At 55.3% G+C, this 114,561-nt stretch carries 111 protein-coding genes and 5 tRNA genes (2 of these 116 running past the window's edge); 38 read left to right on the top strand and 78 right to left on the bottom strand.

Annotated features, from left to right (window positions below; all coding sequences use genetic code 11):
* Window positions 1-163 carry the end of a ribonuclease BN gene (gene rbn, locus L384_RS01290; protein ID WP_023324999.1) on the top strand. Its footprint begins 755 nt before the window's first position, so 163 of the gene's 918 nt are visible here — the last part of the coding sequence; the start codon falls outside the window, past its left edge; it ends in the stop codon at window positions 161-163.
* Window positions 164-227: 64 nt separating this feature from the next.
* On the top strand, window positions 228-1,232 hold the full coding sequence (locus L384_RS01285) for a chemotaxis protein (protein WP_003859465.1): 1,005 nt from the start codon (window positions 228-230) through the stop codon (window positions 1,230-1,232).
* Window positions 1,233-1,395: 163 nt separating this feature from the next.
* Here the strand turns inward: L384_RS01285 and nuoN are convergent, their stop codons facing one another.
* The 14 genes from nuoN to lrhA all read right to left on the bottom strand — a co-directional run bounded on the left by nuoN (window position 1,396) and on the right by lrhA (window position 17,905).
* A complete protein-coding gene (gene nuoN / locus L384_RS01280) occupies window positions 1,396-2,853 on the bottom strand; it encodes an NADH-quinone oxidoreductase subunit NuoN (RefSeq protein ID WP_003861500.1) in 1,458 nt (485 codons plus the stop codon).
* A 6-nt stretch (window positions 2,854-2,859) separates the two neighbouring features.
* A complete protein-coding gene (gene nuoM / locus L384_RS01275; RefSeq protein WP_003861498.1) occupies window positions 2,860-4,389 on the bottom strand; it encodes an NADH-quinone oxidoreductase subunit M in 1,530 nt (509 codons plus the stop codon).
* A 75-nt stretch (window positions 4,390-4,464) separates the two neighbouring features.
* Complete coding sequence (gene nuoL / locus L384_RS01270) at window positions 4,465-6,306, bottom strand: NADH-quinone oxidoreductase subunit L (protein WP_003861497.1); 1,842 nt, start codon at window positions 6,304-6,306, stop codon at window positions 4,465-4,467.
* Window positions 6,303-6,605 carry an NADH-quinone oxidoreductase subunit NuoK gene (gene nuoK, locus L384_RS01265; protein WP_003861496.1) on the bottom strand — a complete coding sequence of 101 codons (303 nt, stop codon included), beginning with the start codon at window positions 6,603-6,605 and terminating at the stop codon, window positions 6,303-6,305. The genes nuoL and nuoK overlap by 4 nt, the downstream gene beginning before the upstream one ends.
* Window positions 6,602-7,156, bottom strand: a complete 555-nt coding sequence (gene nuoJ, locus L384_RS01260; RefSeq protein ID WP_003861493.1) for an NADH-quinone oxidoreductase subunit J — start codon at window positions 7,154-7,156, stop codon at window positions 6,602-6,604. The genes nuoK and nuoJ overlap by 4 nt, the downstream gene beginning before the upstream one ends.
* 10 nt (window positions 7,157-7,166) lie before the next feature.
* Window positions 7,167-7,709 (bottom strand): NADH-quinone oxidoreductase subunit NuoI, encoded by a 543-nt coding sequence (gene nuoI, locus L384_RS01255; RefSeq protein ID WP_003861491.1) that lies wholly within the window; start codon window positions 7,707-7,709, stop codon window positions 7,167-7,169.
* 14 nt (window positions 7,710-7,723) lie between these two features.
* The gene (nuoH, locus tag L384_RS01250) at window positions 7,724-8,701 is read right to left on the bottom strand and encodes an NADH-quinone oxidoreductase subunit NuoH (protein ID WP_003861490.1); all 978 of its coding nucleotides are present in this window, start codon (window positions 8,699-8,701) and stop codon (window positions 7,724-7,726) included.
* Window positions 8,698-11,421, bottom strand: coding sequence for an NADH-quinone oxidoreductase subunit NuoG (nuoG, locus tag L384_RS01245; RefSeq protein ID WP_003861488.1), 2,724 nt, complete (start codon window positions 11,419-11,421; stop codon window positions 8,698-8,700). Before nuoG ends, nuoH begins: the two co-directional genes overlap by 4 nt.
* Before the next feature lie 54 nt (window positions 11,422-11,475).
* Complete coding sequence (gene nuoF, locus L384_RS01240) at window positions 11,476-12,813, bottom strand: NADH-quinone oxidoreductase subunit NuoF (RefSeq protein WP_003861487.1); 1,338 nt, start codon at window positions 12,811-12,813, stop codon at window positions 11,476-11,478.
* Entirely contained in the window at window positions 12,810-13,310 is a 501-nt protein-coding gene (nuoE, locus tag L384_RS01235; protein WP_003861486.1) for an NADH-quinone oxidoreductase subunit NuoE, read from the bottom strand. The genes nuoF and nuoE overlap by 4 nt, the downstream gene beginning before the upstream one ends.
* Window positions 13,311-13,312: 2 nt before the next feature.
* Window positions 13,313-15,115, bottom strand: coding sequence for an NADH-quinone oxidoreductase subunit C/D (gene nuoC, locus L384_RS01230; protein ID WP_003861484.1), 1,803 nt, complete (start codon window positions 15,113-15,115; stop codon window positions 13,313-13,315).
* Window positions 15,116-15,204: 89 nt separating this feature from the next.
* A complete protein-coding gene (gene nuoB / locus L384_RS01225; protein WP_003861482.1) occupies window positions 15,205-15,879 on the bottom strand; it encodes an NADH-quinone oxidoreductase subunit NuoB in 675 nt (224 codons plus the stop codon).
* A gap of 15 nt (window positions 15,880-15,894) precedes the next feature.
* Window positions 15,895-16,335, bottom strand: coding sequence for an NADH-quinone oxidoreductase subunit NuoA (gene nuoA / locus L384_RS01220; protein ID WP_003861475.1), 441 nt, complete (start codon window positions 16,333-16,335; stop codon window positions 15,895-15,897).
* A 631-nt stretch (window positions 16,336-16,966) separates the two neighbouring features.
* Window positions 16,967-17,905 carry a transcriptional regulator LrhA gene (gene lrhA, locus L384_RS01215; RefSeq protein WP_003861473.1) on the bottom strand — a complete coding sequence of 313 codons (939 nt, stop codon included), beginning with the start codon at window positions 17,903-17,905 and terminating at the stop codon, window positions 16,967-16,969.
* A 937-nt stretch (window positions 17,906-18,842) separates the two neighbouring features.
* On the opposite strand from lrhA, the gene alaA reads away from it, so the two are divergent.
* Both alaA and yfbR read left to right on the top strand, forming a co-directional pair.
* Window positions 18,843-20,057 carry an alanine transaminase AlaA gene (gene alaA / locus L384_RS01210; protein ID WP_003861471.1) on the top strand — a complete coding sequence of 405 codons (1,215 nt, stop codon included), beginning with the start codon at window positions 18,843-18,845 and terminating at the stop codon, window positions 20,055-20,057.
* 117 nt (window positions 20,058-20,174) lie between these two features.
* On the top strand, window positions 20,175-20,774 hold the full coding sequence (gene yfbR, locus L384_RS01205; protein ID WP_003861468.1) for a 5'-deoxynucleotidase: 600 nt from the start codon (window positions 20,175-20,177) through the stop codon (window positions 20,772-20,774).
* Window positions 20,775-20,827: 53 nt separating this feature from the next.
* Here the strand turns inward: yfbR and L384_RS01200 are convergent, their stop codons facing one another.
* The 4 genes from L384_RS01200 to yfbV form a co-directional block, all read right to left on the bottom strand.
* Window positions 20,828-22,660 carry an SLC13 family permease gene (locus L384_RS01200; RefSeq protein ID WP_023314585.1) on the bottom strand — a complete coding sequence of 611 codons (1,833 nt, stop codon included), beginning with the start codon at window positions 22,658-22,660 and terminating at the stop codon, window positions 20,828-20,830.
* Window positions 22,661-22,735: 75 nt separating this feature from the next.
* Window positions 22,736-23,395, bottom strand: a complete 660-nt coding sequence (locus tag L384_RS01195; RefSeq protein WP_003861463.1) for a sugar phosphatase — start codon at window positions 23,393-23,395, stop codon at window positions 22,736-22,738.
* Between the two features lie 11 nt (window positions 23,396-23,406).
* The gene (locus L384_RS01190; protein WP_003861461.1) at window positions 23,407-23,901 is read right to left on the bottom strand and encodes a YfbU family protein; all 495 of its coding nucleotides are present in this window, start codon (window positions 23,899-23,901) and stop codon (window positions 23,407-23,409) included.
* Between the two features lie 92 nt (window positions 23,902-23,993).
* Complete coding sequence (gene yfbV / locus L384_RS01185; protein WP_023325000.1) at window positions 23,994-24,449, bottom strand: terminus macrodomain insulation protein YfbV; 456 nt, start codon at window positions 24,447-24,449, stop codon at window positions 23,994-23,996.
* 337 nt (window positions 24,450-24,786) lie between these two features.
* Here yfbV and ackA point away from each other — a divergent pair, with 337 nt between their 5' ends.
* Both ackA and pta read left to right on the top strand, forming a co-directional pair.
* Window positions 24,787-25,989 carry an acetate kinase gene (gene ackA / locus L384_RS01180; RefSeq protein WP_015572267.1) on the top strand — a complete coding sequence of 401 codons (1,203 nt, stop codon included), beginning with the start codon at window positions 24,787-24,789 and terminating at the stop codon, window positions 25,987-25,989.
* A gap of 75 nt (window positions 25,990-26,064) precedes the next feature.
* Entirely contained in the window at window positions 26,065-28,206 is a 2,142-nt protein-coding gene (gene pta, locus L384_RS01175) for a phosphate acetyltransferase (protein WP_022651538.1), read from the top strand.
* Window positions 28,207-28,313: 107 nt separating this feature from the next.
* On the opposite strand, the gene L384_RS01170 is transcribed toward pta, so the two are convergent.
* The 5 genes from L384_RS01170 to L384_RS01150 all read right to left on the bottom strand — a co-directional run bounded on the left by L384_RS01170 (window position 28,314) and on the right by L384_RS01150 (window position 32,295).
* A complete protein-coding gene (locus L384_RS01170) occupies window positions 28,314-29,267 on the bottom strand; it encodes a transketolase family protein (RefSeq protein WP_003861452.1) in 954 nt (317 codons plus the stop codon).
* Complete coding sequence (locus L384_RS01165; protein WP_022651539.1) at window positions 29,260-30,090, bottom strand: transketolase; 831 nt, start codon at window positions 30,088-30,090, stop codon at window positions 29,260-29,262. The genes L384_RS01170 and L384_RS01165 overlap by 8 nt, the downstream gene beginning before the upstream one ends.
* The gene (locus tag L384_RS01160) at window positions 30,087-31,478 is read right to left on the bottom strand and encodes a PTS ascorbate transporter subunit IIC (RefSeq protein WP_022651540.1); all 1,392 of its coding nucleotides are present in this window, start codon (window positions 31,476-31,478) and stop codon (window positions 30,087-30,089) included. The genes L384_RS01165 and L384_RS01160 overlap by 4 nt, the downstream gene beginning before the upstream one ends.
* Window positions 31,479-31,499: 21 nt before the next feature.
* Window positions 31,500-31,772: a PTS sugar transporter subunit IIB gene (locus tag L384_RS01155; RefSeq protein WP_003861447.1), complete on the bottom strand. Its 273-nt coding sequence runs from the start codon at window positions 31,770-31,772 to the stop codon at window positions 31,500-31,502.
* Window positions 31,773-31,851: 79 nt separating this feature from the next.
* A complete protein-coding gene (locus tag L384_RS01150; protein WP_022651541.1) occupies window positions 31,852-32,295 on the bottom strand; it encodes a PTS sugar transporter subunit IIA in 444 nt (147 codons plus the stop codon).
* Window positions 32,296-32,531: 236 nt separating this feature from the next.
* Between L384_RS01150 and L384_RS01145 the strand changes: the two genes are divergently transcribed.
* Window positions 32,532-33,551: a LacI family DNA-binding transcriptional regulator gene (locus tag L384_RS01145; protein WP_003861441.1), complete on the top strand. Its 1,020-nt coding sequence runs from the start codon at window positions 32,532-32,534 to the stop codon at window positions 33,549-33,551.
* Between the two features lie 3 nt (window positions 33,552-33,554).
* Here the strand turns inward: L384_RS01145 and yfcD are convergent, their stop codons facing one another.
* The 3 genes from yfcD to yfcF are packed head-to-tail and all read right to left on the bottom strand — an operon-like array spanning window position 33,555 to window position 35,429.
* The gene (gene yfcD / locus L384_RS01140; protein WP_003861439.1) at window positions 33,555-34,121 is read right to left on the bottom strand and encodes an NUDIX hydrolase YfcD; all 567 of its coding nucleotides are present in this window, start codon (window positions 34,119-34,121) and stop codon (window positions 33,555-33,557) included.
* Window positions 34,122-34,176: 55 nt separating this feature from the next.
* Window positions 34,177-34,728 (bottom strand): phosphodiesterase, encoded by a 552-nt coding sequence (gene yfcE, locus L384_RS01135; protein ID WP_017692997.1) that lies wholly within the window; start codon window positions 34,726-34,728, stop codon window positions 34,177-34,179.
* Window positions 34,729-34,784: 56 nt separating this feature from the next.
* Window positions 34,785-35,429, bottom strand: a complete 645-nt coding sequence (gene yfcF / locus L384_RS01130) for a glutathione transferase (protein ID WP_023325001.1) — start codon at window positions 35,427-35,429, stop codon at window positions 34,785-34,787.
* Window positions 35,430-35,569: 140 nt separating this feature from the next.
* Here yfcF and yfcG point away from each other — a divergent pair, with 140 nt between their 5' ends.
* The 4 genes from yfcG (at window position 35,570) to L384_RS01110 (ending at window position 38,095) form a co-directional block, all read left to right on the top strand.
* Window positions 35,570-36,199: a GSH-dependent disulfide bond oxidoreductase gene (yfcG, locus tag L384_RS01125; RefSeq protein WP_003861434.1), complete on the top strand. Its 630-nt coding sequence runs from the start codon at window positions 35,570-35,572 to the stop codon at window positions 36,197-36,199.
* 75 nt (window positions 36,200-36,274) lie between these two features.
* The gene (gene folX, locus L384_RS01120) at window positions 36,275-36,643 is read left to right on the top strand and encodes a dihydroneopterin triphosphate 2'-epimerase (protein ID WP_003861432.1); all 369 of its coding nucleotides are present in this window, start codon (window positions 36,275-36,277) and stop codon (window positions 36,641-36,643) included.
* A gap of 13 nt (window positions 36,644-36,656) precedes the next feature.
* Window positions 36,657-37,550: a TIGR01777 family oxidoreductase gene (locus tag L384_RS01115; RefSeq protein ID WP_003861430.1), complete on the top strand. Its 894-nt coding sequence runs from the start codon at window positions 36,657-36,659 to the stop codon at window positions 37,548-37,550.
* A 44-nt stretch (window positions 37,551-37,594) separates the two neighbouring features.
* The gene (locus L384_RS01110) at window positions 37,595-38,095 is read left to right on the top strand and encodes a GNAT family N-acetyltransferase (protein ID WP_023325002.1); all 501 of its coding nucleotides are present in this window, start codon (window positions 37,595-37,597) and stop codon (window positions 38,093-38,095) included.
* A 140-nt stretch (window positions 38,096-38,235) separates the two neighbouring features.
* Here the strand turns inward: L384_RS01110 and hisP are convergent, their stop codons facing one another.
* The 15 genes from hisP to pdxB all read right to left on the bottom strand — a co-directional run bounded on the left by hisP (window position 38,236) and on the right by pdxB (window position 52,329).
* Window positions 38,236-39,009: a histidine ABC transporter ATP-binding protein HisP gene (gene hisP, locus L384_RS01105; protein WP_003861426.1), complete on the bottom strand. Its 774-nt coding sequence runs from the start codon at window positions 39,007-39,009 to the stop codon at window positions 38,236-38,238.
* Between the two features lie 9 nt (window positions 39,010-39,018).
* Complete coding sequence (locus L384_RS01100) at window positions 39,019-39,732, bottom strand: ABC transporter permease (RefSeq protein ID WP_003861424.1); 714 nt, start codon at window positions 39,730-39,732, stop codon at window positions 39,019-39,021.
* A complete protein-coding gene (locus tag L384_RS01095; RefSeq protein ID WP_003861422.1) occupies window positions 39,729-40,415 on the bottom strand; it encodes a histidine ABC transporter permease HisQ in 687 nt (228 codons plus the stop codon). The genes L384_RS01100 and L384_RS01095 overlap by 4 nt, the downstream gene beginning before the upstream one ends.
* Before the next feature lie 88 nt (window positions 40,416-40,503).
* Window positions 40,504-41,286 carry a histidine ABC transporter substrate-binding protein HisJ gene (gene hisJ / locus L384_RS01090; RefSeq protein WP_003861421.1) on the bottom strand — a complete coding sequence of 261 codons (783 nt, stop codon included), beginning with the start codon at window positions 41,284-41,286 and terminating at the stop codon, window positions 40,504-40,506.
* A gap of 226 nt (window positions 41,287-41,512) precedes the next feature.
* Window positions 41,513-42,295: a lysine/arginine/ornithine ABC transporter substrate-binding protein ArgT gene (gene argT, locus L384_RS01085; protein ID WP_003861418.1), complete on the bottom strand. Its 783-nt coding sequence runs from the start codon at window positions 42,293-42,295 to the stop codon at window positions 41,513-41,515.
* A gap of 290 nt (window positions 42,296-42,585) precedes the next feature.
* Window positions 42,586-43,155, bottom strand: a complete 570-nt coding sequence (locus L384_RS01080; RefSeq protein ID WP_023314587.1) for a UbiX family flavin prenyltransferase — start codon at window positions 43,153-43,155, stop codon at window positions 42,586-42,588.
* Window positions 43,156-43,244: 89 nt separating this feature from the next.
* Window positions 43,245-44,762, bottom strand: coding sequence for an amidophosphoribosyltransferase (gene purF / locus L384_RS01075; RefSeq protein WP_008502595.1), 1,518 nt, complete (start codon window positions 44,760-44,762; stop codon window positions 43,245-43,247).
* A gap of 33 nt (window positions 44,763-44,795) precedes the next feature.
* The gene (cvpA, locus tag L384_RS01070) at window positions 44,796-45,284 is read right to left on the bottom strand and encodes a colicin V production protein (RefSeq protein WP_000262116.1); all 489 of its coding nucleotides are present in this window, start codon (window positions 45,282-45,284) and stop codon (window positions 44,796-44,798) included.
* A gap of 253 nt (window positions 45,285-45,537) precedes the next feature.
* On the bottom strand, window positions 45,538-46,224 hold the full coding sequence (gene dedD, locus L384_RS01065; RefSeq protein WP_003861412.1) for a cell division protein DedD: 687 nt from the start codon (window positions 46,222-46,224) through the stop codon (window positions 45,538-45,540).
* The gene (folC, locus tag L384_RS01060; protein ID WP_017692992.1) at window positions 46,214-47,482 is read right to left on the bottom strand and encodes a bifunctional tetrahydrofolate synthase/dihydrofolate synthase; all 1,269 of its coding nucleotides are present in this window, start codon (window positions 47,480-47,482) and stop codon (window positions 46,214-46,216) included. The genes dedD and folC overlap by 11 nt, the downstream gene beginning before the upstream one ends.
* Window positions 47,483-47,552: 70 nt before the next feature.
* Entirely contained in the window at window positions 47,553-48,458 is a 906-nt protein-coding gene (accD, locus tag L384_RS01055; RefSeq protein ID WP_003861408.1) for an acetyl-CoA carboxylase, carboxyltransferase subunit beta, read from the bottom strand.
* 154 nt (window positions 48,459-48,612) lie between these two features.
* Window positions 48,613-49,272 (bottom strand): DedA family protein, encoded by a 660-nt coding sequence (locus L384_RS01050; RefSeq protein ID WP_003861406.1) that lies wholly within the window; start codon window positions 49,270-49,272, stop codon window positions 48,613-48,615.
* A gap of 28 nt (window positions 49,273-49,300) precedes the next feature.
* Window positions 49,301-50,113: a tRNA pseudouridine(38-40) synthase TruA gene (truA, locus tag L384_RS01045; protein ID WP_023325003.1), complete on the bottom strand. Its 813-nt coding sequence runs from the start codon at window positions 50,111-50,113 to the stop codon at window positions 49,301-49,303.
* Window positions 50,113-51,126, bottom strand: coding sequence for an aspartate-semialdehyde dehydrogenase (locus L384_RS01040; RefSeq protein ID WP_003861403.1), 1,014 nt, complete (start codon window positions 51,124-51,126; stop codon window positions 50,113-50,115). The genes truA and L384_RS01040 overlap by 1 nt, the downstream gene beginning before the upstream one ends.
* Before the next feature lie 66 nt (window positions 51,127-51,192).
* Window positions 51,193-52,329 carry a 4-phosphoerythronate dehydrogenase PdxB gene (gene pdxB, locus L384_RS01035; RefSeq protein WP_023314591.1) on the bottom strand — a complete coding sequence of 379 codons (1,137 nt, stop codon included), beginning with the start codon at window positions 52,327-52,329 and terminating at the stop codon, window positions 51,193-51,195.
* Between the two features lie 111 nt (window positions 52,330-52,440).
* Between pdxB and flk the strand changes: the two genes are divergently transcribed.
* Entirely contained in the window at window positions 52,441-53,445 is a 1,005-nt protein-coding gene (gene flk, locus L384_RS01030) for a flagella biosynthesis regulator Flk (RefSeq protein ID WP_003861399.1), read from the top strand.
* A gap of 87 nt (window positions 53,446-53,532) precedes the next feature.
* On the opposite strand, the gene L384_RS01025 is transcribed toward flk, so the two are convergent.
* Together L384_RS01025 and fabB are read right to left on the bottom strand one after the other, a co-directional pair.
* Complete coding sequence (locus L384_RS01025; protein WP_023325004.1) at window positions 53,533-54,711, bottom strand: MFS transporter; 1,179 nt, start codon at window positions 54,709-54,711, stop codon at window positions 53,533-53,535.
* A gap of 68 nt (window positions 54,712-54,779) precedes the next feature.
* On the bottom strand, window positions 54,780-55,997 hold the full coding sequence (fabB, locus tag L384_RS01020) for a beta-ketoacyl-ACP synthase I (protein ID WP_003861395.1): 1,218 nt from the start codon (window positions 55,995-55,997) through the stop codon (window positions 54,780-54,782).
* A 158-nt stretch (window positions 55,998-56,155) separates the two neighbouring features.
* Here fabB and mnmC point away from each other — a divergent pair, with 158 nt between their 5' ends.
* A complete protein-coding gene (gene mnmC, locus L384_RS01015) occupies window positions 56,156-58,153 on the top strand; it encodes a bifunctional tRNA (5-methylaminomethyl-2-thiouridine)(34)-methyltransferase MnmC2/FAD-dependent 5-carboxymethylaminomethyl-2-thiouridine(34) oxidoreductase MnmC1 (protein ID WP_023325005.1) in 1,998 nt (665 codons plus the stop codon).
* A 58-nt stretch (window positions 58,154-58,211) separates the two neighbouring features.
* Here mnmC and L384_RS01010 read toward each other — a convergent pair whose 3' ends face one another.
* Genes L384_RS01010 through prmB form a run of 6 tightly spaced genes read right to left on the bottom strand, consistent with a single transcriptional unit; the run spans window position 58,212 to window position 62,763 of the window.
* On the bottom strand, window positions 58,212-58,490 hold the full coding sequence (locus L384_RS01010; RefSeq protein ID WP_003861391.1) for a YfcL family protein: 279 nt from the start codon (window positions 58,488-58,490) through the stop codon (window positions 58,212-58,214).
* 13 nt (window positions 58,491-58,503) lie between these two features.
* Window positions 58,504-59,049, bottom strand: a complete 546-nt coding sequence (locus L384_RS01005) for an elongation factor P hydroxylase (RefSeq protein WP_023314593.1) — start codon at window positions 59,047-59,049, stop codon at window positions 58,504-58,506.
* Complete coding sequence (locus L384_RS01000) at window positions 59,049-59,858, bottom strand: sulfite exporter TauE/SafE family protein (protein WP_003861386.1); 810 nt, start codon at window positions 59,856-59,858, stop codon at window positions 59,049-59,051. Before L384_RS01000 ends, L384_RS01005 begins: the two co-directional genes overlap by 1 nt.
* On the bottom strand, window positions 59,858-60,682 hold the full coding sequence (gene mepA, locus L384_RS00995; protein ID WP_023325006.1) for a penicillin-insensitive murein endopeptidase: 825 nt from the start codon (window positions 60,680-60,682) through the stop codon (window positions 59,858-59,860). Before mepA ends, L384_RS01000 begins: the two co-directional genes overlap by 1 nt.
* Before the next feature lie 2 nt (window positions 60,683-60,684).
* On the bottom strand, window positions 60,685-61,770 hold the full coding sequence (gene aroC, locus L384_RS00990; protein ID WP_023314595.1) for a chorismate synthase: 1,086 nt from the start codon (window positions 61,768-61,770) through the stop codon (window positions 60,685-60,687).
* Between the two features lie 60 nt (window positions 61,771-61,830).
* A complete protein-coding gene (gene prmB / locus L384_RS00985) occupies window positions 61,831-62,763 on the bottom strand; it encodes a 50S ribosomal protein L3 N(5)-glutamine methyltransferase (RefSeq protein WP_003861381.1) in 933 nt (310 codons plus the stop codon).
* 145 nt (window positions 62,764-62,908) lie between these two features.
* On the opposite strand from prmB, the gene smrB reads away from it, so the two are divergent.
* Window positions 62,909-63,460, top strand: a complete 552-nt coding sequence (gene smrB, locus L384_RS00980) for an endonuclease SmrB (RefSeq protein ID WP_022651546.1) — start codon at window positions 62,909-62,911, stop codon at window positions 63,458-63,460.
* A gap of 46 nt (window positions 63,461-63,506) precedes the next feature.
* Here the strand turns inward: smrB and sixA are convergent, their stop codons facing one another.
* The 4 genes from sixA to L384_RS00960 form a co-directional block, all read right to left on the bottom strand.
* A complete protein-coding gene (gene sixA / locus L384_RS00975) occupies window positions 63,507-63,992 on the bottom strand; it encodes a phosphohistidine phosphatase SixA (RefSeq protein WP_003861375.1) in 486 nt (161 codons plus the stop codon).
* 209 nt (window positions 63,993-64,201) lie between these two features.
* Entirely contained in the window at window positions 64,202-66,349 is a 2,148-nt protein-coding gene (gene fadJ / locus L384_RS00970; protein WP_023314597.1) for a fatty acid oxidation complex subunit alpha FadJ, read from the bottom strand.
* Window positions 66,349-67,659, bottom strand: a complete 1,311-nt coding sequence (gene fadI / locus L384_RS00965; RefSeq protein ID WP_023325007.1) for an acetyl-CoA C-acyltransferase FadI — start codon at window positions 67,657-67,659, stop codon at window positions 66,349-66,351. The genes fadJ and fadI overlap by 1 nt, the downstream gene beginning before the upstream one ends.
* Window positions 67,660-67,887: 228 nt before the next feature.
* Window positions 67,888-68,172, bottom strand: a complete 285-nt coding sequence (locus L384_RS00960) for a YfcZ/YiiS family protein (RefSeq protein WP_023325008.1) — start codon at window positions 68,170-68,172, stop codon at window positions 67,888-67,890.
* A 372-nt stretch (window positions 68,173-68,544) separates the two neighbouring features.
* On the opposite strand from L384_RS00960, the gene fadL reads away from it, so the two are divergent.
* Complete coding sequence (gene fadL, locus L384_RS00955; protein ID WP_003861367.1) at window positions 68,545-69,828, top strand: long-chain fatty acid transporter FadL; 1,284 nt, start codon at window positions 68,545-68,547, stop codon at window positions 69,826-69,828.
* Between the two features lie 44 nt (window positions 69,829-69,872).
* Here fadL and mlaA read toward each other — a convergent pair whose 3' ends face one another.
* Window positions 69,873-70,625 carry a phospholipid-binding lipoprotein MlaA gene (gene mlaA, locus L384_RS00950; protein WP_003861365.1) on the bottom strand — a complete coding sequence of 251 codons (753 nt, stop codon included), beginning with the start codon at window positions 70,623-70,625 and terminating at the stop codon, window positions 69,873-69,875.
* A 314-nt stretch (window positions 70,626-70,939) separates the two neighbouring features.
* Here mlaA and L384_RS00945 point away from each other — a divergent pair, with 314 nt between their 5' ends.
* Complete coding sequence (locus tag L384_RS00945) at window positions 70,940-71,869, top strand: formate/nitrite transporter family protein (protein WP_003861364.1); 930 nt, start codon at window positions 70,940-70,942, stop codon at window positions 71,867-71,869.
* 75 nt (window positions 71,870-71,944) lie between these two features.
* A tRNA-Arg gene (locus L384_RS00940) sits at window positions 71,945-72,016 on the top strand.
* Window positions 72,017-72,029: 13 nt separating this feature from the next.
* On the opposite strand, the gene L384_RS00935 is transcribed toward L384_RS00940, so the two are convergent.
* Complete coding sequence (locus L384_RS00935; protein ID WP_003861362.1) at window positions 72,030-73,409, bottom strand: diguanylate cyclase; 1,380 nt, start codon at window positions 73,407-73,409, stop codon at window positions 72,030-72,032.
* A gap of 268 nt (window positions 73,410-73,677) precedes the next feature.
* Here L384_RS00935 and lpxP point away from each other — a divergent pair, with 268 nt between their 5' ends.
* Window positions 73,678-74,598 (top strand): kdo(2)-lipid IV(A) palmitoleoyltransferase, encoded by a 921-nt coding sequence (gene lpxP / locus L384_RS00930; RefSeq protein WP_086527955.1) that lies wholly within the window; start codon window positions 73,678-73,680, stop codon window positions 74,596-74,598.
* 359 nt (window positions 74,599-74,957) lie between these two features.
* A complete protein-coding gene (gene ypdK / locus L384_RS22595) occupies window positions 74,958-75,029 on the top strand; it encodes a membrane protein YpdK (protein ID WP_099458937.1) in 72 nt (23 codons plus the stop codon).
* A 58-nt stretch (window positions 75,030-75,087) separates the two neighbouring features.
* On the opposite strand, the gene alaC is transcribed toward ypdK, so the two are convergent.
* Window positions 75,088-76,323 carry an alanine transaminase gene (gene alaC / locus L384_RS00925; protein WP_017383460.1) on the bottom strand — a complete coding sequence of 412 codons (1,236 nt, stop codon included), beginning with the start codon at window positions 76,321-76,323 and terminating at the stop codon, window positions 75,088-75,090.
* Between the two features lie 386 nt (window positions 76,324-76,709).
* Between alaC and L384_RS00920 the strand changes: the two genes are divergently transcribed.
* Both L384_RS00920 and L384_RS00915 read left to right on the top strand, forming a co-directional pair.
* Entirely contained in the window at window positions 76,710-78,407 is a 1,698-nt protein-coding gene (locus tag L384_RS00920) for a sensor histidine kinase (RefSeq protein ID WP_003861356.1), read from the top strand.
* Window positions 78,408-78,420: 13 nt separating this feature from the next.
* Window positions 78,421-79,152, top strand: a complete 732-nt coding sequence (locus tag L384_RS00915; RefSeq protein WP_023325009.1) for a LytR/AlgR family response regulator transcription factor — start codon at window positions 78,421-78,423, stop codon at window positions 79,150-79,152.
* A 35-nt stretch (window positions 79,153-79,187) separates the two neighbouring features.
* On the opposite strand, the gene glk is transcribed toward L384_RS00915, so the two are convergent.
* Window positions 79,188-80,153, bottom strand: coding sequence for a glucokinase (glk, locus tag L384_RS00910; RefSeq protein WP_003861352.1), 966 nt, complete (start codon window positions 80,151-80,153; stop codon window positions 79,188-79,190).
* 205 nt (window positions 80,154-80,358) lie between these two features.
* Between glk and L384_RS00905 the strand changes: the two genes are divergently transcribed.
* Window positions 80,359-81,594, top strand: coding sequence for an ion channel protein (locus tag L384_RS00905; RefSeq protein ID WP_003861350.1), 1,236 nt, complete (start codon window positions 80,359-80,361; stop codon window positions 81,592-81,594).
* On the opposite strand, the gene ipdC is transcribed toward L384_RS00905, so the two are convergent.
* A complete protein-coding gene (gene ipdC, locus L384_RS00900) occupies window positions 81,595-83,253 on the bottom strand; it encodes an indolepyruvate decarboxylase (RefSeq protein ID WP_023325010.1) in 1,659 nt (552 codons plus the stop codon).
* Between the two features lie 186 nt (window positions 83,254-83,439).
* Here ipdC and mgrA point away from each other — a divergent pair, with 186 nt between their 5' ends.
* Complete coding sequence (gene mgrA, locus L384_RS00895; protein WP_023325011.1) at window positions 83,440-84,438, top strand: L-glyceraldehyde 3-phosphate reductase; 999 nt, start codon at window positions 83,440-83,442, stop codon at window positions 84,436-84,438.
* 126 nt (window positions 84,439-84,564) lie between these two features.
* The gene (gene ypeC, locus L384_RS00890) at window positions 84,565-84,912 is read left to right on the top strand and encodes a DUF2502 domain-containing protein YpeC (RefSeq protein ID WP_003861345.1); all 348 of its coding nucleotides are present in this window, start codon (window positions 84,565-84,567) and stop codon (window positions 84,910-84,912) included.
* A 33-nt stretch (window positions 84,913-84,945) separates the two neighbouring features.
* Here the strand turns inward: ypeC and L384_RS00885 are convergent, their stop codons facing one another.
* Window positions 84,946-86,184 (bottom strand): Nramp family divalent metal transporter, encoded by a 1,239-nt coding sequence (locus L384_RS00885; protein ID WP_003861343.1) that lies wholly within the window; start codon window positions 86,182-86,184, stop codon window positions 84,946-84,948.
* Window positions 86,185-86,529: 345 nt separating this feature from the next.
* On the opposite strand from L384_RS00885, the gene nupC reads away from it, so the two are divergent.
* Window positions 86,530-87,717, top strand: a complete 1,188-nt coding sequence (gene nupC, locus L384_RS00880; protein WP_003861341.1) for a nucleoside permease NupC — start codon at window positions 86,530-86,532, stop codon at window positions 87,715-87,717.
* 45 nt (window positions 87,718-87,762) lie between these two features.
* Here nupC and L384_RS00875 read toward each other — a convergent pair whose 3' ends face one another.
* The 3 genes from L384_RS00875 to L384_RS00865 form a co-directional block, all read right to left on the bottom strand.
* A complete protein-coding gene (locus L384_RS00875) occupies window positions 87,763-89,952 on the bottom strand; it encodes an EAL domain-containing protein (RefSeq protein ID WP_032628335.1) in 2,190 nt (729 codons plus the stop codon).
* A 211-nt stretch (window positions 89,953-90,163) separates the two neighbouring features.
* A tRNA-Ala gene (locus tag L384_RS00870) sits at window positions 90,164-90,239 on the bottom strand.
* Between the two features lie 41 nt (window positions 90,240-90,280).
* A tRNA-Ala gene (locus L384_RS00865) sits at window positions 90,281-90,356 on the bottom strand.
* Between the two features lie 217 nt (window positions 90,357-90,573).
* Here L384_RS00865 and L384_RS00860 point away from each other — a divergent pair.
* Together L384_RS00860 and L384_RS00855 are read left to right on the top strand one after the other, a co-directional pair.
* A complete protein-coding gene (locus L384_RS00860; protein WP_003861339.1) occupies window positions 90,574-90,933 on the top strand; it encodes a YfeC-like transcriptional regulator in 360 nt (119 codons plus the stop codon).
* A 1-nt stretch (window position 90,934) separates the two neighbouring features.
* On the top strand, window positions 90,935-91,321 hold the full coding sequence (locus tag L384_RS00855; protein WP_017383469.1) for a YfeC-like transcriptional regulator: 387 nt from the start codon (window positions 90,935-90,937) through the stop codon (window positions 91,319-91,321).
* Window positions 91,322-91,373: 52 nt separating this feature from the next.
* On the opposite strand, the gene gltX is transcribed toward L384_RS00855, so the two are convergent.
* A complete protein-coding gene (gltX, locus tag L384_RS00850; protein ID WP_023325013.1) occupies window positions 91,374-92,789 on the bottom strand; it encodes a glutamate--tRNA ligase in 1,416 nt (471 codons plus the stop codon).
* A 258-nt stretch (window positions 92,790-93,047) separates the two neighbouring features.
* Between gltX and L384_RS00845 the strand changes: the two genes are divergently transcribed.
* The 3 genes from L384_RS00845 (at window position 93,048) to L384_RS00835 (ending at window position 93,682) form a co-directional block, all read left to right on the top strand.
* Window positions 93,048-93,123 (top strand) — tRNA-Val (locus tag L384_RS00845).
* Between the two features lie 4 nt (window positions 93,124-93,127).
* Window positions 93,128-93,203: transfer RNA gene (locus tag L384_RS00840), tRNA-Lys, on the top strand.
* A gap of 137 nt (window positions 93,204-93,340) precedes the next feature.
* On the top strand, window positions 93,341-93,682 hold the full coding sequence (locus tag L384_RS00835) for a FlxA-like family protein (protein WP_023314607.1): 342 nt from the start codon (window positions 93,341-93,343) through the stop codon (window positions 93,680-93,682).
* On the opposite strand, the gene L384_RS00830 is transcribed toward L384_RS00835, so the two are convergent.
* Window positions 93,673-94,614 carry a LysR family transcriptional regulator gene (locus L384_RS00830; protein WP_023325014.1) on the bottom strand — a complete coding sequence of 314 codons (942 nt, stop codon included), beginning with the start codon at window positions 94,612-94,614 and terminating at the stop codon, window positions 93,673-93,675. The genes L384_RS00835 and L384_RS00830 overlap by 10 nt on opposite strands.
* A gap of 89 nt (window positions 94,615-94,703) precedes the next feature.
* Between L384_RS00830 and L384_RS00825 the strand changes: the two genes are divergently transcribed.
* Entirely contained in the window at window positions 94,704-95,699 is a 996-nt protein-coding gene (locus tag L384_RS00825; protein ID WP_003861330.1) for a bile acid:sodium symporter family protein, read from the top strand.
* Here L384_RS00825 and L384_RS00820 read toward each other — a convergent pair.
* The 3 genes from L384_RS00820 to zipA all read right to left on the bottom strand — a co-directional run bounded on the left by L384_RS00820 (window position 95,696) and on the right by zipA (window position 98,991).
* Window positions 95,696-95,911, bottom strand: coding sequence for a DUF3820 family protein (locus tag L384_RS00820; protein WP_003861328.1), 216 nt, complete (start codon window positions 95,909-95,911; stop codon window positions 95,696-95,698). The two genes, L384_RS00825 and L384_RS00820, sit on opposite strands and share 4 nt — an antisense overlap.
* Before the next feature lies 1 nt (window position 95,912).
* Window positions 95,913-97,928: an NAD-dependent DNA ligase LigA gene (ligA, locus tag L384_RS00815; RefSeq protein WP_032628337.1), complete on the bottom strand. Its 2,016-nt coding sequence runs from the start codon at window positions 97,926-97,928 to the stop codon at window positions 95,913-95,915.
* A 67-nt stretch (window positions 97,929-97,995) separates the two neighbouring features.
* Window positions 97,996-98,991 carry a cell division protein ZipA gene (zipA, locus tag L384_RS00810; RefSeq protein WP_003861325.1) on the bottom strand — a complete coding sequence of 332 codons (996 nt, stop codon included), beginning with the start codon at window positions 98,989-98,991 and terminating at the stop codon, window positions 97,996-97,998.
* A gap of 229 nt (window positions 98,992-99,220) precedes the next feature.
* Between zipA and cysZ the strand changes: the two genes are divergently transcribed.
* The 5 genes from cysZ to crr all read left to right on the top strand — a co-directional run bounded on the left by cysZ (window position 99,221) and on the right by crr (window position 104,015).
* Window positions 99,221-99,982 carry a sulfate transporter CysZ gene (cysZ, locus tag L384_RS00805; RefSeq protein ID WP_023325016.1) on the top strand — a complete coding sequence of 254 codons (762 nt, stop codon included), beginning with the start codon at window positions 99,221-99,223 and terminating at the stop codon, window positions 99,980-99,982.
* A 163-nt stretch (window positions 99,983-100,145) separates the two neighbouring features.
* Window positions 100,146-101,117, top strand: coding sequence for a cysteine synthase A (cysK, locus tag L384_RS00800; RefSeq protein ID WP_006811453.1), 972 nt, complete (start codon window positions 100,146-100,148; stop codon window positions 101,115-101,117).
* 317 nt (window positions 101,118-101,434) lie between these two features.
* Entirely contained in the window at window positions 101,435-101,692 is a 258-nt protein-coding gene (gene ptsH / locus L384_RS00795; protein WP_000487600.1) for a phosphocarrier protein Hpr, read from the top strand.
* 45 nt (window positions 101,693-101,737) lie between these two features.
* Window positions 101,738-103,465, top strand: coding sequence for a phosphoenolpyruvate-protein phosphotransferase PtsI (gene ptsI / locus L384_RS00790; RefSeq protein ID WP_023314613.1), 1,728 nt, complete (start codon window positions 101,738-101,740; stop codon window positions 103,463-103,465).
* A gap of 40 nt (window positions 103,466-103,505) precedes the next feature.
* Window positions 103,506-104,015 carry a PTS glucose transporter subunit IIA gene (gene crr / locus L384_RS00785; protein ID WP_003861316.1) on the top strand — a complete coding sequence of 170 codons (510 nt, stop codon included), beginning with the start codon at window positions 103,506-103,508 and terminating at the stop codon, window positions 104,013-104,015.
* 44 nt (window positions 104,016-104,059) lie between these two features.
* Here the strand turns inward: crr and pdxK are convergent, their stop codons facing one another.
* The 10 genes from pdxK to L384_RS00735 all read right to left on the bottom strand — a co-directional run bounded on the left by pdxK (window position 104,060) and on the right by L384_RS00735 (window position 112,354).
* Window positions 104,060-104,896 carry a pyridoxine/pyridoxal/pyridoxamine kinase gene (pdxK, locus tag L384_RS00780; protein WP_023325017.1) on the bottom strand — a complete coding sequence of 279 codons (837 nt, stop codon included), beginning with the start codon at window positions 104,894-104,896 and terminating at the stop codon, window positions 104,060-104,062.
* A gap of 5 nt (window positions 104,897-104,901) precedes the next feature.
* Entirely contained in the window at window positions 104,902-105,813 is a 912-nt protein-coding gene (gene cysM / locus L384_RS00775) for a cysteine synthase CysM (protein ID WP_003861311.1), read from the bottom strand.
* A 67-nt stretch (window positions 105,814-105,880) separates the two neighbouring features.
* Window positions 105,881-106,975, bottom strand: coding sequence for a sulfate/thiosulfate ABC transporter ATP-binding protein CysA (cysA, locus tag L384_RS00770; protein ID WP_023325018.1), 1,095 nt, complete (start codon window positions 106,973-106,975; stop codon window positions 105,881-105,883).
* On the bottom strand, window positions 106,965-107,840 hold the full coding sequence (cysW, locus tag L384_RS00765; protein WP_023325019.1) for a sulfate/thiosulfate ABC transporter permease CysW: 876 nt from the start codon (window positions 107,838-107,840) through the stop codon (window positions 106,965-106,967). Before cysW ends, cysA begins: the two co-directional genes overlap by 11 nt.
* Window positions 107,840-108,673: a sulfate/thiosulfate ABC transporter permease CysT gene (gene cysT / locus L384_RS00760; protein ID WP_003861303.1), complete on the bottom strand. Its 834-nt coding sequence runs from the start codon at window positions 108,671-108,673 to the stop codon at window positions 107,840-107,842. Before cysT ends, cysW begins: the two co-directional genes overlap by 1 nt.
* A complete protein-coding gene (locus tag L384_RS00755) occupies window positions 108,673-109,686 on the bottom strand; it encodes a sulfate ABC transporter substrate-binding protein (RefSeq protein ID WP_015572222.1) in 1,014 nt (337 codons plus the stop codon). The genes cysT and L384_RS00755 overlap by 1 nt, the downstream gene beginning before the upstream one ends.
* Before the next feature lie 175 nt (window positions 109,687-109,861).
* A complete protein-coding gene (locus L384_RS00750; RefSeq protein ID WP_023325020.1) occupies window positions 109,862-110,761 on the bottom strand; it encodes a Dyp-type peroxidase in 900 nt (299 codons plus the stop codon).
* 92 nt (window positions 110,762-110,853) lie between these two features.
* The gene (locus L384_RS00745) at window positions 110,854-111,429 is read right to left on the bottom strand and encodes an RpoE-regulated lipoprotein (protein WP_003861296.1); all 576 of its coding nucleotides are present in this window, start codon (window positions 111,427-111,429) and stop codon (window positions 110,854-110,856) included.
* A gap of 63 nt (window positions 111,430-111,492) precedes the next feature.
* The gene (locus L384_RS00740; RefSeq protein WP_023325021.1) at window positions 111,493-111,942 is read right to left on the bottom strand and encodes a DUF2919 domain-containing protein; all 450 of its coding nucleotides are present in this window, start codon (window positions 111,940-111,942) and stop codon (window positions 111,493-111,495) included.
* Entirely contained in the window at window positions 111,929-112,354 is a 426-nt protein-coding gene (locus L384_RS00735) for a GNAT family acetyltransferase (RefSeq protein ID WP_003861292.1), read from the bottom strand. The genes L384_RS00740 and L384_RS00735 overlap by 14 nt, the downstream gene beginning before the upstream one ends.
* A 212-nt stretch (window positions 112,355-112,566) precedes the next feature.
* Between L384_RS00735 and amiA the strand changes: the two genes are divergently transcribed.
* On the top strand, window positions 112,567-113,442 hold the full coding sequence (gene amiA, locus L384_RS00730; protein WP_023325022.1) for an N-acetylmuramoyl-L-alanine amidase AmiA: 876 nt from the start codon (window positions 112,567-112,569) through the stop codon (window positions 113,440-113,442).
* Window positions 113,442-114,341 carry an oxygen-dependent coproporphyrinogen oxidase gene (gene hemF, locus L384_RS00725; RefSeq protein ID WP_023325023.1) on the top strand — a complete coding sequence of 300 codons (900 nt, stop codon included), beginning with the start codon at window positions 113,442-113,444 and terminating at the stop codon, window positions 114,339-114,341. Before amiA ends, hemF begins: the two co-directional genes overlap by 1 nt.
* A gap of 110 nt (window positions 114,342-114,451) precedes the next feature.
* Here hemF and maeB read toward each other — a convergent pair whose 3' ends face one another.
* Window positions 114,452-114,561 carry the end of an NADP-dependent oxaloacetate-decarboxylating malate dehydrogenase gene (gene maeB / locus L384_RS00720; RefSeq protein WP_003863546.1) on the bottom strand. 2,170 nt of this gene lie beyond the right edge of the window, so only the last 110 of its 2,280 coding nucleotides appear in the window; its start codon lies off the right edge, out of view — the gene reads right to left on this strand; the stop codon is at window positions 114,452-114,454.

A 114,561-nucleotide genomic window follows, 5' to 3' on the forward strand; every position in this document is an offset into this window, starting at 1 on the left:
TCAGGCGGCGCAGCTGGCGCGTGAGGCTGGCGTCCGGAAACTGATTGTCACTCACGTCAGCTCACGCTATGACGTCCGCGGCGCTGAAAGCCTGCTGGCAGAGTGTCGGGAAGTATTTCCGGCATGCGAGCTGGCGGAAGATTTTGCTCAGGTCAGCGTTTAGTCCTTCATTTTTCCCTCAGCGTGCCGATAACGATTAAAAGGCCAGCATTTCTCTTGAGGGTAGAATGGATAATTTCCAGAAAGATATTGATGACAGGGCGAACCTGACCCTGTCCAACCGTTTTGAACTGTTGCTGTTCCGTCTTGGCACCTCTCTGAACGAAAATAAATCCGAGCTGTTCGGCATCAACGTGTTCAAATTGCGCGAAATTGTGCCGATGCCGACCTTCACCAAACCGGCGGGAATGAAGTCTCCACTGATGGGGATGGTGAACATTCGCGACCAGGTGATCCCGGTGATCGATCTGGCCGCCGTCGCCGGCTGCAAGCCAGCCACCGGGCTGAACATCCTGCTGATCACCGAATATGCCCGCAGCGTGCAGGCGTTTGCTGTGGAATCGGTGGAAAACATCATGCGTCTGGACTGGAAGCAGGTGCATGCTGCGGAAACTGCCGTCAGCGGTCGCTACATTACCAGCATTGCCTGCCTGGACGAGAAGACGGATACCAACGATCTGGCGATGGTGCTGGACGTGGAGCAGATCCTGTACGACATCACCCCGGCGAACCACGATCTGCACGCCACCCATCTGGAAACCACCAAATTCAACATCAAGCCTGGCTCTGTCGCGATTGTTGCAGAAGATTCGAAAGTGGCGCGCTCAATGCTGGAGAAGGGATTGCAGGCGATGGAGATCCCGGCCCAGCTGCATATCACCGGCAAAGACGCGTGGGAGAAAATCACTCAGTTGGCCGCGCAGGCTCAGGCTGAGGGCGTCCCCGTTACCGATAAGATTGCCCTGGTATTGACCGACCTCGAAATGCCGGAGATGGACGGCTTTACGCTGACGCGCAAAATCAAAACCGACCCGGTACTGAAAGATATTCCGGTGGTGATCCACTCGTCTCTTTCCGGCAACGCGAACGAAGATCATATTCGCAAAGTGAAGGCGGACGGCTATGTGGCGAAGTTTGAGCTAAATGAGCTATCGTCGGTGATTGAAGAGGTGCTGGACCGCTCGATGAAGAAGATTGAAGGGCCGCTTATAAGCAGGAAGCAGTTAGCTTAGTCGGGTGACGCTTCGCTTACCCGACCTACAAGACCCGTATGCCCTGCAAGCGTAGCGCCCTGGGCATGTTTTACTCTGTGCGGGCTGGTGCCCTCACCCCGGCCCTCTCCCACGGGGAGAGGGAGAAAACAATAAAAAACCCGCCGAGGCGGGTTTTTTGTTTTTACATCAGCGGCATCGCTCGCTGCACGATATCAATCAGCGGCTGCGGATAGATACCGAAGATCAGCACCAGCAGCGCGGAGATTAGCACCACGATACCGCCGGCGCTGTACTGCCAGTTGGACGGCGCATCGCGGTTGAGCTGCTGAGGCGCGCTCAGGTACAGGCTCACCGCTACGCGCAGGTAGTAGTAGAGACCAATCGCGGAGCCGATAACGACACCCGCCGTCAGCCACCACAGACCCGCCTGCACACCGACGGCCAGCACGTAGAACTTACCGATAAAGCCCAGCGTCATCGGGATACCCGCCAGAGAGAGCATCATCACGGTCATTACCGCAGACAGAATCGGACGGTGCCAGAACAGTCCACGGTAGGAGAACAGGGAATCTGCATCCGGGCCGCGGTACGGGCTGGACATCAGGCTCACCACGCCGAACGCGCCGAGGCTGCTGAACAGGTAACCGGCCAGATACACACCCACGGTTTCCATCGACATCTCACCGCTTTGCAGCGCAATCAGCGCCACCAGCAGGTAACCCAGATGGGAGATAGAGGAGTAGCCCAGCAGACGCTTGATGTTGGTCTGGCTCAGCGCCATCAGGTTACCGAAGATGATAGAAACGAACGCGATAATGCCCAGCACCACGCGAACCGCTTCGCTGTCACCCACCGGGGCGTACAGGAACAGACGCATAACCACGCCGAAGATAGCGATTTTACTCGCCGTCGCCAGGAAGGTAGAGACCGGTGCAGGCGCACCCTGGTAGACGTCTGGCGTCCACAGGTGGAACGGAACCAGAGAGAGTTTAAAGCCAAGGCCAACAATCATCATGCCCAGACCCGCCAGCAGCAGCGGCTCATGCATCATGCCGTCGCCGAGGCTCTTACCGATGGCCAGGAAGGAGAGGTTACCCGTCTGTGCATACAGCAGCGCGATACCGAACAGCAGGAACGACGACGCGGCAGCAGAAAGAATGGTGTACTTGATAGCCGCTTCCAGAGAGCGCTTCTGACGGAAGGCGTAACCAATCAGGCCGAACAGCGGCAGTGAGATCAACTCAATACCGAGGAACAGCGCGGCCATGTGGTTCGCGTTCGCCAGCAGAATGCCGCCCAGTGCAGCAATCAGTACCAGCAGGTAAAACTCTTCTTTGTTGTCGTTGTACCCTTCGAGCCACGGGTACGCAAAGGTACAGGTTGCCAGGCTCGCCAGCAGCACCAGACCGGTGTAGAGCATGGCGTAGCCGTCAACGCGCATCAGCGGCGTGACGTCCATCGCTCCCGCCTGGCCAACAAACCAGAGGGAGACTAACGCAGCGTTCAGACCCAGAACGGACAGGGTCGCATTCAGGAAGTGATTGCGTCGCCACGCAATGGAGAGCATCACAACCACCACCGTCAATCCGACGATCAGCAGCGGTAGCAGCGCGATCAGTTGTTGTGGAGTTATTGTCATGGCGAATTACGGCCTTGTAGTAGAAGCAGAATTAACAAACCACTGCTGGATGTTACCCATCGCGGAGTGCGAGGTATCCAGAATCGGCTGCGGATAGAAGCCCAACAGCACCAGCAGTACGACCAGCAGCAGGATGATGAACAGCTCTCGCAGCGACATCCCCGGCAATTCTTGTGCAGCAATTTCACTCTTCGCTTTACCGAAGTAAGCGCGGTGCAGCATCGCCAGCGAGTACACGGAGGCAAACACCAGACCAAAGGTGGAGATGACGGTGATCGTCGGTACCACGTTGAAGCTGCCGAACAGGATCATAAACTCGCCGACGAAGTTACCGGTACCCGGCATACCCAGAGTCGCCACCGCGAAGAACATCGAGAGCGCCGGCAGCCATTTCATTTTGCCCCACAGACCGCCCATCATACGCATGTCGCGGGTATGCAGACGTTCGTACAGCTGACCACACAGGATGAAGAGACCGGCAGCGGACAGGCCGTGCGCAATCATCTGGATCACCGCGCCCTGGTACGCCAGCTGACTGCCGGTGTAGATGGCAATCAGCACGAAGCCCATGTGGGAAACGGAGGTGTAAGCAATCAGACGTTTGATGTCGTACTGCGTGAAGGCCATCCATGCACCGTAGAAGATACCGATCACGCCCAGCCACATGGCAATCGGCGCGAACTCTGCGGAGGCGTTCGGGAACAGCGGCAGGGAGAAACGCAGCAGACCGTAAGCCGCGGTTTTCAGCAAGATGCCCGCCAGGTCAACGGAACCTGCCGTTGGCGCCTGAGAGTGCGCGTCTGGCAGCCAGCCATGCAGCGGAACCACCGGCATTTTAACCGCGAAGGCGATAAAGAAGCCCAGCATCAGCAGGTATTCCACGCCGTGGGACATCGGGGTCTTCAGCAGGTCTTCGTAGTTGAAGGTCCAGACACCGGTCGCGTTGTAATGCACAAACACCAGCGCCAGGATGGCAATCAGCATCACCAGACCACTCGCCTGGGTATAGATGAAGAACTTGGTGGCCGCCGTGATACGCGTTTTACCGTCGGACGCCTTATGGCCCCACAGCGCGATCAGGAAGTACATCGGCACCAGCATCATCTCCCAGAAGAAGAAGAACAGGAACATGTCGATGGCCAGGAACACGCCGATCACGCCGCCCAGGATCCACATCAGGTTCAGGTGGAAGAAGCCCTGGTATTTTTCGATTTCTCGCCAGGAGCAAAGTACCGCCAGAACGCCGAGCAGACCGGTCAGCACCACCATCAGCAGCGACAGACCGTCAATCGCGAGGTGGATCGTGATACCGAAACGTGGGATCCACGGCAGAATGAACTCAGACTGCCACTGCGGAAGGCCCGCAGACTGGGTCAGTGAGTAGCCACCCTGCAACCACAGTTGCAGGCCAAGCGCGAGCGTCAATCCCATGGTGATCAGCGCGATCCAGCGCGGCATCTTCACGCCAAAGCGTTCGGTCTGCCAGCACAGGAAGCCGCCGATGAAGGGAATTAATATTAGCCAGGGTAGTAACATGGCGATTTACATTCCTTTTTAAGGCCCCCAGCAGGGGCCTGATTTTCAACGAATCGAATAAAATTCACTTTACGATCAACGCAACACCATCAGCAGCGCCAGCACGACAACCGCACCGATGCTCATGGACGCCACATACCAGCGCAGATAACCGTTCTCGCTAAACAGCAGGCCTTTACCTGCAAAGCGAGAGAGGATCGCCGGGATATTCATCAGGCTGTTCAGTGGATCGCGCTTCAGCAGCCACGCAATGCCCAGGAACGGCTTCACGAAGATCATGTCGTACAGCCAGTCGAAGCCCCACGCGTTGTACCACCAGGTGCCCAGCAGACGGCCCGGCGCGCTGTTGGCAACGGCAGTTACCAGCGTGCGTTTGCCCAGCCACAGCCATGCGGCAATCAGGATGCCCGCTATAGCCACTACGCCGGAGGTGATTTCAAGCGTCAGAACGCGACCGTGCTCAAGCTCGGTTGTTGCCGGCAGTACACCCTGCAACGGTGGCACAATCATCGCGCCAACGAAGGTGGACAGGACCAGCAGAACAATCAGCGGCAGGTGGTGGGTAATCCCCTTCCCTGCGTGAGCGTGAATTTGTTCTTTACCGTGGAAGACGATGAAAATCATACGGAAGGTGTACAGGGAGGTCATGAACGCACCGACCAGACCCGCAACCATCAGATTGATATGACCATTCGCCATGGCGCCCGCAAGGATTTCGTCCTTACTGAAGAAGCCCGCGGTAATCAGCGGCAGTGCCGCCAGCGCCGCGCCGCCCACCAGGAAGCAGACATAGACCAGCGGGATGGACTTACGCAGTCCGCCCATTTTGAAGATGTTCTGCTCGTGGTGGCAGGCCAGGATCACCGAACCGGATGAGAGGAACAGCAGCGCTTTAAAGAACGCGTGCGTCATCAGGTGGAAAATGGCTGCGTCCCACGCCTGAACGCCCAGCGCCAGGAACATGTAACCAATCTGGCTCATGGTGGAGTACGCGAGAACGCGTTTGATGTCGGTCTGCACCAGCGCGGCAAAGCCTGCCAGCACCAGCGTAACCGCACCGACAATACCCACCAGATGCAGAATTTCCGGGGTCATCAGGAACAGGCCATGGGTACGCGCAATCAGGTAGACACCGGCGGTAACCATGGTCGCGGCGTGGATCAGCGCGGAGACAGGGGTTGGACCCGCCATCGCGTCGGCCAGCCATGTCTGCAACGGCAGCTGCGCGGATTTACCCACGGCGCCACCCAGCAGCATCAGCGTTGCCCACCACAGCATGTTGTTGCCTGCTTCGAAGTGCGCCGGCGCCAGTTCCACCATTTCGCGGAAGTTCAGCGTGCCCAGTTCGTTGTAGAGAATGAACAGCGCGAAAGCGAGGAAGACGTCACCCACGCGGGTCACGACGAACGCTTTCATGGCCGCTGCGCCATTCTTCGGATCGGTGTAGTAGAAACCGATCAGCAGGTAAGAGCACAGACCCACGCCTTCCCAGCCCAGATACATCAGCAGCAGGTTATCGGCCAGCACCAGAACCACCATGCTGGCGATAAACAGGTTGGTGTAGGCGAAGAAGCGGGAGTATCCCTCTTCACCGCGCATGTACCAGGAGGCGAACATGTGGATCAGGAAGCCGACGCCGGTGACCACGGAGAGCATGGTCAGAGACAGACCATCCAGCACCAGGTTGAAACCGATGTTGAAGTTACCGACCGACATCCAGTTCCACAGCGGTACGCTGTAGGCCTGACGTCCATTGTTAAAGAAGTCGATACCCGCATACGCTGTGACCAGCGCAGCCAGGCCGATAGAGCCAATGCCCACGGTGGCAGACAGATTCTCAGACCAGCGGCCGCGAGAAAACGCCAGCAGCACGAAGCCAATCAGCGGAAAAATAATGGTTAAGGCAAGCATGTTCATCCACGCAACTCACTTACTGAATCGATGTTCAGGTTCTGGCGGCGACGATGGAGCTGTAGCAACAGCGCCAGGCCAATACTCGCTTCAGCAGCCGCGAGGCTGATGGCGAGAATGTACATCACCTGACCATCGGTCTGGCCCCAGTAGCTGCCGGCGACCACAAAGGCCAGCGCGGAAGCGTTTATCATGATTTCCAGACCGATCAGCATAAACAGCAGATTGCGGCGGATAACCAGACCGGTTAAGCCCAGAACGAATAAAATCGCAGCGAGGATCAGTCCATGTGTTAAGGGGATCATGCGCGTTCCTCCGTTTTTCTTTTCGCGCGGTCGTCAGTGCGGTTGCTCAGCACCTCGCCGACACGCTCTTCGCGGCCAACGTGGAAGGCCACAACCAGACCCGCCAGCAGCAGCATCGAGGCCAGCTCAACCGCCAGAACGTACGGACCAAACAGGGTGATACCCACGGCTTTCGCGCTGATTGGCGTCCCGTCGATACCCTGGTCGTTGACGCCCAGAATGGCGTAAACAATCACCGCCAGCATGATGGCCGACAGAATCGCCGGGCCAATCCACACCTGCGGTTTTAACCACTGACGTTCCTGCTCAATTTCAGAGCCGCCCAGGTTGAGCATCATCACCACGAACACGAACAGCACCATGATGGCCCCGGCGTAGACGATGATTTCCAGCGCACCGGCGAAGTGCGCGCCCAGCGCAAAGAACACCCCGGAAATAGCCAGCAGCGAGATGATTAAATACAGCAGCGCATGCACCGGATTGGTGTGCGTGATCACTCGCAGCGTAGCCAGGATGGCGATAAGGCCACAGATATAAAAAGCGAATTCCATTGCCCTCTCCTTACGGTAACAGGCTCTTGACGTCGATAGGCTTGGCTTCGTTCTCTGCTTCGCCCTTATCTTTGCCGTCGATTGCCATACCCGCCATCCGGTAGAAGTTATATTCCGGGTATTTGCCCGGACCGGAAATCAGCAGATCCTCTTTCTCGTACACCAGATCCTGACGCTTGTACTCACCCAGCTCAAAGTCTGGAGTCAGCTGAATCGCCGTGGTTGGGCACGCTTCTTCACACAGACCGCAGAAAATGCAGCGTGAGAAGTTGATGCGGAAGAACTCAGGATACCAGCGGCCGTCTACCGTCTCTGCTTTTTGCAGAGAGATACAGCCCACCGGACACGCTACCGCACACAGGTTACAGGCAACGCAACGCTCGGAACCGTCCGGGTCGCGCGTCAGCACGATACGTCCACGGTAGCGCGGCGGCAGATATACCGGCTCTTCCGGGTACATCCGGGTTTCGCGTTTGGCAAACGCATGCAGGCCGATCATCCAGATACTGCGTACCTGGGTGCCGAAACCTACCAATAATTCTTTTAAGGTCATGATCTCAAAGCCCCTTATGGCTGCTGCCAGAGAATGACAGCCGCCGTTACCAACAAGTTGACGAGCGTCAGCGGCAGGCACACTTTCCAGCCGAAGGACATTACCTGGTCATAACGCGGACGCGGTAACGCTGCGCGAATCAAAATGAACATCATCATGAAGAACGCGGTTTTCAGCGCGAACCAGATGAACGGCGGTAAGAACGGGCCATGCCAGCCACCAAAGAACAGCGTTACCATCAACGCCGAAATGGTGACGATACCGATGTACTCGCCCACGAAGAACAGACCGAACTTCATACCGGAATATTCAATGTGGTAACCGTCGGCCAGTTCCTGTTCGGCTTCTGGCTGGTCAAACGGGTGACGGTGACACACCGCCACGCCCGCGATGGCAAAGGTAATAAACCCAAAGAACTGCGGGATAACGTTCCAGATGTCGGCCTGGTTGTTGACGATGTCGGTCATGTTAAATGAACCGGCCTGCGCCACCACGCCCATCAGGGAGAGACCCAGGAACACTTCGTAGCTCAGCGTCTGCGCGGAAGCACGCATCGCACCCAGCAGCGAGTATTTGTTGTTACTGGACCAGCCTGCGAACAGCACCGCGTAAACCGCGAGGCCTGCCATCATCAGGAAGAACAGAATGCCGATGTTCAGGTCAGCGACCACCCAGGTCGGGCTGACCGGAACGATAGCAAACGCCAGCAGCAGCGAGGTGAAGGCGATCATCGGCGCCAGCGTAAAGATCACGCGGTCCGAGAAGCGCGGAACCCAGTCCTCTTTAAAGAACATCTTGATCATGTCCGCGACCAGCTGGAGTGAACCACCCCAGCCCACGCGGTTCGGTCCGTAACGGTTCTGGAACAGACCGAGCAGACGACGTTCACCAAAGCTCATGAACGCGCCGCAGGTGACCACCACCAGCAGAATCACAACCGCTTTCAGAATGCTCAGCAGGATGTCGATAAGATCCGGCGTTAACCAACTCATGCTTTTGCCTCCTGAAGGTTATCAAGATGCGCACCCGCCAGGACCGGCGCGATGCCAGGCATACCCATCGGCAGACCCACCTGCCCTGCTGACAGGCGTTCAGAAATAATCAGCGGCAGGCTGATTGTCTGGCCGTCGTAGCTAAAGGCAATGTTCGCACCCGCGTTAACGCCAAGCTTCGCGGCATCCGCCGGGTTGAGCTTGATGTACGGCTGCGGCATACGCTGCTGGAATACCGGAGAACGCTGGGACATTTCGTCGCTACCGAACAGATGGTAGTACGGTGCAATACGCCAGTGACCTTCCTGCGCCTGGAAGCTCGCCGGAACGGTGGTGAAGAAGTCCAGACCGGTTTCGGAGGCTTCAATCAGACGCACGCCCGGATCGCCGTGGCGCAGGTGACCGCCCACTTCAGCCTGGAATTTGTTCCATGCCTGCGGGGAGTTCCAACCCGGTGCCCATGCAAACGGGATTTGCGAACGCGGCGCAGACGGCTGGTTGTTCCCTTCCATCGAGAAGGCGAACATGGTGTCTTTATCCTGCGGCTGACGCGGTTCGTGCACGCTGATGTTGGCGCGCATCGCGGTACGACCGCTGTAGCGGTGCGGCTCACGCGCCAGTTTCTGGCCGCGAATGCGGAAGCTTGCGTCCGGCGCGGCATCTTTAATACCCGCCAGCTGAGGCAGTTTCTCAACAACCGCGTCGATAACGTGGTCGAGCTGCGTCCAGTCAACTTCACGGCTCTGCACGGTGCTGTGCAGAGAGTGCAGCCAGCGCCAGCTTTCCAGCATCACGGTGTTGCTGTCGTAGTAGGCCGGGTCATAAACCTGGAAGAAACGCTGGGCGCGACCTTCGTTGTTGATCACCGTCCCGTCGCTTTCTGCGAAGCTTGCCGCAGAGAGAACGAGATGCGCTTTGTCCATGATCGCGGTGCGCTGATGGTCGATAACCATCACCAGCGGCGCTCTGGAGAGCGCGGCGTCAACGCGAGCGGCAGAAGCATGGCGATGCAGGTCATTTTCCAGCACCACAACGGCGTCAGCGGCACCGGATTCCAGTTCGCTTAACGCGTCTTCCAGCGAGCCGCCGCCAATCATACCCAGACCGATGCTGTTCACCGCACGGGCAATCATGGTCACACCAACGTCAGCGCCGCGTCCCTTCAGGGCTTTGGCAACGTTCGCTGCGGCCTGAATGATTTCAGCGCTACCGGCGTTGGTACCGGAAATAATCAGCGGTTTCTTCGCACCGGCCAGGGCCTGAACAATCACGTCAACCTTGTTTTGCAGGTCGCGATCCAGCTCAACGGCCGGTGAGTTGCTGTCCAGCGCGTGGGCAATGGCAAAGCCAAGACGCGCCTGATCTTCAACCGGCGCGCAGTAGGTCCACGCCGCAATATCGTCCAGACGGGTGTTGTCGACGTTAGTCACAAACAGAGGATGCTTCGCGCGCTGGCCGATGTTGAGGATCGCCGCAATCTGCCAGTCAGCCACTTTCTGCGCCGCTGCCATTTCACGTGCTTTGCCTTTCACTGCCTGGCGAACCGCCAGAGCCGCGCGTGCGCCGGTCTGCGTCAGGTCTTCCCCGAGCACCAGAACCGCATCATAGGATTCGATTTCGCGCAGCGCAGGCGTGTGAATGCCGCCTTCACGCAGCACTTTCAGCACCAGCTGGAGACGTTCCTGCTCGCCCTGGGCGATACCGGTGTAGAAGTTTTCCGCCCCAACCAGCTCGCGCAGCGCGAAGTTGCTTTCGATGCTGGCGCGCGGGGAGCCAATGCCGATCACTTTCTTCGACTGACGCAGAATATCTGCCGCGCCCTGCATCGCCTGCTCAGCGTTGAGGGTAATGACGTCATCGCCACGGCGCTGAACCGGCTGACGCGGACGGTCTTTCAGGTTCACATAGCCATAGCCGAAACGACCGCGGTCGCAGAGGAAGTAGTGGTTAACGGTACCGTTGTAACGGTTTTCGATACGACGCAGTTCGCCGTAACGTTCACCCGGGCTGGTGTTACAGCCAAGGGAGCACTGCTGGCAGATGCTTGGCGCAAACTGCATGTCCCATTTACGGTTGTAACGTTCAGAGTGGGTTTTATCCGTGAATACGCCGGTCGGACAGATTTCTACCAGGTTACCGGAGAATTCACTTTCAAGCGTACCGTCTTCCGGACGACCGAAGTAGACGTTGTCATGCGCGCCATACACGCCCAGATCCTGACCGTCTGCATAATCTTTGTAGTAACGCACGCAGCGGTAGCAGGCGATGCAGCGGTTCATTTCGTGAGAGATGAACGGCCCCAGATCCTGGTTACGGTGGGTACGTTTGGTAAAGCGATAGCGACGGAAGCTGTGACCGGTCATGACGGTCATATCCTGAAGGTGGCAGTTACCGCCCTCCTCACACACCGGACAGTCGTGCGGGTGGTTGGTCATCAACCACTCCACCACGCTTTCACGGAACTGTTTGGCTTCTTCGTCATCAATCGAAATAAAGGTGCCTTCGGCGGCTGGCGTCATACAGGACATCACCAGGCGACCACGCGTGTCTTCCGCGTTTTGATATTGCTTCACCGCACACTGGCGGCAAGCACCGACGCTGCCCAGCGCCGGATGCCAGCAAAAGTACGGAATATCGAGGCCAAGAGACAGACAAGCTTCCAGCAGGTTGTCCGCCCCGTTGACTTCGTATTCTTTGCCGTCTACATGAATCGTAGCCATTAGCATGCTTCCAGTTGGCTCGGCCGAAACCGAGCGTTAATCAAAATTCTGTTTTTACCAGCGCGCTTTCAGCAGGTTCGGCTGAATACCATTGATCGAATGGGTATTGCTGAACGGCTGCTTGATGCCTGCTTCGAATTCGTCGCGGAAATATTTAATCGCGCTTTGCAGCGGCTCGACGGCGCCCGGTGCGTGGGCACAGAAGGTTTTACCCGGTCCTAAGAATCGACACAGTTGCTCAAGTGTCTCGATATCGCCAGGCTGGCCTTCGCCACGTTCGATAGCACGCAGGATCTTCACGCTCCACGGCAGACCATCACGGCACGGTGTGCACCAGCCGCAGGACTCGCGGGCGAAGAACTCTTCCAGGTTACGCACCAGGGATACCATGCCGATCTCGTGGTCGACGGCCATCGCCAGCGCGGTACCCAGACGGCTACCTGCTTTACCAATGCTTTCGAACTCCATTGGCAGGTCAAGGTGGGCTTCGGTCAGGAAGTCCGTCCCTGCCCCACCCGGCTGCCAGGCTTTGAATTTCAGGCCATCGCGCATGCCGCCGGCGTAGTCTTCAAGAATTTCGCGTGCGGTGGTGCCGAACGGCAGCTCCCAGACGCCAGGGTTCTTCACGCGACCGGAGAAGCCCATCAGCTTGGTACCAGCATCTTTGCTTGAGGAGATGCCCTGATACCACTCCACGCCGTTCGCAAGGATCGCCGGGACGTTACACAGGGTTTCGACGTTGTTGACGCAGGTCGGTTTACCCCACACGCCGGAGCTTGCCGGGAACGGTGGCTTGGAGCGCGGGTTCGCGCGGCGGCCTTCCAGGGAGTTAATCAGCGCGGTTTCTTCACCGCAGATATAACGCCCGGCACCGGTGTGCACGAACAGCTCGAAGTCAAACCCGGTGCCCAGGATGTTTTTACCCAGCAGTCCCGCTTCGGTGGCTTCGGCAATCGCGCGACGCAGGTTTTCCGCCGCTTCGATGTATTCGCCGCGCAGGAAGATGTAGCCACGGTACGCTTTCAGCGCGAACGCGGAGATCAGCATGCCTTCCACCAGCAGGTGCGGCAGCTGTTCCATCAGCAGACGGTCTTTATAGGTACCCGGCTCCATTTCATCGGCGTTACACAGCAGGTAACGGATGTTCATGGATTCATCTTTCGGCATCAGGCTCCACTTCAGACCGGTGGAGAAGCCCGCACCACCGCGGCCTTTCAGGCCAGACTCTTTCACCGCGTTAACGATGTCGTCCGGCGCCATGCCGCCAAGGGCTTTACGCGCACCGGCATAGCCGTTTTTGCTCTGATATTCGTCGAGCCATACCGGCTGTTTGTCATCACGCAGACGCCAGGTCAGCGGATGCGTCTCAGCAGTACGAATTACAGTTTTCATTTGTACTGCTCCAGCAGGTCAGGAATCGCTTCCGGCGTCAGATGGCTGTGAGTGTCCTCATCAATCATCATGGTCGGCCCCTTGTCGCAGTTACCCAGGCAGCAGGTTGGCAGCAGAGTAAAACGTCCGTCGAACGTGGTCTGGCCCGGCTTAATATTGAGTTTCTTCTCAATCGCAGCCTGAATGCCCTGATAACCGGTGATGTGGCAGACCACGCTGTCACAGTAGCGGATCACATGGCGGCCTACCGGCTGACGGAAGATCTGGCTGTAGAACGTGGCTACGCCTTCTACGTCACTTGCCGGAATGCCCAGCACTTCTGCGATCGCATAGATCGCCCCATCCGGCACCCAACCACGCTGTTTCTGTACGATTTTCAGCGCTTCAATGGACGCCGCACGCGGGTCTTCGTAGTGGTGCATCTCGTGCTCAATGGCGGCACGCTCTGCTTCACTCAGCTCAAAAGCCTCGGTTTGTGGTTGTTGATTCTCGTGCATAATTAGCGGTCCACATCTGACATAACAAAATCGATACTACCCAGATACACAATCAGGTCGGAGACCAGACTGCCGCGAATGGCGGCCGGGATCTGCTGCAAGTGCGCGAAGCTTGGCGTACGCACGCGGGTGCGGTAGCTCATGGTGCTGCCGTCGCTGGTGAGGTAGTAGCTGTTGATACCCTTGGTCGCTTCAATCATCTGGAAGGATTCCTGTGCCGGCATGACCGGGCCCCAGGAAACTTGCAGGAAGTGGGTGATCAGGGTCTCGATATGTTGCAGCGTGCGCTCTTTCGGTGGCGGCGTCGTCAGCGGGTGATCCGCCTTGAACGGGCCTTCCGGCATGTTGTTGAGGCACTGCTCAAGGATGCGCAGGCTCTGGCGCAGCTCTTCCACTTTCAACATCACGCGGGTGTAGCAGTCGGAAACACCGCCGCCAACCGGGACTTCAAAGTCGAAGTTCTCGTAACCAGAGTAAGGACGCGCTTTACGCACGTCGAAATCAATCCCGGTCGCACGCAGGCCAGCACCGGTAGTCCCCCACTCCAGCGCTTCTTTCGCGCCGTAGGCAGCAACGCCCTGGGAACGGCCTTTCAGGATGGAGTTACGCAGCGCGGCTTTCTCGTAAGACGCCAGACGTTTCGGCATCCAGTCGAGGAATTCACGCAGCAGACGGTCCCAACCGCGCGGCAGATCGTGCGCCACACCACCGATACGGAACCAGGCTGGGTGCATACGGAAACCGGTAATCGCTTCCACCAGATCGTAGATTTTCTGACGGTCGGTAAAGGCGAAGAAGACCGGCGTCATCGCGCCGACGTCCTGAATGAACGTGGAGATGTACAGCAGGTGGCTGTTAATACGGAACAGTTCAGACAGCATTACGCGAATCACGTTAACGCGATCCGGGACGGTGATGCCTGCCAGTTTCTCAACGGCCAGCACGTATGGCATTTCGTTCACGCAGCCGCCGAGGTATTCGATACGGTCAGTATACGGAATGTAGCTGTGCCAGGACTGACGTTCGCCCATCTTCTCGGCACCACGGTGGTGGTAGCCGATGTCAGGGACGCAGTCGACAATCTCTTCGCCGTCAAGCTGAAGGATAATACGGAAAGCACCGTGCGCAGACGGGTGGTTTGGACCCAGGTTGAGGAACATGAAGTCCTCGTTTTCGGTGCCGCGCTTCATGCCCCAGTCTTCCGGCTTGAAGGTCAGCGCTTCCATCTCCAGATCCTGCTTGGCTTTGGTCAGCTCAAACGGGTCGAATTCGGTGGCGCGTGCCGGGTAGTCTTTACGCAGCGGGTGGCCGGTCCAGGTCTGCGGCATCATGATGCGCGTCAGATGCGGGTGGCCGTCGAAGGTCATGCCGAACATTTCCCAGGTTTCACGCTCGTACCAGTTGGCGTTCGGGAAAAGTTTGGTGATCGTCGGCAGATGCATGTCGTTTTCAGACAATGCCACCTTGAGCATGATATCCGTGTTGCGGTCTATTGAGATCAGGTGGTAGAAAACGGAAAAATCCGCGGCAGGGAGACCCTGGCGGTGCGTTCTCAGACGTTCGTCCATGCCGTGTAAGTCAAACAGCATGACGTAAGGTTTTGGCAATTTCTTGAGGAAATCGACAACTTCCAGTAATTGCTCACGCTTCACCCAAACAACGGGTACCCCGGTGCGGGTGGCCTGAACAGTAAAGGCATCCGGCCCAAAACGGTTGCGCAGTTCGCCAATGACCGGGTCATCGAGATGATCCCGAGTCTGCCAGGCGGCTTCTTGCGCGGTTAAGTCGGTCATATTGTTCACCATTGCAAATGGTCCGTGGTGACTGTTAAGCCTGGCTTCGCGCTATTTGAGTAGTGATATGCGAAGGTGTTCTCCAGGCCCACAGGCGCAAATTAAATTTCGTCAGGCGTACGCAGGTTGGTGACGGCAATACGTTCACCACGTTTACGCTCGCGCTCAGACTGCATGTTCGCGCGATAGACACCCTGATCGCCAACAACCCATGAAAGCGGGCGGCGTTCTTTACCAATTGACTCCTGGAGCAGCATCAGCGCCTGCATATAGGCCTCTGGACGCGGCGGGCAACCCGGGATGTACACATCCACCGGAATGAACTTATCAACGCCCTGCACAACGGAATAAATGTCGTACATACCGCCGGAGTTTGCACATGCGCCCATGGAGATAACCCATTTTGGCTCCAGCATCTGGTCATAAAGACGCTGAATAACCGGTGCCATCTTGGTAAAGCAGGTCCCTGCCACCACCATCAGGTCAGCCTGACGCGGAGAAGCACGCAGTACCTCGGCCCCAAAACGCGCAACGTCATGCACCGCAGTGAATGACGTCACCATTTCAACGTAGCAGCAAGAAAGGCCAAAGTTGTATGGCCAGATGGAGTTCTTACGACCCCAGTTGACCATGTCGTGCATGGCATGTTCGAGCTTGCCCATGTACACGCTTTTGTTGACTTCTTGCTCCAGGGGGTCGGTTACGATCTCCTGTTTTTGCAGGGGGTAACGGTCATTCTCACCGTTAGGATCTATGCGGGTGAGCGTATAATCCATCTTATTGCCTCGCTGTTACTGCTGACGATTAGAGATACTGTTTTCCGGGTTGATGTGTTCACGGCGTGAACGCACAGGTGTCCAGTCCAGCGCGCCAATACGCACCAGATAAACCAGACCGGCCAGTAACACTAAAATGAAAATTGCGGCCTCGACAAAGCCCACCCAACCACTTTCGCGAATGGAGGTAGACCACGCGAAGAGGTAAAGCGCTTCCACGTCAAAAATGACGAAGAACATGGCTACCAGGTAAAACTTGGCAGACAGGCGTAAGCGAGCGGTACCTACTGAATCAATACCTGATTCGAAAGGTGTGTTTTTGTGCCTTGCGCGGGCGCGACCGCCCAGGAACCAGCCGCCGACTAACATCAGGCAGCACAGGCCAATGGCTACAATAAGAAAGATTGCGAATGCCCAGTGATGAGCGATGACTTCTGTGGATGTTGACATACTCATTGCTTACTCATCAAAAGTGATACCGACGACACTGCTCTTGCTGGCAGATGGGCATCACATCGATTCATGGGGAGGAACAAAATAACCTTACACTAACTGTCAGAAATGAGACATAGACAGCAAAATGATGGGGTTTTTTACTCCTTTCTATAACCTTTTGTCAACTTTAACAAAGGTTTCTTCACATTAAATTACAACGTGCGATTCTCATTAACATTTGGTGCCCTTTAACCCTGGTGGGTACATGACTTTCCGTCAAATGCATCTTGTTGAATCGTGTCCGTTTTGGAAGTAAAAAAAATAACCCTCCTATTTTGACAGGATTTGCCAACGATTCCTCCCCCCAAATGGGAGTATTTTCTTGATCTGAGACACGCTTTTGTTAATTCAATCAAAAAAACAGCAACATATTTCCTGTTTTTTTAACATCGGTGGGGTATGAGGTAAGTTAGAACAGGTCTTGTTTACATCTTAATCAAAAGCATTTTCTGCATTGATAAATAAGCGGTATTTGCTTTATCCCTGCTCCGCCCGCGGTTATGAATAGCAAAAAAAACCACTCGCAGGAAAAAATCATGCGAGTGGCTCTTTTTTGCACTTACATTTTGTTACGAGAATTTTGAGGGAATGATCACTCAAAATCCCCTTCCACAATCAGGGAGTCATCCCCTCCTTCGGGAGTAACAGCCGCGTACTGCCATGGATTGTGGTAGTTTTCCATTGCCTCGAATACCACTTTTGCCAGCTCGTTGTTGCTGGCGGCGTTATGGCACAGCAGGTACTCCGTATCCGGCAACGACGGGAGTCCCTCGGATTGACCCAGCACACGCAGATCGGGGCTCATCATTTCCACCGGACGGGCCGTTACGCCAAGCCCAGCCTTCACCGCCGCTCGCACTGCGGGCAAGGTTGACGCCACGTACGCCAGGCGCCATGGAATACTGGCTTCGTTGAGTGCTGCCAGCACCATATCGCGGAACGGACTGGGATCATCCAGCAGGACAAGGGGTATCGGCTCACCTTTCTGCAATACATACTCCGCGGCACAGTACCAGTGCGTTGGAGAAGTACGCAGCGTCAGGCTGTCAAACTGGCCAGGTCGATGCGTGGTGACCACCAGGTCAACCTCGTTTTCTGTCAGCATCTCAACCATGAAGGCATTGCGTTTAACGCTAACGTCCAGGGCAAGCTTCGGATAAACCGAGCTAATTCGGTTGAGAAGGAAGGGTAAAATGGTATCTGCTGATTCATCTGACGCCCCTAATGTTAACACTCCCTGAAGGTTGCTAAACATTAATGACATACAGGCTTCATCATTAAAGCGCAGTATCTTTCTGGCATACCCCAGAAGCTGAATACCATGTTCTGTTAAAAGCTTATTACGTCCATGACGCGCAAAAAGCTCTTTACCAACCAGTTGTTCCAGCCGCTGCATTTGCTGACTCACGGCGGACTGGGTACGGCAAACGGCGGCAGCAGCTGCTGCAAAAGTGTTGAGATCGGCGACCGCAACAAACGTTCTCAGCAGATCGAGGTCGAGATTCATTATCGGACGATTTGCATTTATCATATCTTTTCACTTTCAGGTTGCTCGTGCGGAGCTGCCCGGGTTGAAGCTGTGTGTAACAGTTAAGCAATTCCTTCTGAAGAGTTTCCCTCGCATCCCGGCCCGGCAGACTGCCTGACAGATAGTTATTGTACTGCGGTATATCACCAGTCAGAAATCACGTTTCATGACGTTATTTTTATTCTCTTGCGTCCAGGATATTTCGTTGTTTGCAGGTCGATGTAAATACCATAAAGAGTAAGACATGTTTTCTGCCATCTATATCGCAGCGTTGCCAGCGTCGCAAGATGTGACTTACCCAATCAGCCAGAGATAACTTTAACAATAACAATCGATTAATACAGAAAAGCAGAAGCCGATATACGTAACAGGCCTATCGCTATGCTGCATTCCCGAAACACATCTTAACCCAAATCCACTATATTTATAAGTCTTATTGCAATATTAAGGAGTTACCGCCAATGATAAGCAACTACACTCTTTTTATTAAAATTAACGAAAGTTGCATTTTCGTCGTTAATAATAAATAAAGTTTAATTTAGATTCAGGCCATTCATTAATAACCCTTAACATTAATTTCACATGAGTAACTTTTAGCCTGGCTTTGCTAATATGGCAATCGGTATCTCAGCATTCAGGTTTTACGAATGATCACTCAGGGGGACTAATGCATCAGCCCGAATCGTCTTTTTATTTACACCAGAATAAAATTCATAGTTACATGCAAATTTTAGCATAAAAAACCCATTAATAACCTTTATTACGATAAATTCAGGCACAAAATCACTCCCTCGTTAGAGTAAGCGATCACAGCGACATTCCCCGGTGGAACGAAATCTTCTTCTGTGCGCCCTTCAAAACGAAGCGCGGGGGGAGTACATTGTTCCGTGCACACTTCCACGGCAGGAAGTTGCAATAATAGCGAAAAGGTTAAAGGTTCATGTCCCCTATCGAAAAATCCAGTAAGCTCGACAACGTCTGTTACGACATCCGTGGCCCGGTACTCAAAGAGGCAAAACGCCTTGAAGAGGAAGGCAATAAGGTTCTGAAACTCAACATCGGCAACCCCGCGCCATTTGGTTTTGAAGCGCCGGATGAGATCCTGGTGGATGTGATCCGTAACCTGCCCACTGCACAAGGCTACTGCGATTCAAAAGGGCTTTACTCCGCCCGTAAAGCCATCATGCAGCACTATCAGGCTCGCGGTATGCGCGACGTCACCGTTGAAGATATCTACATTGGCAACGGTGTCTCGGAACTGATCGTTCAGGCGATGCAGGCGCTCCTGAACAGCGGCGATGAAATGCTGGTTCCTGCCCCAGATTATCCGCTGTGGACGGCTGCGGTGTCCCTGTCCAGCGGTAAAGCGGTGCACTACCTGTGCGACGAATCCTCTGACTGGTTCCCGGATCTGGATGATATTCGCGCCAAAATTACCCCGCGCACCCGGGGTATCGTGATCATTAACCCGAATAACCCGACGGGCGCGGTCTATTCAAAAGAGCTGCTGATGGAGATCGTCGAGATCGCCCGCCAGCACAACCTGATCATCTTTGCCGACGAGATTTACGACAAGATCCTGTACGACGCGGCGCAGCACCACTCTATCGCCGCGCTGGCACCCGATCTGCTAACGGTCACCTTTAACGGACTGTCTAAAACTTACCGCGTTGCCGGTTTCCGTCAGGGCTGGATGGTACTGAACGGTCCGAAAAAACATGCGAAAGGCTACATTGAAGGGCTGGAGATGCTGGCATCCATGCGTCTGTGCGCCAACGTACCGGCGCAACATGCGATCCAGACAGCACTCGGCGGCTATCAAAGCATCAGCGAGTTTATCGTTCCAGGCGGCCGCCTGTATGAACAGCGCAACCGTGCATGGGAATTGATTAATGATATTCCGGGCGTCTCCTGCGTGAAGCCTAACGGCGCGCTGTACATGTTCCCGAAAATCGACGCGAAGCGCTTTAATATTCACGACGACCAGAAAATGGTGCTCGACTTCCTGTTGCAGGAAAAAGTGCTGCTGGTTCAGGGTACGGCGTTTAACTGGCCGTGGCCGGATCACGTGCGTATCGTCACCCTGCCGCGCGAAGACGATCTCGAAATGGCCATCAGCCGCTTCGGGCGCTTCCTCTCCGGGTACCATCAGTAGCGCTGACTATCCGCCGGGTAGCGCTGCGCTTACCCGGCCTGCAACATCCGCAAATTTGCATCTTCCCTCCCCTCCCCGCACAATGAAGTCTGTCGCAGTGAAGACATAAGGTAACCTATGAGTCAGAGTCATTTCTTTGCCCACCTCTCCCGCCTGAAACTCATCAACCGCTGGCCGCTGATGCGCAACGTGCGCACTGAAAATGTGTCTGAGCACAGTTTACAGGTTGCCATGGTCGCGCACGCGCTGGCCGCGATTAAAAACCGCAAATTCAACGGGCAGGTGAATGCCGAACGTATCGCCCTGCTGGCGATGTACCACGATGCATCGGAAGTGCTGACCGGCGATCTGCCTACGCCGGTGAAATATTTCAACTCGCAGATTGCCCAGGAATATAAAGCTATTGAGAAGATTGCCCAGCAGAAGCTGATCGACATGGTGCCTGAAGAGCTGCGCGATATCTTCGGGCCGCTGATCGACGAGCATCAGTATACGGAAGAGGAGAAATCCCTGGTTAAGCAGGCCGATGCGCTGTGCGCCTACCTGAAGTGTCTGGAAGAGCTGTCCGCCGGGAATAACGAATTTTTACTGGCAAAAACGCGTCTGGAAAAAACGCTGGAATCTCGTCGCAGCGAAGAGATGGACTACTTTATGCGCGTGTTTGTGCCGAGCTTCCATTTGTCACTGGATGAGATTAGCCAGGATTCGCCGCTGTAGTTTTTTGCCGGGTGGCGGCTCCGCCTTACCCGGCCTACGTTTCTGCACTCACGCTAAAACGGGAATAACACCGGAATTAACACCACGCATACCAGCATTACCAGCACGGTGAACGGCACACCCAGCTTCACGAAATCACTGAACCTATAATTCCCGGGCCCCAGCACCAGCGTATTGACCGGGGAAGAGACCGGCGTCATAAATGCCGCGGACGCCGCCATCGCAACCATCATCGCAAACGGATACGGCGAAACGCCCATCGATTTTGCCATCGCCAGCGCAATGGGCGCCATCAGCACCGCCGTTGCGGTATTGGAGATGAACAAACCAATGGTGGCGCACATGACGAACAGGCAAACCATCATCAGGTACGGACCATATCCCCCGCCCGCGTCCATTAAGCCTTTTACGATCAAATCCACCCCGCCGGTTTTCTGTAGCGCCAGGGCGAAGGGCATCATCCCGACGATGAGAATGATGCTCGGCCAGTGAATCGCTTTGTAAGCGCTTTCGGCGTCGATACAGCGGAATTTGCCCATTAACAGACAGGCGATTATTGCCGCCACCGGGTTAGGGATCTCGTCCGTCAGCATCAGGGCAACCATCAATACCAGGCAAAAAATTGCATGGGGCGCCTGGCTGTGCGCCGGTGATGCATCGCTCTCTTCAATCGGCATATTTAGCACCACAAAATCGCGGCCTTTCTGCCCGAGCTGGCTAATCAGTTTCCAGTTGCCGACCACGAGGAAGATATCCCCCAGCAGGATCGGCTCATCCACCACCGCCCCTTCAAGGGCTACGCCATCGCGCTTCAGGCCTACCACGTTGAGGCCATAGCGGGTACGAAAGCCGATTTCACGCACGGTTTTGCCCAATAACTCCGATTCCGGGATCAGCGACACCTCGGCCATTCCCACATCCAGCGCCTGGTCAGAGAAATACTCGCCGCGCAGGACCATCGGCTCCAGCAGCTGCTCACTACAAAACTCCCGCAGATCCACGTCTGCGGTGGACATATCAATCAGCAGGACGTCACGCGCGCGAAACTCTGACACCCCGTTCACGTTAACGATCACCCGACGAAAACGACGCCAGCGCTCAACCCCGATGACGTTCGCGCCATAGCGTTCGCGTAGCTTAAGGTCATCCAGCCGCTGCCCCACCATAGGCGACCCCGGGCGGATAGCCAGACGTCGGGCACGCCCGGTCAGACGATACTCTTTAATCAGATCGCGGAAAGAGCGCCGCTTCCAGCCCTCTTTGGCTTTATCCTGCTTCTCCCCTTTCAGCGCAAAACGGGTCAATAGCATATAGATAATGCCCATCACCAGTACCACCAGCCCGATCGGCGTAACGCTGAAAAAGCTAAACCCCTCAAGCCCCTCACGGATCAGTTCGCTGTTCACGACGAGGTTCGGCGGCGTCGCGACCAGCGTCATCATGCCGCTGATGAGCCCGGCGAAGCTCAACGGCATCATCAGCCGCGAAGGGGAGATCTGCATCCTCATGCAGACGCTCAGCACGACCGGAATAAAGATGGCCACGACGCCCGTAGAGCTCATAAACGCGCCCAGCCCGGCGACCGTCAGCATCAGGTAAATCAGCATTTTGGTTTCGCTGCTGCCCGCCACTTTCACCAGCCACGACCCCATCATTGTCGCCACGCCGGTGCGGACCAGCCCGTCGCCAATAATAAACAGAGCGGCAATCAAAATAACGTTGGGATCGCTAAACCCGGAAAAGGCTTCCGGCAGGGAAAGGGTACCGCTTAGAACGAATGCGACAATCACAAACAGGGCGACGGCATCCATGCGCACCTTGCCCGTGGCAAAAAGAATGATGGCGATTAACAGCAGGCTCAGGACCCAAATCAGTTCACCGTTCACAACATGTCCTTGTCAGTGGAGGAGAAGCAATTCTGCCATAAAAAAGCCCCGGTAATGCGGGGCTATATCATGGGATTACATTTTTAGCGAGACGGTTACAACTCCGTCTGACGCCTTCGAGACGTCGATGGCGGTCAGGGTGTTAAGCACGAAATCCGCCTCCTCCAGCCGGGGGGAACCCGCCGGGACGTTAACGGCAATGACGTGGCTGCCGGCGTTCAGCCCGGCCAGCACGCCTGCCGCCGCGTCTTCCACCACCACGCACTCTGCTGGCGCAAGGCCGAGCAGTTCAGCGCCGAGCAGGAACGCATCCGGTTCAGGCTTGCCGCGCTTCACGCGCTCAGCGGTAATGAAGACGTCCGGCGTCGGCAAACCTGCCGCTTTATGGCGTGCATGCGCGACGGGAACCGAGCCGGAGGTGACGATAGCCCACGGGATCTGCGCTTCATTCAGGTGCTCAAGCAGTTCACGCGCACCGGGCAGCGCGGTGATACCCTCGGTATCGGTAGCTTCAATCTGCTCAAGATAGCGGAACTCCGCCTGAATCTCTTCCTCAGAACGTCCCGCCAGGAAGTGCCGCAATGAGGTAATGGCCTGTTTGCCATGGATGAAATTCAGTACGTCCTGATGGTCAATGCCGTGCCGGTCGGCCCAGTGGCACCACGAGCGCTCCACCACCGGCAGCGAATCCACCAGCGTACCGTCCAGATCAAACAGAAAACCTTTACACTGCACACGCACCTCCGTCAGGCATTAATGATTTGTTGAATTTCGTTGCTGCTTAAATGGTACTGGCGCGGACAGGCGTGCCACGCGCTCAGCATACGTTGATACTTATCCCACATCGGGGTCTGGGCGTTGAAGCCGTGCGTACCCGCATCAAAATGGGTGTAGCGACCTTCGGTATTCACCATAAAGCGTACATAGCTCAGATAGCGCGCTTCCGTCGCAGCATCAAAGCCCAGGAACGTCACGCGGCGCTCGTCAATGGTCTGCTGGTCTTTCAGATTGGTCCAGGACACATGCAGCGCATGGTACATCTCCATGATGTCGATAACGATACGGCAGGTTTCCTCTTTCAGTTCGCCAAATTCGCGATCCAGTTCGCGCATCTGCAAGCCAAAACCACGTTCAACAATGGTTTGCAGGCGGCTGTAGCGCGCAGCGTTATCGGGATCAAGCATAGTCATCATCTTGTACTGGTTAGACAAAATCAGACGTTGAGCATGGGTCATTTCCATCTTTCGACTCCTGTAGCGCATTGCACTGTAAAAAAAAGACACGGTAACTGATTGTTACTGTGCCTTCTTTTGGTCGTCGTTTCGATGATCAATCACAAGTCATCGAGGAATGTTTTATCAAGCTGTTTAAACGCACGCTTGAGGGTATCCGCCAGCGCCTGATAGTCCGGATTACCTTCAACCGGTGCCAGCGCCTGGCCAGCCTCTTCCAGTTTTCCACGCACTTCATAAAACCAGTGTAAAATAGAAGGCGGAAGTGGCGTGACGGAACGTTTACCTAACCACCATAGCCCCTGCATCGGCAGGCTTAACGCAAAGAGCGCCGTCGCGACGGCAGGGCCAAGCTGCCCACCTAACGCTATCTGCCAGCACAGGGTAAAAACGGCAATCGGGGGCATAAAGCGAATCGCATAGCGCGTGGCGCGAATAGTGCGATTTTCAATAAACATGGGCGCGAGGCGCTTTTCCATCGGCCATGTCTTTGCGTAATGCTGTCCCCGACGAAACAGACTAAAAAAGTTCACGGACGGGATTTCGGGTGTCGACATGGCTGTACCTCAACTTCACATATAAAAATTAAAATTTTCGTGCAAAACCACAACAGGCTATGACAACGTTCAAAATATTTTGTCATCGCTACCCCGTATCGGGTATCCTGTGCCAGCCTGATAGGGCCGTAGACGATAAGCGTTAACTCGTCAAATTATCGCATATTATGCCATTGTCTGAAAAATGTTCAAAATGGCTTAAAATCATAGGTATTTCTTTCATCCTGCCAGAATGTTCGTTTGGCATGATGTTAATCATAAATGTCTGGGTCAGCATGCGTTACGCTTTTAGACTCACTGACGTTTTTTTAGCCACGTATCAATAATAGGTACTTCCATGTCGAGTAAGTTAGTACTGGTTCTGAACTGCGGTAGCTCCTCACTGAAATTCGCCATCATCGATGCGCTCAACGGTGACGAGTACCTCTCTGGTTTGGCCGAATGTTTCCATCTGCCTGAAGCACGTATCAAGTGGAAGATGGACGGCAGCAAACAAGAAGCGGCTTTAGGTGCAGGCGCCGCTCACAGTGAAGCGCTGAACTTTATCGTTAACACTATTCTGGCACAAAAACCAGAACTGTCTGCTCAGCTGACCGCAATTGGTCACCGTATCGTCCACGGCGGCGAAAAATACACCAGTTCCGTGGTAATCGACGACTCCGTGATTCAGGGCATCAAAGACTCTGCGTCTTTCGCACCGCTGCATAACCCGGCTCACCTGATCGGTATCGCTGAAGCACTGAAATCCTTCCCGAGTCTGAAAGACAAAAACGTGGCCGTGTTTGATACTGCGTTCCATCAGACCATGCCGGAAGAGTCTTACCTCTATGCCCTGCCATACAGCCTGTACAAAGAGCACGGCGTCCGTCGTTACGGCGCTCACGGTACCAGCCACTTCTATGTGACCCAGGAAGCCGCAAAAGTGCTGAACAAGCCGGTTGAAGAAGTCAACATTATCACCTGCCACCTGGGCAACGGTGGTTCTGTTTCCGCTATCCGCAACGGTAAGTGTGTTGACACCTCTATGGGTCTGACCCCGCTGGAAGGTCTGGTGATGGGTACCCGTTCCGGTGATATCGACCCGGCGATCATCTTCCACCTGCACGACACCCTGGGCATGAGCGTTGACGACATCAACAAAATGCTGACCAAAGAGTCTGGCCTGCTGGGCCTGACCGAGGTCACCAGCGACTGCCGTTACGTTGAAGACAACTACGCAGAAAAAGCTGACGCTAAACGTGCAATGGACGTTTATTGCCACCGCCTGGCGAAGTACATCGGTTCTTACACCGCGCTGATGGAAGGCCGTCTGGATGCTGTTATCTTCACCGGTGGTATCGGTGAGAACGCGGCAATGGTACGTGAACTGTCCCTGGGCAAACTGGGCGTTCTGGGCTTCGAAGTTGATCATGAGCGTAACCTGGCTGCCCGCTTCGGCAAGTCTGGCTTCATCAACAAAGAAGGCACCCGCCCTGCTATCGTTATTCCAACTAACGAAGAGCTGGTCATCGCGCAAGACGCACACCGCCTGACTGCCTGATTCCACACCGCCAGCAATGCTGGCGGTGCTGTTTTGTAACCCGCCCAACGCGGCGGTAACGAAAGAGGATAAACCGTGTCCCGTACTATTATGCTGATCCCTACCGGAACCAGCGTCGGCCTGACCAGCGTCAGCCTCGGCGTGATCCGCGCTATGGAACGCAAAGGCGTTCGTCTGAGCGTCTTTAAGCCTATCGCCCAGCCACGTGCCGGTGGCGATGCGCCAGACCAGACCACCACCATCGTTCGCAAGAACTCCAATCTGCCAGCGGCTGAACCGTTGAAGATGAGCCACGTTGAATCTCTGCTCTCCAGCAACCAGAAAGACGTGCTGATGGAAGAGATCATTGCCAACTACCACGCAAACGCGCAGGACGCGGAAGTGGTGCTGGTTGAAGGCCTGGTCCCGACCCGTAAACACCAGTTTGCCCAGTCTCTGAACTTTGAAATCGCGAAAACCCTGAACGCAGAGATCGTTTTTGTGATGTCTCAGGGCACGGATACCCCAGAGCAGCTGAAAGAGCGTATCGAACTGACGCGCAGCAGCTTCGGCGGTGCGAAAAACACCAGCATCACCGGCGTGATTGTTAACAAGCTGAACGCGCCAGTAGATGAGCAGGGCCGTACGCGTCCTGACCTGTCCGAAATTTTTGACGACTCCTCCAAAGCGAAAGTCATCAAAGTTGACCCGGCTAAGTTGCAGGATTCCAGCCCGCTGCCTGTTCTGGGCGCGGTGCCATGGAGCTTCGATCTGATTGCCACCCGTGCAATCGATATGGCGCGTCACCTGAACGCCACCGTGATCAACGAAGGCGATATCAACACCCGCCGCGTGAAGTCCGTAACCTTCTGCGCACGTAGCATTCCACACATGCTGGAACACTTCCGCGCAGGTTCACTGCTGGTGACCTCTGCTGACCGTCCAGACGTGCTGGTTGCAGCGTGCCTGGCTGCAATGAACGGCGTGGAAATCGGTGCAATTCTGCTGACCGGCGGCTATGAAATGGACGCGCGTATCAGCAAGCTGTGCGAGCGTGCGTTCGCCACTGGCCTGCCAGTCTTCATGGTGAACACCAACACCTGGCAGACCTCCCTGAGCCTGCAAAGCTTCAACCTCGAAGTGCCGGTTGATGACCACGAGCGTATCGAGAAAGTTCAGGAATACGTTGCGGGCTACATCAATGCGGACTGGATCGAATCCCTGACTGCGACCTCCGAGCGCAGCCGTCGTCTGTCTCCTCCAGCCTTCCGTTACCAGCTGACCGAGCTGGCGCGTAAAGCGGGCAAACGCGTGGTTCTGCCAGAAGGCGACGAACCACGTACCGTTAAAGCGGCAGCCATCTGTGCAGAACGCGGTATCGCGACCTGTGTGCTGCTGGGTAACCCGGATGAGATCAACCGCGTTGCGGCGTCTCAGGGCGTTGAGCTGGGCGCTGGCATTGAGATCGTTGACCCGGAAGTGGTTCGCGAAAGCTACGTTGCTCGCCTGGTTGAACTGCGTAAGAACAAGGGCATGACCGAAGCCGTTGCGCGCGAGCAGCTGGAAGACAACGTCGTGCTGGGTACGCTGATGCTGGAGCAGGACGAAGTTGACGGTCTGGTTTCCGGTGCGGTTCACACCACCGCGAACACCATCCGTCCACCGTTGCAGTTGATCAAAACCGCACCGGGCAGCTCTCTGGTCTCCTCCGTGTTTTTCATGCTGCTGCCTGAACAGGTTTATGTTTACGGCGACTGCGCGATCAACCCGGATCCAACCGCAGAGCAGCTGGCAGAAATCGCTATCCAGTCTGCGGACTCCGCGATTGCCTTCGGTATCGAACCGCGCGTCGCGATGCTCTCATACTCCACCGGTACCTCTGGTGCAGGCAGTGACGTAGAGAAAGTCCGTGAAGCGACCCGCATTGCGCAGGAAAAACGTCCGGATCTGATGATCGACGGCCCGCTCCAGTACGATGCCGCGGTAATGGCTGACGTGGCGAAATCCAAAGCGCCAAACTCGCCGGTTGCAGGTCGTGCTACCGTGTTCATCTTCCCGGATCTGAACACCGGTAACACCACCTATAAAGCGGTACAGCGTTCAGCAGACCTGATCTCCATCGGGCCAATGCTGCAAGGCATGCGCAAACCTGTGAACGACCTGTCCCGTGGTGCGCTGGTTGACGATATCGTCTACACCATCGCGCTGACGGCGATCCAGTCTTCGCAACAGCAGTAATGTTTTGCCGGATGGCGCTTCGCTTATCCGGCCTACAGGACCGTAGGCCCGGTAAGCGCCAGCGCCACCGGGCAACAAAAAGGCGACCACACGGTCGTCTTTTTTTATTACAACAGCTCCCGCGCCGCCGACACAATGTCATGTGCCGTCAGGCCATACTCCTTTTGCAAGAAATCCTGCGTGCCCACCTGACCATATCGTTCCTTCACCCCCACCCGACGCAGGGGCACCGGACAGGTTTCCACCAGCACTTCCGCCACCGCCGACCCCAGCCCGTTGTGAATGCTGTGGTTTTCGCAGGTCACAATACGCCCGGTTTTCTCGGCATAGTTTTTCACCAGCATCCGATCGATAGGCTTCAGGGTAAACATGTCGATGACCGCTGCGCTTACCCCCTCCTGCTCCAGCTGGCGCGCCGCCTCCAGCGCTTCCGCCACCATAATGCCGTTAGCAATCAAGGTAATATCGGTTCCCTCGCGCAGCACGTTGCCCTTGCCGATGGTGAAGGTTGACCCCGGGGCATACACGCTCGGGGCCTGTTTACGGATGGTCCTCACCCAGTAGAAGCCTTCCAGGTCGATAAGCTGACGCAGCACATCTTCGAACATCACCGCATCGGTCACCTCCAGCACCACTGAATGCGCCAGACCGCGCACGATGCCCATGTCCTCGAACGACATATGCGTCCCGCCGTTGTGGCAGGCCGTCACGCCCGCATCCGAGGCAATCACCTTCACGTTATTGCGCTGGTAGTCCAGGGACATAAACAGCTGGTCGAAGCAGCGACGGCTGGCAAAGGCGGTAAAGGTATGGACGAACGGCTTACGTCCGGTGAGCGACAGCCCGGCGGCCGTCCCAATCACGTTAGCCTCCATAATGCCGCAGTTGATGACGTGCTGTGGATAATCACGCGCTACGCCGTCCATCGCCATCGAACTCATCAGATCCGCTTCGAGCGCAATAATCTCGCTCCCGGCCTCAATCTGTTTTGCCACAAAACCCGCGTAGACCTTACGCATCTCAACGGCATCTTTCTGTCCTGTCGGTGCAACCTTAATCATGTGAAGCCTCCAGTTGGCGAATCGTCTCGTTGAGCGCCGCTTTGCTCTCCTCAGTTAATCGCAGGTGATGCGAGTTGCTGAGCTGTTCCAGGTATGGCACCCCCTGCCCTTTGATGCTGTCGAGGATCACCACCCGCGGACGCGCATCGGCCGCAGGGATCGGCGCGGTCACCTCCAGCAGCGCCGGAATGTCATCCCCTTTCACCGTTACCACGTCAAAACCAAAGGCGCGGAATTTGCCTTCCAGGTCGAAGGCGCTGATGATTTCGTCCAGCTCGCCGTCGAGCTGCTGTTTGTTCCAGTCCACGAATACCGTCAGGTTGTTCAGTCGATGGTGAGCAATAAACTGGAAGGCTTCCCAGCACTGTCCTTCGTTCAGCTCCCCGTCACCGACGATACAGAACACCCGGTTTGGCCTTCCTGCCAGCTTGTGCGACAGCGCCATGCCGCCAGCAATGGAGATCCCCTGCCCCAGTGATCCGGTGGTGGCATCCACGCCGCGTGTTTTCAGGCGATCCGGGTGACTTGGCAGACGCGTCCCGTTCTGGTTCAGCGTGCTCAGCTCGTCAATCGGGAAGTAGCCCTTAATCGCCAGCGTACTGTACAGCGCCGGGCCCGCATGGCCTTTCGACAGCACAAAGTAATCGCGCTCTGGCCAGTCCGGATCGGCCGGGTCAATTTTCATCACCGCGCCGTACAGCACCGCCAGCGTTTCAACGACTGACATGCTGCCGCCGTAGTGCCCAAAACCCAGCTGCGTAAGGGATTTCAGCGTCTCAAGGCGAATCTGACGCGCCAGTTCGGTTATTTCATTCTCATTCATGATTTGGCTCCGGGGTTTTCCTGCGCGTTACCGCTGGCAGGTTTGTTTTTAGCGAAGACGTTGTAGGCCACCAGCAGCGCGAACAACACAACAACCAGTCCGGTGATGGCAAACGGCGACAGGAAGCGCGCCAGGTTGCCCAGCACAATCCCGACCGCACCAAAATCAGCGTCCGAGAAGGTCGTATTCGCAAAGCCAATTGCGCCCAGAACAGGCAGCAGCAGGACCGGGAGGAAGGTGATCAGCAGGCCGTTAGCAAAGGCGCCAATCATTGCCCCGCGGCGTCCACCGGTGGCGTTACCAAACACGCCCGCCGTTGCACCGGTGAAGAAATGCGGCACGACGCCCGGCAGGATCAGCACCCAGCTAAACTGACCGCAGATGAACAAGCCCACAATCCCGCCGAGGAAACTAAACAGGAAGCCAATCAGCACCGCGTTTGGCGCATACGGGTAGACTACCGGGCAGTCCAGCGCAGGCCGCGCATTGGGCACCAGTTTTTCCGAGAAGCCAGTAAAGGCCGGGACGATTTCCGCCAGAATCAGGCGCACGCCCTGCAAGATGATGAACACGCCTGCCGCGAAGGTGATGGCCATAATGATGGCGTACACCAGGTAGTTTTGGCCGCCGCTGAAGGTGGCCTCCACGTACTCACGTCCGGCGCTCACCGCCATGATCAGGTAGATAATCATCATGGTCAGGGAGATGGAGATTGAACTGTCACGCAGGAAGCTAAGGTTCTTCGGCAGGTTCATCTCTTCGGTGGAGCGCGAACCTTTACCGACCTTGCTGCCAATCCAGCCGGACAGCACGTAGCCCAGCGTGCCGAAATGACCGAAGGCGATCTCATCGTTGCCGGTAATACGCTTCATATAGCGCTGCGCAATCGCCGGGAAGAAGGCCATAATCAGGCCGAGGATCAACGAGCCGGTAAAGACCAGCCCGACCCCCTCGAAGCCTGCAACCGTCAGGATCACGCCAATCATGCATGCCATGTAGAAGGTGTGATGCCCGGTGAGGAAGATGTATTTCAGGCGGGTAAAGCGCGCAACAATAATATTCGCCACCATCCCGAAGGCCATAATGAGCGCGGTGGAAGCGCCATATTTTTCCAGGGCAATCGACACAATAGCTTCATTGTTGGGAATAATGCCCTGAATATTAAAGGCGTGCTCAAACATACCGCCGAGCGGATTTAATGAGCCCACCAGCACGGTTGCGCCGCCGCCCAGTACAATAAAGCCGAGAATGGTTTTAATTGTGCCTTTTACCACATCCGAAAAGGCTTTTTTCTGCGCCACAAGACCAATCAGGGCAATTAAACCGACCAGCACTGAAGGGACTTTTAAAATATCAACAACGAAGTTCAGCGTTTCAAGGATAAACATATCCACCTCGCCTTATCAGGATTATTGTCTTTCGAACCAGGCGCGCAACTGCGCTTCGAGTTCGTTAATATCGATGATATTGTTGATCACCACCAGCTGGCTTTCCGGCACGCTGGCGCTTGCGGCAATGTCTTTCGCCATTACAAACAGGTCCGCCGCGCCCGGCGTAGCCGAGGAGAGATCGGAGTGTTCAACCTCGGCCTCAATTTCCAGTTTTTTGAGCACCTTTTTAATATTCATTTCGACCATAAAACTGCTGCCCAGGCCGGAGCCGCAAATAGCCATGATTTTCATTGTTATCCCCTTTTTTGAGTAGAGTACGCCCCATCACGCTGACGCGTAATGTTGAGATGAATCGGATTAAATAATTAAATCAGAAGCGATCGATGATGGTTTTTATCTCCTCCAGCGTATTCGCCCGATGTAATTCAGCCATATCTTCGTCGCTGGAAAATAATTCCGCTAAGGCTGAGATCATTTCGATATGGCTATGCTTGTCCGGCGCCGCCAGCATCACAATCACATCGACGGGGTCAAACTCACCGGCACCAAAAGAGACACCCTGTTTCAGTTTTAATAATGACAGGCCAAGTCCTTTCGCCCCTTCTTCCGGTCGCGCATGGGGCATTGCCAGCCCTGGAGCCAGCACATAGTAGGGACCTAACGTGTGATGCTGCTCGATGATAGCCGTGACATATTCCGGCGCAATGACCTGCAAATCCAGCAGCGGTTTCGCGCACAGTTCCAGCGCCTGGGGCCAGCTTTCAACGCTATCCTGTAGGATGATGGTTGTATCATATATCCACTTTTTGAGCATTTTTCACTCCCGCTAAAGACAAGACATGGGCAAACTCTATTCAACCCATCAATTAATGACTGCGATCGCGATCACAAAGATAGCGCTACCAACAACTAACATGCAGAACTGTGATAGCGCTATCAAATTACTATCATGGTGCGAAATCACAGCAAAAAAAGGGATTTAAGGCGTATACTGCCTGTCACGTAAAATGAAGGATGAAACTGAATCGCGTCCTGTCAGCAGGAAGATGTATGTCTTTAACCCGAAAACGGCGCAGTACCGGAAAAGTAACGCTCGCGGATGTCGCGCAGCTTGCCGGCGTCGGCACGATGACTGTTTCCCGTGCCCTCCGCACGCCCGAACAGGTTTCCGATAAACTGCGTGAAAAAATTGAAGCCGCGGTGCAGGAGCTGGGATACATGCCCAATCTTGCCGCCAGCGCACTGGCATCGGCATCGTCATGGACGATTGCGATGGTTGTACCCAATCTTTCCGAAGCTGGCTGTTCCGAGATGTTCGCCGGGCTACAGCAGGTGCTCCAGCCAGCCGGATATCAGATCATGCTGGCGGAATCTCAGCATCGTCTTGAACAGGAAGAGAAACTGCTTGAAACGCTGTTGGCCTCGAACATCGCCGCGGCGATACTGCTCAGCGTCGAGCACTCCGATACCGTGCGACACTGGCTAAAAAATGCCTCTATCCCGGTGATGGAAATGGGTGCAATGCGTGCCGATCCGATTGATATGAATATCGGGATTGATAACGTCGCCGCCATGTATGAACTTACCGAGATGGTGATTCAGCGCGGCTACCAGAATATCGGCCTGCTGTGCGCTAACCAGGAACAGTGGATTTTTCAGCAGCATTTGCAGGGCTGGTACAAGGCGATGCTGCGCCACCACCTGGCGCCGAACAGAGTGATTAATGCCGCCATGCCGCCGAACTTCTCCACCGGCGCGGCACAATTGCCAGAGTTCCTGCTGGCGTGGCCGGAGCTGGATGCGCTGGTGTGCGTGTCAGATGAACTGGCCTGCGGCGCGCTGTATGAGTGCCAGCGTCGGCGCATCAAGGTGCCGGACGATTTAGCGGTCGTAGGTTTTGGCGACAGCGACGTCAGTCGCGTCTGTCAGCCGCCGCTGACGACGATGGCAGTACCGCATCGCAAGATTGGGATTGAAGCCGGGAAAGCGTTACTGGAACGTCTTAATGACGGAGACTGGCGCGACCATAAACCCATCGCGTCCAGCCTGTGTCTGCGGGAAAGCTGTTAAGGCTTACTCAGCCTCTTCCTCTTTTTCCGCCTTATTTTCCGGTTTAGCGGATTCGTTTTTGGCGTTGCGGGTCATCCACAGCGCCAGTGCTTTAAGGGAATCCGGAGTGAATTCGTCGCAACGCGCGGTAATCTCTTCCGGCGTCATCCAGCTGACTTCGCTCACTTCCTCTTCCTGCAAGGCGAAAGGCCCATGGGAAACGCAGCTAAACAGCCCGCCCCAGACGCGGCAATGCTCATCTTCAAAATAAAACTGCCCGTGCTCGGCAAACGGCACACCAGCGATACCTAACTCTTCTTCCGCTTCACGACGCGCGGAATCCAGCAGCACTTCATCGGCCTGCACGACGCCACCCGCTGTGGCATCCAGCATACCAGGAAGAAAATCTTTGGTGTCGGTGCGACGCTGGACCAGAATCTTGCCCATGCCGTCATGAACAACGATGTACGTCGCGCGGTGACGCAGACGTTCCGCACGCATTTGTTCGCGGCTGGCCTGCGCGATCACTTCATTTTCTTCGCTGACAATGTCAACCCATTCAGTACTTGCCAAATGATTCTGCTCCACCATCGGGAAACCTTCTCGTCTAAGCGCTCTTTCGGCGCGTTTGCAGTTGTGGTGTAACTTACGGATTAATCGCTATCTGCGCAATAACTTGCTGATCATTAAGTGCGATAACGCTTAATGTCCCGTCTTCATACATGCCGTAGCTTGCCGGGTTGCCGCCTTTAGGAATGCTGACAGACCCGGGGTTAAAGTGATAAAACGCCCCGCGCTTTTCCGCCACCGGAATATGAGTATGACCATAAACCAGGACATCGCCAGCGGCGAGTGACGGCAGGTTATCCGGGCCGAACAGGTGCCCGTGGGTCAGGAACAAACGGCTGTTTTCCATCAACACCTGTTGCCAGGGAGCGGTAATGGGAAAATGCAGCAGCATCTGGTCAACTTCACTGTCACAGTTGCCGCGAACGGCGATAATGCGCGAGGCAAAATGATTAAGTTTTTCCGCCACCTGTGCGGGAGCATAGCCTTCCGGCAACGCATTGCGTGGGCCGTGGTTTAACACATCGCCCAGGATCACCAGCCACTGCGCCCCGCTTTGGGCGAACAGAGAAAGCACGCGTTCGGTCGCGGGCAGCGATCCATGAATATCCGACGCAAACATCAGTTTCATCAGTTACTCCTCGGGAATACAGACTGCCCCTATCATACCTCAAGCGTCCCGTCTTATCAGCCCGCGCGCTTAGCAGAGAGTGCCAGATAGCGCTGTACCGACGCGCGTTGCCACTGGAATGTGGCGTAATCCACCAGCAGTTGTGGGACGTCATCCCCGTTGAGGATCAGGCGATTGAGCATCAGCGCCAGATCGGTGTCGGCAATACACCACTCGCCAAACAGGTTGGGGTTACCCTGCGCCAGCAGCGATGACGCAGTTTCAATCAGCTTCCGGGCGCTGGATAAGCCTTCCTCACTGAGGGCGGGCTTTTTGACGCCAGCGAACACCACGTCCGTGGAGCGTTCTGTGCGAATCGGCACCAGGTCGCTACGCAGCCACGCCTGGATCTGGCGGGCGCGGGCGCGCTTTTGCAGATCGTGAGGATAGATGCGTTCCCACTCAGGCGGGGCAAAGCGGTCCTCAAGGTACTCGTCAATCGCCGAAGATTCACTCAACTCAAAACCGTCGATCTCCAGCACAGGGACTCGGCGGGTGAGCGCGTAGCCCTGCCACTGAGGCTTCAGGTGTTCGCCGCTGTCCAGGTCAACGGTTTTCAGAGTAAAAGTAAGCCCCTTTTCTGCCAGCGCCACATAAACGCTCATGACATAAGGAGAAAAAATGTTCGCATCGGACCACAACGTTATTACAGGCTGGCTCATAACATCCTCTTCGGCTGATCGGTTTTCACTCAACATATAATCTCTTTGCCTCGCTGTCACTTGATGAAAACTCACGATTTACAACAAGCACCTATACTGATTTTTCATGGCAACACTATTCGCACTGACAGGAGTTGAGAATGATAGATCTCTATTATGCCCCCACCCCTAATGGCCATAAGATCACACTCTTTCTTGAAGAAGCCGAAGTGGACTACCGGATCATTCGCGTGGATATCAGTAAAGGCGACCAGTTCCGCCCCGTTTTTCTGGCCATCTCGCCCAACAATAAAATTCCGGCCATCATTGATAACCTGCCCTCTGACGGCGGCAAACCGTTAAGCCTGTTTGAGTCCGGAGAGATTTTGCTCTATCTGGCAGAGAAAACCGGCAAGCTCCTGAGCGGTGAGTTGCGCGAGCGTCATCACACGCTGCAATGGTTATTCTGGCAGTCGAGCGGCCTCGGGCCGATGCTGGGGCAGAATCACCACTTTACGGCCTATGCGCCGCAGACGATCCCTTACGCCATTGAGCGATATCAGGTCGAAACCCAGCGCCTGTACGGGGTACTGAACCGTCGGCTGGAAAAATCACCGTGGCTGGGAGGTGAGCATTACAGCATCGCAGATATCGCCTGCTGGCCGTGGATCAACACCCATGAACGCCACCGGATCGACCTGGCCACTTATCCGGCGGTGAACAACTGGTTTGAGCGCATCCGGACCCGCCCGGCCACCGAACGCGCCATGCAAAAAATCCATCAGATTTGATCCTGCGCCCCGTTGGGTGCAGGTGTTCTCCTCATGTATGATGAGGTGAAAATACTGACACGGAGAAGACCTGCAATGTCCCAGCATGACGCTATTATTCGTATAAAAAACTTACGCTTACGCACTTTCATTGGTATCAAAGAGGAGGAGATCGCGAATCGCCAGGATATCGTGGTGAATGTAGTGATCCACTATCCGGCAGACAAGGCGCGCGCCAGCGAAGACATCAATGACGCGTTGAACTATCGCACGATCACCAAAAGCATCATCCAGTACGTTGAGAACAACCGTTTTGCGCTACTGGAAAAATTAACTCAGGATGTGCTCGACATCGCACGCGAACACCACTGGGTCACTTATGCTGAAGTGGAGATCGATAAACTTCACGCCCTGCGCTACGCCGACTCCGTCTCCATGACGTTAAGCTGGCAGCGCCAGGCGTAAACCTGGAGGTTGTATGAAGATCCTGCTCACCGGCGGTACGGGCCTGATTGGTCGCCATCTCATTCCACGTTTGCAGGCGTTGCATCACGACATTACCGTGGTCACGCGCAGCCCGGAGAAAGCGCGCCAGGTGCTGGGCACCGGCGTTGAGATCTGGAAAGGCCTGGCGGAAAGGCAGGATCTGAACGGCTTTGACGCCGTCATCAACCTTGCAGGCGAACCAATCGCCGATAAACGCTGGACCGAAGAGCAAAAACAGCGTTTATGCAGCAGTCGCTGGAATATGACCGAAAGGCTGGTTGAGCTGATTCGCAACAGCGAGACGCCGCCCTCGGTGCTGATTTCAGGCTCTGCTACAGGCTACTATGGCGATCTTGGTGAAGTGGTGGTGACCGAAGAAGAGCCGCCGCACAACGAGTTTACCCATAAACTCTGCGCCCAATGGGAGCGTATCGCCTGCGGGGCGCAGAGCGATAACACCCGCGTCTGCCTGCTGCGCACCGGCGTGGTGCTTGCTCCGAAAGGCGGTATTCTCGGTAAAATGTTGCCGCCGTTTAAAATGGGGCTTGGCGGGCCCATCGGAAACGGTCGTCAGTATCTGGCGTGGATCCATATCGACGATATGGTCAACGGTATTCTCTGGCTGCTGGATAACGACCTGCGTGGGCCGTTTAACATGGTCTCTCCGTATCCGGTACGTAATGAGCAATTTGCTCATGCCCTGGGTCATGCCCTGCATCGCCCGGCGGTGCTGCGCGTGCCTGCGACGGCGATTCGTCTGCTGATGGGTGAGTCTTCGGTGCTGGTACTGGGCGGGCAGCGCGCGCTGCCAAAACGGCTGGAAGCGGCCGGGTTTACGTTCCGCTGGTATGACCTGGAAGAGGCGCTGGGGGATGTGGTGCAGTGAATATGTTAGAGTTATACGCCATGTCTGGATGATATGGCGTAACTATGGCAACCATCACCACAACCCGGCTTAACCTCACCCCTTTCGAACCTTCTGACTGGGCATTCTTCCGCTCTCTGCGCGAAGACCCCGCCATCATGCGCTATATGGCCGCTATTACACCGGAAAAAGAGACGCGCCGCGTATTTGCCGCACGCCTGATGGCGGAGCATGTCTTTGTGATCCGTCTGCATAACGACGTTACGCCGCTCGGGGATATCGGCCTGCAAATCAGTGCGGCGAACCGTGAAGAGGCGGATATTGGCTACACGGTTGTGCCTGCCGCGCAGGGAAAAGGCATTGCCAGCGAAGCGCTGCGCGCGGTGTGTGAGTATGCATTTAACCAGACGGGCGTGAAGGCGATAAACGCGTACGTGCTGGCGGATAACGTCGGGTCGGTGCGGGTCCTTGAGAAAGCGGGTTTTGTGCGCACGCAGGTGCTGGAGAAGGCGTACGAGATTAACGGCGTACGGTATGACGACTGGGTGTATCGGCTCGAGTGTTGAATGCCGGGCGGCACTGCGTTTGCCCGGCCTACGGTTTTTGTAGGCCCGGTAAGCGAAGCGCCACCGGGCAATTGGGCGGCTCTGCGGCCTGATGCCCCCACCCCGGCCCTCTCCCACAGGGAGAGGGAGAAAGGCCAAACCTACTTCAACGAGCCTTTCAGGAACTGCTGCAAACGCGGGCTTTGCGGGTTCGCCAGCACCTCGTCCGGATGCCCCTGCTCTTCTATCTTGCCCTGATGCAGGAAGATAACGTGGTTAGAAACGTTACGGGCGAAGCCCATCTCGTGCGTCACCACCACCATCGTTTTGCCCTCTTCCGCCAGCTTCTGCATGATGCGCAGCACTTCGCCAACGAGTTCAGGATCCAGCGCGGAAGTCGGTTCGTCAAACAGCAACACTTCCGGCTCCATCGCCAGCGCACGGGCGATAGAAACACGCTGCTGCTGCCCCCCTGACAGGTGCACCGGATATTTGATCTGCTGCCGCTCGTCGATACCCACTTTCGCCAGGTATTTGACCGCACGCTCGCGGGCTTCCTGCTTGCTTAAGCCGAGCACCTGAACCGGCGCTTCCATCACGTTCTCCAGCACCGTCATGTGGCTCCAGAGATTGAAGTGCTGGAACACCATTGTCAGACGCGTACGCAGCAGTCGTAGCTGATTTTTATCCGCCACTTTAAGCTGGCCGTCTTTATCACGGACCATGTTGATGTTCTGTCCGCTCACCACAATTGACCCTTCGCTCGGCTTTTCGAGGAAGTTGATGCAGCGCAGGAAGGTACTTTTACCCGAACCTGATGAGCCGATAATACTGATCACGTCGCCCGCGTTAGCCTCCAGCGACACCCCTTTCAGCACTTCATGTTCGCCGTAGCGCTTGTGCAAATCAATTACGTTTAATTTGTTCTCAGCCATCATAAATTCTCAGTGCGTCGACGGTTTTATATGCTGCAACCAGCGTTTTTCAGCCTTACGGAACAGGCTGATCAGGACGTAAGAAATGATCAAATAGAGCACTGCTGCAATGCCAAACGCCGTAAACGGCTGGTAGGTGGCAGAGTTAATATCGCGGGCAATCTTTAACAGATCCGGTACCGTGGCGGTAAACGCCAGTGCCGTCGAATGCAGCATTAAAATCACTTCGTTGCTGTACGCCGGCAGCGCAATACGCAGCGCCGAAGGCAGAATAATACAGCGGTAGAGCTTCACGGACGAGAAGCCGTACGCGCGCGCCGCCTCGATCTCACCGTGCGGCACAGAACGGATGGCCCCGGCGAAGATCTCGGTGGTATAGGCGCAGGTATTGAGGGTCAGCGCCAGCACCGTACAGTTCAGACCGCTGCGGAAGAACGCATTCAGCATTTCAGTGCCTTTTACGATCTCAAGCGTGTACATCCCGGAATAGAACACCAGCAGCTGTACGTACAGCGGCGTACCGCGAAACACGTAGGTGAACAGCCAGATAGGGAACTGAATAAATTTATTGTTCGACACGCGGCCAATGGCAAGAAACACCGCCAGAATGCCGCCCATTACCACCGAGGAGATCAGCAGCCACAGCGTGATCGCCACGCCAGTAAAGCGGTAGCCATCCGTCCAAAGCAGGGATTTCCAGTACTCCTGAATAATCTCAATCACAGGTCAGCCCTCTTCACACCCACGGAGTAGCGACGTTCAAGCAGAAGCAGCACACCATTGGAGACGGTCGTAAAGACCAGATAGATTAGGCCGCAAACCACCGCAAAATAGAACGGTTCCCAGGTGCTTTTACCTGCCAGCTGCGTGGCCTTCACCACATCTTCCAGACCCAGCAGGGAGACCAGCGCCGTTGCCTTGAGAATAACCTGCCAGTTGTTCCCGATGCCCGGCAGCGCGTAGCGCATCATGGCCGGGAACATGATCCGGCGAAACGTTTGTGAGGAGGTAAAACCGTAGGCGGTCGCCGCTTCAATATGCCCTTTCGGCACGGCCATGTAAGCGCCGCGGAAAGTCTCAGTGAAATAGGCACCGTAGATAAAACCAAGGGTAATAATACCGGCCACCATCGGGTCGATATCGATCTGCTCCATGCCGATGGCATCCGTTACGCCGTTAAGTGCGATTTGCAGGCCGTAAAAGATCAGCAGCATCAGCACCAGGTCAGGCACGCCGCGAATCAGCGTGGTATAGCCTTCAAATATCAGCGCCAGCGGTCTGTTGGCGGATAATTTTGCCCCCGCGCCCGCCAGGCCTATCAGCACCGCCAGCACCACGGAGCTGATAGCCAGCTCAAGGGTGACAAGCGCGCCCTGTAAAATAACGCCAGAAAATCCGTACAGCATACCGCGTGCCCTGTCGTCTCGTGAGTGGTGGAACCGTGTCTTTTCCCCTCCCGGAACGGGAGGGGCCGCACGTTATCAGACGGGGCGATTAGCCGCCGTAAACATTAAAATCGAAGTACTTTTTCGCCAGCTTGTCATAGGTGCCGTCCGCGCGCATCTCGGCGAACGCTTTGTTCAGGGCTTCACGCAGTTCGTTGTCTTCTTTACGCAGGCCCATACCGGTGCCAACGCCAAAGAGTTTTTCGTCCTTAATGGACGGACCGCCGAACTTGTAATCTTTACCCACAGGCTGTTTCAGGAAACCTTCGCTTGCCGCCACTTCATCCTGGAATGCTGCATCAATGCGGCCTGCCGTCAGGTCTGCGTAGATGTTTTCCTGACCCTGGTAAGAGACAATTTCAATCCCCTTTGGCGCCCAGTGCTCGTTGCCGTAGGTTTCCTGCGTAGTACCCTGCAACACGCCCACGCGTTTGCCTTTCAGAGATTCAAGGGTTGGCTGAATGTCAGAGGATTTCGCCACCACCAGACGTGAGTCCGCCGCGTAGAGTTTGTCCGTGAAGGCAATCTCCTGCTGACGTTTTTCAGTGATGGACAGGGAGGACATGATCACGTCAATTTTCTTCGCTTTCAGAGACGGGATCAGCGCATCCAGCGGGTTTTCAACGTAGGTACATTGCGCTTTAATGCGTTTGCACAGCTCGTTAGCCAGATCGATGTCAAAACCGACCAGTTCCCCCTTCGCATTCTTCGATTCGAAAGGTGCATAGGTTGGGTCAGTTCCAATACGAATTTTCTGCGGAATTGCTGCGAATGCCGCGGTGGCGCTGGAAAAAGCCAGTACCAGAGAAAGTGACAACACCAGTTTTTTCATATCTGTCCTCAACAAACTGTCTTAATACGAGATTTTTACGACGACGGGGTGTTGTTAATGTGCCATTAATCCCCTCATTCAGGCAAAGATTAATGCCTTTGTACGGGAATTTTTGCATTATAAATGCTTAACTATGCACACAGCGATCCAGCATGGTGCATGCGTTGCACCATGCTGGAACATAACCCCGCAGAGATGCACCACTTCAGTGCATCTATTTCAGGCATTAATCACCGTAGACGTTGAAATCGAAGTATTTCTTCGCCAGTTTGTCGTAGGTACCGTCTTTACGCAGCTCATTAAACGCTTTGTCGAAGGCGGCTTTCAGCTCGGTATCATCCTTACGCAGGCCAATACCGGTACCGTCGCCAAAGTATTTTTTGTCTTTTACCGACGGGCCGGCAAAGGCGTACTCTTTACCCGCAGGCTGTTTCAGGAAGCCTTCGCTCGCGGCGACTTCATCCTGAAACGCGGCATCCAGACGGCCTGCCGCCAGGTCAGAGTAGATCAGATCCTGGTTCTGGTAAGCCACCACATCGACGCCCTTCTCGCGCCAGTTTGCATTGGCGAAACCTTCCTGGGTCGAGCCCTGAAGCACGCCAACATGTTTGCCTTTCAGCGAGTCGATGGTCGGCTGGATTGGCGAGCCTTTCGCGGCAATCAGACGTGAGTCGGCAGCGTAGAGCTTCTCAGAGAAGGCAATCTCCTGCTGACGTTTTTCCGTGATGGAGAGAGAAGAGATAATGGCATCAATTTTCTTGGCTTTCAGCGACGGGATCAGCGCGTCAAAGTCACTGCCCACCCATGTGCATTTCACTTCCATGCGTTTGCACATCTCATTTCCCAGATCGATATCAAACCCCACGAAGTCGCCTTTCGCATCCTTAGAGGAGAATGGCGCGTAGGTTGCGTCTGTACCGATACGAACTGTCTGTGGAAGCGCTGCATAGCTACTTGCTGCCGCACTCAAGCCCACGAGCAAAGACAGAGCCAGAACCGTCTTCTTCATACATTTACCCTCAAGAACCGTGATTTTATTATGGTTTATGTTGTGTGTTGTGTTGCAGGCTGCTCTTGCAGGTCTTATGCCACATTGTCGTCGGGATAAAACTACGACGTTAAATATGTTAATAAAACGTTGCGATACTGCCTTAATGGTGAAAGATAGCAGGTCTGCCGAACGAACCGGAAAGAGAAAAAAGGAAAAAGCGAATTAAATGTCGAGGATATGATCGCGGTTGCAGTTTTGCCCTGAAACAGGGCAAATTGTCTTTTCATGCACCTTGTTTGTGCACAGATTCACGCCCCCTGCCAGCGGGTAAAGAGATCTTCCGGCAGGTCGATATCGAACTGATCCAGCACGCGGTTAACGGTCTGGTTGATGACATCATCCAGCGTTTGCGGACGATGATAGAACGCGGGGACCGGCGGCATAATCACGGCCCCCAGTTCGGCTGCCTGCGTCATTAAACGCAGATGTCCCAGGTGCAGCGGCGTTTCCCGCACGCAGAGCACCAGAGGACGACGCTCTTTCAGCACCACATCCGCTGCACGCGTCACCAGCGTGTCGGTATAGCTGTTTACAATGCCGGAAAGGGTTTTAATCGAACAGGGCAAAATAACCATGCCGGCCGTTTTAAACGAGCCCGAAGAGATGCTGGCGGCGATATCGCGGGCATCGTGGACAACGTCAGACAGGGCCTGAACGTCGCGCAGAGAGAGATCGGTTTCAAGAGAGAGGGTCTGACGCGCCGCCTGGCTCATCACCAGATGGGTTTCTACGCCTGCAACGTCACGCAGCACCTGTAACAGCCGGACGCCATAAATCGCGCCGCTGGCACCGCTGATCCCTACAATGAGTCGTTTCATGATTTTCGCCCTTGCTGATTTCAGGGCAGACTGTGCAGGATTTTACGGGGAGTTGCAAGTGAGGGCGAGCGCCCTCACCTGCATACGCATCAACCTTCGTTGTGCATCTCTAAGCTTTCGAGATCGTTTTGCAGCTGGACGGCTTTCGCATCGTCGTTACGCAGAGAATCCAGATAGTCGAGATACTGCTGGTCAACGTCTTTCGTCACGTAGATCCCATTGAATACCGAGCATTCGAACTGCTGAATATCCGGGTTCTCGGCGCGCACCGCGTCGATCAGATCGTTCAGATCCTGGAAAATCAGACCGTCGGCACCGATGATCTGCCGGATTTCGTCTACTTCACGACCGTGAGCAATCAGCTCGTTAGCGGTTGGCATATCAATGCCATACACGTTCGGGAAACGAATTTCCGGCGCTGCGGAGGCAAGATACACTTTCTTCGCCCCGGCCTCACGCGCCATCTCGATGATCTGCTCAGACGTCGTGCCGCGCACAATAGAGTCGTCCACCAGCAGCACGTTCTTGTCGCGGAACTCGGCGCGGTTAGCGTTCAGCTTACGACGTACTGACTTACGACGCAGCTGCTGGCCCGGCATGATAAAGGTGCGGCCCACGTAGCGGTTTTTCACGAAGCCCTGACGGTACGGCTTGTCCAGAATACGGGCAATCTCCAGCGCGATATCACAGGAGGTTTCAGGGATTGGGATGACGACGTCGATGTCGAGATCGTCCCACTCGCGGGCAATCTTCTCGCCCAGCTTCGTCCCCATATTGACGCGCGCGCTGTAAACGGAAATCTTGTCGATGAACGAGTCCGGACGCGCGAAGTAAACGTATTCGAACAGGCACGGGTTGCTCACCGGATTGTCGGCGCACTGACGGGTAAACAGCTGGCCCTTCTCAGTGATGTAGACCGCTTCGCCTGGCGCGACATCACGCAGGAATTCGAAGCCCAGAGTATCCAGCGCCACGCTTTCGGAGGCAACCATGTACTCGGAACGGCCATCGCCGAGATCACGTTTGCCGAGCACCAGCGGGCGAATGCCGTTTGGATCGCGGAAGGCTACCATGCCATGACCGATGATCATCGCCACGCAAGCATACGCGCCACGGATCTGGCGATTAGTCGCGGCAACGGCAGCAAAAATGTTGTCTGCTTCCAGCGGATAATGGCGGAAGTTATCCAGCTCGCTGGCAAAGATATTGAGCAGGATTTCAGAATCAGAGGTGGTGTTAATGTGGCGACGTTTCTCTTCAAACAGCTTTTTACGCAGCTCGTGGGCATTGGTCAGATTGCCATTGTGGGCAAGCGTGATGCCATACGGGGAGTTAACGTAAAAAGGCTGAGCCTCAGAGGCGCTGGAACTGCCAGCAGTAGGATAACGAACGTGACCGATCCCCATATTACCTTGCAGACGCTGCATATGGCGGGCTTCAAATACATCGTTTACCAGGCCGTTCGCCTTGCGTAAACGGAAGCAGTTGTTTGCATCAATGGTGATGATACCCGCAGCATCCTGCCCACGGTGCTGAAGCACCGTTAACGCGTCATAAATCGACTGGTTTACCGGCATGAAACCGGCGATACCGACAATACCGCACATTCGTCTTTTCCTCGTTAAGCCACATCTCAGGGTTTATGCCCTGGGCAAGAAACTCGACGAGCTTTGCAGATAGTCAAAGAACCATCTGATGATGAAGCTGAACTCCGGAATGAGCTGCGATTTTTGCCAGTCTTCACTTTTGGAGAACCCGGTAAAGGTATCCAGGAAGAACAGGATCGCGGCCACAATGAGCACGCCTCGCAACGCGCCGAAACAGATGCCGAGCACCCTGTCCGTTCCTGACAGACCGGTTTTCTCGACCAGCTGACCTATCACGTAATTGACGATAGCGCCGACAATCAGCGTCGCGATAAACAGCACCGCGATGGCGATTCCGTTTCGGACCAGTTCATCTTCAAAGCCCGTGAACCAGACAGACAGGTAAGTGTAGTAATGACTGGCAACAAAGAAAGCACAACCCCAGGTTACCAGCGATAACGCTTCACGAACAAAGCCACGGATCAGGCTAACCAGACAGGAAAAACCAATCACCGCAATGATGGCGTAATCAATCCAGACCATATGTGTCCCACGATTTAACGCCCTGTCATCCAGTTCGGGGCGAATTCTAACAGAAAAAGAAAACGTTTGCGTAGGGATTTCCTTCCCACGCGTAAATAAAAAAGGCGCTGAAAAAATGCTCAACGCCCCGCACCTTTGACGTTTCTGTGAACGTCTGCCTCCCCCTCACCTCGGCCCTCTCCCTCAAGGGAGAGGGAGTAAACCGACCCCTCGCCCCTTTAGGGGGAGGGCCAGGGTGAGGGGATAATTTCTATCAGTTGGCGCTGTAGTTCATCACCACACCGCTCAGGCCGGAGATTTGCTTCAGCTCGCCAAGCGAACCTTTGAGCTTATCTTTCGACGCATCCGGCCCCACGAGGATACGCGTAATTTTACCCTGTACCGGCGTGGTGGGTGAAGTATAAACACGGTATCCCGCGCCGCGCAGTTTACTCACGATCTCATTGACCTTATCTGCATTTTTCAACGCACCGAGCTGAACGACATAGGCTTTGCCGGTAGGGGCCGCGTCCTGTTTTGCCTGCGGTGGCGTTTCTGAAGCGGCTGCCAGTTGCTCGGCCGCTTTATCCCGCTGCGGTTTCGGCTGCGGCTTCTCCACCGGTTTCGGCTTCTCAACAGGCTTAGGCTGTTCTACCGGCACCGGATCAATCTCGATGTTATTGTTCGTCGCCAGGCGCGAGGGATCGAGCGACGGCGCGGCTGCATCACCTGCGCGCACCTCTTCCGCTGCGCCTTCTGGCGGCTGGGCAGGCAGCGCCTGCGTTGCCGCTGGCAACATATCGGGCTCGTCGCGATCGCCCGGTTTGGGTACCAGCGGAATGGCCGCAAATTCATCCTGGTAATGCTTTTTCTGCCCGTCGAGCAATCCCGGGAGAATAATCACCCCGAGCGCGACCAGCACAATGGTTCCTGTTAAACGGTTCTGAAACTTACTCGCCACCGGTTCTCCCCGCGTCCATCACTTCCATGACATGTGCCACCGTGTGGAATGACCCACACACCAGCACGGTATCTTCTGGTTTAGCCTCCGCCATCGCGGCACGCCAGGCCGAAACCACACTGCTGTAGATTTCGCCTTTGCCGAGATGTTCCATCAACTGCTCAGCAGTCGCGCCGCGCGGCCCTTCCAGAGGAGCACAATACCAGCTATCGACCACACTCTCCATGCAGGCCAGCGTGCCGCCGATATCTTTATCATGAAGCATACCGATAACCGCCAGCACGCGCCCGGTTTTTGGTAACGATTTGAGACGTCCTGCGAGGTACGCCGCCGCATGCGGGTTATGTGCAACATCCAGAATCAGACGCGGTGACTCACTCACAATCTGAAAACGTCCTGGTAACAGTGCGTTCTGAATGCCATCGCGGATTGCCTGCTCGCTTACCGCTAATCCGCTGGCGCGCAGGGCTGCCAGCGCAGTCGCCGCGTTAGGCTGTGGCACCTGCGGCAGGGGCAGACTCTCCAGCACGCCCTGCGCATCGCTGAAGCGCCAGCCGTTGTCCTGCACCTCATACTGCCAGTCCACGCCGCGACGCAGCAGACGAGCGCCCTTCTCTTTCGCTACCTCAGCGATGGTATGTGGCATGTCCGGTTCGCCTACCACGGCAGGCTTATTGGCCCGGAAAATACCGGCCTTCTCACGGCCAATGCTCTCGCGGTCCGGGCCCAGCCAGTCGGTGTGATCCAGCGCGATGCTGGTGACGACGGCGACATCCGCATCCACCATATTGGTGGCATCCAGACGCCCGCCCAGCCCCACTTCCAGGATCACCACGTCCAGCTGCGCCTGCTTAAACAGCCACAGCGCCGACAGGGTGCCATATTCGAAATAGGTTAATGAGGTTTCGCCGCGCGCCGCTTCGATAGCGGCAAACGACGCCGTATGGGCCGATTCCGCCAGCTCGGTGTTTTGCACCCGCACGCGCTCGGTATAGCGCACCAGATGCGGCGAGCTGTAAACGCCAACTTTGTACCCCGCCGCCATCAGGACAGATTCCAGCGTGCGGCAGGTGGTGCCTTTACCGTTAGTGCCGGCGACGGTAAACACGAAAGGCGCGGGTTTCAGCACGTCAAGACGCGCGGCAACCTGGCTTACGCGCTCAAGGCCCATGTCGATAGTTTTACTGTGCAGGTTTTCCAGATAAGAAAGCCACGCGGCCAGGGGCGACGTGGCTTGAGGAATGCTTTTATTTTCCATGATGCCCGGTTGTCATTAACGGTTTAGAAAGCAAAAGGGCAGCGCCATTCGGCCCTGCCCTTTTCAGTTATCAGGCCTCGGGTTCCTGATCCGGTACCACCACGCCTTCGCGCGGCTCGTCCGGGTTAGGCGCTGGCAGATTCATCAGCTTCGCCAGAATGCTGGCCAGTTTCAGGCGCATTTCCGGACGGCGGACGATCATATCGATAGCGCCTTTCTCAATGAGGAACTCACTGCGCTGGAAGCCCGGCGGCAGTTTCTCACGTACGGTCTGCTCGATAACGCGAGGACCGGCAAAGCCGATCAGCGCTTTTGGCTCCGCGATGTTCAGGTCGCCCAGCATGGCGAAGCTTGCAGAAACGCCGCCCATGGTTGGGTCGGTCAGTACCGAAATGTACGGCAGACCGCGCTCCTGCATTTTCGCCAGCGCCGCAGAGGTTTTCGCCATCTGCATCAGGGACATCAGCGCTTCCTGCATACGTGCGCCACCGGAGGCGGAGAAGCAGATCAGCGGGCAGTTGTCTTCCAGCGCCTGCTCAACGGCACGCACGAAACGCGCGCCGACCACGGAGCCCATTGAGCCGCCCATAAAGGAGAACTCAAACGCGGCGGCAACCACCGGCATTTCATGCAGGGTGCCTTTCATGACGATTAGCGCGTCTTTCTCGCCGGTCTCTTTCTGCGCAGAGGCCAGACGATCTTTGTATTTTTTGGAGTCGCGGAACTTGAGCACATCTTTTGGCTCCAGTTCGCTGCCCAGTTCTACCAGAGAACCTTCGTCCAGCAGGCTATGCAGGCGGTTGCGCGCCGACATACGCATATGGTGGTCACACTTCGGACACACCTCAAGATTGCGTTCCAGCTCTGCGCGATACAGAACCTGGCCGCAGCTATCACACTTCGTCCATACCCCTTCAGGAATGCTCGCTTTACGCGTTGGGGTAATGTTGCTTTTAATTCGTTCAATCCAGCTCATTGATAACCTTTCTGCCTGAACCTGGTCGTATGCCAGTTTTGCTGTAAGAGGCGAATAATGCCATTTTTGCCTCCAACAGACCATGAATGTTGCACATTAAAACATAACAGCCCGAAACTTTGGATAAAAAAGTGGTCGAACCGCCAGCGTGCATTTACTTCGCTTGCTTTGCCGCCGCGCGTTTGTGACGGATAATTTCGATGACGCCAGGCAGTACGGAAAGCACAATAATCGCTACAATCAGTAACTTAAGGTTTTCCTGAACCACCGGCAGATCGCCAAACAGGTAGCCTGCATAGGTGAACAGCAGCACCCACAGCAGCGCGCCCACCACGTTGTACATGGCAAAATGACGATAGGACATGTGACCCATTCCCGCCACAAACGGTGCAAATGTACGCACAATAGGCACAAAACGGGCAAGGATAATGGTCTTCCCGCCATGGCGCTCATAGAACGCATGGGTCTTATCTAAATAACTGCGGCGGAAAATCTTCGAGTCCGGATTACTGAACAACCGCTCGCCAAACACCCGCCCGATGGTGTAGTTGACCGCATCACCAACAATCGCGGCGATGATCATCAGGACGACCATCAGATGGACATTCAGGTCATTCGTTGGCAGTGCGGATAACGCGCCCGCCACGAACAGCAGTGAATCTCCAGGCAGGAACGGCGTAACCACAAGGCCGGTTTCACAGAACAGAATGAGGAACAGAATGGCGTAAACCCAGACGCCGTACTGCGCGACCAGCTCCGCCAGGTGAACATCAATATGCAGGATGAAATCAATCAGAAAACGTATTACGTCCATATTGTCTAAGCCCTAATTGCACCTTTGTTTAGTCCGCTAAAAACAGCGGGCCCATTGGCGGTTTTGGCAGGTCGAACCGGTCCGGATAATCCACCGAAACCAGATACAGCCCTTCCGCTTTCGCCGTTGCTGCCGCAAGCGTTCTGTCCTTCGCTGCAAGCAGTTCTGCAATCCAGCTCTCCGGCTGGTGTCCGGCGCCCACTTCCATCAGGCTGCCCACAATATTCCGCACCATATGATGTACAAAGGCATTGGCTTTGATATCCACCACCACATACGCGCCATACCGACTGACGTTAATGTGCATGACGTTACGCCACGGCGTACGGGACTGACACTGCACCGCACGAAACGACGTAAAATCATTCTCTCCAATCAGACACTGCGCCGCACGCTGCATACGTTCTGCATCCAGCGGTTCATAAAAATGCGTCACGCCCTGGCTTAACACCGCCGGGCGCAGGCGCTGGTTATAGATGACATAACGGTAGCGCCGCGCCGTCGCGCTGAAACGCGCGTGAAAATCATCCGGCACAGCTTTCACCCAACGCACGGCAATGTCACCAGGCAAATTCGCATTTACACCCAGCGTCCAGGCCGCGTCTTTGCGCACGGCGGTGGTGTTAAAATGCACCACCTGCCCCGTGCCGTGAACGCCGGCATCGGTGCGGCCCGCGCAGAAGACGCTTATCGGTTCATTCGCTACCTGAGAGAGCGCTTTCTCCAGCTTCTCCTGGACGCTGCGCACCTCATTCTGCCGCTGCCAGCCATAGTATTTACTGCCATCGTATTCAATGCCGAGGGCAATTCTGTGGACCGGCTTTTGTTCCACATCTGACATCAGTACAGATACTCCTGCACCAGTTTTTCCGCGATTTTGACCGCCATCAGCGCGCCGCCGAAACGCACGTTGTCGGCAACAGACCAGAACTGCACCTGCTCAGGCATACCGTAATCGTTACGCACACAGCCCACAGAGAGATGCGCGCTGCCGGTGGCGTCGCCCACCTGCGTCGGGAATTCGCTCTCTTCGGACAGGACAATGTCCTCTCCGCGGCCAAACGCGTCGCGGGCTTCTTCAGCCGCCAGCGGACGCAGGGCTTCAAACCCGACCATCTGCGCGTGGCCGTAAAAGACCGGAGACTGCACGACATTCGCGGAGATCATCAGCCCGTCATCCTGCAAAATTTTGCGTGCTTCATCGACGATACGACGCTCTTCCCGCACCGAACCTTCACGATCCGGCAGTAGCGGCAGCATGTTGAACGCCAGCTGGCGGCCAAAGAAATCATCTTCGTCGATCGGGATACCGTTCAGCAGCTTCGCGCTCTGCCCTGCCAGTGCGTCTACGGCTTTTTTGCCGTTAGCGGAGGCTGACAGCAGGCTGGTCACGGAAATACGCGACAGGCCACCGTCGTCGATCAGCGGCTTCAGCGCGGTCAGCAGCTGGCTGGTGAGGCTGTTCGGTACTGCAATGATGTTGCGGTTGCGGTAGTCAGCCAGCACAAACGGGTTGACGTCCGGCACCACCAGCGGCACATCCGGCTCCAGGGAGAACAGGCCGCTCAGGTCGATCACCAGACAGCCTGAATTTGTCGCTTCTTCAATGTAAGACGCCGTGGCTTGCGCACCTGCGGCAAAAAACGCCAGCTGAGCCTGCGTCCAGTCAAACGCGGCGGCGTCCTGCACCATCAAGGATTTCCCGCCGAAACGCAGCTGTTCTCCTGCGCTGTCGGTACGCGCCAGTGCGTAAATCTCACCCACCGGGAACTGACGCTCAGCAAGGGTTTCAAGCAGGGCTTCGCCCACGGCGCCAGTGGCACCCAAAATGGCAATGTTCCAGCCTTCAGACATGGTGGTTTACTCCAGAAATAAAAAGCGTCCCTGCCGGAACATCCGACAGGGAGCATTAAGAAGACATTAACGTGCCGGGTGGTGAACGGCGTTAAATCCCAGTTTATGCAGCAGCCCCGCCGCTGACGCGTCATCGCACATGACATACAGGGAAGACCACTCGCGGCGCTCAAGGTAATTTTTGCGTAGCTTGTCAAACTCACCCGGAATACCCGCCACTTTACGCAGCAGCGCGTCATCGCGGCGCACATCATACACCAAATGCACCAGTCTTTTCAGCGTTGCCTCATCCAGCAGGCCATGAAGGGTAATGCGGCCAAATTCCGGGGCGGGCAGCAGCGTATCCAGCGCCACCTGCTGCGGATGGCCGATAAAGGCGCTGTAAGCCTCAAACACCTGGGTTGTGCCACGCGCTTTGCCTTCAAGGGTATAACCCGCGATATGTGCGGTACCCACGTCTACCTTATCCAGCAATGCGACGTTGAGATCAGGCTCTGGCTCCCAGACGTCCAGCACGACGCTAAGCTCTTGTCCTTCGTCGAGACATGCCAGCAGCGCCGCGTTATCCACCACCGGTCCCCGGCAGGCATTTATCAGAATAGTGCCAGCCTTCAGACGGCGGATCAGCTTTTCGTCGGCCAGGTGCAGGGTCTTATACGGCCCCTCTTTAAAGAGCGGCGTATGGAAGGTGATGACGTCGCACTCGTCGACCAGCTCATCCAGTGTGCGGAAGTCGCCTTCATCACCGTTATCCTTACGCGGCGGATCGCACAGCAGGGTGCGGATTCCCCAGGCTTCCAGACGCTTTTGCAGACGTCCGCCCACGTTGCCCACCCCCACAATCCCGACGGTGCGATCTTTCAGCGTAAAACCATCGCGCTCGGCCAGCATCAATAGCGAGGAGAAAACATATTCCACGACGGCAATGGCGTTACAGCCTGGCGCCGCGGAAAAACCAATCCCCGCCTGCTTAAGCCACTGGTCATCCACATGATCGGTCCCGGCCGTTGCCGTCCCGACAAATTTAACCCCTTTGCCGGTGAGCAGCGCCTCATTTACTTTAGTCACCGAGCGCACCATCAGGGCGTCTGCATCGTCCAGTTCGCTGACCGGAATCGGGCGACCAGGGACAGCCTTAACCTCACCCAGGCGGCTGAACAGCTCACGGGCGTAAGGCATATTTTCATCAACGAGGATTTTCACGTCTGAGTACCTGTTTGAGAGGAAGTAAACCTGCCAAGTGTGCCATAATCTCGCCGCCGGGCATATATCTCCGCCCGGTTACGCAGAGTTTGACTTTAAGGATTTTTGACGATGCAGCCCATTTCAGGTACGCCTCCGCGCCCTCCGGGTGAAGGCCCCGTAACGCCCAACACGCCAGGCGAACAACCGCTCTCCACGCAGCAACGCACCGTACTGGAGCGTCTGATCACGCGTCTTATTGCGTTGACCTCACAGCAAAACGCAGAGGTGTGGGCCGGCGTGAAGCACGATTTGGGCGTCAGAAACGATGCGCCGCTACAGTCGCGCCATTTCCCTGCCGCCGAACAAAACCTGAACCAGCGTCTTACCAGCGCACAGCAGCAACATACCACCCGCCAGATTATCTCGCAGCTGACCGAGCTGTTGGGCCAGGGGAATAATCGCCAGGCGGTGAGTGATTTTATCCGTCAACAGTACGGTCATACCGCCCTGAGCCAGCTTTCGCCGGAACAGCTGAAAACCGTGTTGACCCTGCTGCAAAGCAATCAGCTTTCTATCCCGCAGCCGCAACAGCGCCCGTCTACAGAACGGCCATTGCAGCCTGCGGAGCATAATACGCTCAAGCAGATGGTCACTAAGCTGGCTGCCGCAACCGGCGAACCAACAAAGCTTATCTGGCAATCCATGCTGGAACTTTCCGGTGTGAAAGCGGGCGAGATGATCCCGGCAAAACAGTTTACCCATCTGGTCACCTGGCTCCAGGCGCGTCAGACGCTCAGCACCCAGAGCGCCCCGACCCTGCACAGCGTACAGGCGGCGCTGAAACAACCGCTGGAACCGCACGAGTTCGATACGATCCGGGATTACGCTCAGCAGAGCTGGCAGGCTACGCCGCAAACGGTGCTGACCACCGCCCAGGTGCAGGATGTGCTCAATCAGATCTTTGTTCGCCGCGCCGAGCGGGAAGGCGGCGTGCCGGAGGTAAGAAACATTCAGCCGATCTACAACCCGCTGTTTGCCCCCGTAGTTGATACGTTCAAAACGCTTTCTGCCCGTCCGGGATTGATGTTGATCGCGTTGGTGATTGCGCTGGCGATTTTCTGGCTGGTTGCGTGAGGATTTGCCCGGTGGCGCTTCGCTTACCGGGTCTACAACGGCTCGAACCGTAGGCCGGGTAAGGCGAAGCCGCCACCCGGCAACATACTACCGCTTGCGAAACGCCACCATCGTCACCACAATCCCCACCACCGCTGACACCGCACCGGCGAGAAATACGGAAGGATAGCCAAACGACGTTGCAAGCAGCCCCGCCAGCGGCCCGGTGATGCCGTATGAGATATCCTGAAACGCCGCATAGCCGCCCAGCGCCGTGCCGCGCACCTGCGGAGCCACGCGCTTCACCACTTCAACGCCCAGCGCCGGGAAGATCAGCGAGCAGCCGCAGCCGGTTAACGCCGCACCCAGCAGCGCAACGGATGCAGAGGGCGCCTGCCAGAGCAGTACCAGACCCACGGTCTCAATGACAAGTGACGACACGGCCACCTTCACGCCGCCAAAGCGATCCGGCATCCAGCCAAACAGCACGCGCATCAATACAAACGCGCCGCCAAAGGCCGTCAGCGTAAAGCCCGCCATCGCCCAGCCGCGGCTCATGAAATAGAGGGAGACAAAGGTACCAATAACCGCGAAGCCCACCCCCTGAAGCGCCAGCCCAAGCCCCGGCTGCCAGATTTGCCCCACCACGCTCCACAGCGAAGGACGCTCGCCTTTATGGGCGGGCACCTTACGCACCGAACCGTTAAACGCCCACGCCAGCAGCGGCAATACCATGGTGGTGCCTGCCAGCGCCGCAAAACCAAACTGGCTGTGGATCAGCAGCCCCAGCGGCGCACCTGCCGCCAGTGCGCCGTAAATCGCCATCCCGTTCCAGGACATCACTTTTCCGGAACGCGCAGGTCCCACCAGCCCCATTCCCCAGGTCAGGGTGCCGGTCAGCAGCTGGCTTTCGCCAAAGCCGAGGATCAGGCGCCCTGCCACCAGCAGCGCGAATTTATACGCTGCATCTATTGGCAACAGCGCCGCCAGCAGCCAGGCTCCCCCCGCCAGCCCGCAGGCAAACATGCCCTGCAACGCCGAGCGTTTTGCGCCGTGCTGATCCGCCAGGCGACCGGCGTAGCCCCGGGTTAATACCGTCGCTAAAAACTGAATGCCCACCGCAATGCCGACCATGGTGTTGCCATAGCCCAGCTCCTGGTGAACGAACAAGGGGATCACCGGCAGCGGCAGGCCAACGGTCATATAGGTCAGAAACACCGCAAAGGCGATGCGGAAAAGGGAAAGGTTCCCGGAAGGAGCGCTCTTCTCAGGGGTAACAGCCTTCATGCATAACTCCGTGTTCAGGCATAAAAAAAGGGAGCCGCGCGGCTCCCTTCTACTATACCTTCAAACGCTTACGCTTTCAGCTTACGCATCACCAGCGTGGCGTTGGTGCCGCCGAAACCGAAGCTGTTGGACATAACGGTCGTCAGCTCACGTTCGGTGGTTTCAGTCACGATGTTCAGGCCAGCCGCCTGCTCGTCCATCTCTTCGATGTTGATGCTTGGCGCGATAAAGCCGTTTTCCAGCATCAGCAGAGAGTAGATCGCTTCCTGCACGCCCGCCGCGCCCAGAGAGTGACCGGTCATGGCTTTGGTTGCAGAGATAGCCGGGCTGTTGTCGCCGAACACTTCACGGATCGCACCCAGCTCTTTCACGTCGCCTACCGGCGTTGAGGTGCCGTGGGAGTTCAGGTAGTCGATTGGAGTATCAACACCGTGCATCGCCATCTTCATGCAGCGCACCGCGCCTTCACCGGATGGAGCAACCATGTCAGCGCCGTCAGACGTTGCGCCGTAGCCCACGATCTCAGCATAGATGTGCGCGCCACGCGCCAGCGCGTGTTCCAGCTCTTCAACCACAACCATACCGCCGCCGCCAGCGATAACAAAACCGTCGCGGTGTGCATCATAAGTACGGGACGCTTTGTCTGGCGTTTCGTTGTATTTAGTGGACAGTGCGCCCATCGCGTCGAACTCACAGGCCATTTCCCAGCCCAGCTCTTCGCCGCCGCCAGCAAATACGATGTCCTGTTTGCCCAGTTGGATCTGCTCAACCGCATTACCGATACAGTGTGCGGAGGTCGCACATGCGGAGCTGATGGAGTAGTTCACACCGTGGATTTTGAACGGCGTTGCCAGGCACGCGGAAACCGCTGAACCCATGGCTTTGGTCACAACATATGGACCGACCGCTTTCAGGCCGCGCGGGCTGCGCATGGCGTCAGCACCGAACACCTGAGCTTTAGAAGAACCGCCGGAACCTGCAATCAGGCCCACGCGTGGGTTGTTCTGGTAAACGTCTTCGCTCAGACCAGAATCCTTGATCGCTTCCTGCATGGAAAGATAGGCGTAGATAGAGGCATCGTTCATGAAACGAACCACTTTACGGTCAATTAAACCGGTGGTGTCCAGTTTAACGTTACCCCATACGTGGCTACGCATTCCAGAATCTTTAAACTCTTCAGAGAAAGTGATCCCGGAGCGTCCTTCACGCAGAGATGCCAGGACTTCCTGCTGGTTATTACCGATGCTGGAAACGATGCCCAGGCCAGTAATCACTGCACGTTTCATTCAATACCTCTGTAAGTCGCACTATAAAAAGTTTCGAGTCGCACAATAGCGTACACTTGTACGCCGAACAAGTCCGATCAGCCATTTTCTGTGGAAATTTGCACCGATGGGCTCACATCGCTAAGATCGTGCCACTGCCTGTCGGACGAGTAACTTACGTGAAACAAAACGCCATACAACCTGCCAACCTCGAATTCAACGCTGAGGGTACACCTGTTTCCCGAGATTTTGATGACGTCTACTTTTCTAATGATAACGGACTGGAAGAGACGCGCTATGTTTTCCTCGACGGAAATCATCTCGGCACCCGCTTCCCTGAGCATCCGCGCAGTCTGTTCGTCGTGGCGGAGAGCGGTTTCGGCACCGGGCTGAATTTTCTGACCCTCTGGCAGGCATTCGATTGTTTTCGCGCTGCATACCCCGAGGCTACCTTACAAAGATTACATTTCATCAGTTTCGAAAAATTTCCGCTTACCGCGCACGATCTGCGGCTTGCCCATCAGCGCTGGCCGGAGCTTGCCCACTGGGCGGAACAGCTTCAGACCCAGTGGCCACCGGCTATCGGCGGCTGTCATCGTCTGATTCTGGATGACGGACGCGTCACCCTCGACCTGTGGCTGGGCGATATTAACGACCTGACCGATAAGCTTGATGACTCAATGAATCAGAAAGTGGACGCCTGGTTCCTGGACGGTTTTGCGCCCGCTAAAAACCCGGACATGTGGAGCCCGCACCTGTTCAGCGCCATGGCACGTCTGGCGCGCCCGGGCGCGACGCTTGCTACCTTCACCTCCGCGGGCTTTGTCCGTCGTGGGTTGCAGGAGGCGGGGTTTACCATGCGGAAAACCAAAGGCTTTGGCCGCAAACGCGACATGCTGGTCGGGGTGATGGAACAGGATCTGGCGATCCCGGCGCAGGCCCCCTGGTTTGCCCGCCGCGCCAGCACCTCGCGTGAGGTCGCTATTGTGGGCGGGGGTATTGCCAGCGCCCTGCTCTCGCTGGCGCTGCTGCACCGTGGCTGGCAGGTGACGCTCTACTGCGCTGACGAGGCACCGGCGACGGGCGCATCAGGCAACCGTCAGGGCGCGCTTTATCCCTTATTAAGTGCACACGATCCGGCACTGTTCCAGTTCTTCCCGGCGGCGTTTACGTTTGCTCGCCGCCTTTACGATAGCCTGCCTGTTGCGTTCGACCACGACTGGTGCGGCGTGACGCAGCTCGGCTGGGACGAGAAGAGCCAGCAGAAAATCACCCAAATGCTGTCGCTGGGGCTGCCGGAAACCATCGCCCATGCAGTGACGGCTCAGCAGGTTGCTGAGACCGCTGGTGTAGACACCGGCTGCGGCGGAATTCAGTATCCACTCGGCGGCTGGCTGTGTCCGGCTGAACTGACTTCTGCGGCGATAGCCCTCGGGCAGTCGCGTGGGTTGACAGTGCATTATGCCCATAAGGTTCAATCGCTAAGCCGCACTGCATACTGGAAGCTGCGTTTCGCTGACGGTAAAGAGGCGCAGCATGCCAGCGTTGTACTGGCCAACGGACATCACATCACTCAGTTTACCCAGACAGCGTCATTGCCGGTTTATCCAGTCGGCGGCCAGGTGAGCCATATCCCGACCGCGCCCGAACTGAGCAAACTGCGTAAGGTGCTGTGTTACGACGGCTACCTGACGCCGCAAAATCCCTCCAACGGCCATCACTGCATCGGCGCCAGCTACCATCGCGGTGAAACAGATATGCAGTACAGCGAAGCGGATCAGCAGCAAAACCGACAGCGCCTGGTCGACTGTTTTCCGGATGCGTCGTGGGCGAAAGAGGTTGATGTCAGTGAGGGTCAGGCGCGCTGCGGCGTACGCTGCGCGACCCGCGATCACCTGCCGATGGCGGGAAACGTGCCGGACTATGACGCCACGCTTGAAGTCTATCAGGATCTTGCAGACAGCAATGAAACGGCGGTAAGTGCGCCCGTTCACCCCGAGCTGTTTATGCTGGGTGGCTTAGGCTCGCGGGGATTGTGCTCCGCGCCGCTGCTGGCTGAAGCGTTAGCCGCGCAAATGAGCGACGAGCCGGTTCCGCTGGACAGGGTTACGCTCGCGGGGCTGAATCCAAACCGACTGTGGGTGCGGAAATTGCTGAAGGGGAAAATGGTCAAGTAGGGTGCGGTCTGGTGCCCTCACCCCGGCCCTCTCCCTGTGGGAGAGGGCGGTGATACACTTACTTCGCTTTCGCCTGCTGGAACAAATTATCCCACATGCCCAGCACTAAAGACTGGTCGCGCGGAGAGAGTTCCCCGGCCTGAATAGCGTTTTCCAGGCTGCGAGTGACTTCCGCGTGAACGGCGTCGGCAGAGTGATCGTCCCCGGCTTCCAGCGCGGCTACCGCCAGCGTCAGGTGACCACGCAGATAACCGCTGGCGAACAGCTCATCATCACTGGCGTGTTCCACCATGTCATCAATTAACGCCAGAATGCGTGATTCAAATTCTGCGATCATCTTCTTTCCTCTGTTAAAGATCTTCCGGCCACGGGAAGCGTTCCGCCGTGATCTCCGGCGTGTGGTAATAATTCTGTAAAGCCTCGATCAGGCGTGCCGGACGTGCCGGGATGCCTTTCTCAAGATATTCCATCACCTGCGCATGAACGCGGCGCTGGAAGACGATACGGTCTGGCTCGAAGTCGCCTTCGAGGTTGTCACAGCTCACGTTGAACGGGAAACCCGCCGCCACGCAGAACAGCCATTCCAGCGCCTGGGGTTTCACCTCCACATCTTCAAACTGCCCCTGGGTGGCGGCGTCGCGCCCGTCCGGGCAGTACCAGTAACCAAAGTCCACCAGCTCGCGACGCGCTTTCCCGGCGATACACCAGTGCGAAATTTCGTGCAAACCGCTGGCGTAAAAGCCGTGGGCAAAGATGATGCGGTTATACGGAACCTCGTCATCAGCTGGAAGATAGATCGGTTCGTCGTCGCCTTTAATCAGACGGGTATTAAAATCATCAGCAAAACAGCTATCGAAGATCTCAATCAGCTGTTCGTAGTTATGCGTACTGTTCATTAGTTCATCCCCAACCAGGTGAGGATCTCCTGTCCATGGCTGTCATAAAGAAGTTTGGCGCTCATCACCGCCGAGACGACAACAATCATCGGGCGGATCAGCTTTTGCCCTTTGCTTAATACCAGACGCGAGCCTGCGCGCGCGCCCAAAAACTGCCCTGCCATCATCACAAACCCGGTTGCCCAGATAACCTTGCCGCCAATGATAAACAGCAGCAGACCGCCAACGTTGGAGGTCGCGTTGAGGACTTTGGCGTGGGCGGTGGATTTGGCGAGGTTGAACCCGGCCAGCGTCACGAATGCCAGCGCGTAAAACGAGCCTGCCCCCGGGCCAAAGAAGCCATCGTAAAAACCGACGCAGCCACCGGCGATCAGCGCAAACGGCAGGCCGTGAAGGCGACGCTGTCGATCTTCTTCCCCGAGCTTTGGCATGAGTAAGAAATAGAGGCCGATACAGATAACCAGCAGCGGCAGGATCTGGCGCAGAATGTCGGACTGTACGTGCTGGACCAGCAGCGCGCCCGCCGTTGAGCCAATAAACGTCATCAGGATATTGAGCTTCTGATCGGCGAGATTCACAACTTTACGCCGAATGAAATAGAGCGACGAGGAGAGCGAACCGCCGCATGCCTGGAGTTTGTTGGTGGCAAGCGCCTGGGCAGGGCTCATGCCTGCCGCCAGCAACGCCGGAACGGTGAGCAACCCGCCGCCGCCCGCCAGGGCATCGATAAATCCGGCTAACATTGCAACAAAAAAGAGCACCGCCAGCAGCAGCGGTGACACCATGAACAGGTCGACGAAATTATCCATTAAAGTACATGCTCATCCAGTAGCGCCTGGCAGGAAGGCGGCAACGGAGGCGGTGTCTTCTTCTCAGGCTTAGAGGTTCCAGGCTTGGCTGGTTCAAACCAGCTTTGCAGTTCGTAACCACAACCATCGCCAGGCGGTGGCAGCGGCTGATCTTCACATTCCAGGCTGTTCGCCGGGCAGCGCAGGCGAACATGCATATGGGCACGATGCTGGAACCACGGGCGCACTTTACGCAACCAGTCGCGATCCGTTCCCGCATCCAGGCAAAGCTGCTGCTTGATGGCCGGATTAACAAAGATCCGCGTGACGTCGTTATCCTTTGCCGCCAGCTTAATCATGCTGGAAATTTCCGGCGACCATCGCGAGGCGACGACACGTTTACCGTCGGCCGAGACCAGATCCAGCGCCTGCGGTTTCAGCAGTTGCGCTGAGCTCCAGCGCGTTTTCGGCAATTGCAGGAAGATATCCACATCCAGTCCGGTCTGGTGGCTGGCGTGACCGCCGTTAAAGCGGCCACCGGCAGGCATCCCCATATCGCCAATCAGCATCGTGCCCAGCCCCAGATTATGCACCTGGTTGCCAAGACGCTGAATAAAAAGCACCAGGTCAGGATGGCCGAAATAACGGCGCTGGTCGGTGCGCATCACCTGATAGGTATCCGATTGCAGCGGAAGTTCCTGCGCGCCGACGATACACCCGTTGGAGAAAGCGCCAATGGACTGCGCGCTCCCCGCTACCGGATGGGTGATTTTCTGCCACGGCGTAGCGGCCAGGCTTGCTCCACTGACCAGCAGCGCCAGCAGAGCGATTGCGGTTTTTTTCATAGTTACCAGCGTGGAATGGTGGTCGTCACATCCGCATTCTGCGCGCGCTGGCGCAGGAAGTGATCCATCAGCACGATCGCCAGCATCGCTTCTGCGATCGGTACCGCGCGGATCCCCACGCACGGATCGTGACGCCCTTTGGTGATCATCTCAACTTCATCGCCAGCGCGGTTAATCGTGTGGCCCGGCACGGTAATGCTGGACGTGGGCTTCAGCGCGATATTGGCAATAATTTGCTGCCCGCTGCTGATGCCGCCCAGAATGCCGCCCGCATGGTTGCTCTGGAAACCCGCCTTCGTGATTTCGTCGCGGTTCTGGCTGCCGCGAAGCTTAACCACGTCAAAACCGTCGCCGATTTCAACGCCTTTCACCGCGTTGATGCTCATCAGCGCGTGGGCGATGTCGGCGTCAAGGCGGTCAAATACCGGCTCGCCCCAGCCAGCCGGCACGCCATCGGCCACCACGGTGACTTTCGCACCAATGGAATCGCCCTCTTTTTTCAGGCCACGCATCAGCTCATCCAGCGCGTCCAGCTTGTCGGCATCGGCGCAGAAGAACGGGTTAAGTTCTACCTGCTCCCAGTCTTTGATAGCCAGCGGAATGTCGCCCATCTGGGTCAGACAACCGCGGATAACGATGCCGAATTTCTGCTGGAGATATTTTTTGGCAATCGCCCCTGCCGCCACGCGCATCGCGGTTTCACGTGCGGAAGAACGTCCGCCGCCGCGATAGTCGCGAAAGCCATATTTTTGTTCGTAGGTGTAATCAGCGTGGCCCGGACGGAAGACGTCTTTAATCGCGCCGTAGTCCTGAGAACGCTGATCGGTGTTTTCAATCAGCAGACCAATGCTGGTCCCGGTGGTACGGCCTTCAAATACGCCGGAGAGAATTTTGACCTGGTCCGGCTCGCGACGCTGCGTGGTGTAGCGAGAGGTACCCGGACGCCGACGGTCAAGGTCATGCTGTAAATCGGCTTCGGTCAGTTCGATGCCTGGCGGGACGCCATCAACGATACAACCCAGTGCCAGACCGTGCGACTCGCCAAAGGTGGTCACACGGAATACCTGTCCAATACTGTTTCCTGCCATCACGGCTCCGATGTTGTTGTTTGTGTTTGAGCGTTGTGAAACGGGCCGAAGCCCGCTGGATTAATCTTTGTAAATACTGAAGTATTCGCGTGCATCAAGCAGCTGCGCCTTGGTCAGCATAAAGACGCCGTCACCGCCGTTGTCGAACTCAAGCCAGGTGAACGGCACATCCGGGTACTGCTCTATCAGATGTACCATGCTGTTGCCCACTTCACAAATCAGAACGCCGTCGTCGGTCAGATAATCCGGCGCGCAGGCCAGGATGCGGCGGGTCAGCTTCAGCCCGTCAGAGCCGGACGCCAGACCCAGCTCCGGCTCGTGACGGTACTCGTTCGGCAGGTCGGACATGTCTTCTGCATCCACGTACGGCGGATTGGTGACGATCAGGTCGTATTGCAGCGTCGGCAGGTCGCGGAACAGGTCAGAGCGGATAGGCGTGACGTGATGAATCAGCCCGTGCTCTTCAATGTTGTGTTCGGTGACGGCCAGCGCGTCGGTGGAGATATCGACGGCGTCCACTTCCGCTTCCGGGAAGGCGTACGCGCAGGCAATGGCGATGCAGCCGCTGCCGGTGCACATATCAAGAATGTGCTGCGGCTGATGGTTAATCAGGCCGTCAAAGTGGTTGTTGATCAGCTCGCCAATCGGCGAGCGCGGCACCAGCACGCGTTCATCAACATAGAACTCATGGCCGCAGAACCAGGCTTTGTTGGTCAGGTAAGCCACCGGAATGCGCTCGTTCACGCGACGGATCACGCGCTCAACGATGCGGTGTTTTTCGCTGGAGGTCAGGCGCGCGGTGCGCATGTCTTCCGGAATATCCAGCGGCAGATAGAGAGACGGCAGCACCAGCTGAACGGCCTCATCCCACGGGTTATCCGTACCGTGGCCGTACCAGATATTGGCGGCGCTGAAGCGGCTAACCGACCAGCGCAACATGTCCTGTATGGTATGCAGCTCGTTTACTGCTTCATCGACAAAAATTTTATCCACTCTTTCCTCCAGGGCATGCTCGCATAATTTTCGGCGGCTAGTTTGCCATGAAGACGGCGATAAATCAGCAATGACGCGTGTCGCTTGAGGTTAAAAAATGCGTTTAGTCGGGTACACTATCGGAAATACGAGATGAGAATGACGAATGAAAAAGAAAACATCGCTCAGCGAGGAGGATCAGGCTCTCTTCCGCCAGCTGATGACCGGGACGCGTCAAATCACGCACGACACCATTGTCCATCGCCCGCAGCGTAAAAAAGTCAGCGAGGTTCCGGTCAAACGTCTGCTCCAGGAGCAGGCCGATAACAGCCACTATTTTTCAGATGAGTTTCAGCCGCTGCTCAATACTCAGGGTGCGGTGAAATACGTGCGCGAAGACGTCAGCCATTTTGAACTGAAAAAATTACGCCGGGGAGATTACTCGCCGGAGCTGTTCCTCGATCTGCATGGGTTGACCCAGATGCAGGCGAAACAGGAGCTGGGGGCGTTGATCGCGGCATGTCGTCGCGAGCATGTTTTTTGCACCTGCGTAATGCACGGCCACGGCAAACATATTCTTAAGCAACAGACACCGCTGTGGCTGGCTCAGCACCCGCACGTGATGGCGTTTCATCAGGCACCCAAAGAGTACGGCGGAGATGCCGCATTGCTGGTATTGATTGAAGTGGAGGAGTGGCAGCCGCCAGAGTTGCCCTGACAGGATGGCGGGAGGCACGCTGCACCCCGCCATATCGCACGTCACGTCAGATGGCTTTTGCCATCTTCAGGTTGCACGGACTCATTTGCCAGTTAAAGACCCCTTTGCCGGTTTCGTCGAGGGTGACGTTGGCAATGGCGGACGTAGTGAACATCGGTGGCGTTTCGCCCGGGCACAGCTCAGATACCAGATAGCCGACCAGCGGCAGGTGGGAAATGACCAGTGCGGAAGCGACACCTTCATTGCACAGCGCCTGAAGATAAGCACTGACAAGGCCAACATCGCCACACGGCGTAAGTTCAGGGAGCACATCCACACTGGATGGCAGGTTCATACACTCCCCTACCACATCCAGCGTCTGTTCTGCCCGCAGGAACGGACTCACCAGAACGCGTTCAATGTCCACTTTTTGACCTTTAAGCCATGTCGCCATCTGACGGGATTCGTCGCAGCCACAGACGGTTAAAGGACGTACTGAGTCACTGGCGGCATCGAGTGCCGCGTCGCCGTGACGCATGATAAAAACTTGCATATTGCACCGCTTTTGTTAACCAGAATCACCGGCGTTAACTACCCGCGATTAATGCTCTGAGGTAGAAAACCCGATGGCCGGGCATTGTGCCTGATCCATTCGGTGAATGAAACGCTGTTTTTTACCTCAATGGCGTAAGTATAGTCAATCTCTGTTTACAATTTCGCCAGAACAGGTTCCATCACCTCAGGATTTACCCTTCTTTGACTTCAGTTTACGCAATCAGTTTCCCTTACGGGCCAGAATGTCTGACCCCGTTCCGCCATCTGCAATAATTCGTCACAAGGTGTAAACCGTGGACCATATTGCGAGGCCAGACGTTGCAGGATCGCAACCACTTCACCCGCCCCGAGGGTATCCATATACCGGAACGGACCGCCAAGGAATGGCGGAAAACCGATACCAAACACGGCGCCGATGTCGCCGTCGCGTGCGCTCTTGATCACCTGCTCACCAAAGCAGCGCGCCGCTTCATTGAGCATCATCATTACGCAGCGCTCAGCACACTGAACCGCCGACAATTTTGCCTGACCCGTGACAGGAATAAGCGCATAAACCGAAGGGTCGACCTGTTTCTTGCTTTTACGCCCTTTCGCGGCGTAAAGATAGAAACCGCGTTCATTTTTTCTGCCTTTGCGATCGTCCTTCAAAATTGCAGAAACAAAGTTTGCAGGCGGCGCAAAACGATCGCCATAAGCCGCTTCCAGCACAGGGATAATTTTAGTCCCCGTATCAATTCCTACCTCATCCAAAAGTTGGATTGGGCCGACGGGGAAACCAAACTTCACCAGAGCGTCATCGACGTGCTCAATTTTCTCCCCTTCCGTCAGCAACCGCATCGCTTCGTTAATGTACGGCGCCAGAATGCGGTTGACGTAGAAGCCGGCTTTGTCCGCGACCACAATCGGGGTTTTGCCCTGTTTTTTCGCCAGCTTCACCACGGTGGCAATAGTTTGCGGGCTGGTTGTGGCATGTGGGATAACCTCCACCAGCGGCATTTTTTCGACAGGGCTGAAATAGTGCAGCCCTATCACCTGCTCCGGGCGCACGGCTTTCGCCGCGATGTCGCCGATCGGCAAAGACGAGGTATTTGACGCGAAAATGGTGTGCGGCGCGCAGTGCTGTTCAACATCCGCCACCATCTGCTGCTTAAGGGCCAGATCTTCGAACACGGCTTCAATCACCAGATCGCGGTGTGCAAACCCACTGTAGTCGGTGGCGCCAGTGATCATCGCGAGGGTTTTATCGCGCTCACTGGCCTTGATATGGCGGCGTTTCACTTTGCGATCAAGGTTCTGCCAGCTGTACTGCAACGCATGGTTGATACCCTTAGGGTTGATATCTTTGATACGTACGGGCAATTTGCCTTTGCTGGCGGTGACAAATGCGATGCCGCCGCCCATCAGCCCACCACCCAGAACGCCAACGGCGCGCAGCAGAGCCGGTTCAGCTTCACTGCCCGGATCTTTTTTAACCTCCGTGCTGGCAAAGAAAATGCCGCGCAGCGCCTGCGACTGCGGCGTCATCGCCAGCTCGCCAAAGGCTTTCGCTTCCGCAGCATAACCGCTGCTGCTGCCCTGCGATAAACCGGTTTCAATCACCTTCAGAATGCGCGTCGCTGCCGGATAATTCCCTTTGGTTTTTTGCTCGGTTTTTTTACCCACCATATTGAACAGCAGCGTGCGCCCCAGCGGCCCGGCGAGGATACGCTCGCGCACCGGCAGAGGGCGTTTCGCCTGACGACCTTTCAGCGCCCGCTCAACGGCGGCCTCAAGCAAGATGGCGTGCGGAACGACCTCATCAACCAGACCCGCCTTTAATGCCTGACGGGCGCGCAGCTGTTTACCGGTTAAAATCATCTCCAGCGCCGTACTGACGCCCACCAGACGCGGCAGGCGCTGCGTGCCACCTGAACCGGGCAGCAATCCAAGCTGTACCTCCGGCAGTCCGAGTACCGTTTTCGCATCGTCGGTACAAATGCGGCTGTGACAGGCCAGCGCCAGCTCAAGCCCACCGCCCAGGCAGGCCCCGTGGATCGCAGCGACAACGGGTATCGACAGCGCATGGATCTCCGCCATTACCTGCTGCCCCTGACGCGCCAGGTCTTCTGCTTCCTGAGCGCTTTTCGCCCGGGCAATCATGTTGATATCGGCCCCGGCAATAAAGTTATCCGGCTTTGCCGAGATAAATACCAGGCCACGTATCGCTTTGTTTTCGCGGATCTGTCTGAGCATCGCACGCACCTGAACGCCGAACTCGGCCTTCAGGGTGTTCATCTTTTCGTCGGGTACATCAATGGTGATAACAGCCACGTTATCAAGGCGAACAGCCAGGTTAAATGCAGATGTCGTTTCCATTATTCAGCCTCCAGAACCATTGCTGCACCCAGGCCGCCCGCCGCACAGGCGGTAACGAGACCAAAACCGCCGCCGCGGCGACGCAGCTCGTGCAAAGTCTGGGTTATCATTCTCGCGCCGGTCGCCGCAAATGGATGGCCGTAGGCGATGGATCCGCCAAGCACGTTAAACTTACTCTGATCCACTTCGCCGGTCGCGTGGGCGCGGCCCAGCACGTCGCGGGCAAAACGTTCGCTCGCCATAAGCTGCACGTTTGCCAGCGTTTGTGCGGCAAAGGCTTCGTGCATATCAATTAACGTGAGATCGGAGAGCGTTAGCCCCGCGCGCTCCAGCGCCAGCGGCGTGGACCAGGCCGGACCGAGCAGCATGTCCTGCCAGACATCAATGGCGGTAAAGGCGTAGCTACGCAAATAGCCCAGCGGTGTGATGCCAAGCTCTTTCGCCCGGGATTCCGTCATCAGGATCACGGCGGCGGCACCGTCCGTCAGTGGCGTACTGTTGGCCGCCGTAACGGTGCCATGTTTACGATCAAACGCCGGGCGCAGTTTTGCGTAATCCTCCAGCGTCGAGGTGCCACGGATATTGTTATCTTCCACCAGCGGTTCGCGGAAAGGCGGGATATAAGCAGTCATCACCTCGTCGGCAAGTTTGCCTTCCGACCAGGCCTTCGCAGCGAGCTGATGCGAGCGATGCGCCAGTGCATCCTGCTGTTCGCGGGTAATACCGTAGGTTTTTGCCATCTGCTCGGCAGTGTCGCCCATACGCAGGCCGGTGGAGTATTCAGCAACGGCAGGTGGCACGGGCATGAGGTCGCGCAGGCGTAAACGCGAGAAGAGTTTAAGCTTTGCACCGGTAGTGCGAGCTTTGTTGGCATCCACGAGGATGCGGGCCAGCTGTTTGCTGACGCCGATGGGCAGCACGGAGGAGGAATCCGCGCCGCCGGCGATCCCCGCGCGAATGGTCCCCGCCATCAGGCTTTCCGCCACGTTCGCCACCGCCTGGAAACTGGTGGCGCAGGCGCGGCTGACGCTGTAGGCGTCGGTATGAACATTCATGCCGGTGCCCAGCACGATTTCACGTGCGATATTGGGCGCTTCCGGCATTTGCACCACCTGGCCGAAAACCAGTTGCTCAATAACCTCTGGCGGGATCTCGCTGCGAGCCAGCATCTCCCCCACTACCATTTTTCCCAGATCGACTGCCGGTATACCGTGAAACGCGGTTGCCTGACGCGCAAACGGCGTACGTAACCCGCTGATAATGGCAATGCGGTCACCGTGTCGGGTGATAAGCGGTAATGCCTGACTCATAACACTCCCCTGTAAAAAAATTTTGCGCGCACATTAAGTGGTCTGACCTGATAATAGTCTTAACTATTTTTTTACATTGAGCCAATCGGGGAAGCGAAAAATTGCGAGCTAAGGCACAGAGAAGAAAAAGAAAATGCCCCTGCATGGCAGAGGCATTTGTGAGATTTGTTGCCGGGTTGCGGCGTTGCCTTACCCGGCCTACACGATCATAGGCCCGTGCAAAAAGTATTAACGCAGGCCTAACTGGAAGATCAGCGTTTCTGCTTCGCAGGCGAACACAAAGTCGATATCCAGCTGCACGCCGCCTTCCACTTCCGTGAAGGTGGATTTGATTTCACACGGATCGGATTCGACTTCACGCGCGCGCTGGCTCAGCGCGGCCAGCGTCTCTTCCGCTTCAGCATGGTTAGGGAATACGCGGCTGTAAGAGGCGGTGCAATCGGTGTTGTCCATAATGGTGCCAACATCCATACAGCAGCAAACCGGGGTTTCATCAGCACTGCATTTACTCATAGCTCAATTTCCTCTGTATTCGCGCAGGGCGCGAGATAAACACGATGCGTCTATTTTACGCCCCCGGACGAGCCCCCTCCAGCCGTTAATGGCGCAAAATCGGATAAGTGAGCAATATCACACTAAAAAATGATCTAAAACAAAATTCCCCTTTTCAGAGGAATCGCACTGGTCACAATTTTGCCAACCAGATCTCGTTTCAAGAAACATATCTGAAAATATTAATAAACAAACTTGCAACATCCCAGCTGGTCAGACCTATACTCTCGCCACTGGTCTGATTTGTAAGTCATACCTCAGACCCTACACTTCGCGCTCCTGTTACGGTATGTAACAATTATTGAATAAAAATAACTCAATGAGGTTATGGTCATGAGCCAGAAAACCCTGTTCAAACAAACTGCTTTAGCAGTTGCAGTGGCAATCGTCTCAACGTCCGCCTGGTCAGCGGGCTTCCAGTTAAACGAATTTTCTTCCTCTGGCCTTGGCCGTGCGTATTCCGGGGAAGGTGCGATTGCCGATGACGCAGGCAACGCGAGCCGTAACCCGGCGCTGATCATGATGTTTGATCGCCCTACCTTCTCTGCCGGTGCGGTTTACATCGATCCTGATGTCAATATTTCTGGCAAATCTCAGTTCACCGGCGCAGATCTGAAGGCGGATAACATTGCGCCGACCGCGTGGGTGCCTAACCTGCACTTTGTTGCGCCAATCAATGAACAGTTTGGTTGGGGTGCCTCTGTCACCTCTAACTATGGCCTGGCAACGGAGTTCAATAACAACTATCCGGCCGGGGAATACGGCGGTAAAACCGACCTGACGACCCTGAACCTCAACCTGAGCGGCGCATATCGTCTGAACGATAACTGGAGCTTTGGTCTGGGCTTTGATGCTGTCTACGCCGATGCAAAAATCGAGCGTTACTCCGGGGAGCAAACTGCTGCGCTGCCGAAAAACAGCAATAAAATTGCCAGCCTGAAAGGCGATGAATGGGGCTACGGCTGGAACGCCGGTATCCTGTATGAACTGGATAAAAACAACCGCTGGGGTCTGACCTACCGCTCAGAAGTGAAGATTGACTTCGATGGCGATTACAAAAGCGGCATCCTGAGCCCAGTCAACGGTATGGTACCGGGCGCAGGCACCACCATTCCATGGGGTACCTCGAATCAAACCGTACCGGGTTCACTGTCACTGCATCTGCCAGAAATGTGGGAAGTGTCAGGTTATAACCGCGTTGCGCCGCAGTGGGCTATTCACTATAGCCTCGCGTATACCAGCTGGAGCCAGTTCCAGGAGCTGAAAGCCACCGGCAGCAACGGCCAGACGCTGTTCTATAAAGACGAAAGCTTCCACGATGCTTACCGTATCGCACTTGGTACGACCTATTATATGGATGACAACTGGACGTTCCGTACCGGCGTGGCATTTGATGACAGCCCGGTACCGGCAGATAAGCGTTCTATCTCCATTCCGGATCAGGACCGTTTCTGGGTGAGTGCGGGGGCAACCTACGCGTTCAACGAGAATGCCTCTATCGACGCGGGCGTGTCGTACATGCATGGACAGAAAGTGACCTTCCAGGAAGGCCCTTACGAGTTTACCTCTGAAGGTAAAGCCTGGCTGTTTGGTACCAACTTCAACTACGCGTTCTAATTCCAACACGATTAAAAAAGGTGAGCATCGCTCACCTTTTTTATTTATTCCGAATCGATATCTTTTAATTCGTTCTCGATGGCTTTCGCGTTCGGATTATCTTCCGGCTTCAGCTTACCGCCGTTGGCTATAAAGTCATGGTTCTGGAAGTAGGCCTCGCGGACCATGATGTACGGATCGGAAGACTGACGCAGCAGACCGTCAGAGTCCAGCAGTTGCGCACGTGTTTCAATTCCTTCCACGGTCCATTTACCAATCGACAGCGGCCAGGTGAGCCATGACAGCACCGGATACAACGTATCCACCATGTCGCCGCCATCATCACGCACGGTAAAGCTGCCGTAGAATGGCAGGTGCACATACGGCCCATAACCTACGCCATAATGCCCCAGCGTGCTGCCGAAACGGTGCGGCTGTTCACGCTGTAATTTCGGGTTCGCCATGCCCGCGACATCAATTAAGCCGCCCATACCCAGCAGGGAGTTCAGGAAGAAGCGGGTGAAATGCACCATCCCCTGATACGGGTCGCCCTGGAGGAAGTAGTTGACCATAACCGCTGGCTCTTCCAGGTTACTGGTAAAGTTGCTCAGCCCGTTACGCGCCGGCTGCGGAACGTAGTCACGCCATGCCACGGCAACCGGACGAACCAGATACGGATCCAGCACATTATAGTTAAAGCTGTACATTGAACGGTTAAATCCTTCGAGAGGATCGGAGCGTCCCGTTTGCTCGCCAGAGCTGGCGCAGCCCACAAGCATTGTTACGCCCAGCGCAAGCGCCGACAGCCGAAGCTTCATAAATTTCTCCCTGTTCAATATGGCTATCGTTGAATGCCATCTGTGACGGAGCCGGTGATGCTCCGCCTGAAACGTGCAAGTGATTGTAACAGCACGCTTACCGATGTCTACGAGGACAATGACGACCCGCTCGCGTCATCACGCTAATTTCAGCATAGCCTGTCTTTCAGAATTCGTTTCGCTGGCAATTTTATATTGGCTTTGAAAGAGATGTCTCACCTTTATTGCCATTTACAGCAATTTAAGAGCATCCCCACGGGCAAGGCGCTAAAAGCCGCTACGCTTAAATGAGCAATTACCCCGAAGGAGCTGTTATGAAAGACATTAACGAAGAAAAAATTGGCGAGAACAATGAAGAACTTGAGATTGAAAGTGAGGAGAAAGACCGGGGAGAAGAGATAGAAGTCGATGAAGATCGCCTGCCGTCACGCGCCATGGCTATTCATGAGCATATTCGCCAGGACGGGGAAAAAGAGATGGAGCGCGACGCGATGGCCCTGCTGTGGTCAGCCATTGCAGCCGGTCTGTCAATGGGCGCCTCTTTGCTCGCCAAAGGGATATTTCACGTTCAGCTGGAAGGCGTACCGGGCGGGTTTTTGCTGGAAAATTTAGGCTACACGTTCGGCTTTATTATCGTCATTATGGCGAGACAGCAGCTTTTTACGGAGAATACCGTCACTGCCGTACTGCCCGTCATGCAAAATCCGACCCTCGGTAATTTCGGTTTACTGATGCGCCTGTGGAGCGTCGTGCTGCTGGGGAACCTCATCGGTACGGGTATAGCCGCCTGGGCGTTCGAGTATATGCCAATATTTGATGAACCGACCCGCGACGCATTTGTGAAAATTGGCATGGATGTGATGAAAAACACGCCGGTTGAAATGTTCTCTAATGCCATAATTTCCGGCTGGATCATCGCCACTATGGTGTGGATGTTCCCCTCAGCGGGCAGCGCGAAAATCGTGGTGATTATCCTGATGACCTGGCTTATCGCACTCGCCGATACCACGCACATTGTTGTCGGAACCGTTGAAATCCTTTATCTGGTATTTAACGGCACACTCCACTGGAGCGACTTTTTCTGGCCGTTCGCCCTGCCAACCCTCGCAGGCAACATTTGTGGCGGGACCTTTATCTTTGCGCTGTTGAGCCATGCGCAAATCCGTAACGACATGTCCAACAAGCGTAAGGCCGAGCTTAAGGCTCAGGAAAAAAAGGATAAAACTGCCGAAAAATCGGCGTGAACGGTGACTCTTTGACCAGTCAGGCGGCAATGCGCTTAACGAAAAGTGTAAATAACGCTATACTCTTGCCGCTTCGTCCCCTTAGTTAAATGGATATAACGAGCCCCTCCTAAGGGCTAGTTGCAGGTTCGATTCCTGCAGGGGACACTTCTGTATTTCCTTACGCCCCCTTCCAAAGCTCCACGCAGTTTCGGCCACGCCGTTTCGCGCCGTATAAAGCTTCATCCGCCGCCTGAATCAATCGCTCGTAATCGGGATGCCCGTTGAACATCGCCACGCCTATCGAGAGGGAGAGCGGGATAATATCGCCGGTTGGGGAGTTAACCTTGATTTTTTCCACCCGCCTGCGGATACGCTCGGCGATTCGCAGCGCGTCCACCTCTGAGATTTCCGTTAGCACAATCAGAAATTCATCGCCGCCGTAGCGAAAAACGTAATCACAGGTTCGCACGTTGTCGTAGAACGCGCCGGAGACTTTTCGCAGGATCTCGTCCCCGGTATTGTGCCCCCAGGTATCGTTGATTTGTTTAAATTTGTCGACGTCAATCAGCAGCGTCGAGAGCTTTGTTCCCGCCCGGGTGGCGTGCAGGATTTCGCGTTTGAAGATGGTTGGCAGGAAACGGCGATTCAACAGGCGGGTCAGGACATCAACCCCCACCTCGTGTCGCGACACTTCGTCAAACAGTTCGCGCAAAAGCGTGATGATTTGCGAGAGCGTATTACGCATTCGCTGCAAGAATTTATCCCGCTGCGCTTTATCACTCAGACCCTGCCCTGAAAGACGGACCTCGTTAAAAAGGTCATCGAATTCCTGAATCAGACGAGAGATATGACCAGCCTCAGCGATCCCGCTGAAATAGTGCCGACCTTTATGGCTAAACCACAGTCCAAATTCAGACTGCCCCAGCGGCAGACTGTTGCCGATACTGGAATTAAGCGTGATCTTATACAGAAGCACCATTTCCCATGACAGCAGCGCCGCGGTCTGTCTCTCCTTCTCCTCTTCTGCGTTCTCCATTAAGGAAAAGATGCGGTAATTTTCGTCCTCTTTCGCCGCATTGTTCTCGCTAAATACATAGGCCCGCGACATCACTTCCATGGCCAGATCGATACTGTTAATCGCGTAGTGATAAATATGCAGCTTCACCTCAGGCGAATGGGCGCTGGTAGTAATGACAGGTAACAGCAGCTTTTTCAGAACACGGAAGCCCATTTCAACTAAATCAACCGAAATACCAATACGGGCATGAACATCCGCAGCGCGCTGCTGCGCCCGCATCTGCTCTTCAACCTGCTCCACACGGCATGAGAGCACATCAATAAGCCAGCGACGAAGCGCCTCCTGAAGCTGCCTCTCCACCTGTTCGGTGGTCAGGAATTCAGCTGCCGACGGATCTGCCAGCACAACACGATAGAATTCAGCGACCAGGGGCGTTGCGTTGTCCCTGGCAAGCTCAGTCGCAAGCCGATGCACATCGGGATCGGTTTCATTAATTAGCTTCACCCATTCTTCTTTCACCGTTTGCAGGTAGGTTTCCATGGTCTGCACCTTCAGGAGGCATGCGGGAACGCAGATTTAACAATAGCAAAATCAAACCACTCCGCAATTGCCGCTTTTTTAAACAAAAACGAGTGATAGCTCATAATGTATAACGGTGCTACATTATGCCGCCCACCCAAGTCAGCAATGGCCAGGCAACGTCGTAAAGAACGGTAAAGCCTGCAACCATGACCTCGTCCTACGGTCTTAATGGCACGTGGTATCGCGAAGTCTGCGCTACCTTCACAGGCTTTACATAGGTTCCACTATTTTGTCTCAATCCAAATTTCAGCGGGCGTTTCTGCACCCGCGCTACTGGTTTACGTGGTTTGGCCTTGGCGTACTTTGGCTGCTGGTTCAACTTCCTTATCCCGTGATCCGTTTCCTGGGTTCGAAGCTCGGCAGCGCATCGCGTCACTTCCTTAAGCGTCGTGAGTCCATTGCCCGAAAAAATCTCGAACTTTGCTTTCCGCATTACAATGCGCAGCAGCGCGAAACGCTGATTGCGGAAAACTTTAAATCTATCGGTATGGCGCTGCTTGAAACCGGTATGGCCTGGTTCTGGCCAGACGAGCGTGTCCGTAAATGGTTTGACGTGGAAGGTCTGGATAACCTGAAACGTGCCCAGATGCAAAACCGCGGCGTGATGGTTGTGGGTGTGCATTTTATGTCGCTTGAGCTGGGTGGCCGCGTTATGGGCCTTTGTCAGCCGATGATGGCAACCTATCGCCCGCATAACAGCGCGCTGATGGAATGGGTACAAACGCGGGGCCGCATGCGTTCAAATAAGGCGATGATCAGCCGTAACAATTTGCGCGGTATGGTTGGCGCCCTGAAAAAAGGTGAAGCAGTCTGGTTTGCCCCGGATCAGGACTACGGTCCTAAAGGCAGCAGCTTTGCCCCTTTCTTTGCGGTTAAAGATGTCGCTACGACGAACGGTACCTTTGTGATTTCACGTCTCTCAGGCGCCGCGATGTTGACGGTGACCATGGTCAGAAAAGCGGATAAGTCAGGCTATCGTCTGCATATCTCCCCAGAGATGGCGAACTATCCTGAAGATGAGAGTGAAGCCGCGACCTTTATCAATAAGGTGATTGAGTTTGAGATTATGCGTGCGCCTGAGCAGTATCTGTGGATGCACCGCCGCTTTAAAACCCGTCCCCTGGGCGAAGCCTCACTCTATATCTGACCCCTTTCGAAGGTTAGTTTCGCTAAGAAACTAACCTTTTCAAACACCTGTAATCACAGTGCGTAACGGCTTTTATCGACCGTCGCTCAACAGGCATTTATTGCGTACCGAAATCAAACTGTCGCCGTTCCACGACACTCGTAAGTGTCGGAAATTATTTAAAAAAATGCCTCTTGTCACTCCTGAAATTTAGGCGTACATTAGCGCCGTCTGGCGACAGGAAAGCACAGAATTCAGAGCTGAAGTTAGCGACGTAACGGGATAATTCCGATTTCCCCTTTCGCATGATTTCAACTCTCTATACTCAGTTGGACTCTGTTTTTTTAATGCGTACCGGAAGATACGCGGAGCGATGAAACGTGAAATATTTCTTTATGGGCATTTCGGTTATTGTTTTAGTTTGGGCCGGAACGTTTGCTCTGATGATCTAGTTAAGAAAATGCAGTCAAAAAAACAGGCGCCGTTGGCGCCTGTTTTTTTTGGGGTCTGTTACGACTCGGGTTGTTCCGCAACGCTCTTCGCTGCAAGCAGGCCATCCGCACGGAACATGCTTTTAATGCCCCGCACTGCCTGACGGATACGGTCGCTGTTTTCAATCAGCGCGAAACGCACATGCGTGTCACCGTAGTCACCAAAGCCAATGCCTGGAGAGACGCAAACCTTCGCATCCTGAAGCAGTTTTTTGGCAAATTCCAGAGAACCCATCGCCGCATACGGCTCGGGGATTTTCGCCCAGACGTACATGGAGGCTTTAGGCATTTCCACCATCCAGCCTGCTTCATGAAGCCCTTTTACCAGCACATCTCGGCGGCGTTTGTACTGAGCGGCAATATCGAGCACGCACTGCTGATCCCCTTCCAGCGCCGCGATGGCCGCAACCTGTAACGGCGTAAAGGTGCCATAGTCATGGTAGCTTTTAATACGCGCCAGGGCACTCACCAGCGTTTTGTTTCCCACCATAAAACCAATTCGCCAGCCCGCCATGTTGTAGCTTTTCGACAGGGTGAAAAACTCAACCGCCACATCACGGGCACCCGGTACCTGCATAATTGACGGCGCTTTCCAGCCATCATAAACGATATCGGCGTAGGCGAGATCGTGTACCACCAGCACGTCGTAACGCTTAGCCAGCGCGACCACTTTCTCGAAGAATTCGAGTTCAACGCATTGTGCCGTTGGGTTTGACGGGAAACCGAGGATCATCATTTTCGGCTTCGGATAGCTTTCACGAATCGCCCGTTCCAGCTCGTTAAAGAAGTCGACGCCTTCCACCAGCGGGACAGAACGCACCTGCGCCCCGGCAATCACCGCCCCATAGATGTGAATCGGGTAGCTCGGATTCGGCACCAGTACGGTATCGCCGTGATCCAGCGTCGCCAGCATCAGGTGGGCCAGCCCCTCTTTGGAGCCAATGGTCACAATCGCTTCACTTTCAGGATCGATATCGACCTGATAACGATCCTGATACCAGCGGGAGATCGCCCGACGTAAGCGTGGAATGCCGCGCGAGGTGGAATACCCATGGGTATCGGGACGCTGGGCAACCGTGCAGAGTTTCTCAACGATATGCGGCGGCGTTGGGCCGTCAGGGTTACCCATACTGAAATCGATAATGTCTTCGCCGCGCCGACGCGCAGCCATTTTCAGTTCAGCAGTGATATTGAAAACATACGGGGGTAGACGATCGATACGCGTAAAACGGCGTTCAGGACTGAATTCAGCCATAGATTCCTCAGAGTCACGTTAGCGCCCGGACCGTCCGAGCGACGCTGCCACCCGTGTGGCATGCTTAGAAAATAACCTGAAGAAAAAGAGGCTGTCGAGAGGATAACGGCAAAACAATATTTTGCGCTAAAACGGGAATGCGATTGCAGTGAAAAGCGGAACTCCTATCGCGAACAGGCAGTTTTAAGCTCTACAATTTAACACAATATTTTCAGTATCGTTACCTGACGTTTCTCCCCAAACGGAAAAGCGCCGGCTTTCAGTCAAAAGCCATCAATCCCCTTTGAGAATTATGGTTTTTCCCCATTTGATAAATCTGATGGATAGCTGGTCATCAGGCCCTATGTTTTCTATCATAGATTTTTCCCGTTTTCCCAGGCCTGACCGTGCACGAAATCTTCAATATGCTCCTCGCGGTGTTCGACCGCGCGGCATTAATGCTGATCTGTCTCTTTTTCCTTATCCGCATCCGCTTGTTCCGCGAACTGTTGCATAAATCTGCCCATTCGCCAAAAGAGCTGCTGGCCGTCACGTTTATCTTTTCGATGTTTGCCCTGTTCAGCACCTGGTCCGGGGTGCCGGTAGAAGGCTCGCTGGTGAACGTGCGCATCATCGCCGTCATGTCGGGCGGGATCCTCTTTGGTCCCTGGGTCGGGATTATCACAGGCATTATCGCTGGCACCCATCGATACCTGATTGATATTGGCGGCGTGACGGCAGTCCCCTGCTTTATCACCAGCATTATTGCCGGGCTGCTCTCGGGCTGGATTAACCGCAAAATCCCGAAAAAGCAGCACTGGCGTGCAGGGATTATCGCGGGGATGGTCTGCGAAACGCTGACCATGATCCTGGTCATCGTCTGGGCGCCAACCGTTGCGCTGGGGCTGGATATCGTCTCGAAGATCGGTATTCCGATGATCCTCGGGAGCGTCTGTATCGGTTTTATCGTGCTGCTGGTGCAAAGCGTGGAAGGTGAAAAAGAGGCCAGCGCCGCGCGTCAGGCCAAGCTGGCGCTGGATATCGCCAACAAGACGCTGCCGCTTTTCCGGCACGTTAACGCCGAATCTTTACGTCAGGTTTGCGATATCATCCGCCGTGATATTCACGCCGATGCGGTCGCTATCACCAATATTGATCACGTGCTGGCTTACGTTGGCGTTGGTGAGCACAATTATCGCGACAGCGACGACACCATCAGCCCGACCACCAGACAGGCGATTAACTACGGAAAAATCATCATTAAAAACAATGACGAAGCCCACCGGACGCCAGAGATCCACTCAATGCTGGTGATCCCGCTGTGGGAAAAAGGCGTGGTCACGGGGACGCTGAAAATTTACTACTGTCATGCGCACCAAATCACCTCCTCGCTCCAGGAGATGGCGATTGGCCTGTCGCAGATCATCTCCACTCAACTAGAGGTTTCGCGTGCAGAGCAGCTGCGCGAGATGGCAAATAAGGCAGAGCTGCGCGCCCTGCAAAGCAAGATCAATCCCCATTTCCTGTTTAACGCGCTGAACGCTATCTCCTCTTCCATCCGTCTGAATCCGGACACCGCGCGGCAGCTGATATTTAATCTGTCGCGCTATCTTCGCTACAACATTGAGCTAAAAGACGACGAGCAGATCGACATCAAAAAAGAGCTGTATCAAATCAAGGATTACATCGCGATCGAGCAGGCTCGCTTTGGCGATAAGCTGACGGTCATTTACGATATTGATGAAGAGGTCAACTGCGTGATCCCAAGCCTGCTGATCCAGCCTCTGGTGGAAAACGCCATTGTTCACGGTATTCAGCCGTGTAAAGGCAAAGGCGTGGTAACAATTAGCGTAACGGAAAGCGGTAACCGCGTGCGTATCGCCGTGCGCGATACCGGGCACGGCATCGATCCGAAAGTTATCGAACGCGTCAAATCAAACGAAATGCCGGGCAACAAGATCGGACTGCTGAATGTGCATCACCGGGTCAAACTGCTGTACGGTGACGGGCTGCATATTCACCGCCTTGAGCCGGGCACCGAAATTGCCTTTTATGTTCCGAATGAGCGAACGCCCGTGAATGCCCCCATATCCTTGTTGCCGTAGGCCGGAGTAACAGATGAAAGTCATCATCGTAGAAGATGAATTTCTGGCTCAACAGGAGTTGAGCTGGCTTATCAAAACCCACAGCCAGATGGAGATTGTTGGCTGTTTTGAGGATGGTCTGGACGTGCTGAAATTTTTACAGCATAACCGGGTCGACGCGATATTCCTCGATATTAATATTCCGTCGCTGGACGGCGTCCTGCTGGCGCAAAATATCAATCAGTTCGCCCACAAGCCGTTTATTGTGTTTGTCACCGCGTGGAAAGAGCATGCCGTGGAGGCCTTCGAGCTTGAGGCGTTTGACTATATTCTAAAGCCGTACCAGGAGTCGCGTATTATCAGCATGCTGCATAAGCTGGAAGCCGCGTGGCAGCAGCAGTCCTTACCCGCCAGTGCCAGCCCGGTAGCGCGGGAAAACGACACAATTAATCTGGTGAAGGACGAACGGATCATCGTCACGCCTGTCGACGATATTTACTATGCCGAAGCGCATGAAAAAATGACATTTGTCTATACGCGGCGTGAATCCTACGTCATGGCGATGAACATCACCGAATTCTGCAATAAACTCCCGGCCGCCCACTTCTTCCGCTGCCACCGCTCGTTCTGCGTCAACCTGAACAAGATCCGCGAAATCGAACCCTGGTTTAACAACACCTATATATTGCGGCTGAAGGATCTGGATTTTCAGGTGCCTGTAAGCCGCAGCAGAGTGAAAGAGTTCCGCCAGCTCATGCACCTGTAGCACGTTCCCTCTCCCGCAGGAGAGGGAAATGAGCGTCAGAGGATCTGACCAAGAACCTGACGCAGATGCGCGCCGGATCCCAGTAAGCCTGGGTTGTCGTGGACAATCAGGTAAACAGGAATGTCCTGGACATAGCTCCTGAAGCGGCCTTTGTCTTCGAAGCCGCCACGGAAGCCGGAGGCGGTAAAGAAATCGAGGAAGCGCGGCACGATCCCGCCCGCAATATAGACCCCGCCAAAGGTGCCAAGGTTCAGCGCCAGGTTGCCGCCAAAACGCCCCATGATGACGCAGAACAGCGACAAAGCACGGCGGCAGTCAATACAGCTGTCGGCCAGCGCGCGTTCGGTCACATCTTTCGGTTGCAGATTTTCCGGCAGACGACCGTCTGATTTGACAATCGCCCGATACAGGTTCACCAGACCCGGACCAGAAAGCACCCGCTCGGCCGACACGTGACCAATCTCGGCGCGTAGCTCCTCAAGAATAATGCCCTCTTCTTCGCTGTTCGGCGCAAAATCCACGTGACCGCCCTCGCCCGGCAGGCTGACCCAGCGTTTGTCGACGTGGACCAGGTGCGCCACCCCCAGACCGGTTCCCGCGCCGTAAACGGCAATCGGTTTGCCTTCAACCGGGGCCGTACCGCCGAACTGAATCAGATGCTCTGGTTTAAGCATTGGGATAGCCATGGAAACCGCAGTGAAGTCGTTGATAATTTCAAGGTGCGAGAAGCCGAGGTTTTTCCGCATTTCGGCAATTGAGAAGGCCCACGTGTGGTTGGTCATCGCCACCCAGTCGCCGGTAATCGGACAGGCGATGGCGATACAACCGTCTTCAACGCTCACTTTATGCTCTTCCAGATAGACGCGAACCACCGCTTCCAGGCTTGGGTAATCCAGCCCTGAATAGGTTTTCGCCTGAGAAATTTCACCGCTGTTCACATCGCACAGGGCAAGGCGCGCGTTGGTGCCGCCTACATCACCTACCAAAGCATACTTTGTCATTCTTCTACTGCTCCGCTAAAGTCAGAATAAATCTTTGGGACACTGTAAATTCAAGGCGTGATAACAACAACGACCAGAAGGTGACTGCCCATGGATTATCGATCTTCGTCACATAATAACTTTACCGTTTCAGCACCTTTTGCACTATTGCCACAATGCTGATTGTGCAAAGTAACGTTAAGCCGTTTTGTACAAGGAAATCATCATGCTCCATCCGCGAGCCAGAACCATGCTGTTATTGGCTGTCCCGGCGCTGATTATTGGCGTGGCGTCGAGCCTGGTGCTCATCGTCGTCATGAAAGTGGCGGCGGTGCTGCAAACGATTTTATGGACCGCGCTTCCGGTAAAACTCGGCATCAGCATTGACTCGCCGGGCTGGATCATGGTGATGCTGACCCTGACCGGGATTGCCGTAGGGCTGGTGATCCGCTATAGCCCGGGCCATGCCGGGCCGGACCCGGCACTGGAACCCTTGATTGGCGCGCCTGTCTCCCCCTCGGCTCTGCCGGGGCTTATCATCGCGCTGATAATCGGTCTTGCGGGCGGCGTAAGCCTCGGGCCTGAACATCCCATTATGGCGGTGAATATCGCGCTGGCGGTCTTTCTGGGGGCGCGTCTTTTCCCGCGCGTTGGCGCGCTGGACTGGACGATCCTGGCCTCCGCTGGCACCATCGGGGCGCTGTTTGGCACTCCGGTCGCGGCTGCGCTCATTTTTTCGCAAACGCTCAGCAGTGATCATGAGGTGCCGCTTTGGGATAAACTCTTCGCGCCGCTAATGGCCGCCGCTGCGGGAGCCCTCACCACCAGCCTGTTTTTCCATCCCCATTTTTCACTCTCCATTCCCCACTACGGCCAGATGCAACTCACCGATATTTTCAGCGGCGCCGTCGTCGTCGCGATCGCCATTGCGTTGGGGATGGTCGCGGTGTGGTGTCTTCCTCGCCTGCATCGCCTGATGCACAGGCTGAAGCATCCGGTGCTGATTCTGGGCATGGGGGGTTTTATTCTGGGCGTTTTAGGCGCTATCGGCGGGACGGTTACGCTGTTTAAGGGTCTGGACGAGATGCAGCAGCTGGCCTTCAGCCAGGTCTTCAGCGTCTCAGATTATCTGCTGTTCGCGCTGGTGAAACTGGCGGCGCTGGTGGTCGCGGCGGCCTGTGGTTTCCGGGGAGGTCGTATCTTCCCGGCGGTATTTGTTGGCGTCGCGCTGGGGCTGATGCTGCATGAGCACGTTGACGCTGTCCCTGCGGCGATTACCGTCTCCTGCTCCATTCTGGGGCTGGTACTGGTGGTCACGCGCGATGCGTGGCTGAGCCTGTTTATGGCGGCCGTTGTCGTGCCGGATACCACGCTTCTGCCGCTGCTCTGTATCGTGATGTTGCCCGCCTGGCTCCTGCTGGCGGGCAAACCGATGCTGATGGCATGGCGAAACGACAGGTAATCAGGCGTTATTGCGCGCCTCCAGCGCTTTGGTCAGCGCGCTCAGCAGCGGCGGAATATCGGCTTTCGGCAGCATGACCTCGATCAGCGAAAGCCGCTCATGGTGTGCCACTTTATCCAGCACCTCCGCCAGCGCTTCCGCTTCGCTGACGCGCCAGCACTCTGCCTGAGGCGCCAGGCTCAGCGCCTGCGGTATCTGCGTCCAGTTCCAGAGGGCAATATCGTTATAGCGCTGCTCCGGCCCGTGGATGGCCCTTTCCACCGTGTATCCTTCGTTGTTAAGCACCAGAATAATCGGGCGCTGCTTGTCGCGCAGCATGGATCCCAGCTCCTGAATGGTCAACTGCGCGGCGCCGTCGCCCGTCAGGACAATCACGCGTCGATTCGGACACGCCGTTTGCGCGCCAAACGCCGCCGCCAGCGTGTAGCCAATCGATCCCCACAGCGGCTGGACGATAAAGTTCACGTCCGCCGGTAAACGCAGATCGATAGCGCCGAAAGCAGACGTCCCCTGGTCAGCCAGAATAATGTCTCCGGGGCGAATAAACGTTTGCAGGGCACGCCAGAAGCTCTCCTGAGTCAGCGCCCCTTCAATAGTCGGGAACGAAAAGCCGCTGTGATCCGATGGCGCTCGCGTATCACGAACATAGGTTTTACACAGCGCTGTCAGCGTTTCAATGGCCTCCCTCATCGGGATACCCGTAAACCAGACGTCGCCGACGCGGGACGCGTGAGGCTGAACCTCTATCGTCTGGTCTGGCGTAAGCTGGTGGGTAAATCCGGCAGTGAGCGTATCGGTAAAGCGCGTGCCAATGCACAGCACCGTATCAGCACCCTCGATGGCCTCTTTGACCGGCGCGGCGCTCGCCGATCCGCTGTAGGTGCCGTAAAAACCGCTCTGTCGTTCGTCAAAAATGCCCTTGCCCATCAGCATGGTGGCGTGTGCCATCGGCACCTCTTTCACCCACGTCTGAAGGGCCGCGCGCAGACCGTGGCGGAGTACCAGGAAGTCCGCTAACAGCGCGGTGCGTTTGCTCGTAGACAAGCGCTTTTCGGCAGCCTCACGGAACGCCTGCAAGCAGGCTGAATCGGCCGGTGCGGGGTTAACAGTGAGAGCGCTTACAGGAGGTGTAGCGGCTTTTTTCGCCACATCGGCGGGCAGCATCAGATAGCCCGGACGGCGCTCCCGCAGCATGGTGGTCAGGACTCTGTCAATTTCATAGCAGGCGTTTTGTTCCGTAAGCACCGCCTGCGCAACGGTGATGGGTTCGCTCATATGATAGAAGTGGCGGAACTCGCCGTCGCCCAACGTATGGTGCAGTAACTCTCCTCGCTGCTGCGCCGCCATACCCGGGGCCCCTACAATATGGAGGACGGGAACATGTTCGGCAAAGCTGCCCGCCACACCGTTCATGGCGCTTAACTCCCCAACGCCGAATGTCGTCAGGAGTGCGGCAAAGCCCTTACAGCGGGCATAGCCGTCTGCGGCGTAAGACGCGTTCAGTTCGTTGGCACAGCCCACCCAGCAGATGTCCGGGCTATCTATCACGTGATCGAGAAATTGCAGGTTATAGTCGCCCGGCACGCCAAACAGATGATCGGCACCACAATCTGTTAGTCGGTCCAGCAGGTAATCGGCGACGCAATAGGGGGTACGCATATTATAAGTGTCCTTCTGACGTTGACCTCACTCTGAGTATTAAATAAGCGTGAAGCGTGTCCAGAATTGACGACAATCAGGGGCTGGAAAGAATGCTTTACGAAAAAAGCTGCGCTATGCTCATTTTCTTCAGATTAGTGTAAACGTATACACGGATGTTTCTTTCCAGCGCCAGAGGTCTCACAAATGGGTTATCAGCCTGACAAAAATCGTTATCAGACAATGCAATATCGCCGCTGTGGGCAAAGCGGTCTTAAGCTTCCCGCCATCTCGCTGGGGCTGTGGCATAATTTTGGCGACGCGACGTTGCTCGAAAACAGCCGTCAACTTTTACAGCGTGCTTTCAATTTGGGTATTACGCATTTTGACCTTGCCAATAATTACGGCCCGCCTCCTGGTTCGGCCGAACGTAATTTTGGGCGCATTTTGCAGGAGGATTTCCTGCCCTGGCGCGATGAGCTGATCATCTCCACTAAAGCGGGCTACACCATGTGGGACGGGCCTTATGGTGACTGGGGCTCGCGTAAATATCTGATCGCAAGCCTGGACCAGAGCCTCAAGCGTATGGGGCTGGAGTATGTCGATATCTTCTATCACCACCGCCCGGATCCACACACGCCGCTACGTGAAACCATGAAAGCGCTTGACCATGTGGTGCGTCAGGGCAAAGCGCTGTACATCGGTCTGTCCAACTACCCGGCAGAAATGGCACGGCAGGCGATTGAAATACTGGAGGATCTGGGCACGCCATGTTTGATCCACCAGCCGAAGTACTCCATGTTTGAACGTGCGCCTGAAGAGGGGTTGCTGGACGTGTTGCAGCAAAAAGGGGTGGGATGTATCCCCTTCTCTCCACTGGCGGGCGGACAGTTGACCGATCGCTCTCTGAACGGCATCCCAGCGGATTCTCGCGCAGCAAGCGGCAGTAAGTTCCTTAATCCGGAACAGATCACCGACAAAAAGCTGGAAAAGGTACGTAAGCTGAATGCGCTGGCGGAAAAACGGGGGCAAAAGCTGTCGCAAATGGCACTGGCCTGGATCCTGCGCCACGATGCGGTGACATCCGTGCTCATCGGCGCAAGCAAGACCGGACAAATTGATGATGCAGCAGGCGTGCTTGAAAATTGTCGGTTCACGGCAGAAGAGCTCAAGACGATAGATACGATCCTGTCCAGTTCAGATTAAAAACACTTTTAGCAAAAAGTGCTCTCGTTCATGATTTAGGAGTTGAGGCGATGAAACGAATGTTTACCAACTCGTAAAATTGCGTTAACAGGTCGCACAGCGGCCCCGATCGTGAAGGAGAAGAGTATGTTCAGGTCACTGATTCTTGCAGCGGTATTACTGGCTTCGGCCCCGCTGGTCGCCAATGCGGGCGAAATCACCCTGTTGCCATCGATTAAATTACAAATTGGCGATCGTGATGACTACGGCAGATACTGGGACGGTGGCTACTGGCGCGACCGTGACTACTGGCATCGCCATTATGAATGGCGTCAAAACCGCTGGTGGAAACACGATAACGGCTATCACCGTGGCTGGGATAAGCGTAAGGCTTACGAACGCGGCTACCGCGAAGGCTGGAAAGATCGTGACGACCGCCGTGGCGGCTGGGGTCACGGAAAAGGCAGAGGCCACGGTCACGGCCATCACCATTAACAACAAAAAGGAGCCTTCCGGCTCCTTTTTCTTTTACAGGCCTGCGGCTGTGCCTATCAGCAACCACAAGTTTAACGCCACCACCACGACCACAATGGCCCACCCGGCGCGTTTCACCCACGTCGAATTCACCAGATCGCCCATCAGTGATTTGTTGCTGGTGAAGATCAGCAGCGGCACCAGCGCCAGCGCAATCCCGAAACTCAGCAGCACCTGACTCATCACCAGAATGCGGGTCGGATCCAGCCCCATCAGGATCACAACAAAGGAAGGCAGCATCGTGACCGAGCGGCGAACCCACAGCGGAATATGGAAACGTACGAACCCCTGCATCACCACCTGCCCGGCCAGTGTCCCCACAACCGTAGATGAAAGGCCCGCAGCAACCAGGCTTAAACCAAAAATGGTGGCAGCGGCATGACTCAGCAACGGCTCCAGCGTCAGGTAAGCCTGGTCAAGATCGGCAACCCCGGTATGCCCGTTAAAGTGGAACGCGGCGGCGGCGGTGGCCATCATCGCCAGATTCACAAATCCGGCAATGGTCATCGCGATAGCCACATCCCATTTCGAGGCGGAGTAGCGCTCTTTACTCGTCCCGCCATGCAGATTCTGGGTTAATGAAGAGTGTAGATAAATGACGTGCGGCATAATGGTCGCCCCCAGCACCCCGGCAGCCAGAAAAACGGCTTCAGAAGTAGGTAACGACGGGATCACCATCCCTTTCGTCAGCTGCGCCAGATTCGGCTGGGAGAAAATCAGCTCAACAATATAGGCGGCAGCGACGAACAGCAGCAGGCCGCCGATGACTTTCTCCAGCGGTTTTTGCCCCCGCCGCTGGAGCATCAGAATCAGGAAAGTGGCGATACCGGTTAGCACGGCCCCCTGAAGCAGAGATACGCCCAGAATAAGCTTAAAGCCGATCGCCGCCCCGATAAACTCGGCGAGATCGGTGGCCATGGCGATAATTTCCGCCTGAACCCAGTAAAACCAAACTGCCGGACGTGGATAATGATCGCGGATTTGCTCCGCCAGGTTTTTTCCGGTAGCAATACCCAGCTTCGCGGAGAGCATCTGAATCAGCATCGCCATCAGATTGGCCCAGACCACAACCCACAGCAGTTTATAGCCGAAGCTGGCCCCGGCCTGAATGTTGGTCGCAAAATTACCCGGATCGATGTAGCCAATCGCGGCAATGAATGCCGGTCCCATTAATGCGAGCCGCAGCTTGCGTGCCGCTCTGCCGCTGCTACTCTCTACGCGACTATTCGTCATTTCTGCCTCTGGAAATATAGCCTTTGCTATGTTTTATGCTATCAAAATGAGAATGATTATCAAGTTCATTTAAAATGGTTAACATGATTTCTCTGATAGCCAGGAACGATAGACAGGCAGGTGGAGCAAGGTCACAGAATGTGAAAATGCGCAGACATTTGTGAAGCGTAGCACACAAACTTAACTTTTCACTCATTTACCTAACATAACAAAAATGTATTGTTGATCACTATTTTTGAGACTCGTCACAGGATGTAACTATAGTGTGGGCTTGATCTCGTTTTCTTTGTGCTTGTTACATAGAATGTGCACGGAAATTAAACCTGCCTCATATTTGGAGCAAATATGGACCGCGTCCTTCATTTTGTCCTGGCACTTGTTGTCGTTACTGCACTTGCATTGCTGGTCAGCACAGACCGCAAAAAAATTCGTATTCGCTATGTTGTCCAGCTGCTGGTCATTGAAGTTTTACTTGCGTGGTTCTTCCTGAACTCCAACGTAGGCCTCGGCTTCGTGAAAGGCTTCTCCGAAATGTTCGAAAAACTGCTCGGATTTGCCAACGAAGGGACAAACTTCGTCTTTGGCAGCATGAACGATCAGGGTCTGGCCTTCTTCTTCCTGAAGGTACTCTGCCCTATCGTCTTCATCTCTGCCCTGATCGGTATCCTTCAGCACATCCGCGTTCTTCCGGTGGTTATCCGTGCGATCGGCTTCCTGTTATCGAAAGTTAACGGCATGGGTAAACTGGAATCCTTTAACGCAGTCAGCTCACTGATCCTCGGTCAGTCTGAGAACTTCATTGCGTATAAAGATATCCTCGGCAAGATGTCCCGTAACCGCATGTACACCATGGCGGCAACCGCAATGTCTACCGTTTCCATGTCTATCGTGGGCGCGTATATGACCATGCTGGAACCAAAATACGTGGTTGCGGCCCTGGTTCTGAACATGTTCAGCACCTTTATCGTGCTTTCGCTGATTAACCCGTACCGCGTGGATGCCAGCGAAGAGAACATTCAGATGTCTAACCTGCACGAGGGGCAGAGCTTCTTCGAAATGCTGGGTGAATACATTCTGGCGGGTTTCAAGGTTGCAATTATCGTTGCCGCGATGCTGATTGGCTTTATCGCGCTGATCGCTGCGCTGAACGCCCTGTTTGCGGCCGTACTCGGTATCTCCTTCCAGGGTATTCTGGGCTACATCTTTTACCCGGTTGCCTGGGTGATGGGCGTGCCCGCTCACGAAGCGTTGCAGGTGGGCAGTATCATGGCAACGAAACTGGTATCCAACGAATTCGTGGCGATGATGGATCTCCAGAAGATTGCCAGCACACTCTCCCCACGTGCGGAAGGGATCCTGTCCGTCTTCCTGGTCTCCTTCGCGAACTTCTCTTCCATCGGTATCATCGCTGGCGCGATTAAAGGCCTGAACGAAGAGCAGGGTAACGTGGTTTCTCGCTTTGGCCTGAAGCTGGTTTACGGTTCAACGCTGGTGAGCGTCCTGTCTGCCTCTATTGCAGCACTGGTTCTGTAATTCATACCGCGTAATAAAAACCGGGAGTCCTCGCTCCCGGTTTTTTTATGCTTCCAGCGCCGCCAGAGGCTGGGGTTTACCAATCAAATAGCCCTGCAAATAATCTACGCCAAATCGCAACAACATCTCGCGTTGTTCAGCCGTTTCCACATATTCAGCCACCACACACAGCGATTTCGTTTTTGCCATGTTGCAAATGGACTGCACGATCATCGCATCCATGCTGTCGGTGCAGATATCTTTCACGAAGCAACCATCGATCTTAATGATATCGGCCTCCAGCCGCTTCAGGCGCTCAAAGTTGGCATAGCCGGTACCAAAGTCGTCTATGGCAATGCGGAAGCCGTAATCACGCAGCTGCTGGATATTTTTGATGCTGCTTCCCGAGTCTGAGAAAGCCTGTTCCTCGGTGATCTCAATGATGATATTTTGCGGCGCAATGGCGTAGCGTTCAAAAAGCGCGATGATCTCAGCCGCAATCTCATTTTGCATCAGCGTCAGCGGCATCAGATTAACGGAGAAGCGCGTTCCTGCACGTCCGGACGGATGGCTGCGCATCCACATCAGCAATTTTTCCAACACGTTCAGGTCAAACCGGTGGCTCAGGTTAAACTGAGCAATCAGCGGAATAAAGCGGTCAGGGGTGATGATCTCGCCATCGCTTTCCAGCCTGGAGAGGATTTCAAAGTACCCTTCTCCGCGCGCGTTGTGAATTGGCTGGGCGTAAAGGTGAAGACCGCCGATATCAAGGGCGCGTTTTATGCGGGCCAGCATTAGCACCCTGTCCGTCGTCTGACCAGAGACATCATCCAGACTGTTGGTTAACGCCAGAACGTTATGCCCGCCACAGGATTGCTCGGACAGCCAGCTCAGCTGACCCAGCGTGTGGTGCAGGCTTTCCCCATCCGGCACTTCGCCCCAGGAGGCGCCAAACTCAATGTCGAGCTCAGTCTTGTTCCAGACAATCTTACGGCTGTTCAGATGATCAACCATATATTGCAGACGTTCAGCCGTGCCCGGACCCAACAAGACCACCACCAGCTCACTGCCTGGCAACTGAAAGAGCTTCTCGTCTTTTTGCAATAACGGTTGCAGCGACGCGGTGATCATCTTTTTACAGTGTACACGCATGAGGATGCCGTAATGACGGCTCAGAAATTCCAGATTATCCAGGCGCAGGCAGCAGATTTTGGCTTCGGGATGGTGCTGTAAAAACACTTCCAGCGCACGAATGTTAGGCAGACCGGTGAGCGGATCGGTAAGCGCCCTCTCCTGCCACCCCTGTTTCAGCCATTCACTTTTCTGATAGATCCGCGACATGTAAAGCAGGCAGATGGCGAAAGAGATCATTACCGACAAGATAAAGGAGAGCGAGTGGCCCGATTCAACGCCATTAAGAAAATTATAATTGTAGGTCAACAGCATGAGCGCCGAGGCCGCCCAGAGTAAAGAGATGAGCGCATAGCTCAGACGACCAATCCCCAGGGTAAAAAGAATAAAAACGATTGGCATCAAATAACCAGCAATAAACTGTGACTCGAAAGGCGCGCACAAAATAGCGATCATCGAGACCAACAGCATCAGCCACACAACGATAAATAACACTTTTTTGTGACAAAAGAGGGGCTTCACGCTTCGCCGCCAGAATGTTCGGGCATACCGGGGATTAATTATCATTCTTAACGGGTAGTAGAACATCATGGTGAAAATCAGGGCGGCACAAATCAGGCTTTGAATATCGATAACGTTATAAATTGCAGAGCCTTCGCCGAAATAGGAGGAGATTGTCACCGGAAAATCAAATAAATATCCCGCCAGATACATCGATAATTTGATGCCTACAGGAACCACAAATCCGAGCCAGAAAATACGTATACCGATGTACTTATTCGGGATGCTGTGTCGCCAGCGTTTGCCCAGCATCAGACGGATGACGCCACAGGCAGCGAAGACGGCAAACGTCTGACAAATTAATAACACGGAAGATTGTAGTAATGCTAAATCAAAGTAATAAATGTTAGTAACACTAAATCCAATCAGTAAAGGAATGATTGCCCGACGTCCAAATAACAATACGATGGCGAGCATGGCGCTTAAGGGCAACCACGCTAAATAAACATCATTTTCGTTGACGATAGCGCGCGGGGAGATATAACGGGAAAAGGGGATCGTAATCAGGCTTAACGCCAGGACAATCATAAATATTTTTACATTATTGTAAATTTTTCTATTCATTAATCCGTGTGATCTATTTAACCATCGTCTTATTGACCGGATGGATAATAGGTTTATTAATTGCACGAATCAAGTTCAGGTCTATTTATAGACTTGTTTATTGATTTGGGTTGAGGTGATGTATAGAAAACGACATTGCTGGCAACAAAAAGAGTCTAAACATTTTACAAGATATAAAAAAACCCCCGTCTTGCGACGAGGGTTTAAATTTTGGTGGAGCTAAGCGGGATCGAACCGCTGACCTCTTGCATGCCATGCAAGCGCTCTCCCAGCTGAGCTATAGCCCCACATGTTACTTTACCTACCGCACTCTGTTGGGTTCAGAGTTTGGTGGAGCTAAGCGGGATCGAACCGCTGACCTCCTGCATGCCATGCAGGCGCTCTCCCAGCTGAGCTATAGCCCCGTCGTAAAGCTGTCATGTTGACGGGCGGCATAATATGAATTCCGCCGCAGAGTGTCAACGGCAAATTCCACCTCCGCCTTTCAACCGCCGAAAAATCATGCAAATGAATCACTTTGCGAGCCTGCTTGCAGCCAGGAGTTAAGCTTGTCACGTTTTCACGTAAAACGGTGCTATAAAATGAACCACTAATTAACCCCACAGATATTCAGGAAATTGTATGATCAAGGAACGAATGACGCCAGAAGAGTTAGCCCTGCTGACTGGCTATAGCCGACAGACCATCAATAAATGGGTACGCAAAGAGGGTTGGATTACATCGCCAAAGCCAGGCGTTCAGGGTGGCAAGGCGCGTCTGGTACACGTCAATGAAAAAGTGCGCGACTTTATTCGCAGCGCGCGCAGGGCAACAGAGACGCCGGAACTGCCAGATACGTACCACGAGGGCTCGCTTCATGCCCTGCTCCTGACGCTGGCGAATGAAATGACGCCGGAAGAGCAAAAGCAGATGACATCGCTGTTACTGCGGGAAGGGATTACCGGCTTGTTACAACGTTTAGGGATTCGCGACCAACGCTGATATGAAAAGATTACGCAGCAAAATGACCACGGAAGAGCTGGCGGACAGTCTGGGCGTAGCCCGACAAACCGTTAATCGCTGGATACGACAGAAGGGATGGAAAACGGAAGGTATCAACGGTGTAAAAGGCGGTAGAGCGAGGGTGATATGTATTGATGCGCACGTTAAGGAGCACATCATTAGCCTTCCTGCCATTCGTAACCGTCGGGCTGTTTACCATGTGGCGGAAAGCCCTTCCCACTACGGCGTGGCAACCTCATCCAGCCTGCTTCCACAAATTATCGACTCGCTGGAAAACATGACGACTGTCGAACAGGAACGTTTGCACAAGTTGCTCGCTCGTGAAGGGTTGCAGGGTTTTCTCACGCGTCTTGGTATTGCTGAATAACAGGCATAAAAAAACGGCAGGTTACCCTGCCGTTTTTTGTATTACACGAGCATTACTGCTGGCTTTCGCGCTCAGCAATAAAGTCCAGCGCTTTGTTGATACGCGCAACGCTACGTGATTTGCCGATGGCATGAACGGTCACGTCCAGCGCCGGAGACTGGCCTGCCCCCGTCACCGCAACGCGCAGCGGCATACCGACTTTACCCATGCCAATTTCCAGCTCATCAGCGGTAGCCTGAATCGCGTGGTGAACATTTTCCGCAGTCCATTCGGTAATGGCTTCGAGTTTGTCACGCACCACTTCCAGCGGCTGACGCGCAACCGGACGCAGGTGTTTCTTGGCCGCGTCGGCGTCGAACGCGTCAAACTCTTCATAGAAGTAACGGCAGCTTTCAGCAATTTCTTTCAGCGTTTTGCAACGCTCGCCAAGCAGCTTCACCAGATCCGCCAGTTCAGGGCCCGTACGGGTATCGATGTTTGCCTGTTCAATGTGCCATTGCAGATAAGTCGCTACATATTCTGGCTGCATGGTATTGATGTAGTGATGGTTCAGCCACAGCAGTTTGTCAGTGTTGAACGCGCTGGCTGATTTGCTGACCGAGTTCAGAGAGAACAGCTCGATCATCTCTTCGCGGCTGAAGATCTCCTGGTCACCATGAGCCCAGCCCAGACGCACCAGGTAGTTCAGCAGCGCTTCCGGCAGATAGCCGTCATCACGGTACTGCATCACACTCACCGCGCCATGACGTTTGGACAGCTTTTTACCGTCGTCACCGTTGATCATTGATACGTGCGCATATACCGGTACAGGTGCGTTCAGCGCTTTCAGAATGTTGATCTGACGCGGGGTGTTATTGATATGGTCTTCACCACGGATCACGTGAGTGATTTCCATATCCCAGTCGTCCACAACTACGCAGAAGTTATAGGTTGGCGATCCGTCAGTACGACGAATGATGAGGTCATCCAGTTCCTGGTTGCTGAATTCGATCGGACCACGGATCTGGTCATCAAAGATAACAGAGCCATCCTGCGGGTTAGCAAAACGCACTACGCAAGGCTCATCAGCAGCATGCTCGCTGTGGTCATGGCGGCAACGACCGTCATAACGCGGTTTTTCGCCTTTTGCCATTTGCTCTTCGCGCAGCGCATCCAGACGCTCCCTGGAGCAGTAACACTTATAGGCCGTGCCTGCCACCAGCATCTCGTCAATTACGGCGTTATAGCGGTCAAAACGTTTGGTCTGGAAGTATGGGCCTTCGTCCCACGCCAGATTCAGCCAGTTCATCCCATCCATAATGGCTTCAATTGCTTCCGGCGTTGAGCGCTCCAGATCGGTGTCTTCAATACGCAGCACAAACTCACCTTTGTTGTGACGTGCGAAAAGCCAGGAGTAGAGAGCGGTACGTGCACCACCGACATGCAGATAGCCTGTCGGGCTCGGCGCGAAGCGAGTTTTGATTTTCATGAAATGGCCTTACGTTATAAAGATGCCGGTAATCGGCAAATTCCGGGAAGAAAACAATGGGCAATATTCTATCACTGTGGGCCGATTCCTCAATGTCGATCACTTTATCCGGTTCGAGATTGCTGTTTTTGTTTATAAATCATGCGCCACAGTCCGTTTTGCGATCGTTTTGACTAATTTTACGACGAACGAATAAAAACTTTAGAAAATGCGTTGACTCATTTTCAACTCTCCCTATAATGCGACTCCACACAGCGGGGGTGATTAGCTCAGTTGGTAGAGCATCTCCTTTACACGGAGGGGGTCGGCGGTTCGAGCCCGTCATCGCCCACCATTTCGGGTCGTTAGCTCAGTTGGTAGAGCAGTTGACTTTTAATCAATTGGTCGCAGGTTCGAATCCTGCACGACCCACCAATGTAAAAAAGCGCCCTAAAGGCGTTTTTTTGCTATCTGCGATATAGCACATCCCCATTGCAGCCAGACCGCTTGTTTTACTCAAGCTCACGCCTTCTTTGCCGATACCTCTATTTTATGGCGAAAAGGATCTCAATATGACAACTCTTAAGCCCGTTTCTCTGTCGGCGATGGAAATCGGCAGCGTAGATAACAGCTCCGGCGGAAACGACATTGCTTCTCAAATCACCCGTCTGACCAAACAGATAACGAAAGTCACTCAGCAGCTCAAAGAAGTGGCCATGGGTGATGCCACAGCAGAAGAAAAGCAAAAGCAGCAAGAATTACTCGAATCTCAGCTGGCTATGTTGCAGGCACAGCTGGCGCAATTGCAGCGTCAGCAGGCCGAAGAGGCGATGCCAAAGCAGGAAAAAGGTGAGGCAGTCGCGGAAGGCATCAATAAGCCCTCCGCAGAACATAAGATTAATATCTACATCTGATTATTGGTTTCGTTAAAAAGTGGATCGCGTGTGCGGGCCTCCATCAAACGTTCGGCCTGCATACGCACCACATCCCAGCAGGCATGCGCCGCGCCGGAAAGAGACCTGTTTTTACGGCGTACCAGCATCAGCTGGCGTTCGACACAGGGTACGAAACGCTTCACGGTTAAACGACTCCCCTGCGGCAGTGGCAGCGCCAGCGCCGGCAGAACGCTGATGCCAATCCCCGCTTCGACCATGGGGAACAGCGTGGCAGGATGCCCGATCTCCTGCACAATGGTTGCCTTAACACCCTGCGCGGTCAGTGCGGCATCTATCAGCGGGCGGCTGCCTGATGCATAATCCTGTAACACCAGGTTTGCCCCCTGCAAGGCCTGCCAGGCCACCTGCGGCAGCGATGCCAGAGGATCATCATCGCGGCAGAGCAATAAAAAGGGCTCCGAGAGTACCACTTCACATTCCAGGTCGCTTACCGCTCCGGGATCAATAACGATGCCAAAATCCACATCCCCCTGACGGATACTCTCAAGTACCCACTGCTGCGGCCTGTCATGCAAAACAAAATCAATATCCGGATAGCGGTGAATACTTTCAGCGATGCACTGGGGAATAAGATGCGCCGAAATCGTCTGGCTCGCCGCCACTCTCACGGTGCCGGAAAGCTGTTGTCCGAGCCGGCCGACATCCCTGAGCGTACTGTTCAGTTCATCCAGCAGCCTCTCCAGACGCATTGCCAGCTGCTGTCCCGCTTCGGTGAGCACCACTTCTCGCGTCGTGCGGTCGAGCAGCTTCACGCCCGTTTGCGTTTCAAGCTCCTTAACGCTATGGCTCACCGCCGACTGGCTGAGGCCAATGATCTCCCCTGCCCGGCTAAAGCTGCGGGCCTGCGCGACGGTGACGAAAACGCGAAGCTGACGTAACGAATAATTCATCTGTTTAATTCATGAATGGATGCAATAAATCAATTTTATTTCTCAAAGGGAAGAAAGCACAATAGCGGCATCTGTTTTCAGGAGTGATTATGAAACTTTTTCGTATCCTTGATCCGTTTACGCTGACCCTGATTGGTGTCGTCTTGCTTGCCTCGTTCTTCCCGGCGCGGGGCAGTTTCGTTCCGGTTATTGAAGGACTGACCACGGCAGCCATTGCCCTGCTGTTCTTTATGCATGGCGCCAAACTCTCCCGGGAAGCCATTATTGCAGGCGGTAGCCACTGGCGACTGCATCTGTGGGTAATGTGCAGCACTTTTATCCTCTTCCCGGTTCTGGGCGTGCTGTTCGCCTGGTGGGCTCCGGTGAATGTCGATCCGGCGCTGTATACCGGTTTCCTTTATCTGTGCATTTTGCCGGCCACCGTGCAGTCTGCAATTGCCTTTACCTCGCTGGCGGGCGGTAACGTCGCGGCGGCGGTTTGTTCTGCTTCCGCTTCCAGCCTGCTCGGGATCTTTGTTTCACCGCTGCTGGTCGGTCTGCTGATGAACATGCACGGGGCGGAAGGCAATCTGGAGCAGGTGGGTAAAATTTGTCTGCAACTGCTGCTGCCGTTTGTGCTCGGACACTTATCCCGTCCCTGGATTGGGGAGTTTGTGGCGAAACATAAAAAATGGATCGGGAAAACGGACCAAAGCTCCATTCTGCTGGTGGTTTACACGGCCTTCAGCGAAGCCGTGGTGAACGGCATCTGGCACAGGGTGGGTGCTGGATCGCTGCTGTTTATTGTGGTGGTAAGCATCGTTCTGCTGGCCATTGTCATCGCGGTTAACGTCTTTGTGGCCCGCAAATGCGGCTTCAACAAGGCCGATGAAATCACCATTGTATTTTGCGGATCGAAAAAGAGCCTCGCCAACGGGATCCCGATGGCCAATATCCTGTTCCCGACGTCCGTCATTGGGATGATGGTGTTGCCGCTGATGATTTTCCATCAGATCCAGCTGATGGTGTGTGCGGTACTGGCGCGGCGTTACAAGGCGCAGACTGAAAAGCTGGCGCAGGAAGAGACCCACGCCGCGAAAGTTTAAGGACGTTTCAGGGGCTGAACCAGCTGGGTCAGCCCCTCTGTTTTGATCAGTAACGTGATAGCCATCAGCTCGCCCAGACGCCCGGCGGGGAACTCATCCTTACGGGCAAACCACAGCAGATACTCTTCCGGTAAATCAATCAGCCTGCGACCCTTATATTTACCGAACGGCATCTCTGTATTGGCGATCTCAACGAGCTGCTCTTTTTCCACGTCACTCTCCTAACAGGCGCATCATTTCCGCTTCGTCGATTACCTCGATGCCAAGCTCCTGCGCTTTTGCCAGCTTCGAACCGGCCGCTTCCCCGGCAATCACCAGGTCGGTTTTCTTTGACACGCTTCCCGCCACTTTTGCCCCCAGCGCCACCAGGCGCGCTTTCGCATCATCGCGCGAGAGCTGGCTCAGGCTGCCGGTCAGCACCACCGTTTTACCGGCAAACGGACTGTCGATCTCTTCGGCATTAACCACTACCGGTGCGGGCCAGTGAATGCCCTGTTCCAGTAATTTACCGATCACTTCACGGTTGCTCTCTTCGGCGAAGAAGTTGAAGACGTGGGTGGCGACCACAATGCCGACATCAGGAACTTTCTGTAGCTCGTCGATGGTGGCTTTCTCCAGCGCGTCCAGCGTGCCGAAATACGCCGCCAGCCCTGCCGCCGTCGCCTCTCCGACTTCACGAATGCCGAGCGCGTAAAGGAAACGGGCAAAGGTGGTGTTTTTGGCCGCCTCGAGCGCGTTAACAATGTTCTGGGCAGATTTCGGTCCCATACGCTCAAGACCGGTCAGCTTACCTGCCGTCAGGGTAAAGAGGTCCGCAGGCGTATGGACGTACTCTTTCTCAACTAACTGGTCGATAATCTTGTCACCCATTCCGTCCACGTCCATCGCCCGGCGGGAGACGAAGTGCTTCAGGGACTCTTTACGCTGCGCGCCGCAGATTAACCCGCCCGTACAGCGCGTTACCGCTTCACCTTCCACGCGCTCAACGTCAGAACCACATACCGGACAGTGGGCTGGAAACTCGATGGCACGGGTGTCGGCAGGACGTTCAGACTCCACAACGTTAACCACCTGTGGGATCACATCACCCGCGCGGCGAATCACCACTTTGTCACCAATTCGCAGCCCCAGACGCGCAATTTCATCGGCGTTATGCAGCGTGGCGTTACTTACCAGCACGCCAGCCACCTGCACAGGCTCCAGACGCGCCACAGGCGTAATGGCCCCCGTACGTCCGACCTGAAACTCCACGTCGCGAACGAAGGTCATCTGCTCTTGCGCCGGAAACTTAAAGGCCACCGCCCAGCGTGGCGCACGGGCCACAAATCCCAACTGTTCCTGCAACGCCAGCGAATTAACCTTGATCACCACGCCGTCAATATCAAACCCGAGCGTGGGACGATCTTCTTCAACCTTGTGATAGAACGCCAGCACCGCCTCCGGAGAGTCGCAGAGCTGCACGCGGTTGCTTACCGGTAATCCCCACTCTTTGAACTGCATTAAACGCCCCAGGTGGGTATCTGGCAGGTCACCGCCTTCCAGGATCCCGACGCCGTAGCAGAAGAAAGTAAGCGGTCGCTTCGCGGTGATACGCGGATCGAGCTGACGCAGCGAACCTGCCGCCGCGTTACGCGGGTTAGCAAACACTTTCCCGCCGGTACGACGCGCTTCTTCGTTGATCTTCTCGAAGCCCGCCTGCGGAAGGAACACTTCCCCGCGCACTTCCAGCCGGGCGGGAATGTTATCGCCACGCAGTTTCAGCGGGATCGCACGAATAGTGCGCACATTGGTGGTGATGTCTTCCCCGGTAGTGCCGTCGCCGCGCGTTGCGGCACGCACCATCACGCCGTTCTCATAAAGAATACTGACGGCCAGACCATCCAGCTTTAGCTCGCAGCACCAGCTCAGATTGTCGACGCTCTTCAGGCGATCCTGCACGCGCTTGTTGAAAGCCAGAAAACTCTCTTCATCAAACACGTTATCCAGCGACAGCATCGGCACTTCGTGGCGCACCTGGCTGAAAGCTCCCAGCGGTTCCGCACCGACGCGCTGCGTTGGAGAATCGGGCGTAATCATTTCGGGGTGCTGCGCTTCCAGCTCGCGCAGTTCACGCATCAGGCGGTCATACTCCGCATCCGGCACTTCCGGTGCGTCCATAACATGATAGAGATATTCATGATGGCGAAGCGTGGTTCGCAGTTCAGTAAGTTGTTGTTCGATTGAGTCCATATCGCACCATCAATGAGAAAAACCCCCGACAGGCGGGGGTTGAGGTGGAGTTAAGTTAACGCGACGATTACGCGTTCGCTTCCTTAACTTCGCGGATGCGGTCCTGATACTCGCGCAGTTTCTGCGGCGTCATCATTCGACGCTGATCGTCGAGCACCACACCGCCCACTTCGTCGGCGATGTGCTGAGCGGACTGTAGCATCAGCTTAAAGTTTTGCAGCTCGTCACCGTAGGACGGCACCTGCATAAAGATCGTAACGCCTGGCGTGACGAAATCACCGGTCATTTCCGGGTCAAACGTGCCTGGATTGACCATATTGGCCAGGCTGAACAGCGCCGGACCGCTGCCGTCAGGACTCAGGTGGCGATGGAAAATATTCATGTCGCCGAACTTGAAGCCTGCCTGTTGGATGCTGTTAAGCAGCACATCACCGTTCAGATGGGTGCCATGATGAGCAGCCACGTTCATAATGATCACCGCTTCTTTACGCTGCGGCTTTTCAACAACCGGTTCTGGCTCTGCAACCGGCTCTGGCTCAGCGCGCGGGGCGGGCTGTGGCGCAGGCGGTTCAGGCTGCGGCTGCGGTTGTTGTACCGGCTGCGGCTGCTGAACAGGCTGTGGCTGATGCACTGGCTGCGCAGGCTGTTGGACAGGTTGCGGCTGTACAGGCTGTGGCGCAACGGGCTGCTGTTGCACAGGCTGGTGCGGCGGATGACGAACAGGTTCTTCCACTGGCGGCGGCGCTGGCTGGCGCGGCTGGGCAGAGGCATACGGTGGTTGATACTGGTGCTGCGGAGCGCGGGGGGCTTCATGCTCTCCATGCGCTGCGCCGGGCGCAGTATTGACCCGATGAACACGAACTTCACCCACGCCGTCGTCGTCAAGACCGTCGATGTCGTCTTCAACGTCATCGTCGTCACGACTGGACTTCATGCGCTTCAGTGGACGATCGCGAAACATAGAGGAACGCTCTTTACGGCTGGTCCAGAAACCATGTACCAGTAAAGCGATTATGGCGATCGCGCCAACAATGATTAATATCAGACGCAAATCCTGCATCATTATATTCTCTGTTGTTCTAACACCTTGCCACCACGGCAAACATTTACTCACTAAGAGTATTTGCCGTTTACGTCAAGTGCAAGTGTATGCAGAGCATTCACAGCATAAAGATGAACTAAATCGTGCTTTTTGCTGGTTTTTCGAACATTTCCGAACTGGTCATTGGCCCGTAACTGGATAATATAGGCGGGCAATTCCACTGGTTGTGTAAAAAGGAGTACAGCCTGGTATGGTTTCAACATCTTCTTCTGCCCCACGCAGCGGGGTCTGGTACTTTTCTCAGGGCTGGAAACTGGTCTCCCTGCCGGGCATTCGACGCTTCGTTATTTTGCCGTTACTGATCAACATTATTCTGATGGGCGGGGCCTTCTGGTGGCTGTTCACCAGACTGGAAAGGTGGATCCCTTCCCTGATGAGCTATGTGCCGTACTGGTTACAGTGGCTAGACTCCCTGCTCTGGCCGATTGCGGTTATCTCCGTGCTGCTGGTTTTCGGCTATTTCTTTTCGACGATAGCAAACTGGATAGCCGCGCCGTTCAACGGTCTGCTGGCCGAACAGCTTGAAGCGCGCCTGACCGGTGCGACGCCACCTGACACGGGCGTATTGGGGATCGTGAAAGATCTCCCCCGCATCATGAAGCGTGAATGGCAGAAGTTCGCCTGGTACCTGCCGCGGGCGATTGTGCTGCTTATCCTTTATTTTGTACCCGGGATTGGACAGACGGTCGCGCCCGTGCTGTGGTTCCTGTTCAGCGCCTGGATGCTCGCTATCCAGTACTGTGATTATCCGTTCGATAACCACAAAGTGCCGTTTAAAGAGATGCGCACTGCCCTGCGCACTCAGAAGGTTGCCAATATGCAGTTTGGCGCGCTGACCAGCCTGTTCACCATGATCCCTTTCCTGAATTTGTTCATCATGCCCGTTGCCGTATGCGGCGCGACGGCGATGTGGGTGGACTGCTACCGTGCTAAGCACGCGTTATGGAAGTAATGCAAAAATGTGTAAAAGAGGGGTGGCTTATGCCGCCCCTTATTCCATACTGATCCCCATTATTTCCTTGCAGCATATAGATATGCGATTTCCTTACTTCCCCATACCTGTTCAACAGGTATGCTGGGTCGGTATCCCAATTTCATACAGTTAAGGACAGGCCATGAGTAAGATTTATGAAGACAACTCGCTGACTATCGGTCATACGCCCCTGGTTCGACTGAACCGTATCGGTAATGGACGCATTCTGGCGAAGGTCGAATCTCGTAACCCAAGCTTCAGCGTTAAATGCCGTATCGGTGCGAATATGATTTGGGATGCTGAAAAGCGTGGCGTGCTGAAACCTGGCGTTGAGCTGGTTGAACCCACCAGCGGCAATACCGGCATCGCTCTGGCCTATGTTGCGGCGGCGCGTGGCTATAAGCTGACGCTGACTATGCCTGAAACCATGAGCATTGAGCGTCGTAAGCTGCTGAAAGCGCTGGGTGCGAACCTGGTCCTGACCGAAGGCGCGAAAGGCATGAAGGGCGCGATTCAGAAGGCCGAAGAAATCGTCGCCAGCGATCCTGCAAAATATCTGCTGCTCCAGCAGTTCAGCAACCCGGCCAACCCGGAAATTCATGAGAAAACCACCGGCCCGGAAATCTGGGAAGATACCGACGGTCAGGTTGATGTGTTTATCTCCGGCGTAGGCACCGGCGGTACGCTGACCGGGGTGTCTCGCTATATTAAAGGCACGAAAGGTAAAAAAGATCTGATTACCGTTGCCGTTGAGCCAACCGACTCGCCGGTTATCGCTCAGGCGCTGGCAGGCGAAGAGATCAAACCAGGTCCGCACAAAATCCAGGGTATCGGGGCTGGCTTTATTCCAGGCAACCTCGATCTGAAGCTGATCGATAAAGTGGTCGCCATCACCAATGAAGAAGCCATCTCTACGGCGCGTCGCCTGATGGACGAGGAAGGCATTCTGGCGGGTATCTCTTCCGGTGCGGCGGTTGCGGCAGCGCTCAAACTGCTGGAAGACGAAACCTTTACCAATAAGAACATTGTGGTTATCCTACCGTCTTCGGGTGAGCGTTACTTAAGCACAGCACTGTTTGCCGATCTCTTCACAGAGAAAGAACTGCAACAGTGATGCCAGCATGTTAAAAACGCGTAAAAAAGCACCTTTTCAGGTGCTTTTTTGTGGCCTGCTTCAAAGTTTTACCCCTCCTGGCATTGCTTCACCCCGTTGGGTCTGGTATTTAAACCAGCAATTATTTTGATGCGCGAAATTAATCGGTGAACGAAATAGCGCTGCTGAATCGATTTTATGATTTGGTTCAAGTCTTGCTTTCACTGCATAATGTTTAATGACGATTGAAACGTCAGCGCTAACTATACAGGCTAAAGTTAAGTCGCCAGGCTAGACTTTAGTTCCACAACACTAAACCTATAAGTTGGGGAAATACAATGTTCCAGCAAGAAGTTACCATTACCGCTCCGAACGGTCTGCACACCCGCCCTGCTGCTCAGTTTGTTAAAGAAGCGAAAGGCTTCACTTCTGAAATCACTGTGACTTCCAACGGCAAAAGCGCTAGCGCAAAAAGCCTGTTCAAGCTGCAAACTCTGGGCCTGACTCAGGGTACCGTTGTTACCATCTCCGCTGAAGGTGAAGACGAGCAGAAAGCAGTTGAGCATCTGGTTAAGCTGATGGCTGAACTCGAGTAAGTTTACCGGGTTCTTTTCAATATCAGTCACAAGTAAGGTAGGGTTATGATTTCAGGCATTTTAGCATCCCCGGGTATCGCTTTCGGCAAAGCATTGCTGCTGAAAGAAGACGAAATCGTCATTGACCGGAAAAAAATTTCTGCCGACAAGGTTGATCAGGAAGTTGAACGTTTTCTGAGCGGTCGTGCCAAGGCATCTGCGCAACTGGAAGCGATTAAAACTAAAGCTGGCGAAACTTTCGGTGAAGAAAAAGAAGCCATCTTCGAAGGGCACATTATGCTGCTCGAAGATGAGGAGCTGGAGCAGGAAATCATAGCCCTGATTAAAGATAAAGGCATGACGGCCGACGCGGCTGCGCATGAAGTTATCGAAGGTCAGGCATCTGCCCTGGAAGAGCTGGACGATGAATACCTGAAAGAGCGTGCGGCTGACGTACGTGACATCGGTAAGCGCCTGCTGCGCAACATCCTGGGTCTGGCCATCATCGATCTGAGCGCGATTCAGGACGAAGTGATCCTGGTTGCCGCTGACCTGACCCCGTCTGAAACCGCACAGCTGAACCTGAACAAGGTGCTGGGTTTCATTACTGACGCAGGTGGACGTACCTCCCACACCTCAATCATGGCGCGTTCTCTGGAGCTGCCAGCCATCGTGGGTACCGGTAGCGTTACCTCTCAGGTTAAAAACGACGACTATCTGATTCTGGATGCCGTAAACAACGTGGTTTACGTCAACCCAACTAACGATGTGATCGAGCAACTGCGCGCCGTTCAGGAGCAGGTTGCTACCGAGAAAGCGGAACTCGCTAAACTGAAAGATCTGCCAGCCATCACGCTGGACGGCCATCAGGTTGAAGTGTGCGCTAACATCGGTACCGTACGTGACGTTGACGGCGCTGAGCGCAACGGCGCGGAAGGTGTGGGTCTGTATCGTACTGAATTCCTGTTCATGGATCGCGACGCTCTGCCAACGGAAGAAGAGCAGTTTGCAGCGTACAAAGCGGTTGCGGAAGCGTGCGGCTCGCAGGCGGTTATCGTCCGTACCATGGACATCGGTGGCGACAAAGAGCTGCCGTACATGAACTTCCCGAAAGAAGAGAACCCGTTCCTGGGCTGGCGTGCCGTGCGTATCGCCATGGATCGCAAAGAGATCCTGCGTGACCAGGTTCGCGCTATTCTGCGTGCCTCCGCTTTCGGTAAACTGCGCATCATGTTCCCGATGATCATCTCTGTTGAAGAAGTGCGTGCACTGAAGAAAGAGATCGAAATCTACAAACAGGAACTGCGCGACGAAGGTAAAGCATTTGACGAATCCATTGAGATCGGCGTGATGGTGGAAACACCGGCAGCCGCGACCATTGCGCGTCATTTAGCCAAAGAAGTTGATTTCTTTAGTATCGGTACCAATGATTTAACGCAGTACACCCTGGCAGTTGACCGTGGTAATGATATGATTTCACATCTCTACCAGCCAATGTCACCGTCCGTACTGAATTTGATCAAGCAAGTTATTGATGCTTCTCATGCAGAAGGTAAATGGACTGGCATGTGTGGTGAGCTTGCAGGCGACGAACGTGCTACACTTCTGTTGCTGGGTATGGGTCTGGACGAATTCTCTATGAGCGCCATTTCCATCCCGCGCATTAAGAAGATTATCCGTAACACGAACTTCGAAGATGCGAAGGTGTTAGCAGAGCAGGCTCTTGCTCAACCGACAACGGACGAGTTAATGACGCTGGTTAACAAGTTCATTGAAGAAAAAACAATCTGCTAATCCACGAGATGCGGCCCAATTTACTGCTTAGGAGAAGATCATGGGTTTGTTCGATAAACTGAAATCTCTGGTTTCTGATGACAAGAAAGACTCCGGAACTATTGAGATTGTTGCTCCGCTCTCCGGCGAGATCGTCAACATCGAAGACGTGCCGGATGTAGTGTTTGCTGAGAAAATCGTTGGTGATGGCATTGCTATCAAACCAACTGGCAACAAAATGGTTGCTCCAGTTGACGGCACCATCGGTAAAATTTTTGAAACCAACCATGCGTTCTCTATCGAATCCGATAGCGGTATCGAACTGTTCGTTCACTTCGGTATCGACACCGTTGAACTGAAAGGCGAAGGCTTTAAACGTATCGCGGAAGAAGGCCAGCGTGTTAAAGTTGGCGACCCGGTAATTGAATTCGATCTGCCACTGCTGGAAGAAAAAGCGAAGTCTACCCTGACTCCGGTTGTTATCTCCAACATGGACGAAATCAAAGAACTGATCAAACTGTCTGGCAGCGTTACCGTGGGTGAAACCCCGGTTATCCGCATCAAGAAGTAATTCTTGCCGCACGGTAAAATGGCGCCTTCGGGCGCCATTTTTGTTTATGCAGGCAGGATAAGCTCGTCATAGCCTTTCGACTGCGTATAGATCATCACGTCAGTCACCCTGTCGCCCGCCATGCGAATGGCGTCGGCCACGGTTTTACCCCCGACGATACCGCTCACCAGCTCCGAACAGAACAGATCCCCCGTCCCTTTCAGGTCCGTCTCTACGCGCGGGTGCGCGCTAACGGTAACACCCTCCTCGCTTACCAGCACGACGTGGATATTTTGCGGATCGTCAGCCACTGGCGCACTAGTGATAGCCACCCATTTCAGCGAGTTGGACAGCAGCCCCTGCGCGGCGGCAATGGCGCTCTCCGGCGTACGGCACGGTTTGCCGCTCAGCACTTCCAGTTCATACACGTTGGGCGTAATGCCCTGGGCCAGCGGGAGCAGATGTTCACGGTAGGCTTCAGGAATATCCGGCTTCACGTACATCCCGCTGTCGATATCCCCGATTACCGGGTCAACCAGCACCAGCAGATCGGGATGTTGCACTTTGATCGCCTTCAGCCACTGCGCCAGCAGCACGATCTGGCTGGCACTGCCCATATACCCGGTTGTCACCGCTTTTAACGCGCGTAAAATCTCACGCTCTTCCAGCGCCTTCAGGTAGCCGCTGAACCACTCGTCCGGGATCACCCCGCCGTAGAAGGTGTCGTAGTGTGGCGTATTGCTGAACAGCACCGTCGGCACGGCGGTAACGTTCAGCCGGTGGGTGCGAATATTCGGCACCGCGATGCTGTTTCCCACGCTGCCGTACACCACCTGCGACTGTACGGCGACAATATCGGTTTGCTGCGCCCGGGTGTTATCCCGGAATAAAATCATCTCCATGACGCTTAAATCCCCGCCCCCTGCGAATAACTCTCTTCACCAAAGACGCCGGTAGACAGGTAACGGTCGCCGCGATCGCAAATAATCGCTACGACCACCGCTCCCGGCGTGGACTCAGCCACCCGGATCGCGCCCGCTACGGCACCGCCAGAGCTGACGCCGCAGAAGATGCCTTCACGTACGGCCAGCTCACGCATGGTATTTTCCGCCTCGCGCTGATGAATATCCAGCACCTGGTCCACAAGCTGCGCATTAAAGATGCCCGGCATATACTCCGCCGGCCAGCGGCGGATGCCCGGAATACTGCTCCCCTCTTCCGGTTGCAGGCCGACAATCGTCACTGGCTTATCCTGTTCACGCAGAAAGCGTGACACACCGGTGATCGTGCCCGTGGTCCCCATGCTGGAGACAAAGTGGGTGATGCGCCCGGCGGTTTGCTGCCAGATTTCCGGGCCGGTGGTGGTGTAGTGCGCGTACGGGTTGTCCGGGTTGTTGAACTGGTCGAGCAGCTTGCCTTCCCCGCGCTCCGCCATCGCTAACGCTAAATCTCGCGCCCCTTCCATCCCCTGCTCTTTGCTCACCAGAATCAGCTCGGCTCCATAGGCGCGCATGGCGGCACGGCGCTCCTGGCTCATGTTATCCGGCATCAGCAGCTTCATACGATAGCCTTTCAGGGCGGCTATCATCGCCAGTGCGATACCGGTGTTACCACTGGTGGCTTCGATCAGCACATCGCCGGGCTTTATCTCGCCGCGCTTTTCGGCCTGAACAATCATCGACAGCGCCGCCCGGTCTTTCACCGACCCCGCCGGGTTATTGCCTTCAAGTTTGACCCAGATTTCGCTGCCGTTGTCACACCCCATGCGCTGAAGTTTGACCAGAGGGGTGTTGCCGATGGTGTGTTCGAGTGTATTCACGATTTTTACTCAATAAAAAGCCCGGTAAGCATCACGCCACCGGGCGAAAAACATACTCAATAACCTATCAGGCTGACTCCGCCAGAGCAATATCCTCGCGCGTCTCGATGCGCTCGTTGCCGTGATAAATGCGCGCGTGTTGCAGCCCCACAAACAGGCGTTCCCCCCGGTGCGGCGGCTCGTCGTCACGCATAACCACGGTCAGCGGCTCGGTGTACCAGCCCAGGGGCTGTACCACTAATTGGGTGTAGTGACCTTTAGGGCTAGCTTCCAGCACCTGCACCGGAAGCGGTGAATCCAGGCTGGTACGGCGGCTGACGTCCACTTCCCACGGACGCAGGAATAGATCCACCGGCCCCTGATGCGCGGAGGTATACCCCAGCGGCCAGCGGTGCGCGCCAACGTGGAACTGACCGCCGCGAATGGTGCCCTGAAGGCGGTTTACTTCTCCCATAAACTCCAGCACAAAGCGGGTCGCCGGTTCACGCCAGAGCTGCTCTGGCTCGTCAACCTGCTCAATGTTGCCCTGACTCATTACCACCACGCGGTCGGCCACTTCCATCGCCTCTTCCTGATCGTGGGTCACGAAAACGCTGGTGAACTGGAGTTCCTCATGCAGCTGACGCAGCCAACGACGCAGCTCTTTTCGCACCTGCGCATCCAGCGCGCCAAACGGTTCGTCCAGTAGCAGGATTTGCGGTTCAACGGCTAACGCACGCGCCAGCGCCACGCGCTGCTTCTGCCCGCCGGAAAGCTGAGCCGGGAAGCGGTCCGCCAGATGTGCAAGCTGCACCATCTCCAGCAGTTTGGTCACTTTCGCTTTGATGGCGGCGGCATCTGGACGTTCACGACGCGGCAGCACGGTCAGGCCAAACGCAATGTTGTCAAATACCGTCATGTGGCGGAACAGCGCGTAATGCTGGAATACAAAGCCCACTTTACGGTCGCGAGCGTGCAGGCGGCTCACGTCCGTACCGTGGAAGCGGATATGTCCGCTGGTCTGGTGCTCAAGCCCGGCGATAATACGCAGCAGCGTGGTTTTACCGGAGCCAGACGGCCCCAGCAGCGCCACCATTTGTCCGGAATGGATATCCAGCGAGATATCATTCAGCACCTGGGTGCGACCAAAAGACTTCTTAATATTGGCAATCTCAATGCTCATGATTTCCCTCCTGATGCTGACGTTTTTCCTGATTCTCTAAACGCCACTGCACCACACTCTTCAAAAACAGGGTCAAAATGGCCATCAGCGTCAGCAACGCTGCGGCAGTAAAGGAACCGACAGTGTTGTAGTCCTGTTCCAGTAATTCAATCTGTAACGGCAGCGACAGGGTTTCGCCGCGAATCGAGCCGGATACTACCGACACCGCGCCAAACTCACCGATCGCACGGGCGTTGGTCAGCACCACGCCGTAAAGCAGTGCCCAGCGGATATTCGGCAGCGTAACGCGGCGGAACATCTGCCAGCCGGAAGCGCCGAGCAGCACCGCGGCTTCATCTTCATGGCTGCCCTGGCTGAGCATCACTGGCACCAGCTCGCGCACCACGAACGGACAGGTGACAAAGACGGTCACCAGCACCATCCCCGGCCAGGCGAACATGATTTGCAGGTCGTGTTCATCCAGCCAGCCGCCCAGCGGGCCATTGGAGCCGTAGAAGAGCAGATAAACCAGACCCGCCACCACAGGAGACACCGCAAACGGGATATCCAGCAGGGTCAGCAGCAGCTGACGCCCCGGGAAGTTAAAGCGCGTTACCAGCCAGGCCAGCAATACGCCAAACAAAAGATTCACCGGGACAGTGATCAGGGCAATCATCACCGTCAGCCAGATGGCGTGGAGCATGTCCGGATCGGCCAGATTTTGCAGCGCGGGCATAATCCCTTTGCTGAAGGCCTGTACGAAGATGTACACCATCGGCACGACGAGAATGAATGCGGAGACCAGCACGCCGGTACCAATCAGAAACCATTTGCCCCAGTTGATGCGGGGCGCGTCATAGCGCTTCAATTGCGTAACTTCCGCCATCAGTGACCTACCACACGTCGACCAAAGCGACTTTGCAGAGTGTTAATCGAAAACAGTAGCAGCAGCGACGCGGCAAGGATCACCGAGGCAATCGCGCTCGCGGCCGGATAATCAAACTCCTGCAAACGGACAAAAATCATCAGCGAGGTCACTTCGGTTTTCCACGCGATGTTCCCGGCGATAAAAATGACCGCGCCAAATTCACCGAGGCTGCGGGTAAAGGAGAGCGCCACCCCCGCCAGCAAGGCCGGAGAAAGTTCCGGCAGAACAACCTTACGGAAACTCTGCCAGCGCGTGGCGCCCAGGGTTTCCGCGGCCTCTTCGTATTCGGGTCCTAACTCTTCCAGCACCGGCTGCACGGTACGCACCACAAACGGGATGCTGGTAAAGGCCATCGCCACCGCGATACCGAGCCAGGTATAGGTCACTTTAATATCAAACTTCGCCAGCCACTCACCGTAAAAGCCGTTCACGGAAAACAGCGACGCCAGCGTCAAACCGGCCACTGCCGTCGGCAGGGCAAAGGGCAGATCCATCAACGCGTCGAGGAGCGTGCGGCCCGGGAAGCGATAGCGGGTTAAGATCCACGCCATCAGCAGGCCAAACACGCCGTTAAAAATCGAGGCCACGAACGCAGACAGCAGCGTGACCTTATAGGCCGCCACCACCTGAGGGTTGGTGACCACTTCCCAGTACTGGGACCAGCTCATCTCAGCGAGCTGCATCACCAGAGCGCTGAGCGGTAACAATAAAATCAGACAGACGAACAGCAGGCTGGTCCCGAGGCTTAAGGTAAAACCCGGCAGCACACGTCTTGTTGATCCTGCAAACATTACTTACGCCCCGCCGCCAGCAATTTGTCTAACTCACCGCCGCTGGCAAAATGCGTTTTCATCACCTCAGGCCAGGCACCAAAATGGTCTTCCACGCGGAACAGTTCGGTCTGCGGGAATTTGTCTTTCAGCTTGTTCATCACGTCCGGATTATTAACGCGGTAGTAATAGTCAGTAATCACCGTCTGCGCCTGCGGGCTGTACAGATAGTTGAGATAGGCTTTTGCCGCTTTCTCAGTGCCGTTGGCTTTGACGTTTTTATCCACCCACGCCACCGGGAACTCGGCCAGAATGTTGGTTTTCGGGATAACCACTTCGAAGCCCTGCGCTTCGTACTGTTTACGAATATTGTTCACTTCGGATTCAAAGCTGATCAGCACGTCGCCCAGCCCGCGCTCGGCAAAAGTGGTGGTTGCGCCCCGGCCGCCGGTATCAAACACTTCGACGTTTTTCAGGAACTGGGTCATAAACTGTTCGGTTTTCGCTTTATCGTTACCATCAGCTTTGTCCGCCGCGCCCCACGCCGCCAGATAGGTATAACGCGCGTTGCCGGAAGTTTTCGGATTCGGGAAAATCAGCTTGACGTCAGAACGCACCAGGTCGTTCCAGTCGTGAATGTTTTTCGGGTTGCCCTTGCGCACCAGGAAGCCCATGGTGGAGTAGAACGGCGAACTGTTGTTCGGCAGGCGGCTTTGCCAGTCCGCCGGGATAAGCTTGCCTTTGTCGTGCAGGATCTGCACGTCCGTGACCTGGTTGTAGGTCACCACATCGGCTTTCAGCCCCTGCAAAATGGCCAGCGCCTGCTTGGATGAGCCAGCGTGCGACTGTTTGATGGTCAGCTTGTCGCCGTTGTTCTCTTTCGCCCACTGCTGTTCAAATGCGGGATTAAGGGCGGCAAACAGCTCGCGCGAAACATCATAAGAACTGTTCAGCAACTCGGTTGCCTGCGCCTGCGCCACCAACAGTAAACCTGCCAGTGCCAGCGATCCTTTTTTCAGTACAGTAACGGCCATTGCGCACCCTTATAAATGTGATGACTATCTTATAGTCATAATATTTATAACGGAGTCTAAAGGAGTAACGGTTTTATATACCGTTTGGTGATTTAGAAGCAGAAAAGGGAATAAGGGTGCGAGAGAAATTGCCGGGTGGCGCTAACGCTTACCCGGCCTACGAATGGAGAGCGATTTACAGCGCCAGCAGGCGCTCAACGGACGGCGCAAAGTAGTAGCCGCCAGTCACCGTACGGGTGAAGCGCAGCATGGCGTCACGCTTGCCGTCGGTATCGCCAAACATGCTCAGCAGCTGCTGTTCAATGTTGTAGAGGCGCGCGCAGTAAGCGCAGAAGTACAGGCCGTGCGTACCGCTCGCGGTGCCGTACGGCAGGCTCTGGCGAACAATCTTCAGCCCCTTACCGTCTTCTTTAAGGTCAACGCGGGACAGGTGGGACGTGACCGGACGCGCATCGCCGTCAATCTCTTCATTGGCGTCTTTGGTGCGGCCAATCATCATCTCCTGGTCATGCACGCTCATGCGGTTGAGCTGCCTGAGGTTATGCTCCCAGCGCTGGACGAACACGTAGCTGCCGCCCGCGTCCACGCCATCCTTGATTACAGCCACCTCGCGACGCGTCTCTTCCCCGGCCGGGTTTTCGGTGCCGTCGACGAAGCCGCTCAAATCGCGCTCTTCTACCCAGCGGAAACCGTGGATCTCTTCCTGCACGTCGATGCTGTCACCAAAGGCCTCAATCGCTGCCTGAGCGATGGAGAAGTTCACGTCATGGCGCAGGGAGAGGATATGGATCAGGACGTCATACTGGGTGGCGGGCGCAAGACCTTTGCCATAAGGAATAAAATCTTTCAGCTCTTCTGCGCCTTCGCCGCCGCTCAGCTGACGCCAGACGGTATTGCCAAAGGCAACCACCGCGCCCAGATGGGCTTCGGGGAATTTGGCCTGGAAGGTGGCCAGTTTATCAACGAAAACTTTGCTGGCCGCGCGCAGGGCATCCACATCCCCTTTGACGTTGGCTTCAATCCAAATCGCCGCGCGGCAATGTTCTGGCAAAATGCCACTCTGAACCTGAGACATCGCTCCTCCTGAAAAAAAGATGCCACGACTGCGTGGCATTGATGGCGGCTATTATACCTGGATTTCAGCGAGGCGGCTTGCTCAGGCGCAAATTACTGCTTCCAGATAATTTTGCTCACTTTCCACTTTTTCAGGGTGTCGTCAGACGGCATTAACCCTTCCGGACCGTTCCAGGTGCCGCTGAATACATAGCTAATGTGCTGGCTGCCGTCGGCCTTACACTCGACCGCCACGCTCTCCTCCGACGGCACACTGGCGCAGTGGCCAAACGCTTTCTGGTAGAGCTCGCCAAACGGCGTACCTACCTTCACGCCACCTGAGGTCGGGATCTCTTCATCCATCACCGCAATGCGGTTGACCGTACCTTTATCGCCGTTGATGACCATTGCCACCTTGTCATCTTTCAACGCTTCGAAATAGCGCACGATGTTGCCGTTCTCGGTTTTCATGCCGCTGCGCAGGCGATAATCACTGCCGATGGCATCCTGAATGGCATCCTGATCCAGCGCCGTCGAGGCGGTAATTTTGCCCACGCCCTGCTCGGTCACTTCCGTTGAGGATCCAAACCAGTTCCACGGATAGGCCGCAGACCAGTTGATGGATGAGAGCGTGGAACAGCCGGTTAACGCCAGCGGGAGAGCGCATAAAAGTAAACGCAGCGATTTCATTGAGACGTCCTTACGTAGTAAATCAACGCTTGTTGGAGTGCAGTATCGGCAAAAAGTGCCGTTTTAATCTGGCTCTTGCGTAAAACAGGCGCGTAAACGGGGATTCGTGACCAGCCACAGCAGCGCGACAATATCCGCCACCACCAGCGCAATCCCGATACCTGATAGCGGCTCGCCGTACAGCCAGAGCACGGGCTGCCAGACCAGGAGCACAACCTGCGCCAGAATCAATAGCCAGCGAAGTGCGCGCCAGAAGCGCGGGAGGAACTGCCGCCGTCCGCTGCACAGGAACGCCAGCACCGCCGGTACACCGGGCAGTAACCCCAGCCAGAACGCATCGTGATCGGGATAAAAGAGATTCAGTAGCGTATCGCCCTGCCCGCGCGACGCGCCAGCCATCACGAACAGCACCCAGGTGCGGGCCTGCAACAGCAGAACGCACCAGAACAAAAAAGGCAGACGCAGACGACCGTGAACATCATAGTCGCCAGGGTGGAACTCAGTACTCTTCATCTTCGATCAGGCGCTTACCCAGCGTCAGTACATCCGCATGCTCGTAGCCCAGGCGTTCATACATGCCCAGCACCACGTCGTTATCTTCCCGCACCATGATCTGGATTTTCGGACAGCCACGGGCGATCAGCTTCTTTTCCAGACGGTTAAGCAGCGCGTTGGCGATGCCGCGCGCGCGGTATTCCGGGTGCACGCCCAGATAGTAGGCCGAGCCGCGGTGGCCGTCGTACCCGCCCATCACTGTCCCGACTACTTCGCCGTTGACCTCAGCGACCAGAAACAGACTGACGTCGTGATTCACCTTCCGTTCGATGTCCATCTCCGGATCGTTCCATGGACGCAGCAGATCGCAGCGCTCCCAAAGGGTGATCACCTCTTCGAAATCTTCCTGGCGAAAAACGCGTATCTCCATGGTATTAACCGCCTTTTCGGGTTTAAAAACAGTGATTATGGCGTGAACAGGGCATTTAGCCAATAACCGGGGAAAAACTCGCCAAAATTTGGCATAATGTCACTTTGTCACGTATTGAAATGAAAAGTAAAACAATTCTCAATAAGGAATGTCGTCACGCAAAACGCGATACGATATAACACCAGGACCCCAATTTTTACAATTCAGGCCGCATGAGCACATTCAAACCATTAAAAGCACTCACATCGCGTCGTCAGGTTCTCAAAGCGGGGCTGGCGGCCTTAACGTTAACGGGCATCGCAAAGCAGGCTCAGGCAAAAGACGAGAGCACGCTTAAAACCAGTAACGGACACAGCAAACCGAAAACCAAAAAAGCCGGCGCAAAGCGTCTGGTCATGCTCGATCCAGGCCACGGCGGGATCGACACCGGCGCCATTGGCCGAAACGGTTCGAAAGAAAAACACGTCGTGCTGGCAATTGCAAAAAATGTGCGCGCAATTTTACGCAGCAACGGTATTGACGCCCGCCTGACGCGCACGGGCGACACGTTTATCCCACTGTACGATCGCGTGGAGATTGCCCACAAGCACGGCGCAGACCTGTTTATGTCCATTCACGCGGATGGCTTCACAAACCCTTCCGCCGCAGGCGCCTCGGTGTTCGCTCTCTCCAACCGTGGCGCCAGTAGCGCCATGGCGAAATACCTCTCCGATCGTGAAAACCGGGCGGATGAAGTGGCCGGGAAAAAAGCTACCGACAAAGACCATCTGTTACAGCAGGTTCTGTTTGATCTCGTGCAGACCGATACCATCAAAAACAGCCTGACGCTCGGCTCGCATATCCTTAAACGGATTAAGCCCGTGCACCGTCTGCACAGCAAAAGCACCGAGCAGGCCGCGTTTGTGGTGCTGAAGTCCCCGTCCATTCCGTCCGTGCTGGTGGAAACCTCGTTCATTACCAACCCGGAAGAAGAGCGTTTACTCGGCACCACGGCGTTTCGTCAGAAGATCGCGAACGCCATCGCCTCCGGGGTCATCAGTTATTTCAACTGGTTCGATAATCAAAAAGCGCACTCCAGGAAACGTTGATGAAACCGAATGCACAGCTGGTCAAAACTTTCCTGATGCAGCTACAGGACGCGATTTGCCAGAAACTTTCCGCCGCAGACGGCGGTGAATTTCAGGAAGACGCCTGGCAGCGCGAAGCGGGCGGCGGCGGGCGCAGCCGCGTGCTGCGTAACGGCGGTATTTTTGAACAGGCCGGGGTCAACTTCTCCCACGTCCACGGTGATGCAATGCCAGCGTCCGCCACGGCGCATCGGCCTGAACTGGCGGGCCGCAGCTTCGAGGCGATGGGCGTCTCGCTGGTGGTGCATCCGCATAACCCGTTTGTGCCAACCAGCCACGCCAACGTGCGCTTTTTCATCGCGGAAAAACCGGGGGCCGATCCGGTCTGGTGGTTTGGTGGCGGTTTCGACTTAACGCCTTACTATGGCTTCGAAGAGGACGCCGTGCACTGGCACACCACCGCGCGCGACCTCTGCCTGCCGTTTGGCGAAGACGTTTACCCGAAATACAAAAAGTGGTGCGATGACTATTTCTATCTGAAGCACCGCGACGAGCAGCGCGGCATCGGCGGACTGTTCTTTGACGATCTCAACACCCCGGATTTTGATACCGCATTCAGCTTTATGCGCGCGGTGGGTGAAGGCTTTACCGATGCCTATCTGCCGATTGTCGAACGCCGCAAAAACACCGACTACGGCGTGCGCGAGCGTGAGTTCCAGCTTTACCGCCGCGGGCGCTACGTGGAGTTTAACCTGGTATGGGATCGCGGGACGCTGTTTGGCCTGCAAACCGGTGGGCGCACGGAGTCCATTCTGATGTCGATGCCGCCGCTGGTGCGCTGGGAATACAGCTACGCGCCAAAAGAAGGCAGCCCGGAGGCTGCCTTGAGTGAGTTTATTCGGGTTCGGGACTGGGTGTAACCCTTACCCCTCACCCCGGCCCTCTCCCCAAAGGGGCGAGGGTGAAAAGACGGCTCGGAGCTGTCCCCTCTCCCCTCAGGGGAGAGGGTTAGGGTGAGGGGTGGGGTTAATTACAGCGGCTGCGTCTGTGCCTCAACCACCGCCAGCGCCACCATGTTGACGATACGACGCACGGAGGCAATCGGCGTTAACACATGCACCGGTTTTGACACCCCCATCA

The organism is Enterobacter sp. MGH 38, from assembly GCF_000492855.1.
Lineage (GTDB): Bacteria > Pseudomonadota > Gammaproteobacteria > Enterobacterales > Enterobacteriaceae > Enterobacter > Enterobacter hormaechei_C.

Bases quoted from the DNA above. Each gene is read 5' to 3' on its own strand.
- L384_RS01285 (WP_003859465.1), top strand. From the start codon at position 228: ATGGATAATTTCCAGAAAGATATTGATGACAGGGCGAACCTGACCCTG.
- nuoN (WP_003861500.1), bottom strand. From the start codon at position 2,853: ATGACAATAACTCCACAACAACTGATCGCGCTGCTACCGCTGCTGATC.
- nuoM (WP_003861498.1), bottom strand. From the start codon at position 4,389: ATGTTACTACCCTGGCTAATATTAATTCCCTTCATCGGCGGCTTCCTG.
- nuoL (WP_003861497.1), bottom strand. From the start codon at position 6,306: ATGAACATGCTTGCCTTAACCATTATTTTTCCGCTGATTGGCTTCGTG.
- nuoK (WP_003861496.1), bottom strand. From the start codon at position 6,605: ATGATCCCCTTAACACATGGACTGATCCTCGCTGCGATTTTATTCGTT.
- nuoJ (WP_003861493.1), bottom strand. From the start codon at position 7,156: ATGGAATTCGCTTTTTATATCTGTGGCCTTATCGCCATCCTGGCTACG.
- nuoI (WP_003861491.1), bottom strand. From the start codon at position 7,709: ATGACCTTAAAAGAATTATTGGTAGGTTTCGGCACCCAGGTACGCAGT.
- nuoH (WP_003861490.1), bottom strand. From the start codon at position 8,701: ATGAGTTGGTTAACGCCGGATCTTATCGACATCCTGCTGAGCATTCTG.
- nuoG (WP_003861488.1), bottom strand. From the start codon at position 11,421: ATGGCTACGATTCATGTAGACGGCAAAGAATACGAAGTCAACGGGGCG.
- nuoF (WP_003861487.1), bottom strand. From the start codon at position 12,813: ATGAAAACTGTAATTCGTACTGCTGAGACGCATCCGCTGACCTGGCGT.
- nuoE (WP_003861486.1), bottom strand. From the start codon at position 13,310: ATGCACGAGAATCAACAACCACAAACCGAGGCTTTTGAGCTGAGTGAA.
- nuoC (WP_003861484.1), bottom strand. From the start codon at position 15,115: ATGGTGAACAATATGACCGACTTAACCGCGCAAGAAGCCGCCTGGCAG.
- nuoB (WP_003861482.1), bottom strand. From the start codon at position 15,879: ATGGATTATACGCTCACCCGCATAGATCCTAACGGTGAGAATGACCGT.
- nuoA (WP_003861475.1), bottom strand. From the start codon at position 16,335: ATGAGTATGTCAACATCCACAGAAGTCATCGCTCATCACTGGGCATTC.
- lrhA (WP_003861473.1), bottom strand. From the start codon at position 17,905: ATGATAAATGCAAATCGTCCGATAATGAATCTCGACCTCGATCTGCTG.
- alaA (WP_003861471.1), top strand. From the start codon at position 18,843: ATGTCCCCTATCGAAAAATCCAGTAAGCTCGACAACGTCTGTTACGAC.
- yfbR (WP_003861468.1), top strand. From the start codon at position 20,175: ATGAGTCAGAGTCATTTCTTTGCCCACCTCTCCCGCCTGAAACTCATC.
- L384_RS01190 (WP_003861461.1), bottom strand. From the start codon at position 23,901: ATGGAAATGACCCATGCTCAACGTCTGATTTTGTCTAACCAGTACAAG.
- yfbV (WP_023325000.1), bottom strand. From the start codon at position 24,449: ATGTCGACACCCGAAATCCCGTCCGTGAACTTTTTTAGTCTGTTTCGT.
- ackA (WP_015572267.1), top strand. From the start codon at position 24,787: ATGTCGAGTAAGTTAGTACTGGTTCTGAACTGCGGTAGCTCCTCACTG.
- L384_RS01170 (WP_003861452.1), bottom strand. From the start codon at position 29,267: ATGATTAAGGTTGCACCGACAGGACAGAAAGATGCCGTTGAGATGCGT.
- L384_RS01165 (WP_022651539.1), bottom strand. From the start codon at position 30,090: ATGAATGAGAATGAAATAACCGAACTGGCGCGTCAGATTCGCCTTGAG.
- L384_RS01160 (WP_022651540.1), bottom strand. From the start codon at position 31,478: ATGTTTATCCTTGAAACGCTGAACTTCGTTGTTGATATTTTAAAAGTC.
- L384_RS01155 (WP_003861447.1), bottom strand. From the start codon at position 31,772: ATGAAAATCATGGCTATTTGCGGCTCCGGCCTGGGCAGCAGTTTTATG.
- L384_RS01150 (WP_022651541.1), bottom strand. From the start codon at position 32,295: ATGCTCAAAAAGTGGATATATGATACAACCATCATCCTACAGGATAGC.
- L384_RS01145 (WP_003861441.1), top strand. From the start codon at position 32,532: ATGTCTTTAACCCGAAAACGGCGCAGTACCGGAAAAGTAACGCTCGCG.
- yfcD (WP_003861439.1), bottom strand. From the start codon at position 34,121: ATGGTGGAGCAGAATCATTTGGCAAGTACTGAATGGGTTGACATTGTC.
- yfcE (WP_017692997.1), bottom strand. From the start codon at position 34,728: ATGAAACTGATGTTTGCGTCGGATATTCATGGATCGCTGCCCGCGACC.
- yfcF (WP_023325001.1), bottom strand. From the start codon at position 35,429: ATGAGCCAGCCTGTAATAACGTTGTGGTCCGATGCGAACATTTTTTCT.
- yfcG (WP_003861434.1), top strand. From the start codon at position 35,570: ATGATAGATCTCTATTATGCCCCCACCCCTAATGGCCATAAGATCACA.
- folX (WP_003861432.1), top strand. From the start codon at position 36,275: ATGTCCCAGCATGACGCTATTATTCGTATAAAAAACTTACGCTTACGC.
- L384_RS01115 (WP_003861430.1), top strand. From the start codon at position 36,657: ATGAAGATCCTGCTCACCGGCGGTACGGGCCTGATTGGTCGCCATCTC.
- L384_RS01110 (WP_023325002.1), top strand. From the start codon at position 37,595: ATGGCAACCATCACCACAACCCGGCTTAACCTCACCCCTTTCGAACCT.
- hisP (WP_003861426.1), bottom strand. From the start codon at position 39,009: ATGGCTGAGAACAAATTAAACGTAATTGATTTGCACAAGCGCTACGGC.
- L384_RS01095 (WP_003861422.1), bottom strand. From the start codon at position 40,415: ATGCTGTACGGATTTTCTGGCGTTATTTTACAGGGCGCGCTTGTCACC.
- hisJ (WP_003861421.1), bottom strand. From the start codon at position 41,286: ATGAAAAAACTGGTGTTGTCACTTTCTCTGGTACTGGCTTTTTCCAGC.
- argT (WP_003861418.1), bottom strand. From the start codon at position 42,295: ATGAAGAAGACGGTTCTGGCTCTGTCTTTGCTCGTGGGCTTGAGTGCG.
- L384_RS01080 (WP_023314587.1), bottom strand. From the start codon at position 43,155: ATGAAACGACTCATTGTAGGGATCAGCGGTGCCAGCGGCGCGATTTAT.
- purF (WP_008502595.1), bottom strand. From the start codon at position 44,762: ATGTGCGGTATTGTCGGTATCGCCGGTTTCATGCCGGTAAACCAGTCG.
- cvpA (WP_000262116.1), bottom strand. From the start codon at position 45,284: ATGGTCTGGATTGATTACGCCATCATTGCGGTGATTGGTTTTTCCTGT.
- folC (WP_017692992.1), bottom strand. From the start codon at position 47,482: ATGGAAAATAAAAGCATTCCTCAAGCCACGTCGCCCCTGGCCGCGTGG.
- accD (WP_003861408.1), bottom strand. From the start codon at position 48,458: ATGAGCTGGATTGAACGAATTAAAAGCAACATTACCCCAACGCGTAAA.
- L384_RS01050 (WP_003861406.1), bottom strand. From the start codon at position 49,272: ATGGACGTAATACGTTTTCTGATTGATTTCATCCTGCATATTGATGTT.
- truA (WP_023325003.1), bottom strand. From the start codon at position 50,113: ATGTCAGATGTGGAACAAAAGCCGGTCCACAGAATTGCCCTCGGCATT.
- L384_RS01040 (WP_003861403.1), bottom strand. From the start codon at position 51,126: ATGTCTGAAGGCTGGAACATTGCCATTTTGGGTGCCACTGGCGCCGTG.
- flk (WP_003861399.1), top strand. From the start codon at position 52,441: ATGCAGCCCATTTCAGGTACGCCTCCGCGCCCTCCGGGTGAAGGCCCC.
- L384_RS01025 (WP_023325004.1), bottom strand. From the start codon at position 54,711: ATGAAGGCTGTTACCCCTGAGAAGAGCGCTCCTTCCGGGAACCTTTCC.
- fabB (WP_003861395.1), bottom strand. From the start codon at position 55,997: ATGAAACGTGCAGTGATTACTGGCCTGGGCATCGTTTCCAGCATCGGT.
- L384_RS01010 (WP_003861391.1), bottom strand. From the start codon at position 58,490: ATGATCGCAGAATTTGAATCACGCATTCTGGCGTTAATTGATGACATG.
- L384_RS01005 (WP_023314593.1), bottom strand. From the start codon at position 59,049: ATGAACAGTACGCATAACTACGAACAGCTGATTGAGATCTTCGATAGC.
- L384_RS01000 (WP_003861386.1), bottom strand. From the start codon at position 59,858: ATGGATAATTTCGTCGACCTGTTCATGGTGTCACCGCTGCTGCTGGCG.
- mepA (WP_023325006.1), bottom strand. From the start codon at position 60,682: ATGAAAAAAACCGCAATCGCTCTGCTGGCGCTGCTGGTCAGTGGAGCA.
- aroC (WP_023314595.1), bottom strand. From the start codon at position 61,770: ATGGCAGGAAACAGTATTGGACAGGTATTCCGTGTGACCACCTTTGGC.
- smrB (WP_022651546.1), top strand. From the start codon at position 62,909: ATGAAAAAGAAAACATCGCTCAGCGAGGAGGATCAGGCTCTCTTCCGC.
- sixA (WP_003861375.1), bottom strand. From the start codon at position 63,992: ATGCAAGTTTTTATCATGCGTCACGGCGACGCGGCACTCGATGCCGCC.
- fadJ (WP_023314597.1), bottom strand. From the start codon at position 66,349: ATGGAAACGACATCTGCATTTAACCTGGCTGTTCGCCTTGATAACGTG.
- fadI (WP_023325007.1), bottom strand. From the start codon at position 67,659: ATGAGTCAGGCATTACCGCTTATCACCCGACACGGTGACCGCATTGCC.
- L384_RS00960 (WP_023325008.1), bottom strand. From the start codon at position 68,172: ATGAGTAAATGCAGTGCTGATGAAACCCCGGTTTGCTGCTGTATGGAT.
- fadL (WP_003861367.1), top strand. From the start codon at position 68,545: ATGAGCCAGAAAACCCTGTTCAAACAAACTGCTTTAGCAGTTGCAGTG.
- mlaA (WP_003861365.1), bottom strand. From the start codon at position 70,625: ATGAAGCTTCGGCTGTCGGCGCTTGCGCTGGGCGTAACAATGCTTGTG.
- L384_RS00945 (WP_003861364.1), top strand. From the start codon at position 70,940: ATGAAAGACATTAACGAAGAAAAAATTGGCGAGAACAATGAAGAACTT.
- L384_RS00935 (WP_003861362.1), bottom strand. From the start codon at position 73,409: ATGGAAACCTACCTGCAAACGGTGAAAGAAGAATGGGTGAAGCTAATT.
- alaC (WP_017383460.1), bottom strand. From the start codon at position 76,323: ATGGCTGAATTCAGTCCTGAACGCCGTTTTACGCGTATCGATCGTCTA.
- L384_RS00915 (WP_023325009.1), top strand. From the start codon at position 78,421: ATGAAAGTCATCATCGTAGAAGATGAATTTCTGGCTCAACAGGAGTTG.
- glk (WP_003861352.1), bottom strand. From the start codon at position 80,153: ATGACAAAGTATGCTTTGGTAGGTGATGTAGGCGGCACCAACGCGCGC.
- L384_RS00905 (WP_003861350.1), top strand. From the start codon at position 80,359: ATGCTCCATCCGCGAGCCAGAACCATGCTGTTATTGGCTGTCCCGGCG.
- ipdC (WP_023325010.1), bottom strand. From the start codon at position 83,253: ATGCGTACCCCCTATTGCGTCGCCGATTACCTGCTGGACCGACTAACA.
- mgrA (WP_023325011.1), top strand. From the start codon at position 83,440: ATGGGTTATCAGCCTGACAAAAATCGTTATCAGACAATGCAATATCGC.
- ypeC (WP_003861345.1), top strand. From the start codon at position 84,565: ATGTTCAGGTCACTGATTCTTGCAGCGGTATTACTGGCTTCGGCCCCG.
- L384_RS00885 (WP_003861343.1), bottom strand. From the start codon at position 86,184: ATGACGAATAGTCGCGTAGAGAGTAGCAGCGGCAGAGCGGCACGCAAG.
- nupC (WP_003861341.1), top strand. From the start codon at position 86,530: ATGGACCGCGTCCTTCATTTTGTCCTGGCACTTGTTGTCGTTACTGCA.
- L384_RS00875 (WP_032628335.1), bottom strand. From the start codon at position 89,952: ATGAATAGAAAAATTTACAATAATGTAAAAATATTTATGATTGTCCTG.
- L384_RS00860 (WP_003861339.1), top strand. From the start codon at position 90,574: ATGATCAAGGAACGAATGACGCCAGAAGAGTTAGCCCTGCTGACTGGC.
- L384_RS00855 (WP_017383469.1), top strand. From the start codon at position 90,935: ATGAAAAGATTACGCAGCAAAATGACCACGGAAGAGCTGGCGGACAGT.
- gltX (WP_023325013.1), bottom strand. From the start codon at position 92,789: ATGAAAATCAAAACTCGCTTCGCGCCGAGCCCGACAGGCTATCTGCAT.
- L384_RS00835 (WP_023314607.1), top strand. From the start codon at position 93,341: ATGACAACTCTTAAGCCCGTTTCTCTGTCGGCGATGGAAATCGGCAGC.
- L384_RS00830 (WP_023325014.1), bottom strand. From the start codon at position 94,614: ATGAATTATTCGTTACGTCAGCTTCGCGTTTTCGTCACCGTCGCGCAG.
- L384_RS00825 (WP_003861330.1), top strand. From the start codon at position 94,704: ATGAAACTTTTTCGTATCCTTGATCCGTTTACGCTGACCCTGATTGGT.
- ligA (WP_032628337.1), bottom strand. From the start codon at position 97,928: ATGGACTCAATCGAACAACAACTTACTGAACTGCGAACCACGCTTCGC.
- zipA (WP_003861325.1), bottom strand. From the start codon at position 98,991: ATGATGCAGGATTTGCGTCTGATATTAATCATTGTTGGCGCGATCGCC.
- cysZ (WP_023325016.1), top strand. From the start codon at position 99,221: ATGGTTTCAACATCTTCTTCTGCCCCACGCAGCGGGGTCTGGTACTTT.
- cysK (WP_006811453.1), top strand. From the start codon at position 100,146: ATGAGTAAGATTTATGAAGACAACTCGCTGACTATCGGTCATACGCCC.
- ptsH (WP_000487600.1), top strand. From the start codon at position 101,435: ATGTTCCAGCAAGAAGTTACCATTACCGCTCCGAACGGTCTGCACACC.
- ptsI (WP_023314613.1), top strand. From the start codon at position 101,738: ATGATTTCAGGCATTTTAGCATCCCCGGGTATCGCTTTCGGCAAAGCA.
- crr (WP_003861316.1), top strand. From the start codon at position 103,506: ATGGGTTTGTTCGATAAACTGAAATCTCTGGTTTCTGATGACAAGAAA.
- pdxK (WP_023325017.1), bottom strand. From the start codon at position 104,896: ATGGAGATGATTTTATTCCGGGATAACACCCGGGCGCAGCAAACCGAT.
- cysA (WP_023325018.1), bottom strand. From the start codon at position 106,975: ATGAGCATTGAGATTGCCAATATTAAGAAGTCTTTTGGTCGCACCCAG.
- cysW (WP_023325019.1), bottom strand. From the start codon at position 107,840: ATGGCGGAAGTTACGCAATTGAAGCGCTATGACGCGCCCCGCATCAAC.
- cysT (WP_003861303.1), bottom strand. From the start codon at position 108,673: ATGTTTGCAGGATCAACAAGACGTGTGCTGCCGGGTTTTACCTTAAGC.
- L384_RS00755 (WP_015572222.1), bottom strand. From the start codon at position 109,686: ATGGCCGTTACTGTACTGAAAAAAGGATCGCTGGCACTGGCAGGTTTA.
- L384_RS00750 (WP_023325020.1), bottom strand. From the start codon at position 110,761: ATGTCTCAGGTTCAGAGTGGCATTTTGCCAGAACATTGCCGCGCGGCG.
- L384_RS00745 (WP_003861296.1), bottom strand. From the start codon at position 111,429: ATGAAATCGCTGCGTTTACTTTTATGCGCTCTCCCGCTGGCGTTAACC.
- L384_RS00740 (WP_023325021.1), bottom strand. From the start codon at position 111,942: ATGAAGAGTACTGAGTTCCACCCTGGCGACTATGATGTTCACGGTCGT.
- L384_RS00735 (WP_003861292.1), bottom strand. From the start codon at position 112,354: ATGGAGATACGCGTTTTTCGCCAGGAAGATTTCGAAGAGGTGATCACC.
- amiA (WP_023325022.1), top strand. From the start codon at position 112,567: ATGAGCACATTCAAACCATTAAAAGCACTCACATCGCGTCGTCAGGTT.
- hemF (WP_023325023.1), top strand. From the start codon at position 113,442: ATGAAACCGAATGCACAGCTGGTCAAAACTTTCCTGATGCAGCTACAG.